General features: G+C 63.2%; 99 protein-coding genes and 2 pseudogenes (2 of these 101 running past the window's edge). 53 read left to right on the top strand and 48 right to left on the bottom strand.

What is annotated here, in order from left to right:
• On the bottom strand, positions 1-1,005 hold the 5' portion of the coding sequence (locus SJI03_RS09855) for an MFS transporter (RefSeq protein WP_199534268.1). The gene continues 117 nt to the left of window position 1, outside the view; only the first 1,005 of its 1,122 coding nucleotides appear in the window; it begins with the start codon at positions 1,003-1,005; the stop codon falls past the left edge of the window.
• 102 nt (positions 1,006-1,107) lie between these two features.
• Entirely contained in the window at positions 1,108-2,199 is a 1,092-nt protein-coding gene (locus SJI03_RS09850; protein WP_322427036.1) for an alpha/beta hydrolase, read from the bottom strand.
• 224 nt (positions 2,200-2,423) lie between these two features.
• Between SJI03_RS09850 and SJI03_RS09845 the strand changes: the two genes are divergently transcribed.
• Positions 2,424-3,317 carry a LysR family transcriptional regulator gene (locus tag SJI03_RS09845; RefSeq protein ID WP_322427035.1) on the top strand — a complete coding sequence of 298 codons (894 nt, stop codon included), beginning with the start codon at positions 2,424-2,426 and terminating at the stop codon, positions 3,315-3,317.
• Between the two features lie 128 nt (positions 3,318-3,445).
• On the opposite strand, the gene SJI03_RS09840 is transcribed toward SJI03_RS09845, so the two are convergent.
• On the bottom strand, positions 3,446-5,071 hold the full coding sequence (locus SJI03_RS09840; RefSeq protein WP_099376909.1) for a tetratricopeptide repeat-containing response regulator: 1,626 nt from the start codon (positions 5,069-5,071) through the stop codon (positions 3,446-3,448).
• 348 nt (positions 5,072-5,419) lie between these two features.
• On the opposite strand from SJI03_RS09840, the gene SJI03_RS09835 reads away from it, so the two are divergent.
• Positions 5,420-6,484 carry a GGDEF domain-containing protein gene (locus tag SJI03_RS09835; RefSeq protein ID WP_322427034.1) on the top strand — a complete coding sequence of 355 codons (1,065 nt, stop codon included), beginning with the start codon at positions 5,420-5,422 and terminating at the stop codon, positions 6,482-6,484.
• Positions 6,485-6,677: 193 nt separating this feature from the next.
• Positions 6,678-10,715 (top strand): phosphoribosylformylglycinamidine synthase, encoded by a 4,038-nt coding sequence (purL, locus tag SJI03_RS09830; RefSeq protein WP_322427033.1) that lies wholly within the window; start codon positions 6,678-6,680, stop codon positions 10,713-10,715.
• 126 nt (positions 10,716-10,841) lie between these two features.
• Here purL and SJI03_RS09825 read toward each other — a convergent pair whose 3' ends face one another.
• The gene (locus SJI03_RS09825; protein ID WP_322427032.1) at positions 10,842-13,154 is read right to left on the bottom strand and encodes a diguanylate cyclase; all 2,313 of its coding nucleotides are present in this window, start codon (positions 13,152-13,154) and stop codon (positions 10,842-10,844) included.
• A 378-nt stretch (positions 13,155-13,532) separates the two neighbouring features.
• On the opposite strand from SJI03_RS09825, the gene SJI03_RS09820 reads away from it, so the two are divergent.
• The gene (locus SJI03_RS09820; protein WP_322427031.1) at positions 13,533-13,988 is read left to right on the top strand and encodes a tellurite resistance TerB family protein; all 456 of its coding nucleotides are present in this window, start codon (positions 13,533-13,535) and stop codon (positions 13,986-13,988) included.
• A gap of 32 nt (positions 13,989-14,020) precedes the next feature.
• Here SJI03_RS09820 and SJI03_RS09815 read toward each other — a convergent pair whose 3' ends face one another.
• From SJI03_RS09815 to SJI03_RS09800, 4 genes are all read right to left on the bottom strand, one after another.
• Positions 14,021-14,548 (bottom strand): hypothetical protein, encoded by a 528-nt coding sequence (locus SJI03_RS09815; protein ID WP_322427030.1) that lies wholly within the window; start codon positions 14,546-14,548, stop codon positions 14,021-14,023.
• 63 nt (positions 14,549-14,611) lie between these two features.
• Positions 14,612-15,004, bottom strand: coding sequence for a hypothetical protein (locus SJI03_RS09810; protein WP_322427029.1), 393 nt, complete (start codon positions 15,002-15,004; stop codon positions 14,612-14,614).
• Positions 15,005-15,037: 33 nt separating this feature from the next.
• On the bottom strand, positions 15,038-15,487 hold the full coding sequence (locus tag SJI03_RS09805; RefSeq protein ID WP_322427028.1) for a hypothetical protein: 450 nt from the start codon (positions 15,485-15,487) through the stop codon (positions 15,038-15,040).
• Between the two features lie 186 nt (positions 15,488-15,673).
• Positions 15,674-16,408 (bottom strand): helix-turn-helix transcriptional regulator, encoded by a 735-nt coding sequence (locus SJI03_RS09800; protein WP_322427027.1) that lies wholly within the window; start codon positions 16,406-16,408, stop codon positions 15,674-15,676.
• 292 nt (positions 16,409-16,700) lie between these two features.
• Here SJI03_RS09800 and SJI03_RS09795 point away from each other — a divergent pair, with 292 nt between their 5' ends.
• Together SJI03_RS09795 and SJI03_RS09790 are read left to right on the top strand one after the other, a co-directional pair.
• A complete protein-coding gene (locus SJI03_RS09795; RefSeq protein ID WP_322427026.1) occupies positions 16,701-17,171 on the top strand; it encodes a hypothetical protein in 471 nt (156 codons plus the stop codon).
• A 198-nt stretch (positions 17,172-17,369) separates the two neighbouring features.
• On the top strand, positions 17,370-17,867 hold the full coding sequence (locus SJI03_RS09790) for a DUF3304 domain-containing protein (protein WP_322427025.1): 498 nt from the start codon (positions 17,370-17,372) through the stop codon (positions 17,865-17,867).
• 5 nt (positions 17,868-17,872) lie between these two features.
• On the opposite strand, the gene SJI03_RS09785 is transcribed toward SJI03_RS09790, so the two are convergent.
• Positions 17,873-18,355, bottom strand: coding sequence for a hypothetical protein (locus SJI03_RS09785; protein ID WP_322427024.1), 483 nt, complete (start codon positions 18,353-18,355; stop codon positions 17,873-17,875).
• A 451-nt stretch (positions 18,356-18,806) separates the two neighbouring features.
• Between SJI03_RS09785 and SJI03_RS09780 the strand changes: the two genes are divergently transcribed.
• The 6 genes from SJI03_RS09780 to SJI03_RS09755 all read left to right on the top strand — a co-directional run bounded on the left by SJI03_RS09780 (position 18,807) and on the right by SJI03_RS09755 (position 25,881).
• A complete protein-coding gene (locus SJI03_RS09780; protein ID WP_099376897.1) occupies positions 18,807-19,490 on the top strand; it encodes a vWA domain-containing protein in 684 nt (227 codons plus the stop codon).
• Between the two features lie 3 nt (positions 19,491-19,493).
• Positions 19,494-20,252 carry a PP2C family serine/threonine-protein phosphatase gene (locus SJI03_RS09775; RefSeq protein ID WP_099376896.1) on the top strand — a complete coding sequence of 253 codons (759 nt, stop codon included), beginning with the start codon at positions 19,494-19,496 and terminating at the stop codon, positions 20,250-20,252.
• A 68-nt stretch (positions 20,253-20,320) separates the two neighbouring features.
• The gene (locus tag SJI03_RS09770; RefSeq protein WP_322427023.1) at positions 20,321-22,597 is read left to right on the top strand and encodes a hypothetical protein; all 2,277 of its coding nucleotides are present in this window, start codon (positions 20,321-20,323) and stop codon (positions 22,595-22,597) included.
• A 9-nt stretch (positions 22,598-22,606) separates the two neighbouring features.
• Positions 22,607-23,953: a toxin-antitoxin system YwqK family antitoxin gene (locus tag SJI03_RS09765; protein ID WP_322427022.1), complete on the top strand. Its 1,347-nt coding sequence runs from the start codon at positions 22,607-22,609 to the stop codon at positions 23,951-23,953.
• Complete coding sequence (locus tag SJI03_RS09760; RefSeq protein ID WP_322427021.1) at positions 23,938-25,299, top strand: toxin-antitoxin system YwqK family antitoxin; 1,362 nt, start codon at positions 23,938-23,940, stop codon at positions 25,297-25,299. Before SJI03_RS09765 ends, SJI03_RS09760 begins: the two co-directional genes overlap by 16 nt.
• A 243-nt stretch (positions 25,300-25,542) precedes the next feature.
• Positions 25,543-25,881 carry a hypothetical protein gene (locus tag SJI03_RS09755; RefSeq protein ID WP_322427020.1) on the top strand — a complete coding sequence of 113 codons (339 nt, stop codon included), beginning with the start codon at positions 25,543-25,545 and terminating at the stop codon, positions 25,879-25,881.
• A gap of 68 nt (positions 25,882-25,949) precedes the next feature.
• Here SJI03_RS09755 and nadB read toward each other — a convergent pair whose 3' ends face one another.
• Positions 25,950-27,563 carry an L-aspartate oxidase gene (gene nadB, locus SJI03_RS09750; RefSeq protein ID WP_034787348.1) on the bottom strand — a complete coding sequence of 538 codons (1,614 nt, stop codon included), beginning with the start codon at positions 27,561-27,563 and terminating at the stop codon, positions 25,950-25,952.
• A 204-nt stretch (positions 27,564-27,767) separates the two neighbouring features.
• Between nadB and SJI03_RS09745 the strand changes: the two genes are divergently transcribed.
• The 6 genes from SJI03_RS09745 (at position 27,768) to SJI03_RS09720 (ending at position 34,836) form a co-directional block, all read left to right on the top strand.
• Positions 27,768-29,156 (top strand): TIGR03013 family XrtA/PEP-CTERM system glycosyltransferase, encoded by a 1,389-nt coding sequence (locus tag SJI03_RS09745; RefSeq protein ID WP_099376891.1) that lies wholly within the window; start codon positions 27,768-27,770, stop codon positions 29,154-29,156.
• Positions 29,156-31,204 carry an XrtA/PEP-CTERM system histidine kinase PrsK gene (gene prsK / locus SJI03_RS09740; RefSeq protein ID WP_322427019.1) on the top strand — a complete coding sequence of 683 codons (2,049 nt, stop codon included), beginning with the start codon at positions 29,156-29,158 and terminating at the stop codon, positions 31,202-31,204. Before SJI03_RS09745 ends, prsK begins: the two co-directional genes overlap by 1 nt.
• Before the next feature lie 12 nt (positions 31,205-31,216).
• Positions 31,217-32,572: a PEP-CTERM-box response regulator transcription factor gene (gene prsR, locus SJI03_RS09735; protein WP_322427018.1), complete on the top strand. Its 1,356-nt coding sequence runs from the start codon at positions 31,217-31,219 to the stop codon at positions 32,570-32,572.
• A gap of 106 nt (positions 32,573-32,678) precedes the next feature.
• Entirely contained in the window at positions 32,679-33,122 is a 444-nt protein-coding gene (locus tag SJI03_RS09730; protein ID WP_099376888.1) for a hemerythrin domain-containing protein, read from the top strand.
• Between the two features lie 35 nt (positions 33,123-33,157).
• Positions 33,158-34,060: a hypothetical protein gene (locus SJI03_RS09725; protein ID WP_322427017.1), complete on the top strand. Its 903-nt coding sequence runs from the start codon at positions 33,158-33,160 to the stop codon at positions 34,058-34,060.
• A gap of 206 nt (positions 34,061-34,266) precedes the next feature.
• Positions 34,267-34,836, top strand: a complete 570-nt coding sequence (locus SJI03_RS09720) for a DUF1439 domain-containing protein (RefSeq protein ID WP_322427016.1) — start codon at positions 34,267-34,269, stop codon at positions 34,834-34,836.
• A 1-nt stretch (position 34,837) separates the two neighbouring features.
• Here the strand turns inward: SJI03_RS09720 and SJI03_RS09715 are convergent, their stop codons facing one another.
• The gene (locus SJI03_RS09715) at positions 34,838-35,074 is read right to left on the bottom strand and encodes a hypothetical protein (protein WP_322427331.1); all 237 of its coding nucleotides are present in this window, start codon (positions 35,072-35,074) and stop codon (positions 34,838-34,840) included.
• A 241-nt stretch (positions 35,075-35,315) separates the two neighbouring features.
• On the opposite strand from SJI03_RS09715, the gene SJI03_RS09710 reads away from it, so the two are divergent.
• The gene (locus SJI03_RS09710; RefSeq protein ID WP_322427015.1) at positions 35,316-37,349 is read left to right on the top strand and encodes a M13 family metallopeptidase; all 2,034 of its coding nucleotides are present in this window, start codon (positions 35,316-35,318) and stop codon (positions 37,347-37,349) included.
• Positions 37,350-37,379: 30 nt separating this feature from the next.
• On the opposite strand, the gene fdx is transcribed toward SJI03_RS09710, so the two are convergent.
• The 8 genes and pseudogenes from fdx to lpxO form a co-directional block, all read right to left on the bottom strand.
• Positions 37,380-37,712: an ISC system 2Fe-2S type ferredoxin gene (fdx, locus tag SJI03_RS09705; protein ID WP_099376883.1), complete on the bottom strand. Its 333-nt coding sequence runs from the start codon at positions 37,710-37,712 to the stop codon at positions 37,380-37,382.
• A 187-nt stretch (positions 37,713-37,899) separates the two neighbouring features.
• Positions 37,900-38,040, bottom strand: a pseudogene (locus tag SJI03_RS09700) (transposase domain-containing protein); the annotation flags it as partial.
• Positions 38,041-38,268: 228 nt separating this feature from the next.
• Entirely contained in the window at positions 38,269-38,772 is a 504-nt protein-coding gene (locus SJI03_RS09695; RefSeq protein ID WP_099376882.1) for a hypothetical protein, read from the bottom strand.
• Positions 38,773-38,828: 56 nt separating this feature from the next.
• The gene (gene tnpB / locus SJI03_RS09690) at positions 38,829-38,993 is read right to left on the bottom strand and encodes an IS66 family insertion sequence element accessory protein TnpB (protein WP_416208739.1); all 165 of its coding nucleotides are present in this window, start codon (positions 38,991-38,993) and stop codon (positions 38,829-38,831) included.
• Positions 38,990-39,337, bottom strand: coding sequence for a transposase (locus tag SJI03_RS09685; RefSeq protein ID WP_322427330.1), 348 nt, complete (start codon positions 39,335-39,337; stop codon positions 38,990-38,992). Before SJI03_RS09685 ends, tnpB begins: the two co-directional genes overlap by 4 nt.
• On the bottom strand, positions 39,241-39,873 hold the full coding sequence (locus tag SJI03_RS09680) for a carbonic anhydrase (protein ID WP_034787358.1): 633 nt from the start codon (positions 39,871-39,873) through the stop codon (positions 39,241-39,243). Before SJI03_RS09680 ends, SJI03_RS09685 begins: the two co-directional genes overlap by 97 nt.
• Before the next feature lie 43 nt (positions 39,874-39,916).
• A complete protein-coding gene (locus SJI03_RS09675; protein WP_322427014.1) occupies positions 39,917-40,330 on the bottom strand; it encodes a DUF6331 family protein in 414 nt (137 codons plus the stop codon).
• Between the two features lie 85 nt (positions 40,331-40,415).
• Complete coding sequence (lpxO, locus tag SJI03_RS09670) at positions 40,416-41,315, bottom strand: lipid A hydroxylase LpxO (protein WP_034787360.1); 900 nt, start codon at positions 41,313-41,315, stop codon at positions 40,416-40,418.
• Positions 41,316-41,456: 141 nt separating this feature from the next.
• On the opposite strand from lpxO, the gene SJI03_RS09665 reads away from it, so the two are divergent.
• From SJI03_RS09665 to SJI03_RS09655, 3 genes are all read left to right on the top strand, one after another.
• Positions 41,457-41,891 carry a hotdog fold thioesterase gene (locus SJI03_RS09665; protein ID WP_322427013.1) on the top strand — a complete coding sequence of 145 codons (435 nt, stop codon included), beginning with the start codon at positions 41,457-41,459 and terminating at the stop codon, positions 41,889-41,891.
• A 266-nt stretch (positions 41,892-42,157) separates the two neighbouring features.
• The gene (locus SJI03_RS09660; protein WP_322427012.1) at positions 42,158-43,738 is read left to right on the top strand and encodes a methyl-accepting chemotaxis protein; all 1,581 of its coding nucleotides are present in this window, start codon (positions 42,158-42,160) and stop codon (positions 43,736-43,738) included.
• A 93-nt stretch (positions 43,739-43,831) separates the two neighbouring features.
• Positions 43,832-44,368 (top strand): hypothetical protein, encoded by a 537-nt coding sequence (locus tag SJI03_RS09655; protein ID WP_322427011.1) that lies wholly within the window; start codon positions 43,832-43,834, stop codon positions 44,366-44,368.
• Positions 44,369-44,468: 100 nt separating this feature from the next.
• Here SJI03_RS09655 and SJI03_RS09650 read toward each other — a convergent pair whose 3' ends face one another.
• Entirely contained in the window at positions 44,469-45,968 is a 1,500-nt protein-coding gene (locus tag SJI03_RS09650) for an MFS transporter (RefSeq protein ID WP_322427010.1), read from the bottom strand.
• A gap of 109 nt (positions 45,969-46,077) precedes the next feature.
• On the opposite strand from SJI03_RS09650, the gene SJI03_RS09645 reads away from it, so the two are divergent.
• Positions 46,078-46,971: a LysR family transcriptional regulator gene (locus tag SJI03_RS09645; RefSeq protein WP_322427008.1), complete on the top strand. Its 894-nt coding sequence runs from the start codon at positions 46,078-46,080 to the stop codon at positions 46,969-46,971.
• A gap of 117 nt (positions 46,972-47,088) precedes the next feature.
• On the opposite strand, the gene SJI03_RS09640 is transcribed toward SJI03_RS09645, so the two are convergent.
• Positions 47,089-48,570 carry a serine hydrolase domain-containing protein gene (locus SJI03_RS09640; RefSeq protein WP_322427007.1) on the bottom strand — a complete coding sequence of 494 codons (1,482 nt, stop codon included), beginning with the start codon at positions 48,568-48,570 and terminating at the stop codon, positions 47,089-47,091.
• On the opposite strand from SJI03_RS09640, the gene SJI03_RS09635 reads away from it, so the two are divergent.
• The 5 genes from SJI03_RS09635 to SJI03_RS09615 all read left to right on the top strand — a co-directional run bounded on the left by SJI03_RS09635 (position 48,552) and on the right by SJI03_RS09615 (position 57,177).
• Positions 48,552-51,596: a calcium-binding protein gene (locus tag SJI03_RS09635; protein WP_322427006.1), complete on the top strand. Its 3,045-nt coding sequence runs from the start codon at positions 48,552-48,554 to the stop codon at positions 51,594-51,596. The genes SJI03_RS09640 and SJI03_RS09635 overlap by 19 nt on opposite strands.
• 90 nt (positions 51,597-51,686) lie before the next feature.
• Positions 51,687-53,873 (top strand): type I secretion system permease/ATPase, encoded by a 2,187-nt coding sequence (locus SJI03_RS09630; RefSeq protein WP_322427005.1) that lies wholly within the window; start codon positions 51,687-51,689, stop codon positions 53,871-53,873.
• Positions 53,870-55,213: an HlyD family type I secretion periplasmic adaptor subunit gene (locus SJI03_RS09625; protein WP_322427004.1), complete on the top strand. Its 1,344-nt coding sequence runs from the start codon at positions 53,870-53,872 to the stop codon at positions 55,211-55,213. The genes SJI03_RS09630 and SJI03_RS09625 overlap by 4 nt, the downstream gene beginning before the upstream one ends.
• Positions 55,203-56,576: a TolC family protein gene (locus tag SJI03_RS09620; protein ID WP_322427003.1), complete on the top strand. Its 1,374-nt coding sequence runs from the start codon at positions 55,203-55,205 to the stop codon at positions 56,574-56,576. Before SJI03_RS09625 ends, SJI03_RS09620 begins: the two co-directional genes overlap by 11 nt.
• Positions 56,577-56,679: 103 nt before the next feature.
• Complete coding sequence (locus SJI03_RS09615; RefSeq protein ID WP_099401867.1) at positions 56,680-57,177, top strand: VOC family protein; 498 nt, start codon at positions 56,680-56,682, stop codon at positions 57,175-57,177.
• Here the strand turns inward: SJI03_RS09615 and SJI03_RS09610 are convergent.
• From SJI03_RS09610 to SJI03_RS09600, 3 genes are all read right to left on the bottom strand, one after another.
• A complete protein-coding gene (locus SJI03_RS09610) occupies positions 57,174-59,597 on the bottom strand; it encodes a TonB-dependent siderophore receptor (protein ID WP_322427002.1) in 2,424 nt (807 codons plus the stop codon). The two genes, SJI03_RS09615 and SJI03_RS09610, sit on opposite strands and share 4 nt — an antisense overlap.
• Positions 59,598-59,732: 135 nt before the next feature.
• On the bottom strand, positions 59,733-60,695 hold the full coding sequence (locus tag SJI03_RS09605) for a FecR domain-containing protein (RefSeq protein ID WP_322427001.1): 963 nt from the start codon (positions 60,693-60,695) through the stop codon (positions 59,733-59,735).
• Complete coding sequence (locus tag SJI03_RS09600) at positions 60,692-61,198, bottom strand: sigma-70 family RNA polymerase sigma factor (RefSeq protein WP_099376865.1); 507 nt, start codon at positions 61,196-61,198, stop codon at positions 60,692-60,694. Before SJI03_RS09600 ends, SJI03_RS09605 begins: the two co-directional genes overlap by 4 nt.
• Positions 61,199-61,454: 256 nt before the next feature.
• Here SJI03_RS09600 and purT point away from each other — a divergent pair.
• The 3 genes and pseudogenes from purT to SJI03_RS09585 all read left to right on the top strand — a co-directional run bounded on the left by purT (position 61,455) and on the right by SJI03_RS09585 (position 63,799).
• A pseudogene (gene purT, locus SJI03_RS09595) lies at positions 61,455-62,608 on the top strand (formate-dependent phosphoribosylglycinamide formyltransferase).
• Positions 62,608-63,045, top strand: a complete 438-nt coding sequence (locus tag SJI03_RS09590; RefSeq protein ID WP_322427000.1) for a DUF6678 family protein — start codon at positions 62,608-62,610, stop codon at positions 63,043-63,045. Before purT ends, SJI03_RS09590 begins: the two are co-directional and overlap by 1 nt.
• A 16-nt stretch (positions 63,046-63,061) precedes the next feature.
• Positions 63,062-63,799 carry a hypothetical protein gene (locus SJI03_RS09585; RefSeq protein ID WP_322426999.1) on the top strand — a complete coding sequence of 246 codons (738 nt, stop codon included), beginning with the start codon at positions 63,062-63,064 and terminating at the stop codon, positions 63,797-63,799.
• On the opposite strand, the gene SJI03_RS09580 is transcribed toward SJI03_RS09585, so the two are convergent.
• Genes SJI03_RS09580 through SJI03_RS09555 form a run of 6 tightly spaced genes read right to left on the bottom strand, consistent with a single transcriptional unit; the run spans position 63,786 to position 68,499 of the window.
• Positions 63,786-64,475 (bottom strand): ABC transporter permease, encoded by a 690-nt coding sequence (locus SJI03_RS09580; RefSeq protein ID WP_322426998.1) that lies wholly within the window; start codon positions 64,473-64,475, stop codon positions 63,786-63,788. The two genes, SJI03_RS09585 and SJI03_RS09580, sit on opposite strands and share 14 nt — an antisense overlap.
• On the bottom strand, positions 64,472-65,773 hold the full coding sequence (locus SJI03_RS09575) for a glycosyltransferase (RefSeq protein WP_322426997.1): 1,302 nt from the start codon (positions 65,771-65,773) through the stop codon (positions 64,472-64,474). Before SJI03_RS09575 ends, SJI03_RS09580 begins: the two co-directional genes overlap by 4 nt.
• Positions 65,767-66,654 carry a hydrolase 1, exosortase A system-associated gene (locus SJI03_RS09570; protein ID WP_322426996.1) on the bottom strand — a complete coding sequence of 296 codons (888 nt, stop codon included), beginning with the start codon at positions 66,652-66,654 and terminating at the stop codon, positions 65,767-65,769. The genes SJI03_RS09575 and SJI03_RS09570 overlap by 7 nt, the downstream gene beginning before the upstream one ends.
• Complete coding sequence (locus tag SJI03_RS09565) at positions 66,651-67,508, bottom strand: hydrolase 2, exosortase A system-associated (RefSeq protein WP_322426995.1); 858 nt, start codon at positions 67,506-67,508, stop codon at positions 66,651-66,653. The genes SJI03_RS09570 and SJI03_RS09565 overlap by 4 nt, the downstream gene beginning before the upstream one ends.
• Positions 67,505-67,750 (bottom strand): acyl carrier protein, encoded by a 246-nt coding sequence (locus SJI03_RS09560; protein ID WP_322426994.1) that lies wholly within the window; start codon positions 67,748-67,750, stop codon positions 67,505-67,507. Before SJI03_RS09560 ends, SJI03_RS09565 begins: the two co-directional genes overlap by 4 nt.
• Entirely contained in the window at positions 67,729-68,499 is a 771-nt protein-coding gene (locus SJI03_RS09555; protein ID WP_322426993.1) for a hypothetical protein, read from the bottom strand. Before SJI03_RS09555 ends, SJI03_RS09560 begins: the two co-directional genes overlap by 22 nt.
• A 185-nt stretch (positions 68,500-68,684) precedes the next feature.
• On the opposite strand from SJI03_RS09555, the gene SJI03_RS09550 reads away from it, so the two are divergent.
• Genes SJI03_RS09550 through SJI03_RS09540 form a run of 3 tightly spaced genes read left to right on the top strand, consistent with a single transcriptional unit; the run spans position 68,685 to position 73,476 of the window.
• A complete protein-coding gene (locus tag SJI03_RS09550; RefSeq protein WP_322426992.1) occupies positions 68,685-70,283 on the top strand; it encodes an acyl-CoA ligase (AMP-forming), exosortase A system-associated in 1,599 nt (532 codons plus the stop codon).
• Complete coding sequence (locus tag SJI03_RS09545) at positions 70,280-71,536, top strand: pyridoxal-dependent decarboxylase, exosortase A system-associated (protein ID WP_322426991.1); 1,257 nt, start codon at positions 70,280-70,282, stop codon at positions 71,534-71,536. Before SJI03_RS09550 ends, SJI03_RS09545 begins: the two co-directional genes overlap by 4 nt.
• Entirely contained in the window at positions 71,533-73,476 is a 1,944-nt protein-coding gene (locus SJI03_RS09540) for an asparagine synthetase B family protein (protein WP_322426990.1), read from the top strand. Before SJI03_RS09545 ends, SJI03_RS09540 begins: the two co-directional genes overlap by 4 nt.
• Here the strand turns inward: SJI03_RS09540 and SJI03_RS09535 are convergent.
• Both SJI03_RS09535 and SJI03_RS09530 read right to left on the bottom strand, forming a co-directional pair.
• A complete protein-coding gene (locus SJI03_RS09535) occupies positions 73,385-74,320 on the bottom strand; it encodes a polysaccharide deacetylase family protein (RefSeq protein ID WP_322426989.1) in 936 nt (311 codons plus the stop codon). The two genes, SJI03_RS09540 and SJI03_RS09535, sit on opposite strands and share 92 nt — an antisense overlap.
• Positions 74,317-75,603, bottom strand: coding sequence for a putative O-glycosylation ligase, exosortase A system-associated (locus tag SJI03_RS09530; protein WP_322426988.1), 1,287 nt, complete (start codon positions 75,601-75,603; stop codon positions 74,317-74,319). Before SJI03_RS09530 ends, SJI03_RS09535 begins: the two co-directional genes overlap by 4 nt.
• A gap of 137 nt (positions 75,604-75,740) precedes the next feature.
• Here SJI03_RS09530 and SJI03_RS09525 point away from each other — a divergent pair, with 137 nt between their 5' ends.
• The 7 genes from SJI03_RS09525 (at position 75,741) to SJI03_RS09495 (ending at position 85,455) form a co-directional block, all read left to right on the top strand.
• The gene (locus tag SJI03_RS09525; RefSeq protein ID WP_322426987.1) at positions 75,741-77,825 is read left to right on the top strand and encodes a glycosyltransferase; all 2,085 of its coding nucleotides are present in this window, start codon (positions 75,741-75,743) and stop codon (positions 77,823-77,825) included.
• 15 nt (positions 77,826-77,840) lie between these two features.
• Positions 77,841-79,313, top strand: a complete 1,473-nt coding sequence (locus SJI03_RS09520) for a lipopolysaccharide biosynthesis protein (RefSeq protein WP_322426986.1) — start codon at positions 77,841-77,843, stop codon at positions 79,311-79,313.
• Between the two features lie 2 nt (positions 79,314-79,315).
• Complete coding sequence (locus tag SJI03_RS09515) at positions 79,316-80,389, top strand: glycosyltransferase family 4 protein (protein WP_416208738.1); 1,074 nt, start codon at positions 79,316-79,318, stop codon at positions 80,387-80,389.
• Complete coding sequence (locus SJI03_RS09510) at positions 80,379-81,932, top strand: MBOAT family O-acyltransferase (RefSeq protein ID WP_322426984.1); 1,554 nt, start codon at positions 80,379-80,381, stop codon at positions 81,930-81,932. Before SJI03_RS09515 ends, SJI03_RS09510 begins: the two co-directional genes overlap by 11 nt.
• A 2-nt stretch (positions 81,933-81,934) precedes the next feature.
• On the top strand, positions 81,935-83,125 hold the full coding sequence (locus tag SJI03_RS09505) for a hypothetical protein (protein WP_322426983.1): 1,191 nt from the start codon (positions 81,935-81,937) through the stop codon (positions 83,123-83,125).
• Between the two features lie 44 nt (positions 83,126-83,169).
• The gene (locus SJI03_RS09500) at positions 83,170-84,363 is read left to right on the top strand and encodes a hypothetical protein (RefSeq protein WP_322426982.1); all 1,194 of its coding nucleotides are present in this window, start codon (positions 83,170-83,172) and stop codon (positions 84,361-84,363) included.
• 87 nt (positions 84,364-84,450) lie between these two features.
• Positions 84,451-85,455: a 2-hydroxyacid dehydrogenase gene (locus SJI03_RS09495; protein WP_322426981.1), complete on the top strand. Its 1,005-nt coding sequence runs from the start codon at positions 84,451-84,453 to the stop codon at positions 85,453-85,455.
• Here the strand turns inward: SJI03_RS09495 and SJI03_RS09490 are convergent.
• Complete coding sequence (locus SJI03_RS09490) at positions 85,444-85,806, bottom strand: TfoX/Sxy family protein (RefSeq protein WP_322426980.1); 363 nt, start codon at positions 85,804-85,806, stop codon at positions 85,444-85,446. The two genes, SJI03_RS09495 and SJI03_RS09490, sit on opposite strands and share 12 nt — an antisense overlap.
• An 84-nt stretch (positions 85,807-85,890) precedes the next feature.
• On the opposite strand from SJI03_RS09490, the gene SJI03_RS09485 reads away from it, so the two are divergent.
• The 8 genes from SJI03_RS09485 (at position 85,891) to SJI03_RS09450 (ending at position 91,754) form a co-directional block, all read left to right on the top strand.
• Positions 85,891-86,139, top strand: a complete 249-nt coding sequence (locus tag SJI03_RS09485) for a hypothetical protein (RefSeq protein WP_233516029.1) — start codon at positions 85,891-85,893, stop codon at positions 86,137-86,139.
• Positions 86,136-86,606, top strand: coding sequence for a MepB family protein (locus SJI03_RS09480; protein ID WP_322426979.1), 471 nt, complete (start codon positions 86,136-86,138; stop codon positions 86,604-86,606). Before SJI03_RS09485 ends, SJI03_RS09480 begins: the two co-directional genes overlap by 4 nt.
• 52 nt (positions 86,607-86,658) lie before the next feature.
• Positions 86,659-87,105 (top strand): hypothetical protein, encoded by a 447-nt coding sequence (locus SJI03_RS09475; RefSeq protein WP_099376843.1) that lies wholly within the window; start codon positions 86,659-86,661, stop codon positions 87,103-87,105.
• A gap of 29 nt (positions 87,106-87,134) precedes the next feature.
• Entirely contained in the window at positions 87,135-87,776 is a 642-nt protein-coding gene (locus SJI03_RS09470) for a hypothetical protein (protein WP_322426978.1), read from the top strand.
• 336 nt (positions 87,777-88,112) lie between these two features.
• A complete protein-coding gene (locus SJI03_RS09465) occupies positions 88,113-88,412 on the top strand; it encodes a hypothetical protein (protein ID WP_158301106.1) in 300 nt (99 codons plus the stop codon).
• Between the two features lie 44 nt (positions 88,413-88,456).
• Complete coding sequence (locus tag SJI03_RS09460) at positions 88,457-89,101, top strand: hypothetical protein (protein ID WP_099376840.1); 645 nt, start codon at positions 88,457-88,459, stop codon at positions 89,099-89,101.
• Between the two features lie 275 nt (positions 89,102-89,376).
• Positions 89,377-91,050 carry a serine hydrolase gene (locus SJI03_RS09455; protein ID WP_322426977.1) on the top strand — a complete coding sequence of 558 codons (1,674 nt, stop codon included), beginning with the start codon at positions 89,377-89,379 and terminating at the stop codon, positions 91,048-91,050.
• Positions 91,051-91,121: 71 nt separating this feature from the next.
• Complete coding sequence (locus SJI03_RS09450; RefSeq protein ID WP_158301104.1) at positions 91,122-91,754, top strand: serine hydrolase domain-containing protein; 633 nt, start codon at positions 91,122-91,124, stop codon at positions 91,752-91,754.
• A gap of 56 nt (positions 91,755-91,810) precedes the next feature.
• Here the strand turns inward: SJI03_RS09450 and SJI03_RS09445 are convergent, their stop codons facing one another.
• Positions 91,811-92,065 (bottom strand): hypothetical protein, encoded by a 255-nt coding sequence (locus SJI03_RS09445; protein WP_158301103.1) that lies wholly within the window; start codon positions 92,063-92,065, stop codon positions 91,811-91,813.
• 72 nt (positions 92,066-92,137) lie between these two features.
• Between SJI03_RS09445 and SJI03_RS09440 the strand changes: the two genes are divergently transcribed.
• Both SJI03_RS09440 and SJI03_RS09435 read left to right on the top strand, forming a co-directional pair.
• Complete coding sequence (locus tag SJI03_RS09440) at positions 92,138-92,878, top strand: DUF3944 domain-containing protein (RefSeq protein WP_099376837.1); 741 nt, start codon at positions 92,138-92,140, stop codon at positions 92,876-92,878.
• A gap of 10 nt (positions 92,879-92,888) precedes the next feature.
• Positions 92,889-93,758 (top strand): hypothetical protein, encoded by an 870-nt coding sequence (locus SJI03_RS09435; protein WP_099376836.1) that lies wholly within the window; start codon positions 92,889-92,891, stop codon positions 93,756-93,758.
• Here the strand turns inward: SJI03_RS09435 and SJI03_RS09430 are convergent, their stop codons facing one another.
• Genes SJI03_RS09430 through SJI03_RS09375 form a run of 12 tightly spaced genes read right to left on the bottom strand, consistent with a single transcriptional unit; the run spans position 93,759 to position 110,519 of the window.
• Positions 93,759-96,218, bottom strand: coding sequence for a glycosyltransferase (locus SJI03_RS09430; RefSeq protein ID WP_322426976.1), 2,460 nt, complete (start codon positions 96,216-96,218; stop codon positions 93,759-93,761).
• Complete coding sequence (locus SJI03_RS09425) at positions 96,215-97,447, bottom strand: TIGR04063 family PEP-CTERM/XrtA system glycosyltransferase (RefSeq protein ID WP_322426975.1); 1,233 nt, start codon at positions 97,445-97,447, stop codon at positions 96,215-96,217. The genes SJI03_RS09430 and SJI03_RS09425 overlap by 4 nt, the downstream gene beginning before the upstream one ends.
• 4 nt (positions 97,448-97,451) lie before the next feature.
• Entirely contained in the window at positions 97,452-99,404 is a 1,953-nt protein-coding gene (locus tag SJI03_RS09420) for an XrtA/PEP-CTERM system amidotransferase (protein ID WP_322426974.1), read from the bottom strand.
• A gap of 10 nt (positions 99,405-99,414) precedes the next feature.
• Positions 99,415-100,629 carry a TIGR03088 family PEP-CTERM/XrtA system glycosyltransferase gene (locus SJI03_RS09415; protein ID WP_322426973.1) on the bottom strand — a complete coding sequence of 405 codons (1,215 nt, stop codon included), beginning with the start codon at positions 100,627-100,629 and terminating at the stop codon, positions 99,415-99,417.
• Entirely contained in the window at positions 100,619-102,202 is a 1,584-nt protein-coding gene (xrtA, locus tag SJI03_RS09410) for an exosortase A (RefSeq protein WP_322426972.1), read from the bottom strand. Before xrtA ends, SJI03_RS09415 begins: the two co-directional genes overlap by 11 nt.
• On the bottom strand, positions 102,199-103,494 hold the full coding sequence (locus tag SJI03_RS09405) for a TIGR03087 family PEP-CTERM/XrtA system glycosyltransferase (RefSeq protein ID WP_322426971.1): 1,296 nt from the start codon (positions 103,492-103,494) through the stop codon (positions 102,199-102,201). The genes xrtA and SJI03_RS09405 overlap by 4 nt, the downstream gene beginning before the upstream one ends.
• A 15-nt stretch (positions 103,495-103,509) precedes the next feature.
• Positions 103,510-104,589 (bottom strand): FemAB family XrtA/PEP-CTERM system-associated protein, encoded by a 1,080-nt coding sequence (locus SJI03_RS09400; protein WP_099377127.1) that lies wholly within the window; start codon positions 104,587-104,589, stop codon positions 103,510-103,512.
• On the bottom strand, positions 104,589-105,449 hold the full coding sequence (locus SJI03_RS09395; protein WP_322426970.1) for an XrtA system polysaccharide deacetylase: 861 nt from the start codon (positions 105,447-105,449) through the stop codon (positions 104,589-104,591). Before SJI03_RS09395 ends, SJI03_RS09400 begins: the two co-directional genes overlap by 1 nt.
• Positions 105,446-106,606, bottom strand: coding sequence for a non-hydrolyzing UDP-N-acetylglucosamine 2-epimerase (gene wecB, locus SJI03_RS09390; protein WP_322426969.1), 1,161 nt, complete (start codon positions 106,604-106,606; stop codon positions 105,446-105,448). The genes SJI03_RS09395 and wecB overlap by 4 nt, the downstream gene beginning before the upstream one ends.
• Positions 106,607-106,616: 10 nt before the next feature.
• Positions 106,617-108,146, bottom strand: coding sequence for a TIGR03016 family PEP-CTERM system-associated outer membrane protein (locus SJI03_RS09385; protein ID WP_322426968.1), 1,530 nt, complete (start codon positions 108,144-108,146; stop codon positions 106,617-106,619).
• Positions 108,130-108,972, bottom strand: coding sequence for an XrtA-associated tyrosine autokinase (locus SJI03_RS09380; RefSeq protein ID WP_322426967.1), 843 nt, complete (start codon positions 108,970-108,972; stop codon positions 108,130-108,132). The genes SJI03_RS09385 and SJI03_RS09380 overlap by 17 nt, the downstream gene beginning before the upstream one ends.
• Positions 108,973-108,989: 17 nt before the next feature.
• Entirely contained in the window at positions 108,990-110,519 is a 1,530-nt protein-coding gene (locus SJI03_RS09375; RefSeq protein WP_322426966.1) for an XrtA system polysaccharide chain length determinant, read from the bottom strand.
• 255 nt (positions 110,520-110,774) lie between these two features.
• Between SJI03_RS09375 and SJI03_RS09370 the strand changes: the two genes are divergently transcribed.
• Complete coding sequence (locus SJI03_RS09370; RefSeq protein ID WP_099376825.1) at positions 110,775-111,398, top strand: XrtA/PEP-CTERM system exopolysaccharide export protein; 624 nt, start codon at positions 110,775-110,777, stop codon at positions 111,396-111,398.
• Between the two features lie 200 nt (positions 111,399-111,598).
• Complete coding sequence (locus SJI03_RS09365) at positions 111,599-112,345, top strand: N-acyl amino acid synthase FeeM domain-containing protein (protein ID WP_099376824.1); 747 nt, start codon at positions 111,599-111,601, stop codon at positions 112,343-112,345.
• Between the two features lie 4 nt (positions 112,346-112,349).
• On the opposite strand, the gene SJI03_RS09360 is transcribed toward SJI03_RS09365, so the two are convergent.
• Together SJI03_RS09360 and SJI03_RS09355 are read right to left on the bottom strand one after the other, a co-directional pair.
• Positions 112,350-113,120, bottom strand: coding sequence for a serine protease (locus tag SJI03_RS09360; protein WP_322426965.1), 771 nt, complete (start codon positions 113,118-113,120; stop codon positions 112,350-112,352).
• Positions 113,117-113,721, bottom strand: partial view of a hypothetical protein gene (locus SJI03_RS09355; RefSeq protein WP_322426964.1) — the 3' portion only. 1,867 nt of this gene lie beyond the right edge of the window; the window shows 605 of its 2,472 coding nt (coding positions 1,868-2,472); its start codon lies off the right edge, out of view — the gene reads right to left on this strand; it ends in the stop codon at positions 113,117-113,119. Before SJI03_RS09355 ends, SJI03_RS09360 begins: the two co-directional genes overlap by 4 nt.

The following is a 113,721-nucleotide window of genomic DNA, read 5'->3' as shown; positions in this document are numbered from 1 at the left end:
CGTGGAACCGAGGGCGATGGCGAGTTGCACGACGGCAACCATCAACCCGCCCCCTGCCTCTGCCTCGCGCGGCAGCGTTGTAGCTAACCATGACCACCAGCCCACCGGCGCAGCGGTCGCGACAACGCCCCAGATGCCGAGCAGTACCGTCACGGCTGCAACCTTGCTGCCAAAGATGGTCAGCGTCACGGCGATCATTGCCATCAGGATGGGAATGGCAACCAGTGTCCGGGAAAAATTCCACTTCAGGCACTTGCTGATGACGGTGGTGCCGATAAAGCCGCCAACGCCAATCACCAGCAGTATCAGCGACAGCGTGGATATGTCTACGCGCGTCACGCTTTCAAGGAATGGGCGCAAATAGGTGAACAAGGCGAACTGCCCCATGAAAAACGTGCTGACAGCCAGCATGCCCAGGGCAACCTTCGGATCCCGAAGCAGTTTGAAGGCGTTTCGGGAGGCCGCCGAGTCAGCCTGGGGCGGCATGGAAGGCAGGCTGATCCACTGCCAGACAAAGGCAACCATGGCCACTGGCACCAGGCAAAAGAAAGCGCCACGCCATCCGATGATGGACCCAAGGTAACTGCCCAAGGGCGCGGCGACGACGGTCGCCAGCGCATTGCCGCCATTGAACACGGCCAGCGCGCGCGGCACCTGACGGGAGGGCACCAGGCGCATCGCGGTGGCGGCCGACAAAGACCAGAAGCCGCCAACTACCACGCCGATCAGCGCACGTCCCGCCATGTACAGGACATAGTTCGGCGCCATCGCGACGACGGCCCCGGAAACGGCCATCAGTGCAGTCAACCCCAGCAGGAGCATCTTGCGATTCATGCTCCTGGCGATTGTGGAAATCGACAGGCTGGTGAGCACGGCGAATGCCCCGGATATGGCAATTCCCTGTCCGGCCAGTCCTTCGCTGACGCGGAGATCCCTGGCCATGGGTGTCAACAGGCTGACGGGCATGAATTCCGAGGCGATCAGCGCGAAAACGCACAGCGTCATGGCGAAGACCCCGCCCCACATGGCCACCTGCGTACCAGCGTCAGCATGCCCCTGCATGCCATCTGGAGGCATGCTGCTTATTGGTGCTGTCATGGTATGCGCCTATGCCAGATTCTTGTGGAAGAATGCGTTCAGCTTCTCCCAAGGGATGAGTTTCACCCGGTCATACAGATCGACGTGCCCGGCGCCTGGAATGACCACCAGTTCCTTGGGCTGGGCCGAAAGCCGGTAAGCCTCTTCGCTGAATTCCCGGGAATGCGCCTGGTCGCCCGTGATGAGCAGCATGGGACGCGGGGAAATCGTCTCGATGTCGTTGAACGGATAAAAGTTCATGAACTTGACGTTGCTGGCCAGCGTCGGGTGCGTCGTCAGTTCGCGCGACGACCCTGCTGGCGTGAACTCGCCGCGCGAGGTGCGATAGAAGTCGTAGAACTCGCGCTGGATTGGATGCGTATTCCCATCGAGCTTGTGCACGGTTCCACCGGTGTACCTGATGGCGCCGCCGGTAAATTCCACGTAGCGCTGTTGCGCCGCCTCGGCAATGATCTGCTTGCGCTGCGCTAGCGTTTGCGAGTGGTGCAGCGCATTGCGGTTGGCCCCGCCCATGTCATACATGCTGACAGTGGCAATCGCCTTCATGCGCGGATCGATCTTGGCGGCACTGATGACAAAACTGCCGCTGCCGCAAATGCCGAGCACGCCGATCCGTTCCCTGTCGACAAATGTCTGGGTGCCCAGGTAGTCCACCGCCGCGCTGAAGGCTTCGGCGTAGATGTCCGGCGCTACCGTATTGCGCGGCTGGCCGGCGCTTTCGCCCCAGAACGACTGATCGATGGCCAGGGTGACGAAACCCTGTTCGGCCAGTTTCTGCGCGTACAGATTCGAGCTTTGCTCCTTTACCGCGCCCATCGGGTGGCCGATGATGATCGCGGGATGCTTGGTATTGCGGTTGAGATCCTTGGGCATGAACAGATCGCCGACGATCTGCATCTGATACTGGTTGTTGAAACTGACCTTGCGCGCAGCGACTGTTGCGCTCCTGTAGAAGTTGTCAGCGTTGTTCGACATGTCCGGCACTGGCCGGTTACTGGCGGCAAACGCTGGACTAGCGGCAACGGAAAGGCTGCCAAGCACGGCCATGCCGGTGCCAGCAGTCTTCAGGAAATCACGGCGTGCAACATCATCAATGGTCATGTCTGCTTCTCCAGTTCGTTAGGTATGGGGCACTTGGTATGCGTTGACGTGCATCGTACGTCGCGCTTAAGGCACCTGCGCACCGAAATCTCGAACAGGCATATGTGCAGGAGCCATGAATACTCTGTATATTTATATTAAAAATCGCACATTCCAGTTGGTATCATCGCTTGCAAGGCAATACGACGGGATACCCTTAACAGCCGGCTTCAGGAATTGTTCAAATGGCCAGAGATAATATTATTGATATTCTTATATTTTTCGAAGTCGCTCGCCAACGCAGCTTCACCCGTGCCGCCATCAAGCTAGGCATGTCCCAGTCCACTCTCAGTCACATCATTCGGGATCTGGAAGCCCGGCTGGGCGTGCGGCTGCTCAATCGTACGACCAGGAGTGTTTCGCCGACCGAAGCAGGCGAGCGCCTGCTGAGCAATGTCGCGCCGCGGCTTGATGAGGTGCATGCTGAAATCGCTGCTGTCAGCGATTTGAATGGCAAGCCGGCGGGTACTGTGCGCATCACTGCCATCGACCATGTTGTTGATACTCTGCTGTGGCCAAGGCTGGCACCGGTGCTGCCCCAATATCCAGATCTGAATATCGAGATTCAATCCGATTACAAGCTGATCGATATTGCGGCGGACCGTTATGACATCGGAGTACGCTATGGAGACCAGGTGGCGGAGGATATGATTGCCGTGCGGCTCACGCCCGACATTCCAACCATGATTGTTGGCTCGCCTGGCTACTTTTCCTGGCATGCGCAACCTGCCAATTTGCAAGATTTGATGAAGCACAACTGCATCACGCTGCGGCTGGCAAGCAGTGGCGGCATCTACGCATGGGAACTGCAGCATGATGGACGCAACGTGGAAGCCCGGGTGCGCGGCCAGGCCGTGTTTACCAGCGCCGTACCCATGGTACAAGCGGCCTTGAGCGGTAATGGCCTGGCGTTTGTCACGGAAGACCTGGTGGCGGGGCACATACGGGAAGGCCGATTAATCAGCGTCATGGAAGACTGGTGCGGGAAGTTTCCTGGCCTCCATGCCTACTATCCCAGCCGCCGCCACGAATCGAGGGCGCTTCGGATTGTTGTCGAAGCTATTCGTCACAAGGAGTAGGCCAAGGAGCCGATCGTCAGATCAGACCGCACCTAAATTGATGTGTCCGAGGCGCGGCAACATACAGCCCATCTTTCTGGCCGTCCGCTTCTGGCCGCCTGCGGGCGTTCAATCGGTTTGTAATAGTGTCAAGTAGCGATACCATACTTGTGTTGCGTGGCTGCATACTGCTGCTTCAGCGACTCCAGCTGCGGATGCTTGGGATCGATCTTGCGGATCACCTGCATCTGGTGCTGCGCCTGTTCGGCCAGCGGGGCTTCCCAGCCCAGCATGTTGAGCTGGCGCAAAATGGCGTCGACGGAGGCGAACAGCACGGGCAGGTTGCCTGGCGTCTTGCGCAGGGCCTGGCGCAGCACGAAGACGGCGCCCTTGAGCTCTCCGCTTTCCGACTTGCTGGCCGCATCCTGCATCAGTTCCTGCACCTGGTTCGTGATCTGCTGGCCCATGCCTTGCGCCAGATCATGGCGACCCGCTTTTTCAAACACGTCGACGGCCGCTTCCATCGTCACATCGCTGTCGGCCTCGTTGACGAGTTTCATCATGACGTCGGACGCGGCTTGCTCCAGGTTGTTTTTCAGGCAGCTTTGCACGAGGCCCACCTTCAGCTGCGTCGACAGGCCGCGCGCCGTGTCCAGGGCGGCGGCGGCCAGCTGCAGTTCGCCAGCGGCGGCGATGTCGTTGCCCGACAGTTCATGCAGCATGGCGGCCGAGATGGCGCGGCACGCTTCCACGTTGGCGCCGCCGCGCAGCGAGCGCTCCATGTCGCGCAGCACGCCGCTCGCCTGCGGCGCATCGCCTTTCTTGACCAGCGTCTTGACCAGGTTGACGTGGTCTTCCGGGTCGCGGAATTCGGAGTACTTCGCTTTCGTCACCACCTGTTTATACGCCCGTTCGGCCGCACCGATGTCGCCCGTGTCATAGGCGATGCCGCCCAGGTGGCGCAAGCGGCGCACCATGTGCGGCGAGATGGCCACCGCGTCCTCGAGGATTTTCTTCGCCTGCAGCTGCTGGCCCATGGCTTCATGGTTCTTCGCAAGAAGGTCATAGGCGGCCATGAAGCGGGGATAGACCTCCACCAGTTCCAGCAGCGCATCCTGCGCCTCTTCGTGGCGCTGCTGCTCGAACAGGGTGCGCGCCAGTCCCAGGTGGGCCCAGGCCATGGGGCGCGTGGCCAGCATGTCGCCGTACAGCTGTTCCGCTTCCTTCCATTCATCGAGCGCGATATGCAGCTCGGCGCGCAGGCGGACGAAATCGCCCGCCAGGCGCGGGTGCTGCAGCTCGGCCGCGCGGCAGCTTTTCACGGCTTCGCGCAAGTCGCCCTTGTCGATCAGCTGGTAGGTGGGCAGGAACATGGCGCGCCGCTCGATGGCGCGCGCGATGCGTCCGCTCAGCACATCGACGGTGAACGGTTTCAATATGTAGTCGGACGGGGTCAGCTCGGCCGCGCTGATCACCTTGCTGTGGATGGCTTCCGAGGTCAGCATGATGAAGATCGTCCACAGCCCGATCAGCTTGTGGTGGCGCAAGTCTTCCAGCAATTGCTGGCCATCCTGGCCGTCCGTGCCACTACCAAGATCGTATTCGCACAGGATGATGTCGAACGGTTTCTTCGTCAGCAGGCGGATGGCCGTGCCGGAATTGACGGCATATTCCACCTTGGTGATGGCCGCCTGGTTCAGCATATTGTGCAGATTGCCCCGCATGCTGGGGTTCGGGTCGACGATCAGGACAGATAAATCGCTAGTTTCTGGCATTGTTCAGCTCTCGTTCATCTGTTCGGTCATTGCGGGAACTCTTCTTATATATGTATCTGCCTGGCATTACTATTTTTTATCAGCATACTGCAAAGCCGGTCGACACTGCCAGCAAAATGCATGCAATCGGGCGCGGGGCAGGGCGCAGGACGCCTCCGGTGGCGTGCGGCGTTGTATTTCATGGCGACGACGCCCGGTGCGCGGCTGACGGGGCGCAAATTTCAGCACATAGTTGACTAGCATGATAGTATCCTAATTACAACTAGTGTTGGATGCCGCGCAATCTTGCGGCCAGGCATGCGCAAGGCTGTACCGGGCGCTTTTCTTCTTTCTGGTGTCGATACCCGTATGCGTGTTCCTGACCTTTCTTCCCTGCGGCGCATTGCCGTCCCCCTTGCCTTTGGCGGCAACAGCGAACAGCAGCATACGTATTTTTCGGAGCTGCACCGGGTCGGCATGGTCACGCAGCTGCTGGGCATCATTGCCTACAGCCTGACCTGGCTGATGATGCCCGAGCCCTATCATCCGAACTTCTCGCACGCCGTGCTGGCGCTGCTGGGCATGTTGACTAGCCTGATCGTGCGCTACCGCTGCACCACCTTGCCCGTGCTGACCATTACCGGCGCCTGCGCCGTGCTGACCCTGACCTTTGGCCTGCGCACCATGGCCGATGCCGTCCATCACGCCAGCTTCTGGGTCTTGCCCGTGGGCGTATTCATGACCCTGGCCATCGCCTCCATCTTCAATGGCGGCCTCAGCTACCTGGCCGTGGTGGCCGGCGTGTGGTGGAACGTGGGCCACGGCCTGTATCCCGTCAACGCAGGCTTGCCCGACCAGTCCTGGGCCCCATTGATGATCGCCGTCAGTGTGCTGTTCGGGCTGGCGCTGAATGTCAGCTTCAGTTTATTGCGATTGCGCAACTATCACTCCAAGCTGGAATTGACGCGGCTGGCCTTCCAGGACAGCCTGACGGGCCTGAACAACCGCCGCATGTTCACGCAGCGCGCGCAGCAGATGCATGGCGCGCCGCAGGGCGGCATGCTGTATTTCCTGATGATCGATATCGACGATTTCAAGATCATCAACGACCAGCAGGGCCACGACGCGGGCGACGAGGTACTGGTGCGCACGGCCGCCATCATCGCGGACAAGGCGCAAGGCCATCTGTGCGGGCGCCTGGGCGGCGAGGAATTCGGCATTGTCTACGCGGGCAGCCGCGAGGATGCGGGCGCCTTTGCCGGCGGCCTGGTCGAGGCCGTCAGCGCGGCCTTCCATGCGGCACAGTTCGTGTCGATCAGCGTGGGCGTGGCCGAACTGGACCGGGGCAAGGAACTGGGCCACAGCTACCGGCTGGCCGACGAGGCCCTGTACCTGGCCAAGCGGCAGGGCAAGAATCGCTATGTGATCGCCTGAGGTAAGCCTGAGGGTGTTGTTGCCGTGTCAAAAACTGCCGCTGTGCGGGGCAAAAGGGTGGCAAAGCCCCAAGTTCCGGTCATAAGGCAGGGGTAAAACGGGTATAATGCGCGCAAAGGAAATTTGCCGTACGAAAGATATTGTCATACCTACCTTTAACCCGCAGCCACGCTGCATCAACCACCTTCCAATCATGTTGATACTGCCGGGTTCCAATGCCCTGTCCCATTTCCGTAGCCACCGTCTGTTAAGCCAACTGCAAGCCGTCTCGCCTGCGATTGTTGCCGTACAAGCACGCTATGTCCATTTCATCGATGCCAGCGCGCCTCTCAGCAATGACGACAGCACGCGCCTTGGCGCCTTGCTGACGTACGGCGAGCCGGCCCACGCTGACAATACGGAAGGCGCTGCCGAAGAATTCTTCGTCATCCCCCGTTTCGGCACGATTTCGCCGTGGGCCTCGAAAGCCACCGACATCGCGCACAACTGCGGCATGGCGCACATCAAGCGCGTCGAACGCGGCATCGCTTTCCGCATCAACCTGAAATCGGGCATCCTGGGCAGCGCCATTGGCGCCGGCAAATTGACGGACGAGCAGGTACAGGCCGTGGCCGACCTGCTGCACGACCGCATGACGGAATCCGTGCTGCGCAGCGCGGACGACGCCAAGGACCTGTTCCGCACCCTGGAAGCGCGCCCGCTCGAATCGATCGACTTGCTGGGGCAGGGCAAGGCAGCGCTGGAAACGGCGAACACGGAACTGGGCCTGGCGATGTCGGAAGACGAAATCGACTACCTGGACGCCGCCTTCACCAAGGCTGGCCGCAACCCGACGGACGTGGAACTGATGATGTTCGCGCAGGCGAACAGCGAGCATTGCCGCCACAAGATCTTCAACGCCGACTGGACCATCGACGGCGTGGCGCAACCGAAGTCGCTGTTCGGCATGATCAAGAACACGCACGAACTGCAGCCGAAGGGCACCGTTGTCGCCTACAGCGACAATTCCTCGATCATGGAAGGCGCGACGGTCTCGCGCTTCTACCCGCGCGGCGCCAGCCACGAATATGCGGCGTCGACCGAACTGACGCACACCCTGATGAAGGTGGAAACGCATAACCACCCGACGGCCATTTCTCCATTCCCCGGCGCCTCCACAGGCGCGGGCGGCGAGATCCGCGACGAAGGCGCGACGGGCCGCGGCGCCAAGCCTAAGGCTGGCCTGACGGGTTTCACCGTATCGAATTTGTCGCTGCCGGACGCCGTGCGCAGCTGGGAAACGGCCGCCTCCGTGACGGCGCCGCTGGCTTCGCGTACTGATGCAGATCAATACGGCAAACCGGAACGCATCGCCTCGCCGCTGCAAATCATGATCGAAGGCCCGCTGGGCGGCGCCGCGTTCTCGAACGAATTCGGCCGTCCAGTTCTGGGCGGTTACTTCCGCACGTATGAACAGAACGTCGGCGTCGACAAAGATGCCGTATTCGGCTACCACAAGCCGATCATGATCGCTGGCGGCATCGGCAATATCTCGGCGCAGCACACGCACAAGAACGACATCCCCGTCGGCAGCCTGCTGGTGCAGCTGGGTGGCCCCGGCATGCGCATCGGCATGGGCGGCAGCGCCGCTTCGTCGATGACCACCGGCAGCAACACGGCCGACCTGGACTTCGATTCCGTCCAGCGCGGCAATCCGGAAATGGAACGCCGTGCCCAGGAAGTCATCAACGCCTGCTGGCAAATGGGCGCGGACAATCCGATCATCTCGATCCACGACGTGGGTGCGGGCGGCTTGTCGAACGCGTTCCCGGAAATCACCAACGACGCCAAGCGCGGCGCGATTTTCGACCTGCGCAAAGTGCCGCTGGAAGAATCGGGCATGGCGCCGAAGGAAATCTGGAGCAATGAATCGCAGGAACGCTACGTTCTGGCCATCGCGCCGGAAAGCCTGCCACTGTTTAAAGCCATGTGCGAACGCGAACGCTGTTTGTTCGCCGCCGTGGGCGTGGCCACCGAAGAGCGTCAGCTGAAACTGATCGACCCGGAACTCGGTAACGAACCGGTCGACATGCCGATGGACGTCTTGCTGGGCAAGCCGCCGAAGATGCAGCGCGACGTGGTCCACGTGGCCAACGATTTCCCGGCGATTGACTTGACGGGCATGGACTTGAAGGACGTGGCGCAAAAAGTGCTGCTGCTGCCGACCGTGGCCGACAAATCCTTCCTGATCACCATCGGCGACCGCAGCGTGGGCGGCATGACCGTGCGCGACCAGATGGTGGGACCATGGCAAGTGCCGGTGGCCGATTGCGCCGTCACCACCATGAGCTTCGAAGGTTATCTGGGCGAAGCGATGGCCATGGGCGAACGCACGCCGCTGGCCGTCATCGACGCTGCAGCTTCCGGCCGCATGGCCGTGGGCGAAGCTGTCACCAACATCGCCGCCGCAGCAATCAGCGACATCTCCGACATCAAATTGTCCGCCAACTGGATGGCCGCTTGCGGCCAGCCTGGCCAGGACGCGGCTCTGTACGACACGGTGAAAGCCGTCGGCATGGACCTGTGCCCGGCGCTGGGCATCAGCATCCCCGTCGGCAAGGATTCGCTTTCGATGCGCACGACGTGGAAAGACGACAGCACGGGCGCGGCGAAATCCGTCACGTCGCCAGTGTCGCTGATCGTGTCTTCGTTCGCGCCAGTCACGGACGTGCGCAAGTCGCTCACGCCGCAGCTGAAAACGGACAAGGGCGATACATCCCTGATCCTGATCGACCTGGGGCGCGGCAAGAACCGCCTGGGCGCATCCGCCCTGGCGCAAGTCATGGGCCAATTGGGCAATGAAACGCCGGACGTGGACAGCGCGGAAGACCTGAAAGGCTTCTTCGCCGCCATCCAGAAACTGAACAGCGACGACAAGCTGCTGGCCTACCATGACCGTTCGGACGGCGGCCTGTACGCCACCCTGACGGAAATGGCCTTTGCCGGCCACACGGGCATGTCCGTCAACCTGGACATGCTGACCATGGAAGGCGAGCATTCCAGCGACTGGGGCGACGCCAAGAACTGGACGGGCCAGGTAGCGGAACGCCGCAACGAACTGACCCTGCGCGCCTTGTTCAGCGAAGAGCTGGGCGCCGTGATCCAGGTGCGCGCGGAAGAAAAATCGCTCGTCATGGACGTGCTGCGCACCTTCAACCTGGGCGCCTGCAGCCATATCATCGGCAAATTGAACGACCGCGACGTGATCGAATTCACGCGCGACGCCAAGCTGATTTACACCCAGCCGCGCGCCGAACTGCACCGCCTGTGGAGCGAAACGAGCTGGCGCATCGCCCGCCTGCGCGACAATCCTGCCTGCGCGGACGCCGAATACGACCGCCTGCTGGACGCGCAAGATCCGGGCATGTCGCCGATCGTCACCTTCGACCAGAACGACAACATCGCCGCGCCATTCATCGCCACCGGCGTGCGTCCGCGTGTCGCCATCCTGCGCGAGCAGGGCGTCAACTCGCACATCGAGACGGCTTACGTCATGCACCAGGCAGGTTTCACGGCTGTCGACGTGCACATGAGCGACCTGATTGCCGGCCGCGTCAAACTGGACGACTTCCAGGGCGTCATCGCCGTGGGCGGCTTCTCGTACGGCGACGTGCTGGGCGCGGGCGAAGGCTGGGCGAAAACCATCCTGTTCAATGCCAGCCTGGCGGAACAGTTCGCGCGCTTCTTCAACCGTACGGACAGCTTCGGCCTCGGTATCTGCAACGGCTGCCAGATGATGAGCAACCTGAAATCCATCATCCCTGGCGCCCACGCCTGGCCTAAATTTACGCGCAACAAGTCGGAGAAATTCGAAGGCCGCTTTGCCATGGTCGAAGTGATGGATTCGCCATCGATCTTCTTCAACGGCATGGCCGGCACCCAAGCCGGCATCGCCATCGCCCACGGCGAAGGCTACGCCGACTTCTCGCAAACGGGCGACATCACCCAGGTCAGCAAAGCCATGCGCTTCGTCGACAACAAGGGCGCCGCCACGGAAGCCTACCCGTACAACCCGAACGGCTCGCCGGAAGGAATCACCTCCGTCACCACGCCAGACGGCCGCTTCACCGTGCTGATGCCGCACGCGGAGCGTGTGTTCCGCAGTGTTCAACAGTCCTACCACCCTGAAGCGTGGGGCGAGGATTCACCGTGGATGCGCATGTTCAGGAATGCGCGGAAGTTTGTGGGGTAATCATTTTTTGTAGTGACGCTGCACCCAGAAACATGCATATAAGATAAGAATTAGAGAGCCACTATCGGTAGATAGTGGCTTTTTTACATCGTTACTATGAACTTCAAGTTCGATAGTTCTGGCTTATCATTCTAAGCTGTTTGTTTTTTCTAGTATGTTTTTCATTAAATCTCGATCTTTCAAATATTTTTCTTTGTATTCATCGTAACTTAAAGCGGAAGAGATTACTCTTTTAAGTCTTTTTTCATTTGTTTTTGCTTTTGGGTTATTAATTATTTCTCTTGTTAATGTAATGGCATATACAAAAATTCCATAGTGATGGCTTGTTATTAATTTCTCTATGTCTTCATCACTAATCGCATTGAGCATGTTTAAACTTTTGTTTGTGTCTCCCATTTGCCGAGTAATCAGAGCAAGGTTGCTTCTGAATATTGGATTCTTTGGATTCTTAATTATGGCGAGTTCATAATGTTCTAGTGCCTTTTCTTTATCCTTAAGGCCAGAATAAATTAGCCCTCCAAAATTTAATATGTCTGATGTGATGACTCCTAATTTCTTGAGATTTTCAAAATCTGTTTTTGCTGTAATTAAAGTTGCGGCATCTTTTTGTGTTCGCAATAATCTCAATGCTGTTTGATGGTTGAAGTGGGTAATTTTACTTCCTGGTAGTCGACCGTAGCCGGATGCTGCAAATTGCGCAAATTCAATTGAAAATTGAGAATCAAGTATGGTTTTATTGTTTTTCGCCCATTCCTCCAAGTCGGCTTGGCAAAAAATTCCTGATGCTATACCTAACTCTGGAAAGTCATTGCAAAAATTATCAATTATATTATTTATATTTTCTTCATTGTATTGTGACTGCAACCCAACAAAGCATAATGATGATGCGTCCAATAAACTAATATTATTTATTGACTGCATTTCTATCAATGTTTTCCTATATAGCTGAGTAATTGCCACATTTAGTGCAGCCCCTCCATATTTTTTTAAATATTCCTGATCCCTGATAAATTTAAATATTACGGCAAAAGGTTTATGTTTTTTCTCGCTTTGCTCTTTCACAAATATTTTCAACGTGGAAATGTCAGTTATGGATTGTGAATCGATAGACGATGTAAAATATTTCGAGCTATACGGAAGTATGTTAGCGATGCTACCTATGGGGATAGCTTCTAAGCTCGATCCTGACTCTATATCTAAAAATTTCTCCTCAGAGTTAGATATATAGCCAAAAGCTAATTCTGGTTGAACATTAAAAATCGTAATACGTGTTAATGGAACTTTTGGATAGACGCCAATTACTCTAGTTGTTCTACCATCATTAATGCTAAATTTTTTGTTGCCAGTGAATGTTGGGGGATAAACGGTAAATTCTTGCCCTGCGGTAACGCCAACATCTGATCCGATGTCAATTGCAACTACCCGTGTGTTTTTTTCTTGTTCAAGAACACGACCGTAAGACTCTATAATCTTGTCAAATAAAACGACCTGATTCTTTCCATATGCTTTTGCCTTGGATAATGCGGTGTCTGCTCTATCCAAAAGAAATTTTACTTCGTCAACTCCTGAACTCGGTAACGCAGTTAAGGAATGTATAGCTACCCCAATACTTGTTTTTATTGATCTTTCTTGAATTGGCGGGAGCGTTATAATTGATAAATTTTCTTGTTTTAAGAGGGAATCCCACTCTTCGGCAGACGGTAATGCCTCATCGGCTATATCAATTCTAAATTGATCGGCGAAAGATAAAATTTCGTCTATGTCGTTGTTTCCAAATATTAATATTAAAAATTCTTCACCTGATGGATGTCCAAGGGTGATGGTAGCTTTTTCGGGAAATTTTTCTTTTAATTTATTCGCAGTAGTCTCTAGTCGCTTTGCGAAAATTTTTAGAATTTGGTCGCCGTAAATATGGCCATAAGTATCATTTACTTGTTTGAAATAATCAATGTCAAGCGCAAAAGCTGCCAATGTAGACCTTGGCGCAATTTCTTGTTCATCAGGAGCACCTGGGACCATAGCGTTAACTAATTTAATTGCATTTGAAAGCGCACAATAGAAGGCATCTCGTGCCAAAAGCAATGTTAGAGGGTTATGTGTAACTTTAAAGGAATTTTCAGCACGCTCTAAAATTAAATCTATTTTTTCTTTGTATTTTTTTCTTTTTTCAATTTTTGGAGAGCTTGGAAATTTTATTTCTAAAGCACAGTTAAGATCTAGAATAAAATACCAAGCAGATGTGGTACGAGCTTTATGATATGCAATTTCTTCATTCTTGGAAATATTGATGCTGGTAAATTCAAGGCCCGTTGCTTCTCTATTTTCATTGAGAGAATACCATTTTTCATTTTTCTCAAAATAGAGAGAAAATTGGAATTGCTCCTCAAAAAAATCTTTTTCTATTTCAATTTTCAAAAATTGCAATTTTTCTATTTTCATTTTTTCTTTCTATAATGTATTAAATGAAATTTTCAAATATCACACTGTGATTAATACTTGTTATTAATTATTGAAATTATGTTCTTGTACATATAAACGTAAAAATAAATGATTTCCACTTCGGTTTAAAAATTAAACTTCATATGACTTATATTGCCATGTGGTTGTTTACTTTGCAACTGAAAAGGCATGAATTTTAGTTGAAATGTTAGTTTTGCTAAATGATTTCCTTGTAAGTAGCTGCAGAGCGTGATGATAGTGGTTGACTGGCAGAATAAATTCCTTCTACCTTGATTACTTGTAGTCTAATCTAGCATATCCAGCTAAATTTTTTCGTGGCTTGACGCGACCTTACAGCAACCACCCCGGAGGTACACCATGAGTTTCGATTCCTTTCTGTCCAAACTGAAGACCAAAGCCAGCGAACTGAAAACCGAAGCGCTGAAGTACAAGAACAAGGATTTCCTGAACGCGGCGATGGCGGGATCGGCGCTGATCGCCATGGCCGACGGCAGCGTCAGTGCGGAAGAGAAGCAGAAGATGGTCAAATTCATTGAAAGCAATGATGCGCTGTCGGTGTTTGCCACCACGGACGTGATCAAGGCTTTCCAGGACTATGTCGGTCAGCTGGAGTTTGACAAGGATATCGGCGAAGCCAAGGCGTATCAGGCGCTGGGCAAGATGAAGTCGAATGTGGAGGCGTCGCGCTTGCTGGTGCGCATGATAATCGCCGTCGCTTCGTCGGACGGCAATTTCGATGCCAACGAGCAGCGCGTGGCCAGCAAGATCGCGCGCGAGCTGGGCTTGAATCCAGGCGAGTTCGAGCTGCAGTAACTGTTAAGCCAGCCGGCTCCGGCTGGCCAGACTTAACTCTTGTCCCACCACGGCGGCGTGCCCGACGACCAGGGGCACGTCATTTCCACTTCGCTGATCCTGTAGCGGATCTCGATCACCTGGCCATGGTGAAACGGACCGCGTCTCCAGTCGCCGGAATCAAAGACGTAGCCTTTGCCCTTGATGCAAAGACTGCTCGGATTGTTGCCGATGGGACCGGTCGAGTGCAGGGTGACGCGCACTTCGCCGTTGGCGTCCAGCGGGGCGTCTCCGCCCATGAAGAGTGGATCCGAGCCGACGTCGCAGACAGTGGTGCTGCCTATCTTGCTGCAGCGCTTGATATACGTTTGCTGGCGCGCATTGGCCAGGTAATCGTCATGCCGCATCGGCTTGCCGTCGTCATAGGTAAAGCGCAGGACGACTTGTGTGGGCTCGCTGGCCGGATGGCGCGTGGTGCTGGTGCAGGCGGCGCTGACGAGGGCCAGCAAGGGCCAGGCCAGCAGGCGCAGGATGCCGCGCAGCAGCGTCGAGATCGGGTTGTTGCCAGGTGATTGCCGCATGTGCCGTTGCCATTTGTCTCATGAACTGGACGGCGATCATAGCATGCGAAGGCAGCCGTACCGTTAGGACGCGCCGTGATTCAATTCCTGCAGCACTTTCTTGCATAACACCCCATAGCCCACGCCCGTGCCGCGCTTGTGTGCGGCCAGGTCGTAGCCTACGCTGATGTCGTCCCAGGCCACGCTGCCGGGCAGGGGGCGCAGGTGGTCGTCCAGATCCATCTCGAAATGAATGAAGTGGCCGTCGGCGCTCAGCAGCTTGCCGTACACGGCGGGCATGCCGGGCCAGGCCAGTTGCAGGTCGAGCATGAGGGCCGTGCCCAGCGGCACGCCATGGCTGGCCGCGCACTGGCGCAAGGCGTCGGGCAGGGGACGCGCGCGCCACCAGGCCGCCGTCTGCTTGATGGCGGCCTGGGTCAGCGCGTTTTGCTGCTGGACAGAATACTGTTTGCTCATGGCTGTCACCCCATGTGGAATGCCGCTGCCGCCTTAGCGCGATGCCAGGCCCATGCTTTGCACGTGGGCTGGCACGATGGCGCCGCTGGCCAGTTTTTCGGCCGGCACCCGCATCAGCACTTCGCCGCCCACGCTGCCGTCGTCGCGCAAGTCGATGCGCATGGCCAGTTGCTGGTCGAGCGCCACGAAGCTGTCGCTGCCGGTGGCGATGATGCGGTGTTCTTCCTGGTCGTCGATGCGCGCATACATCATGGCGCCGATGTTGCCTGCATTGCGCAGATACAGCACTTGCCCGTTCGCCAGCTCATAGCCGCCGCGGAACGGGGCAAACCTTTCCGCACTCATGAAATGCCTGTGTGCCGGCAATTCGATCGTTTGCAGGCGCCCGCCTGGAATGACGACGGTCTGGCTGTCGGGGAGCGTTTGCGCATTTGCCAGCAGGGCGCAGAAGCCCAGGGTGCCGGCCAAGATCCATGTTTTCATTTTTTTACCCATCCTTGAACTTTGGTGCCGTCCGCTGCCGGCGCGGCGAGTTTGATGCGGATGCCAGGGGAACCGAACCGGCTGGTCCGCGTACGTTGCTGTCACACTGGCAAGGCGCGGGCTACCGGTCTTGCCAGTGTAGGCAGGCAAGATGCACCGCGCATCATCCGATCGGATGACACGGCCTCATGCATCGAGTACGGCCAGGTGCGCCGTGGCGCCATGGATCAGGGCGATCAGTTCGCCCTGGCGCCGCGTATCCGTCTTTAAATAGGTGTGGTGCAGATGCGTCTTGACCGTGTTGACGCTGATGCCGCCCTGCGCGGCGATTTCCTCGATGGTGGCCCCCTGCGCCAGCGCCTTGCCTACTTGCGCCTCGGCTTGCGTCAAGTCAAACAGCTGGCGCAAGGCAGGGACGGACGTGCATGTTTTTGTGGGGTCGCGCGCGATCAGCAGTGCGCAGGTGGGCTGGCAATCGGCAAGCGGGGTGACAGTCAGGGCCAGCGCCGCTTGCTGCTTGCGCGCCAGGCGCAGCGACTGGCATTGCGCCGCGCCACCGGCGCTGGCGATCACCAGGCGCACGGCGCGCACCAGGGCGGGCGGAGCGGCCGGTTCCAGCTGTGCCACATGCAGGGCGTGTCCGGCGGGGGTGGCGAAGCGCAACGTGAGGTTGGCATCGAGCACCAGCACGGCAGCGCCCATGGCGTCGAGCGCCGCCAGCGCGCAGTGGCTGGCCAGCTGCGCTTCGCGCAGGCGCTGCTGCAGGCTGAGCGCGCGTTGCAGATGCGGCAGTAGTTCCTGCCATTGCTGGCCGTTCAGGCCGGCGCTGTCGAGCTGTGGCCATTCGCCTGTGCCGCAGGCCGAGTCGTACATGGCGCCGATCAGTTTGCCCACATCCGCCGTTGCCGTACCTGTGTCCATGCTTGCCCCTATTTCCTGATGACATCAGTGTGCCGCAGGCGTGCAGGTGCGGAACTGGGTAAGGGCGGTCTTGCGCGGCGATCCGCCCCGCCTTTGTGAGGAGGGGCTGGTCGCTGCCATCTGTCCTGGGCAACTATCAAGATAGTACAAACGCTGCACCACCGCAATGCGGCGCTGCCAATGCAATCGTGCTCCCGGATTAAAAATTCCCCGATACAATAAAAAATTATCAAAAATATAAACTCCTGGCGTGGGACGGGCGTCGCATGCCATTCACTTAGCGAAAGTTTTCATGCAATCAAGCAAGCATTACCTGACGACGCTCCCGGCGCTGGCTCTGTGCCTGACGCTGGCGTTTATGGGCGGCAGCTCCGTGGTGCAGGCTGCCGACAAAGTGCCGTCAGCGTCCAGTGGAGCGCGGCAGGTGAAAGTCAAGCCTGCCGATACCGCCAACCTGGTCAGCCATCTGCGGCGCGTGATCACGGATGAAACGAATGACACGCCGCCGCGCATCCTCAATGCCTTCGTTGCCAAATACCAGCAGCGCGCGCTCGATGCGGGAATCGACGACCTCGACCGGCAGTCGCAATACGTGGTGCTGGCGCTGTACACGTCGGGCAAGGCGATGGAGCAGCCGCAGTTCGTGGCCCTGATGAAAAATCCGCCCGCCTCGGTGGACGCCTTTTACGATGCCCTGCACGCCTTGCCGAATACCGTCTGGGAGGCGGGGCCGCCGTTGTGGGATGCGTATGCGGCGAAATAGGAAATTATGTGTCCGTTAACAGATGATGTATGGACGGACGCATCCATGTGCGATGATGGTGGGAACCATATGGCAAGCAGCATTTTTTCGATGAAACCGCTTTTTATCGGTTTACTGTGTCTTTGCATGGCGGTGTCACATGCGGCAGCGGGCAAGGGGCAGAAGTGTCATGCACATGCGGTTCCCTGTGAGGGCTAAATGATATTTTTCTCGAAAAATAGCTATGCCGCCTGTTTCGTGTGCATGGTCTTGTCGCTTTTGAATGCCGGCTGTGCGAAGAGTGAAAGACAAATCACCGTGAGCCTGACGGCCTACAACCATGGCGAATACGGCGTCGGCAGTTATACCGTAACACTGGCCGATGGCTCGTCGGCGGAGGCTGGGTATCTTGCTCCCGGCGAAGGCGGAGGGGGAGAGACTTGCTGCCTTTCGATACCGGCGGTATGGAAGCCTGGGATGACGGCGGCCGTCGCCATGCATACGGTAAAAAACGGCGAGGATGTCCGCGTGGAGCAAACGGTGGCGGTTCCTCCGTATGCTCCCGCCGATGCTGGCCGCTTCGTCGTGCATTTTCTTCACGATGGCGGCTACAAGGTCTTCGTGACCAAATACTCGCTGGGGCATCGAAAATATCCGCTTTCCGGCAAGGAGGCGGAGATGGAGCCAGGCGTGCCCCTGGAAATCATCTGGGAATAGTGCCGCTAGTTTGCGGCTGTCCGTCGCGCTCCGTCGGCAATCAGGCTTTGCTGGAGCATGCGCGATTTCGCATCCGTGGCCCGCACGTCCTCGATCCGGGCGAGCAACTCGGCCGGGTCAAATTTTTTGATTAATTTGCAATAATCTTCTGTTTCTCGCGGACAGAAGTCGAGTTCCAGCAACGCAACGGTTTTCGCTGTCAAGCCATGCCGTTGCATCTCGGACAGGAGGTCAGCACGTTGCTTTAACGCCCTGGCGAAAGCACTCTTGATCAGCTTCCCGAAGGGCATGCGAGGGTCTTCTGTGATTACCCGACAGGCGATGCGCACGGCAGTGGCGCTGCCATTGCGGATATCCAGCGCCACCTGCTTGCACACCTGCGACAGGCGCAGCCCTGGATGCGCGATTGGCGACCCAGCATCGAACTCGGTCAGCTTTTCGCCAAGGAATTCTTCAAGCTCTTCCAGGCTGGTGATCGAAATCATCATCAAGTTTGCTTATTGCAAGGGCAGGCCAAGGGCGGCCGGGACTGCGGATGTCGGCACAAAAATCATGGTGCAACTCTGCCGATCAAGGCCGGGAATTCAGCTGTACTTGCATCCGCGATTGCCGTGCATATTTTCGCAGCATGCCCTATTGAAAATAGGGGGCATAAACCTATACAAGCGATGCGATTCTGCATGAAACCCATTTAGTCCCCAAGTAAAACAATCCATGGTTTGCGGTTGGCCGTTACCGGGCGACCTGAGTGGCGCAGTGTACGAGGTTGTTGCTTTCAGAGCAAGTTCGTCGGGTGCGCGCTGGGTGAGGGACGAAAAAATCCCTAAAAATTAGTACTTTGATATCGCATGCTGCAATCCCAAGCAATCGGACGCATGGAAAACATATCCATAGGGTAAGCTTCGGGGCTAGGCTATTTCGCAACTCTATCAAAATTACATGACCTCCATAATGATCCCCGACGTCGCCCTGGTCGACAATACCGAACAACGCACCCCACTGGTGCTCGTGCTGGACTGCTCCGGCAGCATGGCTGGCGAGCCCGTCTCGCTGCTCAACGAAGGCCTGGCCTTGCTGGAACAGGAACTCAAGTCCGATGTCATCGCCGCCAAGCGCGTGCGCATCCTCGTGATTCAATATGGCGCCCACGATGAAGCCGTGGTGGCCAGCAACTGGTGCGACGCCATGGATTTCACGGCGCCCCTCTTGGACGCGAACGGCACCACGCCGACCGGCGCCGCCGTCGAACTGGCGCTGGCCGAGATCGAGCAGGAAAAGCAGCGTTTCCGCCAGGCAGGCGTGGCGTACACGCGGCCGTGGCTGTTTTTGATGTCGGACGGCGAGCCGACGGACCGCTGGCAGCATGGCGCCGAACAGGCGCGCGCGGCCGAGCAAGCCAATAAAGTGGCGATCTTCCCCATCGCCGTGGGTGATCATGCGAATATCGATACCCTGGGGCAGTTTTCCAGCCGTGGCGAGCGTGGCGTCAAGCAGCTGAAAGGCTTGCAGTTCCGCGAACTGTTCCTGTGGCTGAGCGCCAGCATGCAAGTGGTGTCGCAATCGCGTCCCGGTGCGCAGGCGCAGCTGGCCTCGACGGACGGCTGGTCCGTCGTGAATACCTGATCCATGACTGCGGTACAGAATAGCTGGCGCGTGTTCGGCGCCTCCGTCACGGGCAAGGCCCACCTGGACAAGGATATCCCTTGCCAGGATGCGCACGCGCACGCCGTCGTGGGCGACGTCCTGGTGGCCATCGTCTGCGATGGCGCCGGTTCGGCCCGGCTGAGCGAGCAGGGCGCGCAGTTTGTTGCCGCGCACACCGTGCAGGCGCTGGCCGGCCGGCTGGAGCAGGGCGCCACCGTGCAGGACTTACATGACGGTGCCTTGGCAGGAACGCTGGCGCAGATCCGCGCCGCGCTGGAAGACATTGCCCGCGCCGCCAACGCCACCCTCGACGACTACGCTTCCACCGTGGTCGGCGTGGTCATGGGGCAAGATACCGGCTTCTTCTTCCACCTGGGCGATGGCCTGGGCGTGGCGCAGCTGATTGACGGCGGCGAACTGATCTCGCTGCCCGCCAACGGCGAATACGCCAACGAAACCTACTTTATCAGCGGCGAGCGCTGGCGCGAACAGCTGCGCCTGTTGCCGATTCCCCAGTCCGTGCGCGGCGTCGTGCTGATGTCCGATGGCTGCATGCCCTTTGCCATGAGCAAGAACAATGGGGCCTTGTACGCGCCGTTCATGGATGCCGTGCAAGGCTATTTGCGCACGGTCGACAGCGTCGAGCTGGGCAACGAAGCGCTGGCCTCCACCCTGGCCGACCCGCGCACGCACCAGATCACGGGCGACGACAAGACCCTGCTGCTGGCCCTGCGCGCATGAGCCGGAAGCAAGGTGTGACACCCGGCCTGAGTCCGGGTGGAAAAATTTGGCTCGATAAAGCCCGTAGTTTGATCCTGGGCAAACTCGTCAAGAGCGGCGGCGCGGGCAGCGTGTATCTGCTGCCGGGCGCGCCAGCGCAGGTGGCCAAGCTGTACCATCCGCACCTGGACCGGGCCGCCAACCGGCGCAAGCTCGAAGCGATGCTGGAACTGTCGCCCGAGCTCCCGGACCAGTTGGAAAACGGCAAGCGCTACGTGCAGATCGCCTGGCCGCAAGCGGCCGTGTTCGATGGCCAGGGCGGTTTTGCCGGTTTCGTCATGCCCTTGCTGGACATGGCGCAGACGGCCGAGCTGGAACAGATCATGCAGGAGCGGCAAGCGCGCGCGGCAGGCTTGCCCACGGGACTCGGTCCCAAGCTGACCCTGGCCGCCAACCTGGCCGCCGTCATCGATGCGCTGCACCAGCAGCAGCATTATGTGGTCGATCTGAAACCCGTGAACCTGCGTTTCTATCGCGATTCGCTGTACATCGCCATGCTCGATTGCGACGGTTTCAGCATCCAGGGCCATGCGGAGCGGTTTCCTGCGGAGCAATTCACGGCCGACTACCTGGCGCCGGAATTCCAGCGCAAGGGCATGCCTGCGGGCACGGAAATGGCGCAGGACCGTTTCGCGCTGGCCGTCGTCATCTTCCAGTTGCTCAACTTTGGCATCCACCCGTACAGCGGGCGGCCCGGCAATGCGCAGGTGGCGACCGATATTCCCGGGCGCATCCGCGACGGCTGCTATGCGTATGGGATAAAACGCCACAAGCAGCTGGCGCCGAACGCCACCAGCGGCCATGGGCTGATGCCGCCCGAGCTGCGCGCCATGTTCGACCGCGCGTTTTCGCAGTCGCCAACACCGCAGCGGCCGTCGGCGGCCGACTGGGCGCAGTTGCTGCGCGGCTATGCGCAGCGCAGCGGCGGCAAGTTGGTCATTTGCGCCGTGAATCCCGAACACCAGCATTTCGCGGGCCAGGGTTGCGCGGCGTGCGCACGCGACAAGGTCATCGGCGCGGCCGCGCAAGCCTCGGTGCAGGCGCAGCAGATGCAGTTGCAACAGCCGCCGCAGCAGCGCAGCGCGCGCGGCGCGCATCATACGGCGCCGGGGCAGACGCCCGTCCGGCTGCCTGCAGGCGGTGGGCAGGCCAATGCGGTCGGCATTTCCGGCAAGGGCTGGGCCGTGGTGGTGCTGCTGATCGTGCTGTTCCTGATTGGCTTTACGGCCTGGACCTCATCGCCCGATGAAACCAAGGCCAAGGCCAGCCTGCAGGCGCAAGCGGACCAGGCGGCTGGCCTGGAAGTATTTCGCTGGCGCACGCGCAAGACTGCCGGTTTCCAGCCGTCCGATGCGCGCAAGGCCGTGCGCAGCATGTCGCAAGCGGTCAGCAAGGGCGACGACGACGCCGTTACGCGCGGCTTGCAGCTGTTGTACCGGGCCGGCGAAGGAAAGCCGTCCACCTACGCTGGCGACCCGATGCGCGTCCGGCTGCGCACCACCTTGATGGAAGGCCTGGGGTCGATGCCGGGCTACGCCCCCGAATTGTCGGATACGTATCTCGACAACTTGCAAGCCGACCCGCGCGACTATCTGGCGGCGGCGGCCATGGGCCGCATGTACCTGAGCCTGGACGAACCGCAGGCGGCGCGCCAGTATTTCGAGCAAGCCGTGTGGGCACGCCCCACCGATGGCGTAGCCTGGCTGGGCATCGCGGCCACGGCCCTGCTGCGCGGCGGCGATGAGCGCGATGCCGTGAATCTGGTGGCGCTGGCGCAGCTGACGGCTTACCGTTATGCAGTGCAGAACGCCTTGCCGGCGGAACCGGGCGAACCGGCCGACAACGGCGTCGCTCGCACGATGCAGCGCATGGACCTGAACGCCAAGGTGTTGCGCCTGGCTCAGGGGTGGGATTACCAGAAACGCTGGGACAAGGTGCTGGCCGAGGGCGCGCTGTTGGCGGCCAAACTCAAGGCCATGCCGCCCTTGCGCGACCAGGTCGGCGGCGTGCAGCGCGACACGATGACGACGGTTGCGTATGGCGTGCTGGACGAAAAGCACGCAACGGGTGAAAACCGCCTGACCCTGACCATCGCGGCCGACGGCACCCTGACCTATGCGGCGGCCGAGTTGCCGATGGAGCCGATGCTCAACAAGGTGCTGCTCGATAGCGTCAAGCGCTGGACCTACTTGCCGGCCGTGCAGCACGGTCAATTGCGGGATGCCGAGGTGGTGGTGCTGGTGCGCTACCGCGATGGCCGGGTCAGCTTCGTGCCGGGCGGCGTGGCCGTCACGGCGGAAAATTAAAGGGATACCATGAAAATCAAGACAATATGCGCCTTACTGGGCGCCTCCTTGCTGACCTCCGGCATGGCGCAGGCGGAAATCGTGCAGCGCCTGGTGGTGACAGCCATGGCGGCCAAACCAGATCGCGACGGCGGCGATGAGTTCACTATTGCGGGCACGACTGCTTGCGGCGACCGGCAAGTGCGCATGGATGCGTACTCGGTCAGGCTGGACGAGGCGAAGTACGAAGCGCTGAAAGCCGAACTGGTCCGGCGTATCCACGACAAGACGCCCATGCTCATCACCCTGAAAAAATGCCCGGAAGGTGGGAGCGTGCCCATCGTGCGCGAGATCGCCGCCTGCACGCCCAGCACTTGCGCCGATGACAAGGCACGGCTGTACCTGCACGAACATTTCTACCCCATCGAGCAGGAAAACGCACCGAATGTGCTGCTGTTACCCTTGCCGAAAGGCAAACTGCCTGGCACGTGGAAGGTGGACATTTATAGTGTGGCCGGGCACAAACTGCGCCTGTCGGGCCAGGTCAGCAAGGCCGATTATGCCTCCGGCGATCTGGTGGGCGGCTTTGTCACATATTACCCGAACGGCAAGATCGAGAAACAGGTGGCGCAGGACGGGAAGGGCTGGCAGGAGGGCGTCAGCAGCCTTTATTACCCCAATGGCAGCCTGGATTCGCGTGGCAGCTGGCGCCATGGCTTGCCGGAAGGTACGCACCAGCAATATCACCCCACGGGCAAATTGCGCGAGGCCAGCGTGTACCGCGACGGCAAGCGTGTCGACGGTCCCGTGCAGACGTTTGATGAAAATGGCAAGCTGAGTACCAGCTATGTGCTGCGCGGTGGAAAGATGGAAGGCGAGATGCTCACCTACTTCCCTGATGGAAAAATCTCCAGCCGCGCGGAAATGCAGAACGGTAAGTTCAATGGCGTGAGCACGAATTACTATCCGGATGGCGCCGTGAGAGCCAGGATGACGCAGGTCAACGATTTACCGACGGGCGAGGCGCTGGAATTCTATCCGGATGGCAAGGTGCAAAGCCGCCAGCAGTACGGCGACAAGGGCGGACTGCTCAGCGTCCAGCGCTACAGTCCGCAAGGCGTGCTGATGATGGAACGGAAATGGGATGCGCAATTGCGCGAGCAGGGCACGTCGCGCTCGTGGTACGAGAACGGCAAGCCCGAGCATGAGATCGAGTACGTGAACGACCGGCGCGACGGCTGGAGCCGCAGCTGGCACGCGGATGGCAGCGTGAAAAACGAATGCCAGTATGTGGCCGGCAAGGCCCAGGGCGGCTGCGGCGAGGCGCCGCCAGCGCCGGAACTGCAGCGCAAGGAGCAGGCATGGCGCGCCTTGTGAAGCATGTGCTGCTTGCAACGCTGCTGTGGCCGGTGCTGGCCCACGCCGAGATCGAACAGCGGCAAGTAGTCAACGCGATCAAGGCGACGCCCGACGGCGATGTGCTGACCCTGGCCAGCGACAGCGGCTGCGGCGGCAGGCAGGTGCTGATGGATGCCGTGTCCGTGGGCCTGGACGCGCAGCAATACGCCGCCATGAAGCAGCAATTGGCCAAGCTGATACGTGACAAAACGCCCTTGCTGATGCGTATCAAATTCTGTCCTGCACCAGGTAATGTGGGGGCGCTTGGCATGCCCGATGTCGGCAAGCTGGGCGGCTGCGAGCCGCAAGCCTGTGCCGATGGCAAGGCGCGTTTGTACCTGAATCACAATCTGACGCGCGGCGAAGTCAAGGAACATGCGCGCTATGCGCTGGTCGTCCCGCTGCCGCCAGGCAAGACGCCCGGCACCTGGCAAGTCGAGGTGGTGCACGCGCGCGAAGGCGAGCCGAAGCGGCTGATTGGCGAGGTCAACGATCCCGATTACCTGCGCGGCAAGCTGGTGGGCAACTACAGCATGTACTACCCGCATGGCCAGGTCGAGATGCAGGTGGAGCAGGATGGCCGCGGCGTGCAGGAAGGTGTGCAGACCCTGTATCGTCCTGAGGGCCAGATTTCCATGCGCAACACGTGGCGCAATGGCGTGCAGGAAGGCGAACAGCGGACCTATCACGATACGGGCAAGCTGAACGAGGCCAGCCAGTACAAGAACGGCGCCCGCGCCGATGGCCTGGTGGAAACCTTCGACGAGGATGGCAAGTTGCGCACGCGCATGACTCAGGTCAAGGGCCAGACGGAGGGCGAGCTGCTGCTGTTTTATCCCGATGGCACGGTGGAAAGCCGCAGCCGGTACGAGAACGGCATCCAGTCAGGACCGAGCACCGGCTACTTCCCGGATGGCAAGGTGCAGCGTACAACGCAGTACGTGGACGACAAGCCGGCCGGCGACAGCGTCGAATATTACCCGGATGGCACAGTGGCCAGCAAGCGCAGCCACAGCGACCACTTCGTCTTGCGCAGCGAACAGCGCTTCAGCCGGGCCGGCGTCATGCTCGTGCACAAACAGTGGAACGACGGCGGGCGCGAGGAGGGCGCGTTGCGTTCCTGGTACGCGAATGGCAAGCCAAGGCAACTGATCGAGTATGTCGATGGCGAGCGCCAGGGCTGGACCCGGTATTGGCGCGAGGATGGCAGCGTGGAAAGCGAATGCCGCTATGTGGCGGACGAGCCGCAGGGCAAGTGCACGGGCGCGTCTGCCAAGATGTCGTACACGGAGGATGGGATTGAGTTTGAGATGCCGGAGCCTTGATACTTGACGTTTACTCCAACGGCGCTGGGCCAGTTTGATAAATACTGTATTTAACTGGATGGTTGCATATTTGCTACAGAAAATCAGTCAATTGGCTCTATTTGTAATGGAAAGAAAGGCTTTATCTCTTGCCTATGGGAATTGGCCTATAGTCACCATACCAAAAAATATAGCCTCAAGGAAACGGCAATCTTTTTTGCGGGCGCAACGACACGCCACTATGCCGGAACCTGAAAGAAGTAAATGATTAAATACTTAGCGATATCAATGGTGTTCTTCACCGGCATTGCGAGTGCCCAAGTGCATGTAAATGGGTACACGAAAAAAGATGGAACTTACGTGGCACCGCATCAAAGAACCGCACCTGACAGCACCATTTCGAATAATTACAGCACACAGGGCAACGTCAATCCCTACACGGGGAAGGCTGGAACTGTTCCAAATCAAGCAGATAGCTCTTACGGATATCAGCCTCAGGCAAAGCCAGCGCCACGCCAGGAGATTCAACCGCTGCAACCTCTACCATCGTTTCAACCAACGCAGCCACTGCCACAGCCGCCAGTGTGGGGAACGCAAAAATAAAAGAGAAGGGCGGTCTGATGAGCCGCCGGGGAATATGCCAGTGAGGCATCTCCCCTATCACGAACAGTTTACCGATGCGGCGGCGTGAGCACGCTGGCGATTGCCTTCGGCAAGGTTTCCGGATAATCGCGGCTGAAGTGCAGGCCGCGGCTTTCGCGGCGCGACAGGGCGCTGTTGACGATCATCGAGGCCACGTCGACCAGATTGCGCAGTTCCAATAAATCGTGCGTGATGCGGAAGTTGCGGTAGTACTCGTCGATTTCTTCCTTCAACAGGGCGATGCGGTGCTGGGCCCGCTCCAGGCGCTTGGTCGTGCGCACGATGCCCACGTAATTCCACATGAAGCGGCGCAGCTCGTCCCAGTTGTGGGAAATCACCACTTCCTCATCCGCATCCGTGACCCGGCTTTCATCCCAGTCGGGCAGATATGGCGTGCCCAGCTTTTCCTTGCTTTCGATATCTTGCGCGCAAGCGCGGCCGATGACGATGCATTCCAGCAAAGAGTTCGACGCCAGGCGATTCGCGCCATGCAAGCCTGTGCACGCCGTTTCGCCGACGGCATACAGGCCCGGCAAGTCGGCCCGGCCCGCCAGATCCGTGACGACGCCGCCGCACGTGTAATGGGCGGCGGGCACGATGGGGATAGGCTGCTTGGTGATGTCGATGCCCAATTCCAGGCAGCGCGCGTAGATGGTGGGGAAGTGTTCGATGAGAAATTCGGCCGGCTTGTGGCTGATGTCCAGGTGCACGTAGTCGAGGCCGCGTTTCTTGATCTCGAAGTCGATGGCGCGCGCCACCACGTCGCGCGGCGCCAGTTCGGCCCGCTCGTCGTGCGCCAGCATGAAGCGCTGACCGGCCGCCGCGCCCGCTTCGGGCGGCAGTTTCAGCAAGCCGCCTTCGCCACGGATGGCTTCGGTGATCAAAAACGATTTCGCGTACGGGTGGTACAAACAGGTCGGGTGAAACTGGATGAATTCCATGTTCGACACGCGGCAGCCGGCGCGCCAGGCCATGGCGATGCCGTCGCCGCTGGCCGTGTCGGGATTCGTTGTATATAAATACACCTTGCCGGCGCCGCCCGTGGCCAGCACGGTGTGCTCGGCGGCAAAGGTCAGTACTTTACCGGTTTGTTCATCCTGCACGTACAGGCCGTGGCAATGCGGTTGCGCATTGCGCTGTGTCGGCTTCATGCCCAGCTTGTCGGAGGTGATCAGGTCGATCGCGCAATGGTGTTCGAACAGGCTGATGTTCGGGTGGGCGCGCACCTTTTCTTCCAGCGTTACTTGCACGGCGTGCCCGGTGGCGTCGGCCGCATGGATGATGCGGCGCTGGCTGTGTCCGCCTTCGCGGGTCAGGTGGAAGCCCAGCTCGGCCGTGGCGTCGCGCGTAAATGGCACGCCTTGCTCGATCAGCCATTCGATGGCTTCGCGACCGTGCTCGACGATGTAGCGCGTGGCGCTCTCGTCGCACAGGCCACCGCCTGCGATCAGGGTGTCTTCGATGTGCTGTTGGTGGCTGTCGCCCGAGTCCAGCACGGCCGCGATCCCGCCTTGCGCCCAGTTGCTGGCGCCATCGAGCAGCGCGCGTTTGGAAATGATCGCGACGGTGCGCGTTTCAGCTAAATGCAGTGCAACCGATAAACCCGCCAGGCCACTGCCGACAATCGCTACATCAAATTTCATGACATTTATCTTTTTTCAGGGGAAGCATACTATAGTCCATTTCACATCAATCGGTAATGTGTTGAGATAAATTCTGCCAGTGAAAGATAGCTGGGGCCGTAGCTTGTGGCGCATCAATGTCTTCTTGGAACAGTTGGCCATGATGGCAAGACCGGTAGCAAGCCGCCTTGTGCGCGGCGTGTTGCCTTTGCCGCAGGAGGCCCCATGATCCGCATCTTCAGCCATTACGTCTCGAAAACAGCGTTTATCTTGCTGTTGCTGGAAATCCTGATCCTGCTGCTGTCGGCCACCCTGACGTCCCTGCTGTGGCTGGCTGATGGCAGCCGCCTCGTGCGGGCGGGCGAGGTGTATTTGTCGTCCTCGATCTTTGCGATGGTCATCGTTTTCAGCATGAGCGCGCTGGGCATGTACCAGCACCGCTCGCGCGAAGATATCCGCAACACCTTATTACGCATCCTGCCGTCGTTCGCGCTGGGTTTTGCCGTGCTGAGCGTCTTGATCCGTTTTATCCCTTCCTTGCATTTCGGGCGCGGAAGCGTGCTGATCTTCGGCCTGGGTGCCATCGGCGTGCTGCTGGCGCGCCTGGTGGTGTTCAAATCCTCGCAATCGGCGCTGATGGAAGGCCGGCTGATCCTCGTCGGCGGCGGGGCGCTGGCGCGCGAATGCATGGAGCTTGCGGCCAGCAAGATCGGTTTCCACCAGTTTACGGTGGTGGGCTGCATCGATGTGGCTGGCGAGCGCTGCTGCGTGCCGGCTTCGGCCTTGCTGCCGGCCGAACCGTCGCTGCTGGCCATGGCCCAGCGCCATGCGGCGCATGAGATCGTCGTCTCCGTCAGCGACCGGCGCAATGGCGCGTTTCCTGCCAAGCAACTACTGGAATGCGCGCTGGGCGGCGTCAAGGTGATCGACGCGGCCACGTTTTTCGAGCGCGAAGCGTGCCAGATCCGCATCGATTCCTTGCAACCGAGCTATCTGATCTATGGCGGCGGCTTCGACCAGAGCTTTTTCCGCGCCGCCTCGAAGCGTTTGTTCGACCTGGCGGCCAGCGGCGTCATCTGCCTGGCCGCACTGCCCGTGATGCTGGTGACGGCCCTGTGCATCCGCCTGGAAGACGGCGGCCCCGTGTTCTACCAGCAAGAAAGGGTGGGGCGCGACGGCTTGCCCTTCAATGTGCTGAAATTTCGCAGCATGCGCTGCGACGCGGAGCGCGATGGCAAGCCCATCTGGGCGCTGGACAACGATGCGCGCATCACGCGCGTGGGCAAGCTGATCCGCAAGCTGCGTATCGACGAGCTGCCGCAAATGCTCAATGTGTTTCGCGGCGAAATGAGTTTCGTGGGCCCCCGTCCCGAGCGCGCGTATTTTGTCGAGCAACTGAAGCAGCAGGTGCCGTACTACAACATTCGTCACAGCATCAAGCCAGGCATCACGGGCCTGGCGCAAGTGCGCTATCAATATGGCGCCTCCGTCGACGATGCCGTCAAAAAACTGCAATACGATTTGTATTATGTGAAAAACAATAGCCTGTTCCTTGACTTGCTGATCTTGCTTGACACGGTGCAGGTGGTGCTGTTTGGCAAGGGCAGCCGGTGATGCGGGAGCGGTCGGACTGGCTGGCGGCGGCCGACGCGGCAGCCCTCAGCCATGGCCTGGCGTCGCTGGCCTTCTTCGTGCTGGCGCTGCTGCTCATCAGCAACTGGCGTGCGCGGCAGAACGTGCGCGCCTTGCTGCTTGCCTGTCTGGCGACGGGCGGCTGGGCCACGGGCACGGTGGTGCTGGTGCTGCTGGGCCAGCGCGCCGCGCTGGCCGGCGACGCGCTGGAATTGCTGCGCACCCTGGCCTGGCTGGTGTTTTTGCTGCTGCTGATCGAACCGTCGCGGCCCCGCTTGCGCCTGTTGCTGGCCGGCATCGTTCTCACGGCGCTGGCGCCCTGGCTGTTCTTCATGGCCTCATCCTGGCTGGCGCTGCCTTTACCGGCGCGCATCATCGCCAGTGTCTGCCGTTTGCTGTTGGCCGTGCTGGGCATGTTGCTGGTGGAACAGTGGTACCGCAATACGCCACCGTTGAAACGCTGGGGCATCAAGTTTGCGTGCCTCGGTGTCGGCGGCCTGTTTGCCTACGATTTCTATCTGTACAGCGACGCCTTGCTGTTTCGGGCGGTCAACGATGACATCTGGGCCGCGCGCGGCATCGTCGATGCCTTGTGCGCGCCGCTGCTGGCCATCTCGGCGGCGCGCAATCCGGGCTGGGCGCTGGGCCTGTCCGTCTCGCGCCAGATGCTGTACCGCTCGGCCGCCTTGCTGGGCTCGGCCATCTATTTGCTGGCCATGGCGGCCAGCGCCTATTATTTGCGCTACTTCGGCGGCACCTGGGGATCCTTGATGCAGATGGCTTACCTGGGCGGCGCGGCCCTGCTGCTGGCGGGCGTGCTGTTTTCCGGCAGCCTGCGCGCCAAGCTCAAGGTGACTATCAATAAACATTTTTACAATGCCATCTTCGATTACCGCGAGGAGTGGCTGAGATTTACGCGGGCCTTGTCCGAAGATGGTCCGGCGCTGGGCGAACGCACGATACAGGCCATGGCACAGCTGGTGGAAAGCCGCGCCGGCGCGCTGTGGATCTTGCGCGAGCAGGACCAGTTTGCCCCGGCCGCCAGCTGGAACTGGCCGCCTGGCACGTGGAGCGAGCCGGCGGCCGGCCCCTTGTGCCAGTTCCTGGAAGCAAGGTTATGGGTGATCGACGTGCCCGACTGCGTGCAGAATCCGGGCCAGTATGGCGGCTTGCTGTTGCCGCCGGCGCTGCTGGCGCTGCCCGATGTGTGGCTGCTGGTGCCCCTGATGCTGCATGGCCAGCTGTTCGCCTTTGTCGCGTTGGCGCGGCCCCGCACGCGCATCAGCTTGAACTGGGAAATCCGCGACGTGCTGAAAATTGCCGGCAGCCAGGCCGCCAGCTACCTGGCGCACCGCGAATCGCTCGATACCCTGACGGTGGCGCGCCAGTTCGACTCGTTCAACCGCATGTCCACTTTCATCGTGCACGACCTCAAAAACCTGGTGTTTCAATTATCCCTTTTACTGAGCAATGCGGAAAAGCACCGTGCCAATCCCGCTTTCCAGGAAGACATGCTGGGCACTTTGGACCATTCCGTGCAGAAAATGAAGACCCTGCTGCAGAAACTGGCGCGCGGCGAGGCGCCGGAAGCGTCGGCGCCGCTGCTGCTCGATGGCTTGCTGCGCCAGGCCGTGGCGGCCAAGGCCAGCCTGGCGCCGGCGCCCCGGCTGGAAATCGTCGATGGCGAGCTGACGGTGCTGGCCAACCGCGCGCGCCTGGAACGGGTGCTGGGGCACTTGATACAGAATGCCATCGAGGCGACGGCCAGCGATGGCAAGGTGGCCGTGCGCTTGCGGCGCGTGCAGCACACGGCCGTCGTCGAGCTCGACGATACGGGGCAGGGTATGAGCGAGCAATTCATCCGCGAACGTCTATTTACACCGTTCGACACGACCAAGACGGCGGGCATGGGCATCGGCGTGTTCGAAAGCCGCGAATACCTGCGCGAAGTGGGCGGCAGCCTGGAAGTGCGCAGCGAGCCGCAAGTGGGCACGACGTTTCGCGTGATCCTGCCGCTGCATGCGGCCTAGCAAAGGAGTGCCATGGGCAAGCAAAAACTGCTGGTCATCGAAGACGATCCCGGTCTGCAAAAGCAGTTGCACTGGAGCTTTGACGGTTATGACGTCTTGCTGGCGGGCGAGCGCGAGGCGGCGCTGGCGCTCGTGCGGCGCCACCAGCCGGCCGTGGTGACGATGGACCTGGGCTTGCCGCCCGACCCGGACGGCGCCACGGAAGGCCTGGCCACCTTGCAGCAAATCCTCGCGCTGGCGCCGGACACGAAAGTCATCATCCTGTCGGGCAACCAGGAGCGCGCGCATGCCTTGAAAGCCATCGCGCTGGGCGCCTACGATTTCCACCAGAAGCCGTTCGAGGCCGACATGCTGGGCCTGGTCATCGCCCGCGCGTTCTATTTGTACGCGATGCAGCAGGAAAACCGCCGCATGCTGCAGACGCAGGCGGATTCCCCTTTGGCCGGCATCGTCAGCCGCGATCCCGGCATGCTGAAATTGTGCCGCAACGTGGAAAAAGTGGCGCCCTCATCGGCCAGCGTGATGCTGCTCGGCGATTCTGGCAGCGGCAAGGAACTGATTGCACGCGGCTTGCATGCGCTGTCGAGCCGCCATGCGCAACGCTTTGTTGCCATCAATTGCGCGGCCATCCCCGAAAACCTGCTGGAAAGCGAACTGTTTGGCTACGAGCGGGGGGCCTTTACGGGCGCGGCCCGGCAAACCCTGGGCAAGATCGAACTGGCCCATGGCGGCACTTTCTTTCTCGATGAAATCGGCGACATGCCGATGGCGCTGCAGGCGAAATTGCTGCGCTTCCTGCAGGAACGGGTGATCGAGCGCGTGGGCGGGCGTGCCGAGATCGCCGTCGACGTGCGCATCGTCTGCGCCACGCACCAGGATTTAAAAATGCTGGCGGAACAGGGACGTTTCCGCGAAGATCTGTTTTACCGCCTCAGCGAAATCGTCTTGCGCATTCCACCCTTGCGTGAGCGGGTCGGCGATGGCACCTTGCTGGCGCAGCATTTCAAGAACAAGTTCTGCTCCAGCGAGGGGCGCGGCAACCTGCATTTCAGCGTGGGCGCGCTGCAGCTGATCGAAAGCTATGGCTGGCCCGGCAATGTGCGCGAAGTGGAAAACTGCATCAAGCGGGCCGTCATCATGTGTGACGGTCCGCAAATCGCCGCCGACGACCTGGGCTTGCCTGCCAGCGCCCAGGCGGCGCCCCCGGATGAGCCGCTGAACCTGCGCCAGGCCCGCGAAGGGGCGGAATACAAGGTGATGGTGCGCGCGCTGGCGCGGGCCGACGGCAATATCGCCAGGGCGGCCGAGCTGCTGGGCGTGAGCCGGCCCACCCTGTACGACCTGATGGGCCATCACGGCATCAAGTAGGAAGCCAAACAAGCGAATGTATTAAAAATCAAGATTGTGTAAGGCGTCGCACATACGCTGGCGCCGCCGTGGCGCATCCTTGCCTCATCCACAACAAGGAGGCGCCATGAACGCGATCAGTTTATTGATGCAGGACCATAAGGCCGTGAAGGCTTTGTTTGCCCAGTATGAAGGCTTGAGCGACCGCTCATTTGCCACCAAGAAAAAGCTGGCCGACCAGATCTGCCAGGAATTGACCGTGCACACGCAACTGGAAGAAGAAATCTTCTATCCGGCCGTGCGCCGCCCGATCCACGATGGCGACCTGATGGATGAAGCCGTCGTCGAGCACGCGAGCGCCAAGGAACTCATCGCGCAGATTGCCGCCATGGATCCTGCCGACGACCTGTACGACGCCAAGGTCAAGGTACTGTCCGAGCAGATCGAGCACCACGTCCAGGAAGAAGAGGGCGACATGTTTCCCAAGGTGCGCCATACGGCCGTCGACCTCGACGCGCTGGGCAAGGAAATGGCCGCGCGCAAGGAACAGCTGACGGGCGTGGCCGCCTGAGCGGCTTAAAAAATCAACAACCAAGGGAGTATTCCATGCAAGCTACACAATTGTCCGTGTCGGACCTGAACAATCCGGGCGTGTCCTGGGGCGCTGTGCTGGCGGGCGCTGCCGCTGCGGCCGCCTTGTCCTTCATCCTGCTGATCCTCGGCGTGGGCCTGGGCCTGTCGTCCGTGTCGCCGTGGTCGTTCAATGCGACGGCCATCGGCGTGTCGACCATCGCCTGGCTGGCTTTCATGCAGCTGGCCGCCTCCGGCATCGGCGGCTACATGGCGGGACGCCTGCGCGTGAAATGGAGCTCGATTCACACGGATGAGGTGCATTTCCGCGATACTGCGCACGGCTTGCTGGCCTGGGCCGTGGCCACCCTGATCACCGTGGCCGTGCTGGCCGGCGGCACGCGCGCCGTACTGAGCGGCGCCATCGACGCAGGCAGCGGCGTGGCGGCGGCGGTGTCCCCGGCCGCGGCGGCCGGTGCCGGGGCTGCAGGCACCAAGGCGGGCGAGGGTAGCGGCGCCAATCCGCTTGACTATTTCTCGGACATGCTGCTGCGCGCCGCACCGGCGCCTGAAACGGGCGGCACGGCCGCCGACCTGCGCGTGGAAATCGGCAAGATCTTTGCCACTGGCCTGTCCACGGGCAGCCTGGCCGCCGATGACCGCGCCTACTTGGGCCAGGTCGTGGCCAGCCGCACGGGCTTGACGCAGGCTGAGGCGGAAGCGCGCGTCGACGCCGTCTACGCCCGTGCCGCCAAGGCCGCCGCCGATGCCAAGGCGAAAGCACAGCAAGCGGCCGACACGGCCCGCAAGGCCGGTGCCCACACGGCACTGTGGATGTTCGTCGCCTTGCTGCTGGGCGCTTTCGTGGCCAGCCTGGCGGCAACGTTTGGCGGCCGCCAGCGCGACCATGAAAGAGTGCTGCGCCACGTGACCATTTAAGCCACCCATACAATCAAGGAGTCTGCCATGCGTTCCATCCTCTTGCTGCTGCTGGGTATTCCATTGCCCATCGTCATACTGATCGCCCTGTTCGTGCGCTGACAAGGGCAACACAGGAACCGGCGTCCGCTGCAAGGCGGGCGCCGGTTTTTGCGTGAAAGCGGGCGCATGTGTAATATGGCGCCATCTTTCCACCGAGACTATCCATGACCTTGACTGCCATCCGTCCTTTGCTGAAAACCGCCGCCATCACCGCTTTGGCCTGCACCATGCTGGCCGCGTGTTCCACCCTGATCGGCCCGCGCGACGTGAATGTGTCGCTGAGCAAGATGCAGCAAGGCCTGGAGCGCCGCTTTCCGATCGACAAGCGTGTGCTGTCCGTGCTGGACGTCAAGCTGACCCGTCCGCAATTGTCGCTGCAGCCCGAGCGCGAACGGGTTGCCCTCAGCGTCGATGCCAGTGTCTTGCCGCCATTCATACGCCAGAGCTGGCGCGGCAGCCTGGCCATGTCGGGCCGCCTCGTGCTCGACGCCCAGCGCAATGCCGTCTACCTGAGCGAAGCGAGCGTGGACAAGGTCACCATCGACGGCATGGACGAGTCGCAGCAGCGCCAGTTTGCCAAGGTGGCCAGCTTGGTGGCCGACCAGCTCATGCATGAAACGCCCATCTACACCTTCAAGCCTGACGAATTGCACTACGCGGGCGTGCAATTCGTGCCCACCCAGATCAGGACCACGGGCAATGGGCTGACGGTGACGTTCGAGCCGGTGAAGTAGGCTAGGCCTTCAATGCAGGCGAGCTGATTTGCGTCGCCGTGTTATTGCGCGGCGTCGCTTCTTCGTGGAACAGGTCCGCCAAATACTCGCACAGTGCATCGTTTTGAATATCGTCGGGAATAATGAAATCGGCGGGCCGGCGCTTGCCTTCGGTACCGAGATAGAATGCGCGCCATACTCCCTGATTTCCCCGGATGGCGATCAGCGTGCCGAAAATATTGAATCTGAATTCCTGCATCAAACTTCTCCAGGCAAAGCGCCAGTCCAATAGATATGGCGCGGGGGGGATATGGCTATTGCTAAATAGTAACATTTGCTGATCATCGGCACGGGCTCGAGGCGTGCTTCAACGCCCAACGGATCACTGGACTTGTTTAACGGACATTGTTTCCCCGCAGGTACGCGGACTATAATCCAGCCTCTCATGCCTGGACAAGCATGTTCCCCAACATGAAGTGAAAACAATTAAAGGAATCTTCGTGAAACGTTCGCTGATCAGCGCCGCCTGCTGCGCCTTGCTCGCCTTCTCCTCGCCGTCGCTGTACGCCCAGCCAGCACCAGTCTCCGGCATCGACCTGAAAACCCTGGACCCCGCGGTCAGCCCCCGGGATGACTTCTACGGCTACGTCAACGGCGTCTGGACCCGCAACACGGAAATCCCGGCCGATAAATCCGTCTGGGGCACCTACATCGAATTGCGCGAAATCGCCCAAGGCCAGTTGCGCGGCCTGATCGATGCGACCCTGAAAAATCCCGGCAAGCCGGGTAGCGAGGCGCACAAGATTGCCGACCTGTACACGAGTTTCATGAACGACAAGGCGCGCAATGCGGCCGGCTTCAAGCCCCTGCGCGCCGAGCTGGCCCGCGTCGCCGCCGTGAAAGACAAGAAAGACTTGCCGGCGTTGCTGGCCTATCTGCAAGGCAATGGCGTCGCGACGCCGTTTTCCGCCTATGTGGCGCCCGATGCGCAAGACCCGGAGCAGTACACGGTCAACATCAGCCAGTCCGGCCTGGGCTTGCCTGACCGCGATTACTACCTGAAGGAAGACGACGCCAAGCTGCAAGCCGTGCGCGCCAAATACCTCAAGCATATCGAAACCATGCTGGCCATGAGCGGCGACAAGGCTGCGGCCGCACACGCGGCGCAGATCCTCGACATCGAAACGCGCCTGGCGGCCGTGCAGTGGACGCGCGTGCAGATGCGCGACCCCGTCAAATCGTACAACCGCGTCGATTTCGATAAATTCGCGGCACTGGCGCCGGCCTTCGACTGGAACGCCTACTTTACCGCCGCCGGCCTGGCGCCAAAGGCTACTTCTGCCGTCGTGCGCCAGCCCAGCTTCATGACGGGCTTTGCCGAGACCGTGGCTGCCGTGCCGCTGGAATCGTGGAAGAGCTATCTGAACTGGCGCATCATCGAAAGCTATGCCTCGTTCCTGGATAACGCCACGGTCAAGGAGCGCTTCGCCTTCGACGGCACGGTGCTGCGCGGCGTGCCGCAAAGCGAACCGCAGTGGCAGCTGGCACTGCGCTTCACGGATGGCGCCATCAGCGACGCCGTCGGCAAGCGCTACGTGGAAATGTATTTGCCGCCGGAAACCCGGCCCCGCGTGATGGCCATGTTCGACAATTTCGTCGCCTCGTTCAAGGATGGCATCGAGCAGCTCGACTGGATGGGCCCGGAAACCAAGAAGGAAGCCCAGCTCAAGCTGGCCGCGTTGAAGCCGAAGATCGCCTATCCCGATACCTGGCGCGACTACAGCAGCATGCAGACGCAGCCGAACGACCTGATCGCCAACGTGCGTGCCGCGCGCGCTTGGAGCCGCCAGCAAAACCTGGCCAAGCTGGGCAAGCCGGTCGACCGCGACGAATGGTCGATGACGCCGCAAACCGTCAACGCCAGCTACAGCCCGTCGCTCAACGCCATCACGATCCCGGCCGCCATTTTGCAGCCGCCATTCTTCAACGTGAAAGCGGAAGATGCCGTCAATTACGGCTTGCTGGGCATCACCTTCGGCCATGAAATCAGCCATGCCTTCGACGATTCCGGCAGTCAATATGATGCCAAGGGCCGCTTGCGCAACTGGTGGACGGCAGAGGACCGCACGGCCTTCAAGGCGCTGGCCGCCGGGCTCGTCAAGCAGTATGGCGCTTACAGCCCCGTGCCTGGCTACCACATCAATGGCGAGCTGACCCTGGGTGAAAACATCGGCGACAACTCCGGCCTGTCGATCACCTACAAGGCCTACCAGCGTTCGCTGGGCGGCAAGCCGTCGCCCGTCATCGATGGCTTGACGGGCGAACAGCGCCTGTACATCGGTTTTGCGCAGAAGTGGCGCGCGAAATTGCGTCCCGAAGCGGCCATCGCGCAGATCAAGAGCGATCCGCATTCGCCGGGCGAATTCCGCGCCAAGGGCACGGTCAAGAACCAGCCCGGCTTCTACGAGGCGTTCGGCATCAAGCCGGGCGACCCGATGTACTTGCCGCCCGAGCAGCGCGTGATCATGTGGTAATCAGGTAGGGCAGGCAGCCGCGCCGGGGGATTATTCCTTGGCGTGGTTGAGCGTGTACCTGGGCAGTTCGAGCGTCAGGTCTGTGTTTGACACGCGGGCCTGGCACGACAGGCGCGAGTGGGGCTGCAAGCCCCAGGCCTGGTCGAGCATGTCTTCCTCATTGTCGCCCAGTTCATTGAGCGAGTCGAAACCCTGCACCACGACCACATGGCAGGTGGAACAGGCACCTACCTGGCCGCAGGCGTGTTCTATATCTATTTTGTTGCGCTGCAATGCATCGCAAATGCTCATGTTCTGCGGCGCGTCAAACACGGCGCCTTCCGGCGCCAGCTCGGGATGGGGCAGGACGGTGATTTTTGGCATGCGGGATTCTCCTTGATGTCGCTTGAATACCGCTACCTTGAACCTTCCCGCCTTGATAAGGTCAAGCGCAACTTGCGCCTGAACGAGGGCTTGCTGCGCTTACATCGTAAGCGTCGGGTCAGCGCCGTATTGAATGCCATGGCAAATTGATCGATGATGCGATCGCACCGCTGGGAAGCGGCGTATCTTAAAGAGCTGCTGACATGTTGCTGTTCCAGGGTAAGAACTCATCGACCCGGTTGACGGGATGATCGGCGATATGCTTCAGCACGTGACGCAACCAGGCTTCGGGGTCGACACCCTTCAGTCTGGCCGTGCCGGTCATGGTTCTGCGTGGCGATGGCCAACTTGCCGGCCCCAACTGCGCTCATGCCAGGATTCTGAAGCGCGATGTGGGGTAGAGGGAAAACGGAAAAAATTGGGCGCTAAACCTCATAACTTATCCCTGAATACCGCAGTGTCCGATATTTGTGTTCGTCAACCAAGGTGTTCTGAAGCCCAGACGTAATCTCTTTTCAGATTGATGCATCTCCAGTCGGCCCAAGTGCTCAGGCGACTATAACGGGATGGCCCGTAATTCGCCCGTGCGCCCCATTTCAATGATACGTTTGAGTGTCACGCGCTTGAACACCGGCCTGCATTGACCGCAGTAGAAATCTTTGATGCCCACTTTTCCCGAGATCGACTGCGGACGCACGACGCCGCTGAAGATGAGCACTTGCAAAGCTTCGCGGTCGGGCGCTCCTTTCACAGGATTGGTGGCCAGGCCGCTGGAGTACTCGGCGGTGAAGGTCAGCACTTTTTTCTTCGAATCGTATGTCATCTCTTTGATGGTGGCTCTGACTGGTTCGGAGGTGCCGATGGCGACAGCGACATGGCCTATCGTTTCCGCTACGCGTTGGTAAAGCACGATGTCGTATCCGGAGACAAAATGTGGATCGTCAGCGCCTTCGGTCTGCATATTCGAGTAGTAGCCAATCAAGCGCGCCGGCACGGACTCTACAGCGTGCGCCGTCGGCAGGAGACATGCGGCGATCAGAAAGGCGGCGAAAAATTTCATATTAATGTCCCGTAGTTGACCAGTGCGGTTTATCGGCATTTCCGCCAACGTATTTTTTAACGCCATAAGTCAACCCAACTGCTTTGAGCTGTAAGCTCATGCGTTGTTGGATCTTCGGCGAGCGCCGTCTGCGCCTTCGCCGCCAGACCGTTCATGCCGGCGCGCATGTCGGTCAAGCCGGCGGCCAGCCATATCTTCGTGCCTGCTGACAAACCGATCATGGCAGCCGCCGTGCCAGCAACAGCGTCAGCGTGGCCGCCAGCGGTGGCCAGTTGACTTGGCGCGCAGCAAGCGTCTCGTCGCCGAAGCGCTTGCGCCAACTGAACAGCTGATTGGTGTTGATCTTCAGATCGCGGGCAAGCAGCGAAACGGATGCCCTATCAACCTGAGTACGCGCCACAGCGGCACTCTTGAATTCATCGCTGTGCTGGCGATACGGGGGAAGACGGTGGTGGGCCGACCCTTGCCTTACATCTTCGACGCCGGATGTTCCGCCAGCGGGACAAACTGGCCGGTAGCCTCGTCGAGCGCATCGAGCGAGCCATTTTCGATGTCGTAGACCCAGCCATGCAGGGTCAGGCGTTTTTGCGTGATGCCCAGCGCCACCGAGGGGTGGGTGCGGATGTTGTTGAGTTGCGCCACGACATTGGCGCGTACCATGCCGTCGATGCGGTCCTGTTCCGTCGCATGCTCGATCGATTCATTGATCATGCGTGCCGCATCCGCGTGCCGCAGCCAGTTCTTGACCGCCGGCATGTGATCGAGACAGGTGCAGGTGGCGATGGCCTTCATCGCGCCGCAATCGGAGTGGCCGCAAATGACGATGTCCGTCACATTCAGGGCGGCCACGGCAAATTCGACGGACGCGCTTACGCCGCCCGGTTCCGGGCCAAACGAAGGCACGATGTTGCCCGCGTTGCGGATCACGAACAGTTCGCCAGGTTCACGCTGCGTCACCAGTTCCGGCACCATGCGGCTGTCGGAGCAGGAAATGAACAGGGCTTTCGGCGTCTGTCCTGTCGCCAGTGTCTTGAACAGCTCTCGGCGTTCAGGAAAGACTTCCTTCTGGAAACGTAGAAATCCGGCAATGATGTCGCGCATAAATAAAAGAAAAGAGTGATGTGAGCCCGTATTATCGCCGATGTCAGCGCGGCTGGCTTGCCGGCTGGCCCGTTTCAGGGGCCGCCGTGCAGCGCTCGAGATGCTCGAGCAATTGCAGGAACACGCGTTTATCTGTAATGTGATTCATCGTGTTGCTCATGAAGACGTCGCTGGCGGCCGCTGCCACGGCACTGCGGGCTTGCGCGCAGGCGGCATGCAGTGGCGCGCGGTCAAGCTCAAGCAGCGCCGTATCGATACTTTCGCACGTGAAATCGAAGGCATCGATGCCGCAACAGCCGGCGTCGCAATGGGTTTCCAGGCGGCAGATCAGCGGCCACAGCCCGTCCAGCAGGGCATCGATGTCGATGGCCTGGTCATAGCGGCCGTCAATGCTGATGAACTCGATCCACGTCTCATCGCCGATCTGGATATCGTACTTGCGGTCACGTTCGGTCATTTTTCAACATTCTCCTCGTCAGTGGCACCGCATTATAAAAAAAACCGCCCGAAGGCGGTTTTTATCAACGATGTGATGCCGGCGTCTAGATAAAGTAGATCAGCGCGATGATGCCGACCACCAGCGCCACGCGGGTGACCTGGTAGGCCGTCTTGTTCCACGCCTTGAAGCGGCGGCGGTACTGGCCCATGGTCCAGGAAATCTGGAACAGCTTGCTCACGCCGCCGACCTGGTCGCCCAGCTCGTTCGGCGAGGCGGCGGCCGTCATCAGAGTGCGGCCCAGCCAGCGGTTCAAGCCTTGCGCCCAGCGGTAGCGCATCGGGCGTTCGATGTCGCAGAACAGGATGATGCGGTCGCTGTCGGCATCGTTGCGGGCCCAATGGATATACGTTTCATCGAACATCACGGCCTGGCCATCGCGCCAGCTGTGGCGCTCGCCGTCGACGTCGATGAAGCAGCGGTCGTCATTCGGCGTTTGCAAGCCCAGATGGTAGCGCAGGGAGCCGGCGAACGGGTCGCGGTGCGGGTTGAGCTTGCCGCCTTGCGGCAGTTCCGCGAACATGGCCGCCTTGATCGACGGAATCGATTGCAGCAGCGCATAGGTTTGCGGGCACATCTGCTGCGCCGACGGGTGGTTCGCGTCATACCATTTCAGGTAGAAACGTTTCCAGCCATATTTGAAGAAGGAATTGAAGCCCACGTCATTGTTCTTTTCGGCGGCCTTGATCTTTTTCATTTCCTGCATGCGCAGCGCTTCATCGCGGATGATCTGCCAGTTCTGCTGCAGCGGCGCCAGTTCCGGAAATTGATCGACGGAAAGATATGGCGTGGCCGGCACCTTGGAAAAGGTGTGCATGAACAGGTTCAACGGCGCCATGAACGAGGAGTGATCGAAGATCTGGCGGCGGAACGGCAGGCGCACCTTGCCACGAAAATGAATATGTAAAACAGAAAACACAAAAATGCCCAGCAAGGCCCACTTCATACACAACCTCGTTTTTTAAGAATGGGGCAATTATAACCAGTTAATGCCATCGCCACCCCGGGCCACGGTGAAGGAACGATGAAGCGGCGCGCGCTGGCGCTCTGTCCTACAATAGCTTATTTCATCACTGAAGGGGCAACAATGGAAATCTGGCACGCACCGCTCGACCTGGCCACCCTCAACGCCGCCAGTGTAGGCACGGCCATGCGCCACCTGGGCATCGCATTCACGGCTTTCGGCCCCGACTGGATCGAGGCGACCATGCCCGTCGACCACCGCACCATGCAGCCTTTTAAACTGCTGCATGGCGGCGCTTCCGTCTTGTTGGCCGAAACCCTGGGCAGCATGGCCGCGAATGCCTGCCTCGATTCCAGCCGCCAAGTGAGCGTGGGCCAGGAAATCAACGCCAACCACCTGCGCGGCGTGCGCGGCGGCCAGGTGACGGGGCGCGCCACGCCGATCCACCGGGGCCGCACCAGCCAGGTCTGGGAAATCCGCATCACCGACGACGACGGCAAATTATGCTGCATTTCGCGCATCACCATGGCCGTCATCGATACCCCTGGCAACAGTTAATTGTCTTTTTTGATATGCGTCAAGGCACTAAAAGTGGACACGTGGAATCATCCATAACGCTGTTCGCTTATAATTCAGTGTGCTGTTGTATGGCGTAGGGATAATTCCCGCACGCCAGCATTGCCCGAAATTAGAAGCTGACTGCCCAAAAAACGCCAGTTAGAGACCCATCCTGCGCCATGCAGGAAAGGCAACACGACGGCGAGCAGATCGCTGGTTCTAGCGGAACCGGCAACAATCAACTTTATTACAGGGCAATAACAACAATGATGTCATTCAATCGTTTGACGATAGGCGCGCGCCTGAGCGCAGGCTTCGGGCTGCTGGTGGTACTGATGCTGGTGCTGGCGGCCTTCGCGCTGCTGCGTATCGGCGCCATCTCCGGCGCCATGGACGCGCAAGAAAGAGTCCAGCTGGAAAAACTCGAACCGCTGTACGTGGCGCGCGAAGCGCTCGACCAGACGGGCCTGGCCGCCCGCAACGCGTATATCTTCCATGACCAGGCTGCCGCCGAGAAAGAGTTGGCCATCCTCGACAGCCAGAAAGCGCTGTACCTGGAAGCGCTGGCGCTCCTGGCGCCGCAGTTCGCCGGCGATGCGCAATTCGAGAAAGTCAGCACGGGCCTGAAAACCATGGCGCAGGAATTGCAGCGTCCGCGCCAGTTCCGCGCCACGGGGCAGATGGAACAGTACGGCACCTTCCTCGTCGAGGAGTGCAGCCCCCTGCGACGCCAGATCGTCGCCGATATCGATACGGTGCTGAAAAACGTGCAGCGCGAATCGGAGCAGGCCAGCGTGGCCGCGCGCGCCATTTACGGCCAGTCGCTGCGCTGGATCGGCGTGCTGGCTGCCCTCAGCGTGCTCATTTGCATTGCGGTCGCCACCGTCATCACGCGCGGCCTGCTGCGTCAGCTGGGCGGCGAACCGGCGTATGCGGCCACGATCGCCGGGCGCATCGCGCTCGGTGAACTGGCCATCGACGTGCACACGCGCCAGGGCGACGACAGCAGTTTATTGTTCGCGATCAAGACCATGCGCGACAACCTGGCCACCATCGTCGGCAAGGTGCGCCACGGAACGGAAAGCATCGCCACGGCCTCGACCGAGATCGCCACGGGCAACCGCGACCTGTCGCAGCGCACGGAGCAGCAGGCCGGCTCGCTGGAAGAAGTGGCCTCATCGATGGAAGAACTGATTTCCACCGTGCGCCAGAATGCGGACAACGCGCAACAGGCGAACCATCTGGCGCGCGAAGCGTCGAAGGTGTCGGAGCAGGGCGGCAAGGCGGTGGCCGAGGTGGTGCACACCATGGGCCTGATCAATGCTTCGTCGAACAAGATCGTCGACATCATCGGCGTGATCGACAGCATTGCTTTCCAGACGAATATTTTGGCATTGAACGCGGCCGTGGAAGCGGCGCGCGCTGGCGAGCAGGGACGCGGTTTCGCCGTCGTCGCCACGGAAGTGCGCAACCTGGCGCAACGTTCAAGCGCCGCCGCGCGCGAAATCAAGCTGCTGATCGACGATTCCGTCAGCAAGGTGGGCACGGGAACCTTGCTCGTCGAGCAGGCAGGCGTCACCATGCACGACGTGGTGGCCGGCATCGGTAGGGTGACGGGCATCATGTCCGAGATCAGCCACGCCACGCAGGAGCAGGGTGCCGGCATCGAGCAAGTCAACCGCGCCATCGTCGACATGGACAGGGTGACCCAGCAAAACGCGGCCCTCGTCGAGCAGGCGGCGGCCGCCGCGCACGAATTGCAACAGCAGGCGGCGCAGCTGGAACAGGAAGTGGGCATTTTTAAACTGGCCAAGCCGGCCAGCGGACCGCTGCGCCTGGCGGCCTGACGCGGGAGCACGGCAGCGCCGCGCACCACCAGCCATGCGCCAAGCGTCGTATTCCGCGCTACAATGAGAGCTGGATCACCGCCAGGACTTCTCATGCAAGTGCGCAGCAGCCATGATCTATCCAACCCGGACGACGACAAACCGGCGCCGCCCGTGCTGCAGCTGGCCCTTGCCGGTCTCGGCTGGGGTCTGCTCACCTGCATGCTGTGCTTTGCCATCCTGTTTATCACCAAATGGCTGCTGCCGCCCGAATACTGGGGCGCACACACGGGCTTGTCCAAGTTCAAGCGCGAAATGTCGCTGCCCCTGCTGGTGTTCTGGGTCGTCATCTATTCTCCCATCCTGGAAACCTTCCTCGGCCAGCTGCTGCCGCTGGAAATCCTCCGGCGCCTGGGCGCCAGCCGCCAGCTGAGCATTTTTATCGGCGCCATCCTGTGGGCCGTCGTGCATTTCATCAGCGGCGGCTTGCTGCACGCCATCGTCGCGCTGGGGTCCGGCGCCATGTTCAGCTTTGTCTACCTGCGCTACCGCGGCCCCAGTGTGGCCGTGGCCTATGCAACGACGGCGTTCGCGCGCGCCTGCAACAATATCGCCATCCTCGTTGCGGTGTTTTACGGCCTGGACGCCTAAAGCACCGTCCAAAACCTACTGCGCGTCGGTATAGGCGGCCTGCGATGCTCACCGTACTCTAGTACGGTTGCGCTTCTCGACCACCTCTACCTTCCGCTCGCTACGGTTTTGTCAGGCGCTTTTCTTTCTTCCTGAGCAGATACGGCACCAGCGCCGCCAGCGCCACGGCCAGCACCGCCAGGCCGAGCAGTAGCTGGCGGAAGGCCGCGTCATAGCTGGCGCGCAGCAGCGCTTCCTTGCCGCCCAGCAGCTGTGCCGCCTGCTCGATATCGCCGAGCGCGGCGCGGCTGGCGGCCGCCAGCACGGGCAAGTCGCCGGGCAGCAGCCGCGCCAGACCGGTGCCGATCAGGCTGGCCAGCACGGCGCCTGCCAAGGCCAGCGCCACCCCGTCGGCGCTGACGCGCACGGTATTGAAGATGCCCGTCGCCATGCCGGCCCGCTCCGTTTCCACCACGCTCAAGGCCATGCCATCCATCAAGCCCCACGGCAAGCCTATGCCCACGCCGATCAGCAGCAGGGGGCCGGCCAGCGCTGCGGTGCCGCCATGGCCCAGCACCTGCGCCAGCCAGGCCAGTCCCGCCGCAGCCAGCAGCAGTCCCGCCGCACTCAGGGCGCCTGCACCGATCCAGCGCGACAGCAGCGCCGCCAGCATGGGCACGAGCAGCAGCGGCGCGGCCAGGGCGATCATCAGGCGTCCCGCCGCCAGCGCGGACATGTTGTCGATGCCGATGAAGCGCCCCGGCAGCATGACGATGAGCACGATGAACAGGAAGGCGGGCGAGGCGGCCAACACTTGCACGGCGACAAAGCGGCGCTGACGGAACAGCGACAAATCCAGCAGCGGGTGCGCCGTTCGGCGCTCGATGGCGCCAAAGGCAACGAACAGCAGGACGGACGCGGCGACGGACAGCAGCACGGCGCCGTTGCGCCAGCCGTGCTCGGGCGCCAGCAGCATGCCCAGGGTCAACAGGCCCAGCGCGGCGCTGAAGCTGATGGCGCCGGGCCAGTCCAGCCGGCCCTTGCCGCGCGGGGGATCGGTGGGCACGCTGCACCATACCAGCAGCATGCCGATGGCGCCCAGCGCGGCCGTGGCATAAAAGATGGCGGGCCAGCGGGCCAGCGCCAGTATGGCTCCGGCCGCCAGCGGACCGAAGGCCAGGCCCAGGCCGAACGTCGTGCCCAGCACGCTCATCACGCGGTTGCGCGCCGCGCCGTGGAACAAAGGCGCCAGCGACGACATGGCGGCGGCGAACGCGGCCGCGCCGCCGAGACCTTGCACGAAGCGCAGCACGGCGATCCATGCCACCGATGGCGCGTGGGCGATGGCCAGGGTCGCCACGCAAAACAGCGCCAGCCCTGCCAGCCAGACGCGGCGCCGTCCCAGCACGTCCGTCAGGCTGCCGGCCACCATCATGGCGCTGCCATAGCTGAGGATATACGCATTGATGACCCAGTTCAGGGCGGCGGCGCTGCCGTGCAGTTCGGCGCCCAGGGCGGGCAGAGCCACGGCCGGGCCCGTGAAGCACAGGGGAATCAGCAAGCCCGTCAGGCAAGCGGCCAGCACTTGCAGGGGGAGTGAAAGACGTGAGGAAGAGGGCATGGGTGTCGGCTCTGAAAGAAAGAGGGGCGAGTATGGCCTGCCAGTCATTGAAGAAAAATGGGCTAAACTGATCAACATATCGGACATAAATGTCGTGAATGGAGCGCAAATGGATAGCTTGGGTGGCATCGCCATGTTCGTGCAGGTGGCCGACAGCGGCAGTTTTTCGGCGACGGGCCGGCTGCTGGGACTGTCCTCGTCGGCCGTCGGCAAGAGCGTGGCGCGCATGGAGGCGCGGCTGGGCGCGCGCCTGTTCCAGCGCAGCACGCGGCACCTGGCGCTGACGGCGGAAGGGGAAAAATTCCTGCAGCGCTGCAAGCGCATCCTGGCGGAAGTGGAAGCGGCCGAGCGCGAGCTGGGCGAAGCGTCCGGCGCACCCAGCGGCCGCCTGCGCATCAGCCTGCCACGCTACAGCGGTCTGTTCGAGCCGGCTATCGGCGCCTTCATGCAAGCCTATCCCGCCATCGAACTCGACCTTGATTTTTCCGACGCCATGGTCAATATCGTCAGCGACGGCTTTGACGCTGCCGTGCGCACGGGCGAGCTTGCCGATTCGGGCTTGATGCGGCGCAAACTCTGTACGTTCCGCCGCCTGCTGGTGGCGTCGCCCGCTTATCTGGCGCGCCACGGCAGGCCCGCCGATGGCGCCGCGCTGCTGCAACACGCGCGCCTCGACTACCGCTTTCCCGCCACGGGCCGACTGGAACAGTGGCCGCTGATGGACGAGGTAACCCAGCCGGTGCCCGGCATGGTTTGCAACAGCGTGGAAATGCGCGTCTTCCTGGCCGTGCAGGGGCAGGGCATCGCCTACCTGCCCGCATTTGCCGTGCAGCGCGAGCTGGCGGCAGGGCAACTGGTCTCGCTGCTGGACGCGCATACGCAGGCGCGCACGGCATTCTGGCTGCTGTGGCCGGCCAGCCGCCACCTGCCGCCGCGCCTGCGCGTGTTCATCGATTTCCTGGTGCAGCAGTTACAGGATCAAACTTTTGGCGCCTTGCCATGACGGCGGACGATTCCCTGACGCCATTGCAGTTGCATGTGGCCGGCGCTACCGTGCGCGCCGCGCCCGGCAAATAAGCGCCACCTCGCCAAACTTTGAAGCCTGCGTATTGCTGGCGGCCTACTCCACGCTTTCCAGGGATGCCACCGTGTCGAAGATATGCGCCAGCGCGCTTTCCATGGCGCCGGCGGTCGCGTCGCCGCTCTGGTTGGTGATGATGAAGACCCCCAGCTGGTATTTGGGAACGACCCAGGCGTAGCTTTGCGCACGCGGCACGCCGCCATGGTGTACATAATGCGTGCCCAACTGCCGATTGTTGCCGATATTCCAGAAGTAGCCAATGCTGAAATCGTCCTGGAAGCGCACCAGCGGCTGGTGCGATTCGATGACCGCGGGATGGGCGCTCAATTGCAGGCGCAGGTATTTCGCCATGTCCGGCAAGGTCGACTTCAGGTTGCCGGCCGCTCCCCAAGGCAGTTGCGGCATCGGTGTTGTCACGACGGGATTGTCGCTGTGGTAGCCGGGCGCCAGCCGGCCGGCATCCGTGGCTGCGATCCTGAGCCTGGTATCGTGCATGTCCGCTTCGCGCGCGACGAATTGCGTGAGCAGGACTTCATAGGGCATGCCGTAGATTGTTTCGAGCGTGTGCGCAATGAGTTCGGTGCCAGCGCTTGAATAGGCGTAGTCCTTGCCTAGCGGACCTGTGATGCTGACTGTGTGCAAGTCCTGCCAGAATTGCTGTTGTCCGTAGCTGGCGTAGGCCGCATTGAGCTTTGCCGGCGTGGCGTGTGCAGTGAAATCCTTCAGTATGGTGTTCACCTGCAATGGCAGCATGCCCGGCATGGTGCTGGTGTGCGAGATCAAATGGCGCAAGCGCACTGGCTGCCCCTGCGACTGCAGGTTCGGGTAGGCGGCCGGCAGGTACTTTTGGATGGGATCGTCGAGCGCCGCCTTCCCATCGAGCACAGCGTTCGCCAGCAGCAGGCCGGCAAAAGTCTTGCTGACCGAGCCGATTTCATACAGCGTTGTATCGTTCGGCGGATTGGCTTTGCCGGTCTCCAGCTCGCCTTGATGCAGCATGAATTCCTCGCCGCGATAAACGACGGCAATCGAGGTCGCATGCAGCAATGTTGACTGCAGCAGGGTGGTCGCGGTCTGGCGCATGGCCGCGGGAATGTCATGCGCAGGTGCCGTGGCTGCCGGCTTGCAAGCTGCCAGCGCGAGTGTCATTACAGTGATGCTTGCGGCGAGTTTGGTCATCATGCGCACCATACAGGGGGGAGGGGCATTCTCGCACAATGGATGCAGCGGCGACAGAAAAAACTTGGCAAAAGTTTCTCTTCTTTCCTCCATGCAGTGTGACATTTGCATGACAAATAACAGTGGCTGTCCCGTTTGACCGTCATTAAGGCGTGCATGCGAGGCGACGCTCAACCGCGCGCCGTCCATGCGCCGAAAGTGCCGGACCGTTGAAGGTGCACGCTGAACGGCAGGTGGATGCGGCCGGGACTTTTGCTTTGCATGCCGGCTTGCGCCGACATATTCACTCTTGGTTTTGACGTTTAACGACAGGAAACTGCAACATGACTGAAAAATTTGCATCGCAAACTTCCACCTCCGCAGGCGATGGCGTTGCCGCCAGCGAGGCATACCTGAACAGTGCCGCTGCCGCGGCCCTGCAGCGCTTCACCGGCACGCCGAACGCCGATGTGCTCAGTGGCACCACGGGCGCCGACGTGCTCGAAGGCCTGGCTGGCGACGATACGTATTACGTCAACAACAGCGGCGACGTGATCGTCGAGCTGGCCAATGGCGGCAACGACAAGGTGTATACCAGCGTCAATTACCAAGTGGCCGAGAACGTGGAGAGCGTGTACCTGACCGCCGCCGGGCTGACCGTGACGGGCAGCGCCAATACCAATAATGTGTTTCACGTCGACACGGCCGGTGGCAACAGGATAGATGGCGGCGGCACGGGCAATTCGGTCGCTTACATCGGTTCCAGCGCAGGCGTGACGGCGACGCTGCTGGGCGCGAATGACCCACTGGCGGCGCCAGCGGGCAGCGACATCCTGGTCAACCTGATGAGCATCGGCGGCAGCAAGTTCGACGATGTCCTCACCGGCAACGAACTCAAGAACGCCCTCGTAGGCGGCTTTGGCAACGATACCTTACGCGGTGGCAAGGGCGATGATCTGCTGGCCGGCATGCAGGGGGACGATACCTATATCTTTGCCCGCGGCGACGGCGCCGACGCCATCACCGAGGTGGTGGAGGGGGGCAGCCACAATGTCGTCTCCTTCCTGGCCGGCGTCAGCGCCGACCAATTGTGGTTTCGCCAGGTAGGCGTGAACCTGGAAGTGAGCACCATCGGCACGAGCGACAAGATCACCGTCAATGGCTGGTACAGCGCAGGCAGCGCGCCCCGCATCCAGGCATTCCGCACGGCCGATGGCCGCGTGCTGCTGGGCAGCGACGTGTCCAATCTGGTGCAGGCGATGGCCGCGCTGCAGCCGCCACCGGCTGGCCAGCTGACTTTGCCTGTCTACGCAGCCACCGTCCTGGCTCCCGTGCTGGCGCAGAACTGGCGCACGGAAGGACCGAATCAGCCCGGCAACGGCGTCTTCACTGGCACGGCGAATCCGGACATCATCAAGGGCACGGCGGGCGCCGATGTGATGGCGGGCCTGGCCGGCGACGATATTTATTACGTCAACCATGGCAACGACGTGGTGACCGAACAGCCGGGCGGCGGCCGCGACACTGTCTACACGACGGTCAGCTACACCATGGGCGCCAACATCGAAGAGGTGCACCTGGCCGCCGCGGACGTGGGTGTGACAGGTAACGGCAGCGGCAACGTCTTTCACGTCGACGTTGCCGGCGGCAACTTGTTGTATGGCATCGGCAGCAATAATTCGGCCACTTATGCGGGTGCCAAGGCAGGCGCCACGGCGACCATCGTTCCCGTCGTCGGCAGTAGCGCGCTCTTGCCTGGCAGCGATGTGCTGGTCAATATTTCCAGCGTGACAGGCAGTGCCTACGACGACGTGCTGATCGGCAACGAACTGGCCAACACCCTGTCTGGCGGCCTCGGCAACGATACCTTGCAAGGCGGCAAGGGCGACGATGTGCTGACCGGCGGCCTGGGCGACGATACCTATGTCTTTGCGCGCGGCGACGGCGCCGACGTCATCATCGAAGCGTCCGCCGACGCCAATTACGACGCCATCGCTTTCCTGGCCGGCGTCAACATCGACCAGCTGTGGTTTCGCCAGGTGGGCGCGGACCTGGAAGTGAGCACCATCGGCACCACGGACAAGATCACCATCCGCGCCTGGAACAAGGCTGCGCCGAACATCGAGGAATTCCGCACGGCCGCCGGCCACGTCATGCGCGGCGCCGATGTGCAACTGCTGGTGCAGGCGATGGCGACCCTGGCGCCACCGCCGCTGGGCCAGCTGACCTTGCCGGCAGGCACCGCCGCCGCCCTGGCGCCCGTGTTGTCCCAGGCCTGGCACTTCAACGGTCCCACGCAGTTGACGGAGCAAACCTTTGTCGGCACGGAAAATGCCGACCTCATCAAGGGCACGGCCGGCGCCGACCTGATGGAAGGCCTGGGCGGCGACGACACCTATCACGTCAACCACAGTGGCGACTTCATCGTCGAACGGGGCAATGGCGGCAGCGACACCGTGTTTACCACGGTCAACTACACGGTGGCCGACAACGTCGAGAATGTGCGCCTCGGCGCCCCTGGCCTGACGGTGACGGGCAGCGCCTTCACCAACAACATCTTTTTCGTCACTACCCCCGGCGGCAATGTGCTCGACGGCGGTGGTGCGGGCAACACGCTCAATTACGTCAATGCAAGCGCTGGCGCGACGGTTGCCTTCGCACCCGTGGGCACGGCCCTGGCGGCGCGTCCTGGCGTGGATGTGGTGGCCAATTTCATCGCGGTTGTCGGCAGCAAGTTCGACGACGTGTTGATCGGCAATGAACTGAAGAACACCCTGCTGGGCGTGCTGGGCAACGATATCTTGCAAGGCGGCAAGGGCGACGACATCCTGGCTGGTGTGCTGGGCAACGACACCTATATCTTTGCCCGCGGCGACGGTGCCGACTTGATCAACGAGGCCAACGAGGCAGGTAGCCGCGACGTGGTCTCCTTTTTGGCAGGCGTCAGCGCCGAGCAGCTGTGGTTCCGCCAGGTGGGCACGGCCCTGGAAGTGAGCACCATCGGCACCACGGACAAGATCACCGTCACTGGCTGGTACGAGAGCGCGGAGCGGCGCATCGAGGAATTCCGCATGGCCGATGGCCGGGTCTTGCTGGGCAGCCAGGTGCAAAACCTGGTGCAGGCGATGGCCAGCCTGACGCCGCCGCCAGCCGGCCAGCTCACTCTGCCTGCCGGCACGGCCGCCATCCTGGCGCCGGTGCTGGCGCAGAACTGGCGTTCCGCTCAGCCATTCAGTGCCGCCAGCCAGGGCGGCTTCAGCGGCTGGCAAGCGGATGCCGCGCAGCTGGTGCAAGCGATGGCCGGCTTTGCCGTGCCGGCGGCCGCATCGGCGCCATGGTCAGGCCACGGCAATCCGTCGACGCAACTCCAGCTGGCGGCGGCGCATTAAACCGTTGAGCAACTAGATCCACCCTCACGCAGCCGGGCCGGGGTGACCCGCCACTGCCCGGCTGCGCCATTGAATTTCTGATATTGCCCGATGACAGTCCTCTCCTACCGTAACGATCCGCCACCGATTGAAAAAACCGCGCCCGACACGGGCTTGCTGTCACTGCTGCTGATGGCCAGCCTGCACGGCATCGCCGCCGATGGGGCCCAGCTCAAGCACGCCTTCGGCCAGGCCGTGTTCACGCGGCAAACCGTGCTGCTGGCCGCGCGGCAACTTGGCTTGACGGCCAAACTGGTGCGCCAGGCGCCCGCACGGCTGGCGCAAGCGCCGCTGCCCGCCATCGCCATCGATAGCGCCGGCCGTTTCTTTATCCTCGGCAAGGTCGAGACGGACGACGACGGCGTGAGCAAGGTGCTGGTCCAGCATCCGGGCCAGCCGCCACAAATCCTCGGCCGGGCAGCCTTCCTTGCCGCCTGGACGGGCGAATTGATCTTTTTCACCAGCAAGGCCAGTTATGCGGGCGAAACGGCCCGTTTCGACTTCAGCTGGTTCATCCCCGCCATCGTCAAATACCGCAGGCTGCTGGGTGAAGTGCTGCTCATTTCCTTCGTGCTGCAGCTGATCGGCCTGGCCACGCCCCTGTTTTTCCAGGTGGTGATGGACAAGGTGCTGGTCAACCACGCCATGAAAACCCTGCACGTGGTGGCCATCGGCCTGATCTGCGCCATCGTCTTCGAAGCCGTGCTGGGTCTCATCCGCACCTATGTTTTCGCGCGCACCAGCAGCAAGATCGACGTGGAACTGGGCGCGCGCCTGTTCCGCCACTTGCTGGCCTTGCCGATCGCCTATTTCCAGGCGCGCCGCGTGGGCGATTCCGTCGCGCGCATCCATGAACTGGAAAACATCCGCTCTTTCCTCACCGGCAATGCCATGACCCTGGTGCTCGATTTGCTGTTTTCCTTCATCTTCATTGCCGCCATGCTGTGGTACAGCGCGGCGCTCAGCGTCGTCGTGCTGGCCTCGATTCCCGTCTACGCGGCCCTGTCGATGCTGCTCACGCCCGTGCTGCGGGGCCGCCTGAACGATAAATTCAACCGCAGCGCGGAAAACCAGTCTTTCCTGGTCGAAACCATCAGCGGCGTCGACACGCTCAAGGCCATGGCCGTCGAACCGCGCTGGCAGCAGCAATGGGAAAAGCAGCTGGCCGGCTATGTCTCGGCGGGTTTGTCGGCAAATAACATCGGCATGCTGGCCAGCGGCGGCGTCACCCTGGTCAGCAAGCTGGTGACGGCGGCCATCATGTGGTGGGGCGCGACCCTCGTCATCGACGGCAAGATGACGGTGGGCGAACTGGTCGCCTTCAACATGCTGGCGGGGCAGGTGGCCTCGCCCATCCTGCGCCTGGCGCAGCTGTGGAACGATTTCCAGCAAGTGGGCATCTCGATGAGCCGGCTCGGCGACATCCTCAACGCTAGGGTGGAAGCGGGCAGCCAGAAGGCGCGCCTGCCGCGCATCGCCGGCGCCATTGAGTTCCAGCAAGTGGGTTTCCGCTACCGGCCCGATGTGGCCGAAGTGCTGCGTAATGTGTCGATCGCCATCGCACCCGGCGAGGTGATCGGCATCGTCGGGCGTTCCGGTTCCGGCAAGAGCACCCTGACGCGGCTGGCGCAGCGCCTCTACATTCCCGAACGGGGCAAGGTGCTGATCGACGGGCAGGATATCGCCGTCATCGACACGGCCTCGCTGCGGCGCCAGATCGGCGTGGTGCTGCAGGAAAATATACTGTTCAACCGCTCCGTTCGCGACAACATCGCCTTGAGCGACCCGGCGCTGCCTATTGACGCCGTCATCGCCGTGGCGAAACTGGCCGGTGCCCACGATTTCATTTGCGAATTGCCAGAAGGCTACGACACCATGGTGGGCGAGCACGGCACGGGCTTGTCCGGCGGCCAGCGCCAGCGCATCGCCATCGCCCGCGCCCTCATCGGCGATCCGCGCATCCTGATCTTCGACGAAGCGACGAGCGCGCTCGACTACGAATCGGAAAAAATCATCCAGGACAATATGCGCGGCATTTGCGCGGGGCGCACGGTGCTGATCATTGCCCACCGCCTGTCGGCCGTGCGCGAAGCACACCGCATCGTCGTCATGGAGCGGGGGCAGGTGGCCGAACTGGGTACGCACGACGCGCTGCTGGCGCAGCCGGGCGGCATCTACGCCCATCTGTACAGCCTGCAGCAGGGCACGAGCGGGAGCGCAACAGGGGACGCAACATGAGCGCCGGCCACCGCCTGGCCGCGTATGGCGAGCTGTTGCAACGCTACGGCCAGGTGCTGCGGCACAGCTGGCGTAACCGCGCGGCCTTGAGCGGCCCCGTGCTGAGCGAAGACGAGGCGGCCTTTTTGCCGGCCGCGCTGGCGCTGCAGGAGCGGCCCGTGTCGCCATCGTTGCGCCTGACGGCCAGGGTGCTGATGCTGCTGGTTGCCTGCGTGCTGCTGTGGGCGGTCTTTGGCCAGGTCGACATCATTGTCAACGCGGCCGGCAAGATCATTCCATCTGGTAATAGCAAGACCATCGCCTCCGTCGATGTGGCGGCCGTGCGCGCCCTGCATGTGCGCGAGGGGCAAGCCGTGCAGGCGGGCCAGCTGCTGGTGGAACTCGACAGCCGTGGCCCGGACGCCGAGCGCGACAAGGCCGCCGGCGATGCCGTGGCGGCCGCGCTGCAGATGGCCCGCTCGCGCGCGCTGATCGCCGCCATCGACAGCTTGACGATGCCAAGGCTGGCGGCGCCCGATGGCGCCTCCGCCGCCCAACGTGAGGAAGCGCAGGGCCACCTCGATGGCCAGTATGCGAGTTTCCGCGCCAGGCTGGCGCATCTCGATGGAGAAATCGCCCGCTACGCCCAGGCGCTGCCGCTGGCGGCACAGAGGGCCGGCGACTACCAGGCGCTGCTGGCCACGCGCGACGTGGCCGAACACGCGTGGCTGGAAAAGGAACAGGCGCGCATCGACCTGGCCGGCCAGCTGGCGTCGGCCCGCAGCGAGCGCGCGGCCCTGGTGGCGCAAACGCGCAAGGATGCCTACGACGCGCTGACGGAAGGGGCCAGGGTGGCGGCGGCCAGCGGCCAGGATGCGCGCCGCGCCGGCGCCCGCGGCAGCCTGCTGCGCCTGACGGCGCCCGTCGATGGCACGGTGCAGCAACTGAAGCTGCATACGGTGGGCGGCGTCGTGCCGGCCGCGCAGGCGCTGATGCAGATCGTGCCGCGCCAGGGCAGGCTGGAAATCGACGCCGTGCTGGAAAACCGCGACGTCGGCTTCGTGCAGGAAGGGCAGATGGTCGCCATCAAGGTCGACGCCTTCGACTACACAAAGTATGGCACCGTGCCCGCCGTCGTCAGCAGCGTCTCGCGCGACGCCGTCGAGGATGAAAAGAAGGGTCCCGTGTATGCCGTCAGGATCACGCTGCAGCAGCCATCCATCGTCATCGACGGCAGATTGGTGCCGCTGTCGGCTGGCATGGCCGTGCGCGCGGAAATCCGCACGGGGACGAGAAGGGTGATCGAATATGTGCTCTCGCCGCTGGTGCAGCATCAGAAGGAGGCGCTGCATGAACGCTAGATGCAGCGTGATCGCCATCAGTTTGCTGCTGGCTGGTGCTGCGGCGCGGGCGGACGAACTCGATGCCGCGCCTTGCCCGTCCGCGTATGAGGCTGGTGTGCTGCTGACTGTGCCATTGACCCTGCCGGCGGCCGTCGACCTGGCCCTTTGCCGCAACGCGCAAGTGCACGGCGCCTGGGCCGGCATCCGCTTGCAGGCGGCCGGCCTGGGCGAGGCGAAGGCCGCCTTTTTGCCGACCCTGAATGCGGGCCTGGGCCGGGTGCACGACCGCACGGCCTATCCGGGCGCCAGCACGCCTTCCGGCAGTTTGAACAGCAATACGGGCTCGCTGAACCTATCCTGGCGTTTGTTCGATTTTGGCGGACGCGCGGCGGGCCAGCGCTCGGCGCAAGCCGTGCTGGACGCGGCGCTGGCCAACCGCGACGCCGTGCTGCAAAAAATCCTGGCGGCCACCGTCAGCGCGTATTTCGAGGCGCAGACGGCGCGGGCAAATGTGCGGATGCGCCAGGACTACGCGGCCTTGGCAAATGAAACGGTGCTGGCCACGCAGCGCCGCGCCCAGCGGGGCCTCGGCTCGCACAGCGACACACTGCAGGCGACGAGCGCGCTGGCCAAGGCGGCCCTGGGCGCCAGCCGCGCCGATGGCGAGTTCCGGAAGGCGCGCGCCGTGCTCGTCTATACGCTGGGTTTGCCGGCGGAGGCGGACGTGGTGCTCGACGACGATGCGGCCGAATCGGCGGCGGGCCTGCGTGATGGTTTGCAAGATGAGTTGCACACCTGGCTGGCGCTGGCCCAGGCGCGGCATCCGGCCATCGTGGCCGCGCAGGCGCAGCTGGCAGCCGCGCGCGAACGGGTGGCCGTGACCGAGTCGGAAGGCCGGCCCAGCATCGACCTGACGGCGAATATCTACCAGAACGGCCGCCCCAACCAGGGCTTGTCCGCCGCCTCCACGCGCGAAACCCTGGTGGGTATCTCGCTCAACATCCCCCTGTTCGACGGTTTTGCGCGCCATTACAAGGTGCGCGGCGCGCTGGCGCAGGCCGGGCAAAGGGAAGCCGAGGCGCAAGACGTAAAGCAGCAGACCCTGATGGAGCTGGTGAAAACGCATGCGGAGGCGAGCACGGCCTTGGCCAACCTGACCGCCTCGCAAACGTGGCTGGACGCGGCGCGCGATGCCCAGACCAGCGTGCAGCGCAAGTTCGGCCTGGGCGCGGCCGATATCCTGGAAATGCTGAACACGCAGTCGGCGCTGCTCGAGGCGCAGCAGGAGCGCATTCGTTGCCAGGCGGAATGGCGTTCGGCCCGGTTGCGCCTGCTTGCCAGCGCCGGCGTGCTGGGGCGGGAGGCTATTCCTGGACGGTAGCCGGTTCAAAACAGGCTGAAAACAGGCGCGATTCGCGCGCCATGCCGGCGCAATTGCGACTATATTAGAGACGCTAATCCACACACCGGACTAGGGAGACATCATGCACAGCGTACAAAAGATTACCCCATGTTTATGGTTCAACGGCAACGCCGAGGCGGCGGCCCGGTTTTATACGGAGATTTTCCCCAATTCGAAGATCGGCCAGATCCTGCGCTACGGCGAGGAGGGCAAGGAAATCCACGGCCAGGAGCCGGGCAGCGTGCTGACCGTAGCGTTTGAACTGGACGGCCAGACGTTTACGGGGCTGAACGGCGGCCCCCTGTTCCAGTTTTCCGAAGCGATCTCGTTCCAGGTCAATTGCGACACCCAGGACGAGGTCGATCACTATTGGAACCTGCTGTCCGAAGGCGGGCCGCCGGAAGCGCAGCAATGCAGCTGGCTCAAGGACAAGTTCGGCGTGTCCTGGCAAATCGTGCCCACGCTCATGATCAAGCTGCTGACCGACCCCGATCCCGTCAAGGCCCAGCGCGTGATGAAAGCCATGATGGGCATGAAAAAAATCAACATTGACGAGATCAAGCGGGCGTACGCCGGTTAGAAGCTGGCCCGCAAGGTCAGCTGCGCGTTGCGCGGATCGCCATAGTAGCCGCTGCCGTACAGACCGTAGCCGCTGTAATAGCGCTTGTCGAAGACATTATTGATGTTCAGCACGGCACTGAGCCGCTTGCTGAACTCGTAGCGCGCCATCAGTCCCGCCACGCCAAAGCTGCCTTCGTCGGCGCGCGCCGGCACATCGCCTGCCAGGACGGTGTGGTAATACGTCCGGCCTTGCCAGTTGACATTGCCGCCCACGCTCAAGCGGCGCCAGTCGCCGCCCAGGCGGTAGCTGGTCGCCAGTTTGACGCTGCGTTCGGGACGCGTCGTATCGATGCGCTGGCCATCCTTGTCGCGCGGGCGGCTGAACGTCGCTCCCGCCTGCACCTGCCAGCCGGGCAACAGCTGGCCGGCCACTTCCAGCTCCACGCCGCGCGTGGTGGTGCCGTCGATCGGGCGGTAGACTTCCCGTTCGTTGGCGTCCGTGCCCACGTAATCGGCCAGATTGTCTTGCTGGATGTGAAAAATGGCCACGCTGGCGTTCAGCTTGCGCTCGAAAAACTCGCCCTTGATGCCGCTTTCCCAGGATTTGCCCGTGGTGGGCGGCAGCGCCCTGGCATTGGCGTCGCTGACCGATTGCGGCTCGAAGATGCTGGCATAGCTGAGATACGCGGAATACGTGCCGTTCAAGTCGTAGACGGCGCCCGCATACGGCACCAGCCGGTGTTTTTCCTTCGCGTCGTCGCGGCCCGTGCCGCCCCAACCGTAGATCAGGTCGCCCGTGCGTTCATAGCTGTTGAGGCGGCTGCCGACGATCAGCGACCAGCCATCGGCCGGCTTGAAACGGGCTGCGCCATACGCCGCATATTCCTTGAAGCTGTATTTTTGCGTCAGGCTGACAGCCATGCTGGCCGGCAGGGGCACGTTGTTGTTCCAGTGACGGTAATCGATTTCCACATTGCCGCCGCCATAGGCCAGGTAGTCGGACTTGCGGTGACTGGCGTTGACGCCCAGCACCAGTTCATGCTGGCGGCCCAGCCACTGGAATGGCCCCGTGGCGTACGCATCGAGCGAATTGCTGTCGATGACATAGGTTTTTGCGCCGCGCTGCACGGTGGCCAGGCCCGTGGCCGGGTCCGGATAGGGGCCCCAGCTGATGATATTCGCTTGCAACTGGTCCGTATCGCCTTTCCAGTGGCTCGCTTCCGCCTTGACTTGCCAGCCGTTGTCGAACAGGTGCTCGGCGGCGGCGAACACGCGCGTGCTGGTGCTGCCCGCATCCGTCCAGCGCGCGGCGGGGTTGAAGGCGCGCGCGAACCGCGTCCGGCTGCCGTCCGTGTAGAACAGGGGATTCTGGCCGAAGGACGAGCCCTTGGAATCGATTTTCTGGTAGTCGATGCCGGCCAGCACGCGCGTGCGCGGCGTTAGATCGGCCTCGATGACGCCGTAGACCACGCTCTTGTCCTGCTGGTAATGGTCGATGTAGGAGCCGTGATCCTGGTGCGCGGCCACCAGGCGCGCGCGCACGGAGCCGTCCGCATTCAGGGGACCGGAAACGTCGGCTTCCGCGCGGTAGCGGTCCCAGCTGCCGATGCCCGCCTGCGCATACGCCTGGAACTGGCGCGTGGGTTTCTTGCGCACGAGGTTGACGGCGCCGGCCGGGCTGCCAGCGCCGCTCATCAGGCCGTTGGCGCCGCGCACCACTTCCACCCGGTCGTAGATGGCCATGTCGCGGATGCCCAGGCCGTTCGAATTGGTGCTGAAATCAAAGGTGGGCACGCCGTCGTACTGGAAGCTGTTCAGGCTGAAGCCGCGCGCATAGTAGTTATAGCGTTCCGAATCGTCGTGCGAGACGGTCACGCCCGGCGTCTGCTGCAGTACATCGGCCAGGCTGAGGACGCCCTGGTCATCCATCTGCTGGCGCGTGATGACGGTCAGCGATTGCGGCGTTTCGCGTGGCGACAGGGTAAAGCGTGTGGCCGTGCCGGCCAATGCCGCCGCATACGCGCCGCTGCCTTCCGTTTCCAGCGCCGGCTCGCCACCGGCCGTGACCGTGATTTCGGCCAGTTGCTGCGCGCCATCAGCCGCCGCATTCGCCGACCTGGGCAGCGGGCGCAGGACGAAATCGTTGGGCGCCAGCTGCAGCGCCGCCAGGCCGCTGCCGGCCAGCAGCGCCTCGAGGCCGGCCGCGGCGCTGTAGTTGCCGGCCAGGCCGGTCGTACGCAGGCCGCGCACCTCGCTCGCCTGGTAGGTGAGCGTCAGGCCCGCCTTGCGCGCCAGCTGTTCCAGCGCCGCATCGAGCGGGCCGGCGGCGATCTGCAGGGCGTGCATGGCGCTGGCGCTGCTGGCCTGGGGTGGATTTTGCTGGGCCAGGACGGGCGCCGCACCAAGCAGCAGCAGGGCGCTGGCGACGGCGCCGGCCATGCGGGAACGCGCGGGAAGGGTTGGGAATGCCGGAAATGGCTGAGGGCAGGGCAGGAAAGAGTGGGTCATGGGTCGCTATCAGGTGGGTGGTATCAAGCTGTATGCCGTGCGGCCAGCCCGATCCCCTCATCTTTTTTACGCTTTTTTCAGCGTGACCCAGAAACGCGTGCGGTACACGGCCACGATGGGCTGCGTGTGCAGCAATACGCGCAGGACCCGCTCGGGATCGTCCAGCTGGAAGACGCCGGAAACGGGCAAGTGGGCGATGTCGGCGTCGCACAGCAGCAAGCCATGCCGGTGGCGCGCCAGTTCGGCTACCAGCTGGCCCAGTGGCATGTCGCGCGCGGCAATCACGCCATCGAGCCAGGCGGCCGGATCGTCATGGGCCGGCTCGCGCCAGATGCGCGCGCCATCCGTCAGGACGCTGTCGCCAGCCTGCACCAGCTCAGGCCGCACCGCGCCGGCAGCGGCCTGGAGCCGTACCGCGTGTTCCTGCACGGCCAGGCGCGTCAGCGTGCCATCGGCGCCAGCCGCGCGGCGCACCGTGAAGCGCGTGCCCAGCGCCAGCATGCGCGCTTCGCCCGTCTCGACGAGAAACGGCCGGCGCTGCGGGTCCGCTTGCGTGGTGATGGCAATTTCGCCATGCAGCAAGCTCAGCAGCCTTTGCGCGCCGTCAAAGTGCAGCCGGACGGCCGTGCCCGCATTCAGGTGCAGCAAGCTGCCGTCCGGCAGGCGCACGGCCAGGCGCTGCCCCGTGCCCGTGCGGTAGTCGGCGCGCGTGTCGATGGCGAACCAGGTGGCCGTGCCGGCAAAACCGATGCCGGCCAGTACTTTCAGCGCTTGGCGGCGCTGGCGGCGGCGCGCCAGGCTGGCGTCGAGCGTGGCGCGGCTCGCTTCCGGCGGCAAGCCCGAGAACTGGCTGCCGATGGCGGCGAGGCGTTGCCACGCCTGTTCGTGAGCGGGATCGGCATCGCGCCAGCGCTGCAGCGACAGCAGCGCGTCCGGCGTCGCGCCCTGCATCTGCAGGCGCACGGCCCAGGCGATGGCTTGCTCCACGGGGTCTTCCGGCAAGGTGGTGGCCGTCACTGGTAAGGTCACTGGAAATATACGCGGTAGCAGGCGCGCCAGGCGCTGGCCAGGTCGCGCTCGACGGTGGCCAGCGAGACTTCGAGCCTGGCGGCGATGGCGGGACCCGTCAAACCGTCCAGCTGGGCCAGCAAAAAGGCCAGCCTGGCGCGCGGCTTGAGGGCGTCGAGCGCCGTGTCGAGGCGCACCAGGGTGTCGATGATCAGCAGCCGCGTTTCGGGCGACGGCGCCGTCTGCTCGGGCAGGGCGGCCAGCGCCTGCAGATAGGCGTATTCCACGTCGCGGCGCCGGTAATGGTCGATCACCAGGCCTTGCGCGATGCGCGTCAGGTAGGCGCGCGGCTCGCGCAGGGCGGGCTGCGGCCGTTCGCGCCGCTGCAGCAGGCGCATGAACGTGTCGTGCGCCACGTCGGCCGCATCGGCGCCGCAGCCCAGTTTATGCCGCAGCCAGCCCTGCAGCCAGCCGTGGTGGGCGCGGTACAGGGTGGCAAGGTCGGGCGGTGCGGCTGGGTTCATGGCGGCAAGGACGATGATGGATGATAGTTAATTGAGAATCATTCTCAATTATTGCATCGACTGCCTGCGCTGGCAAGTGCCGCCGCCAGCGGCTGCACCGTTGCCGCGCCCTGTCCAAGTGGGCCGGCATTTGCTATAGTCCCAGCCATCTTTCCATCCGCCTACAGACACTGCCATGACCACTAGCACCATCACCAGCAGCACCATCGCGCCCCGCACCTTCGGCACGCCCCTGTCTTCCACCGCCATCAAGGTCATGCTGCTGGGTTCCGGCGAACTGGGCAAGGAAGTGATCATGTCGCTGCAGCGCCTGGGCGTGGAAGTGATCGCCGTCGACCGCTATCCGAATGCGCCCGGTCACCCGGTGGCGCACCGCTCGCACGTGTCGACATGAGCGACGGCGTGGCGCTGGCAGCCCTGATAGCCCTGGAAAAGCCGGATCTGATCGTGCCGGAAATCGAAGCCATCGCCACCGACACGCTGGCGGCGCTGGAAGCGGCCGGACAAATCACGTGCATCCCGAACGCGCGCGCGGCCGTGCTGACGATGAACCGCGAAGGCATCCGTACCCTGGCGGCGGAAACGCTCGGCGTGGCCACGTCGCCGTACCGCTTCGCCAGCAGCCTGCAGGAATTGCAGCTGGCATGCCAGGAGATCGGTTTCCCGTGCGTGGTAAAACCCGTGATGTCCTCGTCGGGCAAGGGCCAGTCCAAGCTCGATAGCGCGCAAGACGTGGACGCGGCGTGGGCGTATGCGGCCAGCGGCAGCCGGGTCGATACGGGCCGGGTCATCGTCGAAGGCTTCATCGACTTCGATTATGAAATCACCCTGCTGACGGTGCGCTTTGTTGCCGCCTCGGGCCAGATCGAGACGCAGTTCTGCGAGCCGATCGGCCACTTGCAGGTGCACGGCGACTACGTGGAATCGTGGCAGCCGGCACGCATGGCGCCGCTGGCTCTCGAGCGTTCGCGCGACATCGCGCGCAAGGTGACGGATAACCTGGGCGGCCTGGGCCTGTTCGGCGTGGAGCTGTTCGTCAAGGACGACATGGTGTGGTTCTCGGAAGTGAGCCCCCGTCCGCACGACACGGGCATGGTCACCATGGCCAGCCAGGTGCAGAGCGAATTCGAGCTGCACGCGAAAGCCATCCTCGGCTTGCCCGTCAACGTGGCCCTGCGTTCGCCCGGCGCCTCGGCCGTCATCTACGGCCAGCTGGAAGCGAAAGGCATCGCCTTCGAAGGCGTGGCCGACGCCTTGAGCGTGCCGGGCGCGGACTTGCGCCTGTTCGGCAAGCCGGAATCGTTCGCCCGCCGCCGCATGGGCGTGGCCCTGGCCACGGCCGACGATATCGACACGGCCCGCGCGCGCGCCGTGCTGGCCGCGTCCAAGGTCAAGCCGGTGGTCCGCTGATGGCAGAGGCCAGCCTGCCGCAGGCCGACGCCGGCGGCGAGGACATCAAGCGCAAGCTACGCGGCCACATCGCGCGGCGCAACCTGGCCGGCGCCGCCAACGATTGCAAGTGGAACGAACTGCTGGCCTTCATGCGCGGGCGCACCGACTGGGCGCCGTCGTACCGCTACGGCTCCGTCACCGGCCATGTCTCGCGCTGGGATACTGAATGGGATTACCACCCGCCGTTCCCGTTCATGGGCGTGGAGTGGCTGGACATCAGCCTGTATTCGGAAGAACACGTGGCCATGCTGCTGCCAAAAAAAATCATCGACCACGGCGTGTGGATCGTGCCGGAACTGGAACGCATCGGCTTCGATTTCGAAGTACGCGACCGGGTGGCGCGCATCTGGGGCTACTTGCCACGCTCGTATCACGATTTTCCTCCCGCCGACTAATTCAAAGAGTATTCTCATGCCTGAAAACGCTATCCCCCAAGTACCGCAACCTGACGACGCCGTCGTCGGCAAGGAAGCCGGCGCGCAGATGCTGGCCACGGCCTGCGCCGCGCGCGACGCCTTTTATGCCACCCTGGGCGCCATGGACGCCGACGTGCTGGCGCCGCTGGTCAACCCGGCCTTCATGGGCGGCCCGCGCTGGCCGTCGTTGCGCCAGGCCTGGAGGGTGATACGACGGAGTGATTCCATCCTCATCGCCAGCGATGGCTTGAGCGATCCGTTCGAGGATGATGACGACGTGTTCGTCCCGCGCGGTCACCTGCTGGAAGTGTGCATCGAGGCGCCGCTGTCCGCTTTCGACGGCAAGGAAGTGGCGCATTCCTGGCTCTTCGACCTCATTTACCAGGTCAGCCAGAACGTGGCTGACCACGGCTCCATCGATTTGCTGGTGCAGCGCCACGGCAGCGTGTCGATGGTGCTCGACTTGCAAGATGCACCAAAGGGACTGGAAGACGAAAACGAACAGGTGGGCGTGCTGCTGGCCCAGGGCGCAAGCACCATTCCCCCATCGTTCGCCACGCCGTATGGCGAAGTGATGCTGCTCACTCTTACCGTGCTGCAGCCGGCCGAACTGGCGTACATCAGCGAAGCGGAAGACAAGGCGCAGTCGCGGCGTGACCTGGTCGCGGCGCTGGCCGCGTCCCCGACGGCGCATCTGAGCGTGGCCCGGCGGCCAGCCGTCATTCCCCGCTAGGCAGTTCGACCGGCGCCACGGCCGGTTCTGTCGGCGCTTCCTTTGCTTGCATGACGGCGGGCGGCGGCTCTTTCCACTTGCCCGCCGCCTTCAGCTTGTTCTTCAGTCCCGGCAGCGGAAAGCCCAGCGCGTAGGCTTTTTGCGCGTGGGCGCTGGCCTTCTCGTATTCCTTCTTTTTGACATACATCAGGCCCAGGTTGTACTGGATGGTGGCCTGCTCGGGCGCCAGGCGGCTGGCCGCGTCCAGCTGTTCCAGTGCCGTCGCGTCCTGGCCCGTGGACAGCAAATAGCTGCCGTACACCATGCGCGCCGTCACGTCGTGCGGCGCGAAGGCGATGGCCCGTTCGAAGTAGCAGCTGACCGTGTAGCGGGCGCCCACCGGCTGCGCGCTTTTCAGCCGCAAGCCCAGTTTCGCCATCGAGGCCAGCGCCCGGTGGTGATTCGGAAAGTGTTCGAGCGTGTAGCTGATGTCGCCGCCCAGGCTGCCCGTCATGCCTTGCGTGAGCGTTTCCACGGCGCGCGAAAAATGGAATTTCTCTACCACGGACAGGCCGGCGCGGTCTTCCGCGCTCGTGTAGTCGCCGCCCGGCGTGTGCCTGACGTAGGGCGGGCACGCGGCGGCGCCGGCGCTGGCGCAGCAAACGGCGAGGGCGCAGGCTAACAGGGGATGCTTCATGTCGGGCTCCTGTGACTGACCTGGTCCAGCAAAGCGGCCAGGGTGTTGCTGCGGGCTTGCCGCGATTGCAGGGCGATGGCGCCGGGGCTGGCCAGCGGCGCGCGGCCCTGGCGCGCCAGTTCCAGGAAGCGCAGCAGCGCGCGCGCGCAGTCGCCGCTGGACGCCAGCTGGCCGATGGTGTCGATGCCGCAGTGGCGCAGCTTGGCCGCGCTGTCGCCCGCCAGGTCGGTCAGCGCCAGGATGGGGCGGCGGCAGCGCAGGTATTCATACAGCTTGGCGGGAATCTGTCCGTTGCAATTGGCCGCCTGCAGCAGCAGCAAGCCGTCGGCGGCCAGCATTTCCTGCAGCGCCGCGTCGTGCGGCTGCAAGGGTTCCAGGCGTACCAGGTCGAGGATGCCGTATTTCACCAGCAGGCTGGCCAGCCACGCATCGTGGCCCGTGGCGCGCAGCACCAGCTGGAAATTGCGGACATGCAGCATGCCATCACGGCGCAGCCGGGCCAGCGCTTCGAACAGCGCTTGCGGATCGCGCTCGGACGGATAGATCACGCCGCTGTGCAGCAGCAAAAAGCGGCTGCGCTGGCCCGTGCGCTCAGGGCGGTCTGCATAGCCGTCTTCATCGTAACCGTTCTCGATCAGGTGGAAACGTTCGTGCCCCACCTGCGCCAGGCGCCGCCGGTGCGCGTCGATGGCGCCCGGCGTGGTGCAGACGATGGCCGCGCTGCGCGCCGCGATGCGCTGTTCGAGCCACGCATGCATGCGGTGCAGGCGCGGCTCGGGGGGATAGGGCGCCAGCGGGTCGCTGTCGTCGAGCATGGGGTCGCGCTGGTCGGCGATCCACGGCAGGCCGCTGAGTTTTTGCAGGGTCAGCGCGATCAGGTGCGCCGTGGCGATCGGATACGTCGACCAGATCGCGTCGGGGCGGTATTGCCGGATCATGCGCAGGCCGGCCGGCACGGCGCTCAGCCACCAGGAACTCCAGCGGTCGGGCAGCGCCAGGCAGCGCGGATAGCGCCCGGCGATGGAGAAATGGCGCGCCGCGTCCAGCGCCAGGGTGCGCCGCACGGTGGCTTGCGCGCCGAGCTGCGCCAGCTGCGCGTCACCCCGCTGCGCATACGCGCTGGCGCCGGGACTGAGCACCAGCGGCTGCCAGCCGCGGTCGGGCAAATGGCGTGCAAAGCCCAGGGTGCGCAGGATGCCGCTGCCGCCGGCCAGCGGCGGGAAATGGTAGGCGACCATCAGCACGCGTTTTGGTCGGGCCGCGTTCGGTCGGGCCGCGTTCGGCGAGGTTTTTACCATGACTGCAGCCACCGCGCGCACCGCTGTTCCACTTCGCCGCGCCAGGCGGCGCTGGCAAATGTGTGGTTGGCCCCATCGACCTGCGCCTGCGTCCATTGCGCGCGTGCCGTGACGGCGCGCCAGGCAGGATCGCCATCGAGCAGGGATTGCCACTCGCGCGCGCCCAGGTCGTCGCCGCTGAGGATCAGCAGCACCTTGCCCTGGAATTGCGCCAGCGCCCGCAGCAGGGCCGGCGCGGGCGCGTCGTCTTCCAGCGGGTCCGCTTCCTGCGTGGCGGCCGCCACCTGCCGCAGCGACGCCAGGCTGGCGCCCAGCTGCAATCCGCCGCTGGCCAGCTTGCGCCAGAAACCGCCTTGCAGCAGGCGTGGCAAATAGTAATGGCGCAAGGTGGCGCGCGCCAGGCCGGCGCCGCTGCGCACCCACGGATTGAGCAGGATCAGGGCTTTGACGCGCGCGTCGCGTGGCGCATGGCAGGCGGCGGCCGTGGCGCCATCGCACAAGCCCCACAGCGCTACTTCGCGCAAGGACGGCACGGCGTCGAAGAATTGCGCCAGCGCGCCGGCGATGTCGGGACCGGCGGCGCGGTAGTCGCGCGCGCTACCCTCGCTGTCGCCCATGCCGCGCAAGTCGAAACGCAGCACGGGCCAGCCTTGCGCGGCCAGCGCGCGGGCCAGCAAGACGAACTGGCGGTGGCTGCCGATTCTGTACTGCGGCCCGCCCGTGACGATCAAGACGCCGTGCGGACCTGGGGCATCTGGCAGGCTGAGGATGCCGGCCAGGCGCGCCTGCGCCTCGTCGTCTTCGGCTGCGCTGCGAAAGCGCAGGGCCAGTTCGCGCACGGCGTGTCCGGCGAGGTGCTGCTGCCCGCTGTCGCGCTTCATGGCGGCGTCCTTTCCGCGTCGAGCCAGTCGCGGCATAGCGCACGCGTGGAGTCCAGCAGTTGCGGACACGCCAGCAGCTCGCCGCTGTGCCAGAACGGCCCGTCGCCAAAGGTGGCCACGTGCACGGCGGCGCCGTGGTCTCGCCATTGCCGCGCGAGTGATGGCAGGGGTGCGGCTGTCTGTGCCGGCGCCTGGTAGTCGAGCCAGTAGACGGGCACGGAAGGCTGCAGCGTGGAGGCGCTGACACCATCGATGGCCTGCGCCAATTCGGGCGCCAGCAGGTAGCCGGCCACTTCCACAGGTTCGCCATTCGCCAGTGTGGCGCGCGCCTGGCCGGGCGCTTCCTGTGAGTCGCCAGCCAGCATGCCGGTCGCCAGGCGCAGGCGCAGGAAGCGGTCGATGCTGCGCCGTCCATCGAGTTCCGGTTGCCACAGCAGCAAACGCGCCAGGGGCAGCGGCGCGCGGCTGGCGAAATCGAGGGCCAGCAGGGCGCCCAGGCGCAAGCCCCATACGCTCAAGGGGCCGTCGACGCGCTGCGCCAGCCACGCGCAGGCCAGGTGCAGGTCGTTGTGCCAGATGTCCCAGCGCGCTTCGTTAAAATCGCCGCTGCTGTCGCCGCAGCCGAACAGGTCGATCTGCAGCACGCTGTAGCCGGCGGCGGCAAAGGCGCGCGCCTGCGCGGCGGCCACGTGGCGGCTTTTATTCAGTTCCTCCGCGAACGGATGGACGTAGAGGATGCCGCCGCGCGCGGCCTGGCCCGGCGGCGGCAGGTGCAGCAGGCAGTAGCGCTGGCCGCCGCTGGCGGGCAGGAAGAAGGGCAGCAGCGGCAGCGCGTCGATGGCGGCGCGGTTCATGTTCGCAGCTTTGCAAACACAAAATCGTGCAGGGTGCCCACGGTGGCGAAGTGGCGCGCGTGAATGTCGTCGTCGGCGACAATGATGCCGAAATGGTCTTCCAGCGCGGCGATCACGCCGATCACGGCCATCGAGTCGAGTTCCGGCACGCTGCCCAGCAGCGGCGTGTGGCTTTCCAGCACGCGCCCGTTCAAGCCCAGGGTGGTGTCGAGGATGTGCTTTACTGCTTCAAGATGCGGCATGTCAGCTCCAGGGAAGGGTAGTGCGGCAGGCGGCTGGTATCGAAGGCCAGGCAGGGGATGTCGTCAGGGCGGCGCGACAGGTGCAGATACGGCGGCAGGCTGGCGGCCATCCATTGCCAGCGCCCGCAGCGCATGAAGGTGGCCGTGCCCAGCGCATGCGTGCCCAGGCGCGCATGGGCGCCCAGCGAGGCGCGGTTGAACCGCGAGATGCGGCTGCACGACCAGCGCACTCCCTGTGCGTGGAGTACGGCGTTGGCTTCTTCCCACAGGCGCGCGAAAACCAGGCCACCGCGCTGCTCGGGATGCACCCACACGTCCAGGTCCCACGACGACTGGTGTGAGGCCAGCGCATAGCGGGCGCGCACCTCGTCTTCCTGGCAGCCGTGGCGCAGCAGCCAGATCCAGCCAGCCATGCTGTCCTTGCCAGCGTCGTGCGAACTACGCGCCACCAGGCATTGCGCGCCTTGCCGGTAGCGTTCGCGCAGCGCGCCGGGCCGGCGCTCGGGACCGGGCGGCAAGTCCGCTTCCGTCAGGCAGGGCGTGACGCTGACCGACTGGCCGCGCCCGCGGCACAGCGAACCGGGCGCCACGGCCTGTGCCACAAATTGATAACGGTACAGCGCGCAGCGCCCGCCGGGCACCATCGCCAGCAGCCGCGCCACGGCCAGCCAGGCGCTGTCGCGCCAGCCCAGTTGATGGAGGCTGGCGGCCAGCCGTTGCAGCAGGGGAAATTGCGGGGACAGGGCCATGGCGGTAACGGATGGGGCGGCTATGCGCCAACGCTGTCCATTAGAGCGCAGCGGCCAGCGACGGTCTTGCGCCGGCTCAAGCTGTGTTGCTGAAACTGTTAATTGATCAAAATCAAGACCGCTGTGGCCGTTTGTCTGAATCATAGGGGGATGCATGGCAATCATGGCAACCCGGGGATGACACGATGGCGACACTGATACACGATCTGATCTTCGAAACGGCGCAGCGCACCCCCCACGCGCCGGCCCTGTCGTGGCAAGGCGCGGAGTTGAGCTATGCCGCGCTGGCGCAGTCCGTGCGCGAGGCGGCCGCCACCTTGCTGACCCTGGGCTTGCAGCGCGGCGCGCGCGTGGCCGTGTACCTGGAAAAACGCCCGGAAAACGTCAGCGCCATGTTTGGCGCGGCGGCCGCTGGCGGCGTGTTCGTGCCCGTCAATCCGCTGCTCAAGCCGGATCAGGTGGCGTATATCCTGGCCGACTGCAACGTGGCCATCCTCGTCACCTCGCGCGAACGCCTGGCGCAGCTGGGCCCGGCGCTGGCCGCCTGCCCGGACTTGCGCACGGTGCTGCTGACGGGCGAAGGCGAGGCGCAATCGAGCCTGGGCAAGATACGGCTGCTGCCGTGGAACGCCGTGCCTGTCGCTGGCGCGCCCTCGGCCCAGCCGCACGGGGCCATCGACATCGACATGGCCGCCATTTTATATACCTCGGGCAGCACGGGGCGGCCGAAAGGCGTGGTGCTGTCGCACCGCAACATGCTGGCGGGCGCGCTCAGCGTGTCGGGCTATCTGCGCAACACGCCGGAAGACCGCATTTTGTGCGTCCTGCCGCTCAGTTTTGATTACGGCTTGAGCCAACTGACGACGGCCTTTGCCAGCGGCGCCTGCGCCGTGCTGATGAATTATCTGCTGCTGCGCGATATCGTCGAAGCCGTCGAGCAGGAAGCCATCACGGGCCTGGCCGCCGTGCCGCCCCTGTGGGTACAGCTGTCGCAACTGAGCTGGCCCCTGTCAACGCCCTTGCGCTACATCACCAATTCGGGCGGCGTCATGCAGAGAACCACGCTCGACCGGCTGCGCCAGTCGCTGCCGCGCACGCAGGTCTACCTGATGTATGGCTTGACGGAAGCGTTCCGCTCGACCTACCTGGCGCCGGAACAGCTGGAGCGGCGCCCCGATTCCATCGGACAAGCGATCCCCAACGCGGAAGTGCTGGTGTTGCGTCCGGACGGCAGCACGTGCGACGCCGACGAGCCGGGCGAGCTGGTGCACCGTGGCGCGCTGGTGGCGCTCGGCTACTGGAACGATGCGGCGCGCACGGCCGAGCGCTTCAAGCCGCTGCCGCCCCAGGCAAGCGGCCTGGTGCTGCCGGAACTGGCCGTCTGGTCGGGCGACACCGTGCGCCGCGATACGGAAGGCTATCTGTATTTCGTGGGCCGCAGCGATGACATGATCAAGACCTCCGGTTACCGGGTTAGCCCGGCCGAGATCGAGGAAGTCGCGTATGCAAGCGGGCTGGTGGGCGAGGCCGCCGCGCTGGGTTTGCCCCATGCTGTGCTGGGCCAGGCCATCGCCTTGCTCGTCACGCCCGCGCCCGGTGTGGAATTGCTGCGCGACAGCGTGCTGGCCGCCTGCCGCGCCCGCCTGCCCAGCTATATGGTGCCGCTGTGGGTGGAAATCCGCGACGGCGTGCTGCCGCGCAACCCGAATGGCAAGATCGACCGTCCCCTGCTGGCCAGGGAATTGGCGCGCGCGTATGCGGTCCAAACAGGAGATGCGGCATGAAGGACTTGATTCGCTCGAACAGCACGGAATTGCCGTCGCACTCACCGCTGCGCCAGTTCGCTGTGGATGGCGACATGCTGCAGATCGGCGGCCTGTCCTTGCGCTGGCTGGCCCAGCGGGTGGGCAGCACGCCGTTTTACGCTTATGAACGGGCGCACATCACGCGCCGCATGGCCGGACTGCGCGCCGCGTTGCCTGCTGGCGTGCATGTGCATTACGCGATGAAGGCCAACCCCATGCCGGCCGTGGTGCAGTGGCTGGCGGGCCTGGTCGATGGCATCGACGTGGCGTCGGGCGGCGAACTTGCCACGGCGCTCGATACGCCCATGGCGGCGGAGCGCATCAGTTTTGCGGGGCCGGGCAAGAGCGATGGGGAACTGGCGCGGGCCGTGGCGGCGGGCGTATTGGTCAATGTGGAATCGGGTGCTCAGCTGGAACGGCTGGCGCTGGCCAGTGAACGGCTGGGCGTGACGGCCAGGGTGGCCGTGCGCGTGAATCCCGACTTCGCCTTGCGCCGCACGGGCATGCGCATGGGCGGTGGCGCGCAGCCGTTCGGCGTCGATGCGGCCCTGGTGCCGGCGCTGCTGGGCCGCATCGGCCAGCTGGGACTGGATTTTCACGGCTTTCACCTGTATGCGGGTTCGCAAAGCCTGTCGGGGGCGGCCCTGGCCGAAGCGCAGGCCCTGAGCGTGCAGCTGGCCCTGCAACTGGCCGACAGCGCGCCATCGCCCTTGCGCACCCTGAATATCGGCGGCGGCTTCGGCGTGCCGTATTTCCCCGGCGACCAGGCACTTGACCTGGTCCCCGTGGCGGACGGTTTGCAGCGGCAGCTGGCCATCCTGGCCCCGGCGGCGCCTGGCGTGCGCCTGAACCTGGAACTGGGCCGCTATCTGGTGGCGGAGGCGGGCGTGTATGTGTGCAAGGTGCTTGAACGCAAGGTGTCGCATGGACAGGTCTTTCTGGTGACGGATGGCGGCTTGCACCATCACCTGGCCGCCTCGGGCAATTTTGGCCAGCTGATCCGCAAGAATTACCCGGTTGCCATCGGCAACCGGCTGCACGGCGGGGCGCGCGAGGTGGCGTCCGTTGTGGGGCCGCTATGCACGCCGCTGGACTTGCTGGCTGATCAAATGGAGATGGCGCGCGCCGAAGAGGGCGACCTGGTGGTGGTGTTCCAGTCGGGCGCGTATGGCTTGACGGCCAGCCCGACGGCGTTTCTCGGCCATCCGCTGCCGGCCGAGGTGCTCGTATGAGCGGCCTGTGCGGTTGGTTGGCGGCGGCGAACTGGGCTGATGCTGGCGGCACGGCGTCCGATAGCGGCGCGCCCACCGCGCTGGCAAGCATGGCCGCGCCCTTGTCGCGATTCGATGGCGCGCCGCTGGCCGCCAGCCTCAGCGAAGTGGGCGGCGTGGCCGTGGCTGCCATCGATGGCAGCCGCCATGTGTATCAGCAGGATGGCTTGCAGGTGGCCCTCTGGGGCCGGCCCGAGCTCGACGGCTCGGCCGACGACGTGGCGTGCCGCCTTGCAGCCCTGTGGCTGAGCCGGGGCGTGGCCGCTTGCGCCAGCCTGTCCGGGCCATTTGCGCTGGCCATTCTCGACGCCTTTTCCGGCTCGGCCCTGCTGGCAGTGGACCGCGCCGGCATGCATCCGCTCAGCTATGCGAGCAATGCGCAAGGGCTGTTCTTTGCCTCCTCGCATGACGCCTTGCTGGCCCATCCGTCCGTGCGGGGCGCGCTCGATCCGCAGGCGCTGTATCATTATTTGTTCTTCCACATGGTGCCCGGCCCGGCCACGGCCTATCTTGGCCAGCAGCGCTTGCTGCCCGGCGAATACCTGCATGTGCGCGGCGGCAAGCAATGCAAGGGCAGTTACTGGCAACTGGCCTTCCAGGAGCCAGGCACGGCGCGCACGCGTGACACTTTTGCCGCGAACAAGCAGGAATTCCTGCGCCTGCTGCGTCAGGCAGTGGAAAGCAGCCTCGGCGCGGACGGGGCGGACACAGGCGCGTTTCTCAGCGGCGGCACGGACAGTTCCACCCTGGCCGCCATCATGGGACAAGTGACGGGCCGGCCCGCGCGCACGTATTCCATCGGTTTTGACGCGCCCGGCTATGACGAAATGGCCTATGCGCGCCTGGCCGCCAGCCACGCGGGCAGCATCCACCACGAACGCTACGTGACGCCAAACGACGTGCTGGCCGCGATTCCCGCCATGGCGGCCATCTTCGACCAGCCTTTCGGCAATGCCTCGGCCATTCCCGCTTACTATTGCGCGCAGATGGCGCGCGAGGATGGCGTGACGCGCCTCTTGGGCGGTGACGGCGGCGATGAATTGTTTGGCGGCAATGAGCGTTATGCGCACCAGGCCTTGCTGTCGCAATATGAACGCTTGCCCGTCATGTTGCGCCAGGCCATCATCGAGCCGCTGCTGTTCCGCCAGCAAAGTGGCAAGCCGTGGCGCCTGGGCGACAAGGCGCGCCGCTACATCGAGCAGGCGAGCCTGCCGCTGCCGGCTAGGCTCGACAGCTACAACCTGCTGCTGCGCCATGGCTACCGCACGGTGCTGGAAGCGGGCTTTATCGATACCATCGATCCGGGCATGGCGCCCGGCTGCGTGAATGGCGCGTATTGGGAGCGGCAAGGCCAGGGCTTGAGCCAGATCAATGAACTGCTGGCCCTGGACATGCGCTTTACCCTGGCCGACAACGACCTGTTCAAGGTGCGCAAGGCCAGCGAGCTGGCCGGCGTGGAAGCGGCGTTTCCCTTCCTGCACGATGCGATGGTGGCATTCGCTGCGGGCCTGGCGCCGCGGGACAAGCTCGACGGCACGCGGCTGCGACCGTTCTTCAAGCGGGCGCTGGCGGAAATCTTGCCGCCGGCCATCGTGCGCAAGAAAAAGCACGGCTTTGGCTTGCCTTTCGGCCAGTGGCTGCATAGCCACGTGCCGCTGCGCGAGTTTGCGTTCGACAACCTGACGCAGCTGCGCGGGCGCGGCATCGTGCGGCCCGCCTTCATCGACGATCTGCAAGGGCGCTTGCTGGCGGAACACCCGGCCTATCACGGCACCATGGTGTGGCTGCTGCTGATGCTGGAACAGTGGCTCAGCCAGCATCCGGGCGCGCTGGGTGCGCTTGAAGGCGGTTTTGCCGCATGCGCCACAGAAACGCCAGGCGTCCTCGATCCCACGGCGTAAAACGGGGCAGCTGCAGCAAGTCGAGAGCCGCGCCGGGGCGCGCCACGCCCCAGTCCGTCGCGACGGCCGCCTTGAAACCGAGGCGTTTGACCATCGCCACGTGCGGCGCGCCATAATCGCGTCCGGCCTTGCCGTTCGGATACGCAAACAGGGTGACGGGCGCCTGGATCAAGCTTTCCAGCTGGCGCTTGCCGTGGGCGATGTCCAGCTGCGCCGCCCGCTCCGGCAAGGTCGATAAAATCGGATGGCTGGCCGTGTGCGCGCCCAGCTCCATGCCGGCCGCATGTAACTGGCGCAGCTGCGCCGTGCTCAGCATGGCTGGCGGGCTTGCCCTGGTGCCCGCCTGGCGGCGAATGGACATGGCCAGCTGCTGGCGCCGGGCAAACGGCAGGTATTTGAGCTGGCCCAGCAAGGTGGCGATGGTGGCCTGCCGCTGTGCCAGGCTGGCGATGGGGAAGGTTCCCAGGCCGTGTGTGCGCAAGTTCAGCACGGGACAGGATGCCTGGCGCACGGCGTCGATCACCGTGTCATTCCACATCTGCCCCCCGTCCAGGTAGCCCGTGGCGATAAAGAACGTGGCATGCAAGCCGTGGCGCTGCAGCAGCGGCAGGGCCACTTGCGCATTGTCCGCATAGCCGTCGTCGAAGGTGATGCAGGCGGCGCGCGGCGGCAAGCTGCCATCTTGCAGGCGCTGCACGGCCTCGCCGAGCGGCAGCGGCGTATAGAAACGTTTTATCAGGCGCAACTGGCGCTCGAACAGGGCCGCATCGACTTCGCCAGGAAACAGCGGGTCGGGCCGGGCCAGCACGCGGTGGTAGATCAGGATGGACAAGGTGGCCGTCATGGCTGCTCCGCGACGGCGATCCGGGGTTTGACTTGCCGAGCAGTTGAGGCCGGCGCTTGCTGCTCGACGATGATGCGCGTGGCGATCAGGGCGGCCATCAGGTAATACGGCATGTCGAAATACAGCAGGCTGAGGAAGGCGCCGCCCACGGCAAAGCCGATCAGGCTGGCCTGGCTCATGGTGGCCAGGCCCAGCGCCCAGCGCAGTTCCGGCTTGCCCCGCGTGCGGCGGATGATGGCGGCCGCCGTGCGCCAGGTGGCGATGCCCAGCGCCAAGTAAATCAGCAAGCCGACAAAGCCGTGTTCGCCCAGCGCCTGGAAATAAATGCTGTGCGCCGCGTGCACATCCATGGGGTTCGGCGCATAGCGAGCAAAGATGGCGGCGTCGGAAACGTCGAAGCCGCCGCCGAGAAAACGGTCGCGCGCCAGGTTCCAGGCCATGCGCCAGGCATTCAGGCGGCCCATGGCGGACACATCGTCCTGATACGTGTTGATGGTGTCCATGCGTTCGGCCCAGCGCTCGGGCATGAAGGCCAGCAACAACGGCGTGACCGCAGCGAGCAGCGCGCCCAGCACCAGCTTGCGGTCGCTCTTGATCCACATGAACAGGCCCATGGCGGCAATGGCCAGCAGGCCGCCGCGCGAATACGAGCCCAGCGCGGCCAGGGCCGACAGCAGCATGGCCCCGGACAAGCCGTGGCGCAGCCAGCGCTTGTCCGTGTTTTGCTGCAAATAATACATGAGGGGGATGGTGATGATCAGGGCCAGGGCCAGGGAATTGTTATCGCCAATAAACGTATCTTCCGGCCCCCACACCCGTTCCGTGCCGCCGCTGCGGATGGTGAAGATGCCGCCTTTCACGCCGTAGTAGCCGATCGAGCCCACCAGCACCCAGACGAGGCGCACGATATCGCGCCGCGTGCGTATCACCATCATCACGACAAAGCTCATCAGCATGATCTTCATGACCTTGTTCCACTGCACCCACGACGATTCGGGCAGCAGGGCGAACGGCGCCGTCACATTCATCCACGCGACAAACAACAGCAGCAGCACGCTGACGGGCGTGAGCGGCAGGTTCTTCGGTTCGCGCGTCATCACGAGGCCGAGCAGGGTGGCGATGGCGATGATGAAGGCAAATGGCATGTGGGTGGCGAAACCCCAGCCCTGCGTGTGCGGGTTCATGACGCTGACCCAGACCCACATCAGGCCGCCGATGGCAGGCGCCTTCAGGATGAAGGGCAGCGAACCCAGGATGATGACGGTGATTAATATGTCGCGCATGAAGGGGAACGCTCCTGGTTGTGCCCGGCTTGGCAAGGTCTTGATGCCTGTCAACGGGCTGGCGGGCAGGCTCAGTACACTGGATCAACACTGCTTGATGCATAGTTTTGTCATGGTAAGACCAAGGAGGCATGTCCTTGTTGACCGTTCTCATGGCGACCTACAATGGCGCCGGCACCTTGCCCCAGGTATTGCGCGCCTACATGGGGCTGCGCCCGCCCGTGGGCGGCTGGCGCCTGGTCATCGCCGACAATGGCAGCACGGACGCGACGGCCCAGGTGATCACCGCTTTCCGTGGCCGCTTGCCCTTGAGCCATCTCTGCGTGGCGCGGCGCGGCCGCAGTCCCGCCCTGAACGGCGCCGTCGAGCACGCCTTGCGCCTGGGTGGCGATGGCGCCGAGCTGTTCGTGTTTGGCGACGACGACGCCATGCCCGCACCGGACTGGCTGTGCCGCTTGCAGGACAGCGCGCGTGATCACCCCGGCTACGCCCTGTTCGGCGGCGCCATCATGCCCGCCTGGCGCGAGCGACCGGCCGATTGGCTGCTGCGCCTGACGCCCGTTGGCCTGACGTGGGGCATCACCAGCCCCGACCTGCGCGACGCCCCCATCTATCCGGGCCTGGTCTGGGGCGCCAACATGGCGATACGCCGCCGCATCTTCGAGGCGGGCGCCCGCTATGACGAAAGCATCGGCCCGCAGGGGGCCAATTACGCCATGGGCAGCGAAACCCGGCTCAACCTGGAGATGCATGCTGCCGGCAATCCATCCTGGTTCTGTCCGCAGGCGAGGGTGGCGCACATCATCCGCGTGCCGCAAGTGCAGCGCGCCTGGATATTGCGCCGCGCCATGCTGTTTGGCCGGGGCCAGTGCCGGCTGGCGACATTCGCACCGAGCGTGGAGTTGCTCGGTGTGCCGCGCTGGATGCTGGGCAGATACGTGCGCGATACCCTCGGCGCCGTGCGGGCCTGGCTGCGGCGCGACCACGCCGACCTGTTCTTGCGGCAATGGGAGCGGGCCTGGCTGCGCGGCTTCTTTCATGAAGCGTGGCGAGGACGCCGTAAACGCTTGCCGCGCATCGTCATCAGCAGTTATTCGGGCGAGCTGGGCGGTATGGAGCTGCGCATGGCCCAAGAGGCGAGCATGCTGGGCGCGAACGGCTATGACAGCGTGCTGGCCCTGCGGCGCTTTCCCGGTTTTACTGCCTGGGCGCAAGGCTTGCGCGCAAGACAGATGCAAGTGCGCGTGTATGAGCCGCCCTTGTTTCTCGAGCACTGGGCCTGGCGCCGCTGGAACTGGCTGCGCGCCAGGGTGACGGGTGCGTGGCGGCTGCGGCGGCTGCGGCCCGACCTCGTTCATGTGGCTTTTTGCTGGACCAGCTATGGCGCTTCCATTCTGTGGCTGGCCCGGCGATGCCGGCTGCCTGCCGTGATCAGTGTGCACAATGCGTTTCCCCTGGAAGCCTTCAGCGACTGGCAGCGGCCCCGGCTGCAGGAAGCGTTTCGCAGCGTCAAGGGCGTGTATGCCGTGTCGGCCTCGTCCATGCGGCACTTCCTTGACCTGTACCGCGACATGCTGGCGCCGGACACGCGCCTGGCCGTCATTCCCAACGGCGTCGATACGGACAGGTTTATCGTCTCGCCGGAACGGAGAATACTGGCGCGCAGGCAGCTGGGGCTGCCGCCGGACGCGCTCGTGCTCGGCTGCGTGGCGCGGCTGTCCGCACAGAAGCGTCCGCAAGCGCTGCTGACCCTGTTCGCCAGGCTGGCCGCGCAGTTTCCCAACTTATATGTAGTGCTCGTGGGCACGGGGCCGCTGGAACCCATGCTGCGGCTGCAGGCGCAACAGATGGGCTTGCACGACAGAACCGTGTTTGCCGGCTTCCAGCAGCGCATCGACTTGCTGATGCCGGCCTTCGACCTGCATGTGCTGCTGAGTAAAAACGAAGGTTTCGGCATTGCCACGATCGAGGCCATGGCCTGCGGCGTGCCGGCCGTGGGGACGGATGTGCCGGGCACCCACGATATCCTGCACGACAGCGCAGGCGGCTTGCTGCTGCCGCTGGACGACGAGCACGCCGCCTGCGCGGCCGTGGCGCAGCTGCTGCTGGACGTGCCACGGCGCGTCCGCATGGGACAACTGGCGCGCGAGGAAACCGTGCAGCGCTATTCGATGCCGCGCCTGGAACGCCAGCTGCGCCAGTTTTATGCCGGCCTTGTCTAGGCGCGGGTGGCCCGCATGAGCGCCACCCGCCATTCGTTTTTCTTTTCGTTTGCCGAAAAATACACGGTGCTGCTGCTGGGCATCGTCGCCACCATGGTGCTGTCGCGCCTGCTGACGCCGGCCGAAGTGGGCGTGTATTCGCTGGGCGCCGTGCTGGTGGCGCTGGCGCAAGTGGTGCGCGATTTCGGTGTGGGGCAATACCTGATCCAGGAAAAGCAGCTCGATGTGGTGAAATTGCGGGCCGCGCTGGCTACCAGCCTGCTCGTCGCCTGGCTGCTGGCGGGTACGGTGCTGCTGGCCAGCGCGCCGCTCGCGCAGTTCTATGGCGAACCCCGGCTGACTCTCGTGCTGCGCCTACTGGCCATCAATTTCCTGTTGATACCGTTCAGCGCCTTGACCTTACCGATGCTGCGCCGGCAACTGCGCTTTCGCGCCATCTACGCCATCAACGCGGCCAATAGCGTGGTCAACCTGCTGGTGGCCGTGCTGCTGGCGCTGCAGGGCTGCAGTTACATGAGCATGGTGTGGGCGGCGCTGGCCGGTTCCTGCGCCTCGCTGCTGGTGAGCCTGCTGGTGCGGCCCAAGGAACTGCCGTGGCTGCCGGAACGGCGCGGCATGGGCGATATTGCCCGCTTTGGCGCGTATGCGACGGGAGGCGGTCTCGTCGACGAGGCGGGCGTGGCGGCGCCGGACCTGATCATTGGCAAGCTGATCGGCATTGAAAGCCTGGCCCTGTTCGGCAAGGCGCAAAGCGTGCTGAATATTTTTAACCAGGCCATTACCAGCGCGATTTCTCCCGTGGTGTTTCCCCTGTTCGCGGCGCGCGCGCGCGAGGGTGGTGGACAGGGCGGGGCGGAACTCGTGTATTTGCGCACGATCAGCTACATGACGGCGCTGGCCTGGCCGTTTTTTCTCTTTCTCGCCTGCATGGCTTTGCCCCTGGTCAAGGTGTTGTATGGCACGCAATGGCTAGCCTGTGTGCCCTTGATCCGCATCATGTGCCTGTCTTCGGCCGTGTATAGCATGTTCAGCATGGCCCGCTACCTGTTTGTGGCGACGGGCCAGCTGCACGCGCAAGTACGGCTTGATGCCTGCGCCGGCGTCATCAAGGTGGCGCTGTTGCTGGCGGCGGCGCCGTTCGGTCTGGTGGCCGTGGCCTGGGCCGTGGTCCTCAGCAATGTGCTGCGCAGCTGGCTGAACTACCGTTGCCTGCGGCGCTTGAGCGCCCTGGACTGGCGCATCCTGGCGCGGGCCTTGCGCAAGAGCCTGCTGCTGTGCGGCCTTAGCGCCGTCGCGCCCGTCGCTTCGCTGCTGTGGCTGCCAACGGCAACCCCGGCGCTGCTGGCGCTGACGGGCACGGCGCTGGCCACCTTGCTGTGCTGGCTGGCGGGTCTGTTCCTGTTGAAACATGAGCTGGCCGGCGAGTTTCTGTTGTTGCAACGCAAGCTGGCGGGACGCTGGCTGGCAGTCAAATGGACGAAAGGATGACCATGCGTGTCGGTATCTTGTCCTACCCGATGCTGTTCCAGCGCGACGGCGGCTTGCAGATCCAGGTACGCGAAACCATTGCCGCGCTGAACCGGCTGCCCCAGTTACCGGCGCGGCCCCTGGACGTGCAGCTGGTCGACGCCAACCATCAGCGGCTGGCCGACTTCGACGTCTTGCACGTGTTTTCGGCCAGCAATGGCACCTACCGCATCATGGAAATGGCCAGCGAGCAAGGCGTGCCCGTGGTACTGTCGCCGCTGCTGTCGCCGGGCTGGGGCCGCGCCAGCGCCTGGCGCGCGCGTCTGGCCGACCGGCTGGCGGGGCGCCTGACGGAATGGATGGTGCAAACAAGCTATGCGCAAACGCGGCGCGCCTTGCAGCTGGCCGACGTGGTGATCGCCCTGGGCGAGGCCGAGCGCGACGCCATCGTGCAAGGGTTCGGCATGCCGATCGATGCCATTCGCGTCTTGCCGAATGGGATCAACCCGCATTTTTTCACGGCCAATGGCGATTTATTCCTGCGCGAGACGGGCATCGCCGGGCCGTTCGTGCTGATGGTGGGCAGCATTTCGCCCTACAAAAACCAGCTGGGACTGGCGCAGGCGCTGGCGGGCGCCGGCGTGCCCCTGGTGCTGATCGGCGCCGCGCCGCGCGAACAGCAGGCGTATCTGCAGCAATTGCTGGACTTGCCGCACGTCAGCTGGCTGGGCGCGCTCGACCACGCCGATCCGCTGCTGGCCAGCGCCTTCCACGCGGCGGCCGTGGCGGCCTTGCCCAGCCAGGGCGAGGTGTTTCCCTTGAGCGTGCTCGAAGCGCTGGCGGCCGGCACGCCCGTCGTCATGACGGCGCAAAGCGCGCTGGACTTGCCCGATTCCGTCTTCGCGCTGCGCAAGGTGGCCTGGGACGACGGCGCCGCGCAGCGCCAGGCCATCCTCGAATGGCTGGCACTGCCTCCCGAGCGCGAGCGCGTGCAAGCCCTGGTGGAACGTTTTACGTGGGAACGGGTGGCGGCGCAGATTGCCGAGTGTTACTACCAGGTGCAGTCGCTGCCTGCCAGGAGGCAACATGCTGTTTAATTCCTTTGCTTTCCTGTTCGGCTATCTGCCCATCGTGCTGGCCGGCTATTTTTTGCTGGACCGCTGGGCGTCTTCCGGGGGCACCAAGGCCAGCTGGCGCCTGGCTCCGGCCGCCTGGCTTGCGCTCGCCTCGCTGTTCTTCTATGCCTGGTGGGACGTGCGCTACCTGCCGCTGCTGCTGGCCTCGATCTGCGTCAATTACGGCGCCGGTCGCCTGATCGGCGCCAGCGCGGGCATGGCCCGCAAGCGCGTGCTGGTGGCGGCGCTGGCGCTGAACCTGGGCTTGCTCGCCTACTACAAATATGCGCATTTCTTCATCGACAGCGTCAATGCCGTGGCCGCCGGAGCTGGCGCTGGCAGCCTGCCGTGGTCCGGCCTCGACATCATCCTGCCGATCGGCATCTCGTTCTTCACCTTCACGCAGATCGCCTTCCTCGTCGATTGCTACCGGGGCGAGGTGCGCGAATACCGCTTCATCCATTACGTGCTGTTCGTCAGCTATTTCCCCCACCTGATCGCCGGTCCCGTGCTGCACCACCGCGACATGATGCCGCAGTTCGCCGACCCGGCCAACGCCCATCCGCGCGCCGCCAATTTCGCCATCGGCCTGTCGATCTTTACCATCGGCCTGGCAAAGAAGGTGCTGATCGCCGACAACCTGTCGCCGCTGGCCATCCCCGTCTTCACGGCCGGCGCCACACCGACCCTGATCGAGGCGTGGATCGGCGTGCTGGCCTATACCTTCCAGCTGTATTTCGACTTTTCCGGCTATTCCGACATGGCCATCGGCCTGTCGCGCCTGTTCGGCGTGAAGTTGCCGCTGAACTTCAATTCGCCGTACAAGGCGGCCAATATCGCCGACTTCTGGCGCCGCTGGCACATGACCTTGTCGCGCTTCCTGCGCGACTATCTCTATATCCCGCTGGGCGGCAGCCGGCGCGGCGAAGCCATGCGCTACCGCAACCTGTTGCTGACCATGCTGCTGGGCGGCCTGTGGCATGGGGCCGGCTGGACGTTTGTCATCTGGGGCGGCTTGCACGGCCTGTACCTGGTGCTGCAGCAGGCGTGGCAGCGGGTGTTTGGCGCGGCCACGGCGCGTTGGTGGCCGAGCTTGCTGACTTTTCTTGCCGTGATGCTGGCCTGGATCTTTTTCCGCGCGCCCGACGTGGCCACGGCCTGGGACATCACGGGCGCGCTGGTGGGGGCGAACGGCGTCAGCCTGCCGCGCGGCCTGGCCAGCCACGCGGCCAGCCTGGCGCAGTGGGGCCTGCATCCGGCGTTCGGCGGCATCCGCTGGATCGAACTGGCGGGGCCAGGCTTGCCCGTGCTGCTGGGCGCCATGTTGCTGGCCTTCAAGGCGCCGAATACGCAAGAAATATTCTTTCTCTACGAGCCCGCCATTGAAAGAATCTTTCAACCCGCAGGGCGCTGGGCTTTCAGCTGGCGGCCCACGCGCCGCTGGAGCGTGGGCTTTGCCGCGCTGTTCGTCGCCTGCATCTTCGGCATGAACCGGGTCACCGAATTTCTCTATTTTCAATTCTGAGCATGGACACTGCCGCCCGCCACTACGTCACCGGTTTCTTCGCCTGCGTCTGCCTCGCGCTCGGCTCCGTCTCGCTGCTGAACTACCAGGTCGATCCCTACCTGCTGCACCAGTGGGACAGCCCCTTGCTGCAGCGTCCGCGCCAGTTGAATGAAAAGCTCGGCGCCTGGGCCAAGACCTATGCCGTGGCGCGCTACCGGCCGGCCATCATCTACATCGGCAATTCGCGCACGGAACTGGGCTTGCCGACGGGCATGCGCGCCTTGTTCGACGGCAAGCGCGTCTTCAACAGCGCCGTGTCGGGCGCCTCGATCGGCGACGCCATCCGCCTGGCCGAGCATGCGGCCAGGGTCAGCCGCGTCGAGACCATGGTGTGGGGCATCGACGCGCCCACTTTTTCCCTGGACATGGGGGCGGCGCGCGTGGAAGACAGCCTGACGGGCGCCGGGCACGGCTTTTTCGCCCGGCGCGCCCTCGTCAACCTGAAGCGCGGGCTGACCCTGGACATGACGGAGGACAGCGTGCGCATCCTCACCGGCAAGGCCGGCGATACCTGCCGCTCCAACCTGGCCCTGTACGGGCAGCGCGACGAGACCTGCACCCTCATGGGCATCAAGCACTGGCTCGGTACGAAGGACGCCATTCCCGTGCGGCTGCAGGAATTCGGCGACGGCCTGGGGCCGACGCGGCCCTCGACACTGGCGTTTGACGCCAGCATAGCCAAGCTGTGCCAGGGCGCCATGCGACTGCGCCTGTACATCAACCCCACGCATGCGCTGACCTTGTACGCGCTGCACTGGCGCGGCAAGTGGGACGCCATGCAGGCCTGGCAGCGTGGCCTGGCGCAGATTGCCGAGCGCCACCGCCGGCAGGGCTGCGACGTGCGACTGTATGATTTTTCCGGCTTTAACAGCATCACGACGGAAGCGACCCCGCTCGTCAGCGGCAAGCCCGACATGCATTATTACTGGGAAGTGTCGCACTACCGGGACAATGTGGGCCGCTTGATCCTGGCGCGCCTGTTTGGCGGTGGCACGCCGCCGCCGGCCGATTTCGGCGTGGAACTGACGCAGGCCAACATCGACGCCCACCAGGCCGCCATGCGCGCCGCGCGCGACCGCTATCGCGTGGAACACGCGCACGAAGCGGCCTATGCGCAGCGGGTGCTGGACGGGCCGCTGATCCGGCGTTGATGCAAGGTGCCGCATACGTCATTTCTCATCTTCCAATACTGACCATGGATACCATTGCCCGCCGCTACCTCGCCACCTTCCTTGCCTGCGCGCTGGCCGCGCTGGCCCTCGTTTCGGCCGTCAATTACCACGTCGATCCATACTTGCTGCACCAGTGGGACAGCCCGCTGCTGCAGCGATTGCGGCCGACGACCGAAAAACTCAGCGTGTGGGGCAAGACGTATGCCGTGGCGCGCTACCGGCCCGCCGTCGTGTATATCGGTAACTCGCGCACGGAAATGGGCTTGCCGGCGAACAGTGTGCGCACTTTGTTTGAAGGCAAGAGCGTCTTCAACAGCGCCGTCTCGGGCGCCTCCATCGGCGAAGCCATGCGCCTGGCCGAGCACGCGGCCAGGGTCAGCCATGTCGACACCATGGTGTGGGGCATCGACGCGCCCTCGTTCTCGCTGGAGCTGGGCTCGGCCGGCGTGGAACCGGGTTTGACGGACGCCGGCCCCGCGTTTTTCGCGCGCCGGGCTTTGCTCAACATCAAGCGCGGCTTGACTGTCGACATGACGCGCGACACCTGGCGCATCCTCAGCGGCACCTATGACGGCGTGTGCCTGTCCAGCCTGGCCTTGCACGGCCAGCGCGATGAATCCTGCCTCACCAGCCGCAACCGTACTTGGACCGGCACGGCGCGCGCCTTCACGCCGCGCCTGCAGGAATTCGGCGACGGCCTGGGGCCGACGGCGCCCGCGCTGCAGGCCTTCGATGCCAGTGTCGGAAAACTATGCCGGGGCGGCACGCGCTTGCGCCTGTACATCAATCCCACGCATGCGCTCACGCTCGACGCCCTGTACTGGCGCGGCAAGTGGGGCGCCATGGAAACATGGCAGCGCGACCTGGCGCAGATGGTCGGACGCTACCGGCGCCAGGGCTGCGACGTGCGCCTGCTTGATTTTTCGGGCTTCAACAGCATCACCAGCGAGGCGATCCCGCAGGTGACGGGCGCGCGCGCGATGCGCTATTACTGGGAAGCATCGCATTACCGCGACAATGTGGGCCGTCTCATCCTGGCGCGCCTGTTCGGCGGCCCTGTGCCGGTGCCGGCGGACTTCGGCGTGGAGTTGACGGAAAACGGCATCGCGGCCCACCACGCGGCCATGCGCGCTGCGCGCGAGCGCTATCACGCGCAGCACGCCGAGGAAACGGCGTATCTGCGCCACGTGCTGACCCTGCCCCGCGAACCCAAATAGGCAATCCACGGCGCCAGGCGTACAGGGTGGGGCAGGGCGCTTGCGCTATGATGATGTTTTGCCATCCAGCAAGTTCCAGGACTCCCCATGAAAATCGCCTTCTTTGCCAGCCAGCCCTACGACCGCCGTTTCTTCGACGAAGCCTTGCCGGCCCAGCCCGACGCCGCCGGCATCGAACTGGTCTATCACAGCGCCTTGCTGAGCCAGGAAACCGTGGTCCTGGCGCAAGGTGCCGACGCCGTGTGCGTCTTCGTCAACGACGTGCTCGACGCGCCCGTGCTGGAAGCCCTGCATGGCTACGGCGTGCGCGCCATCCTGCTGCGCTGCGCCGGCTACAACAACCTCGACCTGGAAGCGGCCAAACGCCTGGGCCTGTTTGTCGCCCGCGTGCCCGCCTATTCTCCGGAAGCCGTGGCCGAATACACGCTGGCCCTCGTGCAGACCCTGAACCGCCACACGCACCGCGCCTACGCCCGCGTGCGTGAAGGCAATTTCTCGCTGGACGGTTTGCTGGGCGCCACCTTGCACGGCAAAACGGTCGGCATCGTCGGCACGGGCAAGATCGGCCTGGCCACGGCGCGCATCTTCAAAGGTTTCGGCTGCACGGTGCTGGGCCACGACCCGTATCCGGCACCCGCGTTCGCTGAATTGGGCACGATGGTGGACCTGCCGCGGCTGCTGGCCGAGTCCGACATCGTCTCGCTGCATTGCCCCCTGATGGACAGCACGCGCCACATGATCGGCGAAGCAACCTTGCCGCTGATGAAGAAGGGCGCCATGCTGGTCAACACCTCGCGCGGCGGCCTGATCGACACCGGCGCCGTCATCGAAGCATTGAAATCGCGCCAGCTCGGTTCCCTGGCCATCGATGTGTACGAACAGGAAAGCAATCTGTTCTTCCAGGACCGCTCGTCCGACATCATCGACGACGATATCTTCCAGCGCCTGATGACGTTCCCGAACGTGCTCGTGACGGGCCACCAGGGTTTCTTCACCATCGAAGCGCTGCGCGAGATCGCCGCCATCACGTATCACAACCTGGCATGCTTCCGTGAAGGCAAGGCCTGCGAAAACAGCGTCTTAAGCAGCTGATGCCGGTTTTTTAGGCTTGGGCGGCGGCTTGGGTTTTGGCAGCGGCAAGGCATCGGCCGTGCGCCGCGCCAGCTGGCCCAGCCAGTCGCGCTCGTCCCACAGCCCGCCATCGATGAGGAAATACGGCTTGGCTTGCGGATAGGGCGGCGCTTCCTGCAGCGAGCCTTGCGTACTGATCCAGGCGCGGCCAGCGTCCGTCGGCTTGATGAACAGCTGGTCGTCGGCGACGATGGCGAACATCTTGCCGTCGCAATACAGGCCATACTCGCCGAACATTTTTTTCGCGCTGATGCTGCCCGCGCCCGCCATCTGGTCGAGTAAAAAATCCACCGTGCCTTGCTGTGATGCCATATTTTTTCTCCATATGAAGCAATAGTGTAGCGCACTGGCCAGGATGGGCCGGCCCGGCTACACTACGGCCATTGATTTTTTCGCATGACGTATTTTCCCATGACACCCGAGCATATTATTCACCGCGGCATCCGCATCGCCACCCTGGCCGCCGGCGACCCCATCGAAACCCATTGCGCACCTGGCCACACGGCCATCCGCCAGCAGGCCGACGGCTGGTGGCTGTATTTTGTCGACGAGGAAGGCACCGTCGACGGCTACGACAGCCCGTTCGCCAGCCACGCCGAGGCGCTGTGGGCGGCCAAGGCCGCAGCCGAGTTCAGCGCGCAATGAAGGCCAGTCCATGGGCATTTCTAGGCTTGCCGCAAGCGCCCGTGCCGGAAGCGGAAAGCGCGGACTACGGCGCCTGCCGCGCCGAACTGCACGGCAAGCGCCTGGTCTTGCGCGTGGCGAAAACCACGCCGACGAAAATCGGCCAGTTCGTCACCGTCTGGAAGCGCCCCCATCCCGATGCCGACATTGCCCCGCTGGATGACGCCGACCCTTTTGACGTCGTCATCATCGCCGTGGCGGACGACGACGGCGCGCGGCACGGCTTCTTCGTTTTCCCGCGCAGTGTGCTGCTGGAACGGGGCGTGATGTCGCGCGCCAGCCAGGGCGGCAAGCGCGCGCTGCGCGTGTATCCACCGTGGTGCGCGCCGGAATCCATCCAGGCGCAGCGCACGCAGCGCTGGCAGAGTGCCTGCTTTGTGGCGGCGGGGGATCAGCAGGGGCTGGCAAAGCTGCTGGACATCGCCTGACGTTTCCGGCCTAGGGGCAGATATACATACTGAACAACATGGGAAAGCGGGAATGAAGTCCTTTTTTGATGGAAAAATTTATCTGACGCTTTTTGTCGTGTTCGCGCTCTTCGTTCTTTCCCAGCTGGGCCGCAATGACACGCCCAAGCGCGGTCCCGACGTCATGCAGTTCATCGAGAGCGACCTGGCTGAAGTGCTGCAGAACGGCGGCAATGTGATCGACCGGACGAGCCGGGTGCAGCTGCATGCTGTGGTCTATTCGGTGCGCTTCAAGGACGAGGGCTGGAGCGCTGCGCTGCGCGACAGGAATATCGCCACCTTGCGCAGGCTGGACTGGGCGCAGCGTGCACCGGCCGTGCTGTGCAAGATGGGCGCGCAGGCGACCATCGGGGAAGGTGAGAGCATGTATCGTGGCCAGGGCACGAATAGCATCAATTTCGACTATAGCGCGAAGACCGTCAGGGAGTGCGCGGCGCTGGCCCCATCGTCGAGTTACTAGTGCTTTGGGGCGGCTCCAGTATCTGGTGCGTGATCGCGTCGGAATGGCAGCGTTGCCCTGCCTGGACAGGATATTCAAAGAAAAAAGAGAGTGAAATACAATTGCTTATAAATAAATATGGTCAGCACATCATTGATGCGGCGGCCAGGCTCTCGCAGCGTGAAAATGTTGCAATATTGATCAATTTCATCAAGCGCCAGGCGCCATTGATGGAGCAATTCGATGTCCGCTATGGTGAAAACAGGTCCCGGTATTTTTTGAACATGGTCGAACTGTCATTGAATGTGGAGGCCTGCTTTCAAGATGAACAGGTATGGGGGGATATGCTGGCGACCCTTGATTCGGAAATTCCTGACAGCGAGGAATTTGGCGATATCGAGGGCGATCTTGCACAAAATGCGCTTATTTCAGCCAGTTATGCGATTCAGTACATGCAATATGGCAAGCTTGCCGATTTTTGCGCTTCGGCAGAAAAAGTGCTTGAGACGGTGGATGTACTCCACTACTCAGAAAATCCCGATTACGATGAGCGCAAAGCGATGATGCGGGAAATCGGATTGCTTGGCCTTCTCGTCCGTGGGCTTAGTGTTCCCCTGACGAACACGGTGCTTGAAAATCTGGATGAGATCGCCAGAAATGCGCCGATAGGGGCAGATAGCGCTGAAGAGTGAAGGGTGGCACATGGGGGCGCACCGTCCTGCACGGAAAGAATTTGTACAGGCCCCTTGCCACTTTAGAATTTATCTGCGCCTTGCCGCTGTGATATAAGGGCTTGAGAAATTTATTTTTATCAGGATGGCAATAAGACCTTTACTGAGATATTGCTATCGTCCGGTAGCGGCCAGTAGCGGACGCCTGGACGCTCGCCAATTCGTGTGGCCGCATGAGTTTTGTAGTGCGGATTCAGGCCGGCGGCGTCGTTGCAAGCGATAATGGGCTGTTGCACTTAAGCCCCCCGGTCTTTTAATCTATGGGCCCGCTGGCTCAGCTACAAGTCAGGTTGCGACATGGAGTATTCATTTTCACGCTTGATAATTGCGGCGAGTTTGGCTTGTTTAGTCATGGGCATGGCCGCTATTCAACAAATGCGCCTTGGTCGACCTATCCGTAAAGTAAAAAACTTTCTGCTGAAATTGGCGGTGTTAGTCTGGCTGGTGAGCGGGCTATTTGTTGGAACATTCTATAGTCACGGATTCGATGTGGCGTGGTACATTTTTGGTGCCGCCGTCAGTCTGGCCGGATGTATCGTTGCAGGCATTGCGGTGCTTGCCTGGGCGGTTTTCACAAGGAGCAAGCAGGACAGTTAAGTGCTCTCAAGTGGGAGCGGACAGGATCTAAAAGGCCAAGTTTAATGTGGAATTTTTTTAAGCGTAAAAATACGCCAGAATTGCCTATCACGCCTCAGATTGTGGCGCAGGTTGAAGTTGAGATAAGTCAAAATAGGTCTGCAGAAAAAAATAAAATATCCTTCTTGTGCGCTGAAAAAATTCTTGAGTATTTTGAAAACTCCCAGGGACTTCTTACACCTGACAGCGATAGTGAACTCGACTCGCCGCGGGTACGCCAACAACTCTATAAAATTCTGCTGGAGCGGCCACTCGCGCCATACTCCACGCTAATTCGACAAGTCTTCGAGAAGGAAGTGCGGTATAGAATTGCGCTTTGGGATGGGACAATAAAAGATGATGGTGATTCTTACGAAGGAATTTATCGTTGTGCCTTCTTGCTTTATCGTCTCGGCAGCACAAGCGATATCCATAGCCTTTGGGTAGCAAAGCATATAAATATGGATGTCGGAACATCAATGGGCGTGGAATTTTTTATTGGGGCGGGATTTCAAGCGACAGTTTCATATTTGGCAGAATCGAACTTGCAGGATGCGGATGAAATATCCTCTTACGTAGCCGGCTGGTTCGATCAGGACGATTCAGAAAAATGGCAAAAGGACTGGGAGCTAAGTATGGTGCAGAATATTTCAAGTACCGGCGATTCGTGAAGGCCCACAACGGCGCAAAACCTGCCAACAGCGGCAAGCAGCCAGAATTCGTCACGCCAGCAAACGCGGGCCGCAACTCATCCGGGAAAATGACCGTCCGTGACTGATATTTGACAGCCTGTCGCAATCCCGCATGGCGGCAGGGTGCGCTGACGTATCGTCAACGTTTCCTTCCTGGCATCCGTCCATCACCGTTGAAAGAATCGTTCATGCGAGTTCATCCCCTGGCACTGGTCCTTACCCTGTTGTTCGCAAGTGGCGCCCGGGCGGACGCATTGGACGACATCATCAAGGCCGAAATGAAGATGCGGCAAATCCCCGGCCTGTCGCTGGCCATCATCGAGAACGGCAAGATTGTCAGGGCGCAAGGGTACGGTGTCACAGAAAAGGGCGGCAAGACGCCGGTCGGCCCGCACACACTGTTCCAGGCCGGTTCGGTCAGTAAACCGGTGGCCGCGCTGGGGGCGCTGCACCTGGTAGAGCAGGGCAAGCTTGGCCTTGACGAGGACGTCAATACCCGGCTGCTCACGTGGAAGCTGCCGGACAGCGCCCTGACGGCCGAACAGAAGGTGACCTTGCGCAGGTTGCTCAGCCACAACGCCGGGCTGACCGTGCATGGTTTCCCTGGCTACGCCAGCAATGCGCCAGTACCCAGCGTGGTCCAGGTGCTCGATGGCGAGAAGCCCGCGAACACCGCAGCAATTCGCGTTGACATCGTTCCAGGCAGCAAGGTGCGTTACTCCGGTGGCGGCTATACCGTCATGCAACAAATGGTGGCCGATGTGAGCGGTCAGGCGTTTCCCGACTACATGCGCGACGCAGTCCTCAAGCCCCTGGGAATGCATGAGAGTTCCTATTTGCAACCGCCGCCAGCCGAGCGCGCGCGCCTGAATGCCAGTGGCCACCTTGCCGATCGCAGCATGGTGGCAGGACGCTGGCATGTGTATCCGGAAATGGCGGCGGCCGGTTTATGGACCAACGCCTCGGACCTGGCGCGCTTCGCCATCGGCGTGCAGCAGGCTCTGGCTGGCACGTCCAACCCCGTCATCTCGGCAGCCTTGACCCGGCAGATGCTGACCCCGCAAAAGGAGAACGTGGGCCTGGGCGTCTTCCTTGACGGTAGCGGCAGCGTGCAACGCTTCTCGCACGGCGGGCGTGACGAAGGCTTCGATACCTTGCTGACGGCATTTTCCGGCACAGGCCAGGGTGCCGTGATCATGATTAACGCAAATGACAATTCCCGCATGATGGACCGCCTGACAGCCGCCATCGGCCGCGCTTATCACTGGCCAGAAGCCGACTATGACGTGTTGCTCAAGCACCCCGCCATCAACATCGATGCCAAGGAACTCATCCGCTACACGGGCCGCTACGAGTTGGCGAACAACACGATGGGAACCTTCGATATGCAGGGTGGTCAGCTACGCAGCATTTTCGATGGCTTGCCCGACGAAACTTTCGTGCCTGTCGGCGCGCATCGCTTCCATTCGACGTCGCGCAATTGCGAACTGGCTTTCATCGTCGATGCACAAGGAGAGGTGACAGGCGTCGTCGTGACGACCAAAGACAAAGCCAACAAGGCGCCGCGCATCGGCCCGCTGATGCATACATTGGCAGCACGCACCGACCCCAAGCCTGCGCGCACCCGGAATGTGCAGGCCTTGCTTGCCGACATTGGGCGTGGCGGTAGCGGCTTGGCCAACTCGGCATTCGCCACAGCGGGCGTCAAAAACAACTTTGGCACACAAGCTATTGGCGAACTCGTCAATGTCAAGTCACTCACTTTTTTGCACGAGCAAGCTGTTGCTGGCCGAGCGATCGAACGCCATGGCAGTAAGGTGGACAGCGTCCTTGCCTTCCACGTCAGCGGCATCAAGCCGGAGCGAAAATTGCTGGTTTACCTGACCGCGGACGGTTTGCTGACCGACTTCGATCTGGTTGACGACTGAACGCCCGGCGTGGCTAGCCATCACTATTTTGCTCGCCTGGGCCCGCACTCACCTGGGTCGACGAGGTGACCGTGCATCAATTGCTCAACTTTTCAGCAGGAATCACGGAAATTCACAAGCCACTCAGCTTCAAGCCCGGAACGGACTTTCTGTATGGCGTTACGACTTATTCAATGCTGAGCAATATTTTTGAAAAAGTCAGCGGAAAAATGTATGTCGATGCTGCACATGAGCTGTTCAGAGAGCTGAGGATGATGAATGGTTTTTGCTATGAAGAAAACAAGAATAATAACGTCATCAACGGATATGTCAACACGAAAAATGTATTCGCACTGAAGGAACATCCTGTTCAGGGAAAAGACTGGATAGGCTTCATCCCGGCAGGAGGAATTGTTTCAAATGCGAAAGACTTGAATATCTGGGATGAAAAATTTCATAAAGGGAAGATTTTTAAGGTCGAAACCTATAAGCTGATGACGAATTATTCCATATCCAGTCAGCACGTGGCTTTCGGTGACGGAGAAATCGGTTATGGTTACGGTGTTTATGTGAATGACAAGGATGAGATCAAGTATATAGGCCACTCCGGGAAGGGGTTGGGCTTTGCCTCGATAAAAATCTATTTCTGTGAAAAAAATGTTGATGTCATTGTTTTGGAAAATCAGTTAGCGAAGATGGTGGCGTTAATTACCATTTCGAAATAAAAGTGAGGAAAATAGTAATGAACAGCAGCCTTTTGCAATAGCTGAACCTCCGCGCATCATCCGTTTTGCAAGGTGCTGACTGTGGTTCCGCAATCACGCTCGGCTGAAGAATGCTCTTGAAGGCCATACGCTAACGCGCAAGCTCCCTTGGCCGTTTTGACTTCTACATGCTGCCAGCACGGCCGCACGGCTGCACGTTTCAACGTGGATATACCGGCGACCGTGGCAGGCTCGAGTGCCAGTGCCAGTGCCAGTTGCGGGCCGTCATGCGCCAATGGGAGAATAAAAGCGGCATCGGCTTCATATTGCATGTTTTTCCTTGTTTTGCCTTGTAAGTTGGGCGCAATTAAAAATACAATACAAGAAAATTACCAAGGGGAAATATGGGTATCAAATATCGCATCGATGATGACCTCGCATTCCTGCAGTATTGCAAGGAAGAGGATCTGCGTGTTTTGGCTGGCTATCTCACGCACGACAAAGATCAGTCGGCTCGCATCGCCAGCGAACTTCTTGAAGATGAAAGCTTCAAGAAATTCGCTGGAAAGAAGGACCAGTACCGGCATTGTTGGCAGTTGATTGCCGGTGAGCTTCAGCATTTCGGCGGCGACACTATCGTCAACCTGTTTCGCGGCGATGGCGTGCTGTACAAGGAAATTTTGTCGGACGTATGCGACAACCAGAAAGTCAAGACGGAAAAAAATAGTTCCGCCTATGCGATGGAAAACAAGCTGCTGGAGAAATTCATCGGCGATGCCTGGGAAAAGCTCGGTGCGGAACAACGTGCTTCGCTGCTGAAGGAATTTGATATCGGCAACAATTCACGCGATGCGGAAGGATTGGCCTTGCTGAAAGCGGCCTTGTTGAGCGGCATCGGTTCTCTGCAAATATCGGCGCTGATCGCCAGATCCGCTGCAAGCATGTTCGCGGGACGGGCGCTTGGCGTCATTGCGACAGGTGGTCTGGGCAGAAGCCTGGCCATGTTTGCCGGACCCGTCGGACTGGCCGTGTCGGCCGCGCTCACCGTGCCCGCAATCAGCGGCGCCGCTTATCGGGTAACGATTCCTGCCGTCATTCAGATCGCATATATGCGCCGGGAATGCGAAGCACGTGAATTTTTCTAAGGAAATATAAATGCTGCAAGAGACAATATGGATCATCGACCAGGCCAAATTGAAGCCGGTATTGATACAAGCGATGGCGGAAGGCAAGGCAGCCATACATGACGGCGTGGCATACTGGGCCGAGGGCAGCGGCGGGTCTGGCATCATCCAGCATCTACCGTTCAAGGAAAGTGCGGCCAAGAGTGTGGAAGAAGCGCTAAAAGTGGCGCAGGCGACGACGGTGATCGCCGCGGCCGTGTCGACTGGCATTATTCTTGCCGCGATCGTGGTGCAGACAAAATATTTGGCAAAGAAACTGGATAAAATCCAGGCCACTGTCGATGTCATTGCGCAAGATGTGCGCTCGCAGCACATTGTATTTTACATGGATAAGATCAGTGAATATGTAGGACTGGTGGAGGCAGCGCGAACCTTGTTGCAGGATCGTAGCCTGGTATCGGAAATACGTGAGCTTGCTATTCCGCTGTTGACCAGCATGGCGGCGAAACGCAATGAAGTCCTGTCCTTTATCGATAATATTCTTGCCTTGACAAAGTCATCCAAAGACGTGTCTGCAACGCATTTTGAGCTGATCACCAATTTCGCCCAATTAATGCTCGACATGATGCCTGCGGGAATTCATATCGAATACCTGCTTTGCGCGCGTATTGGCAAACTGCGGCTTGCAGAACATATCCTGCTCGATGGTGCGGGGCGATTCAACGATGGTCTGCAAATTTTCCGTCATTTTATGAATGAGCTACACCGCGAAGTGATACGCGGCGTCGCCGGAGAGCGCAGCGAGGTCTATCGTTCGGTCGAGGCGAATGCGAGGCAGCTTTTCCAATCCGAGCATGGGAAAATTCTGCTGTCGCTGCCGGCGGGCCGCGCTGCCAGCTAATTACAGGCTGCCTGCCTGCGTCACTTCGCTCAGCACATAGCGGTACTTCCCCGACGCCTCCGCCGCGATCTCGTCGACTTCCTCGATGGCGATGTCGACTTGCGCGCCCAGTCTGGCCTGGAAGCCGGTGACGATGGCTGTGCGCGTGGCGGCGTCCAGGCGCGGCAGGCAGACCAGCAGGACGCGCGTGCGCTGCAGGCTTTCCTGGATGATCTTGAAACTGCGCACTTGCGGCAGTTCGCGCACGATGTAGACGAGGGCCAGGCCGTGGATGACGGTGCCATCGACGGCCGTGAGGAAATCCGTGCTGCGCCCTTCGATTTTTTGCAGCAGGGGCAGTCCGCGGCCGCAGGCGCATGGCTTGGTGCCTAGCGCGCCCACGTCGCCGGTGGCGTAGCGGATGAACGGGTAGTCTTGCGTGGCCAGGTGGGTGACGACGATGTCGCCCGTGGCGCCAGCGGGCAGCGGCTGGCCCTGGCTATCGACAATTTCCACGATGATGTCTTCGGCCGTGATGTGCATGCCGCCTTCCGGGCATTCGTGGGCGATGAAGCCCGCGTCACGCCCGCCGTAGCCGTTGGCCACGGGGCAGCCGAAAGCGGCGGCGATCTGCGCGCGCTGCTCGTCGTACAGGCGTTCGGCCGTGACGAACGCCACTTTCACGCCCAGGCCGTCGAGCGGCAGGTCGCGTGCGCTGGCGTGGCTGGCGATGCGGCACAGGGCGGACGGGTAACCGAACAGCATGCGCGGACGCCAGCGGCGCAGCTGCCGCACGTAGCCATCGAGGCGGTCGGGCGACATGGCAAATGCGGGCAGCAGGGTGGTGCGCAGCAGCGCATCGCGCAGGCGGCGCACGTGGTCTTGCGCCTGCAGCTCGATGGGCGAACCCCACAAGACGGCTTCGCGGTCGCCGATGTCGACGCCCCACCAGCGCGTGGCGCGCCATTTGGCGGCGATGTCGTGGCTGATCCTGCGGCGCCCGAGGAAAAACTGCAGCGGCTCGCCGCTGGAGCCGCCCGTGGCGAACGGGCGCAAGCCCACGGCGTGGGCCGACTTGAAACTGTCGCGCGCACTGGCGATATCAACCTTGCGCAGCAGCGGCAGGCGCGACAAATCGGCCAGTTGCCGCACTTGTTCCGGATCGAAACCGCTGCGGGCGAACAGGGCCCGGTAATGCGGCACGTGCTCGGCCGCATGGCGCAGCAGTGCGCGCAGGCGGGCCAGCTGCCACTCTTCCAGTTGCTGCGCGCTCCACCATTGCGAGCGCTCCAGCCGCCGCAGCAGGCGCGCGCTGCTGTGGCCTTTGAGCCATTCATGCAGGGGAAACAGCCAGCGGGCGACGCAGCGCGTGTAGATGCCGGGGCGCGGCGCGGCGCGGATGCGGCGGTAGTGCGCGGCCAGCCTGGGTGCGATGCCGGGCCAGCCGAAGGTGGCGGCATGCGCCAGGCCCGCGTCGGCCAGCGCCTGCGCGCGCAGCGGATCGCGCAGCAGCGCCAGGATGGCCTGCGCCATGGCGGCCGGATCGCCGGGCGGCACCAGCAGCGCCGTCACGCCATCCAGCAGCAGGACGGGGATGCCGCCCACATTGGTGCTGACGACCGGCACGCCGCAGGCCAGCGCTTCGAGCACGGAATTGGGCATGTTGTCGGCCAGGCTGGGATTGAGGACGATGTCGCTGGCCTGGTACAGGTCCGGCATGGCGGCGTTGTCGACGGGGCCGGCGAAACGCACGGCGTCCAGAACGCCGAGCGACCTGGCCAGGCGCGCCAGCGCCGCGCGCTGCGGCCCGCCGCCGGCCAGCACCAGGCGCGCCGCGGGAAAAGCCTCGCGCACGATGGCGAAGGCGCGCACGGCGCTGGCATTGTCGTACAGGCTTTCCAGGTGGCGCGCCACGAGGATGCAAGGGTCATCGGCGGCTGGCGCGCGTGGTGCGGCGGGTGTGACGCGGGTAAAGCGCTGCAGGTCCACCACGTTTGGCACGATATGGGCCGTATGGCCATATTGCTCGAAGACGCCGGCCAGGTAAGCCGAGGGCACGACGATGGCGCTGGCGCGGCGCAGGCTGAACGCCACCAGGCGCGGCGCGCGGGCGAAAAAAACGGCCGCTTCGCCGCCCCGGTAATTGAGCAGGGCCGGTTTGCCTTTCAGGCTGGCGATCCACAGTGCGGGTGCGGCCTGCAGATGCCAGGACCAGCCGGAATTGGCCATGATGTGGAACAGGTCGACCGTATTGGCCGTGCGCCACAAGCGCCACAAATGCACGGGCAGGCGCAGCGCCGCGCGCAGGTAGCGGATGCGCGCCAGCCAGGGCGGCAGCACGGGGCCGTTGACGGCCAGTAGCTGCACTTGCGCGCCATCGTCGCGCAGGAGTCGCGCCAGTTGCGCCGTCTGATTCGCCATGCCGCCGGCAGGCGGGGGCAGCGGGCCGACCAGCGCGATGCGCAAGCCGGTGAAGATCATGGCGCGACTCCGGCCAGTTCCTCCGCCATGCGCGCCGTCGTCACGCGCGCATACACGGGCGCATAGCGGCCCACGCTGGCGCCCCAGCTGCGTTCCGTCTCGACAAAGGCGCGCGCCTGGCGCCGCAGCGCCGGCCAGCTGGCGGGTGCCAGCAGCAGCGACAAGATGGCCTGCGCCAGCGCCTCGGCGTCGCCGGCGCGAAACAGCATGCCCGTCTTGCCATGGTCGACCAGTTCGCGGTGGCCGCCCACGTCGGACGCCAGCACCAGGCGGCCCTGTGCCATCGCCTCCAATGGTTTCAAGGGCGTCACCAGCTCCGTCAATCGCATCGGCAGGCGCGGATACACGCAAATGTCGACCAGCTGATAATAGGCGGCCACCTGCGCATGCGGCACTCTGCCCGCGAAGACCACGGCGTGGTCTATGCCCAGCTGCGCCGCCAGCGCGCGCAGCGCCGCTTCCTGCGGCCCGCCGCCGGCCAGCAGCAGCCGCAATGCCGGCTGTGCCGCCAGCAGGCGCGGCATGGCGCGCAGCAGCAGGGCCAGTCCCTCGTACGCATAAAACGAGCCGATGAAGCCGATGACAGGATTACCATCCAAACCCAGCGTGCGGGCCAATGCTGGATTATCAGAGACATTGAAGGCCCTGGCATCGACGGCGTTCGGTATCACGGTGATTTTATGCGCGGGCACGCCGCGCGCGCACAGTTCGCGCCGCAAGCCGTCGCAGATGGTGGTGACGGCGTCGGCGCGGCGCAGCGCGTAGGTTTCCAGCGCGCGCGTGAGACGGTAGCGCAGGCCGCCGGGCCGGCTGCTGCCATGGTCGGCGGCCGCGTCTTCCCAGAAGGCGCGCACTTCATATACGACGGGGATGCCCAGCGCGCGGCCCGCGTTGAGGGCGGCGATGGCGTTCAGGGCCGGCGAATGCGCATGCAGGATGTCGGGCTTGAGGCGCCGCGCCAGCCGGCGCAGGCGTACAGCCAGGCCGACGATGACGGCCACTTGCCGCAGCACGGGCAGGCGCGCCCACCAGTGCGCATCGGGCGCCGTGCGGTAGAAATGCCAGCCGTCGACCAGCTGCTGTGCGCCATCCGACGGCCCCTGCTTTGCACTCGTGAGCTGCGTCGTGTGCCAGCCCAGCATCCGCTGCTGCCGCAGGATGGCCAGGGTGCGGAAGGTGTAGCCGCTGTGCAGGGGCAGCGAGTGGTCGAGGATGTGCAGGATGCGCATGGCTTCACTCCATTGCCATGGCTGGCGCGGGCATCGGCGCCTGGCGGCCATCGACGGGCAGCACCTGGCGCAGGAACGCTTCGAACATCAGCAGCGCCCACAAGGGCGCGCTGTAGTCGCGCCGCCCGCTCGCATGTTGCTCGAGCAGCAGGCGCACGTAGTCCATGTCGAACAGGCCGCACTGCGCCAGCGTGGGACCGAGCAGCCGCTGTTGCAGGCGCTGGCGCAACGGGCCGCGCAGCCAGTCGGCCAGCGGCACGGAAAAACCCATCTTCTGGCGGTACAGCAGGGCGTCGGGCAGCAGCGGGCGCAGGGCTTTTTTCAGCAGATACTTGCCTACACCGCGCCGCAGCTTGAAGTGCGGCGGCAGGCCGGACATCCACGCCACCAGTTCATGGTCGAGCAGGGGCGAGCGCACTTCCAGCGCGTGCGCCATGCTGGCCCGGTCGACTTTGGTGAGGATGTCGCCGGGCAGGTAGGTCTTCAAGTCCAGGTACTGCACCTGCGACAGCGGGTCCTGCGCGGGACTGGCCAGCGCGTGGCGGCGCAGCACCTCGACGGCGCGGTAGCCGTGCAGGCTGCGCCGCAGCTCGGGGCTGAACAGCCGCGCGCGCATGGCGTCGCCCAGCAGGCTGACGCCGTGAAAATACGCATCCGTCGTGTCGCGTGCCAGGCCTTCGAAGGTGGTCTTGGCGCGCAGGAAGCGCGGCGCCCAGTCGGCCTTCGGGTACAGCCGCCCCAGGGTGCCGAACAGCGACTGGCGCAGGCCGGCCGGCAGCAAGGGGGCCATCGCCTTGCGCACTTTTTCCTCGCGCGTGTGCAGGCGATAGCGCCGGTACCCGGCCAGGCTTTCATCGCCGCCATCGCCCGACAGGGCCACCGTGACCCGCTGGCGCGCCAGTTGGCAGACTCTGTACGTGGGCATGGCGGAACTGTCGGCGAACGGTTCGTCGTACAGGGTGGCCAGCAGGTCGATCAGCTCGAAGTCGTCCTGTTCCACCTGGCGCGCGTGGTGCGCCGTGGCGTAGCGGCGCGCCACCAGGTCGGCGTAGCGCGCCTCGTTCCAGGCCGGGTCGCCGAACGAAATTGAACACGTGTTGACGGGCGTGGCGCTCGCCCCGGCCATCAGCGCCACGACGGCGCTCGAATCGACGCCGCCGGACAGGAAGGCGCCGAGCGGCACTTCGGCCACCATGCGGATGCGCACGGCTTCGCGCAGGCGCGCCAGCAATTCGTCGGCCGCCTGCGCCTCGCTGGCGGGCGGATTCGGCGTGAACGGGATGTCCCAGTAAGCTTGCGGCGCGGGCAGCGGCTGGCCGGCGCGTATCGACAGGGTATGCCCGGGCGGCAGCTTGCGCGCGTGCTGGAAGATGCTGCGCGGCTCGGGCACGTAGCCGTAGGCGAAATACTCTTCCACGGCCAGCGGGTCGAGCGCGCGCGGCATGGCCGGATGCGCCAGCAGGGCTTTCAGTTCGGAGCCGAACAGCAGGGTGCCGTCCTGCGCCTCGCCGTAATACAGGGGTTTCACGCCGAGGCGGTCGCGCGCCAGGAACAGCAGGTGGCGGCGGCGGTCCCACAGGGCGAAGGCGAACATGCCGCGCAGGCGCTGCACGCATTGCTCGCCCCACTGTTCCCAGGCGTGGACGATGACTTCCGTGTCGCTGCTGGTGCGGAATTGATGGCCGAACTGGCGCAGCTCCGCCATCAGGCTGCGATAGTTGTAGATTTCGCCATTGAAGACGATGGCGATGCTGCGGTCGGCGTTGAACAGCGGCTGCTGGCCGCTGGCCAGGTCGATCACGGACAGGCGCCGGTGCGCCAGGCCGAGGCCCGGCTCGCGGTGCAAGCCCCCTTCGTCCGGCCCCCGGTGGCGCAGGCTGTGGTTCATGCGTGCCAGCAGCAGCACGTCGATGTCGCGCTGGCCCTGCAAATCAAAGATGCCGCTGATGCCGCACATGGGTGGCCTTTCAGGGAGTGGTGGACAGGGGAGAGGGCTGGCGCGCGCCCATCAGCCGGTCGTACACGGCCAGGTAGGCGCCGGCCATGGCGGGCAGGCTGTGTTCGGCCAGCACCTGGCGCCGCCCGCGCGCGCCGTGGCGCGGGCCCAGTTCGGGCATGCTGTAGTAATCGAGCATGGCGTCGGCCAGCATCTCGGGCGAACCGGGCGGCACCAGGGTGCCGCTCCAGCCCGACTGCACCAGTTCCGCATTGCCCCCCACCTGCGTGGCGACGATGGGCAGCCCCGTCGCCATTGCTTCGAGGATGGTGTTCGAGCTGCCTTCGGCCAGCGATGGCAGCACGAACAGGTCCATGGCGCGCAGCAGCTGCGCCACGTCGTCGCGTGCGCCGGGCAGCCAGGCCAGGTGTGCCACGCCGGCCTGCTGCAGCAGGTCCAGGCAAGCCTGGCGGCATGGCCCGTCGCCGACGATGAGCAGGCGCAGGCGCGCGCGGGCGCCTGGCTGCGCCAGCAACAGCAAAAAGGCGTGCACCAGCGAGGCGTGATCCTTGACGGCCGCCATGCGGCCCACGCTGCCGATGACGAAGGTGCCGTTGCACAGGAAGCCGGGCGGGCCCACTGCGGCCGGCGGTCCCAGGCGCGGATGGAACTGCACGCTGTCGACGCCATTGCCGATGTGCGACACCTGCGCGGGGGCCGCGCCGATGGCGTCCACCAGCCATTGCCCCAGGTCGGCGCTGACGGCGATGAAGTGCTGCACCAGCGGCAGCATGCATTTGCGCAGCAGCCGGTATTTGCGGCGGGTGCCGTGCAAGTCGCTCATGTCGCGCCCGTGTTCGCCATGCACGCGCAGGCGCACGCCGGCCAGGCAGGCCAGCAGCTGTGCTTCGAGGCAGCCCAGGTTGCGCGTGTGCACGAGCGCCGGCTGCAACCGTTTCAGCACGCGGTACAGGTGCAGGTAGTGGCGCCAATCCTTGCCTTCGCGCTTGTCCAGGCTGATCACATCGACACCCGGCGTGGTCAGGCGCTGGCGAAACGCGGTGGCATTCTTCAGGCAGACGATGGCGTGCCGGTAGCGTTCGGGCGGCAAGTGGTTGATCAGGTTGACGAGGCCGTTTTCCAGCCCGCCCACGTCGAGCTGGTGGATCACGTGCACGATCAGCGGGGCCGTGCTGGCCGCTACACCGGCTTCCCGTGTGCCGACGCTAACGAGGTCAAGGGCCATGCGGCAACTCCTGCAAGCGTTGTTCGATGACGGGCAGCGCCGCCCGCAGGAAGGCTTGCAGCTGCGCGCGCGGTGGCGGCGCCAGCTCGTCGTAGACGGCAAAGACGATGAGGTCGGCGCCATCCTGGCGCCTGCCCAGCAGCTTGGCTTGCGCCAGCAGCAGTTTTACCAGCGCGGGCCTGGCCGTGACGATGCCGCCCTGGCGATACACGCGCCACAGCAGCAGGCGTTCGCCGCCGTGGGCCAGCACGCTTTCGCGCACGCCGATGGATCCGCCGGACAAGTCGACGTGCCGCACGCGCTGCGCCAGGGGCGTCCAGCGCGCGCCGTAGGGCAAGGGCTGGTGCGTCAGCAGTTCGGCATCGCGCGCCTGGCGCGCATACCAGTGCAGTTGCAGCCCCACGGGCGCGCCGTCGCCGTCCTGGCGCGCATACGTGGCGGCAAACCGCGCGGGATTGCCCGCATACGGCGCTTGCCAGGCAGGAGGAACAGCGGGCAGGCGATGCCAGGCGGGCGGATCGGGCAAGGCCAGCACAATGGCCGGAAGCCTGGCGTTGTCGTCGCGGTGGCTGGCCAGGGCCAGCGCCGGCCACAGCACCGCCAGCAGCAGGCAGGCGATGCTGGCGCGCACGACGGCGCGCGGGGTGGCCGCAGCGGCGCTGGCGCCCGGCCGGGTGGGTGGCAAGGCGGCGCGCGCCAGCGGCAATTCGCGCCAGCGCGCGGCCAGCCAGAACAGCAGCAGCGCGACCAGGCCGAAGAACAGCCAGCCGTAGATCAGGTGGTCGACGCCCACGGCCAGGCGCATGTTGCTCAGGTGGCCCAGTATCACGATCAGGTAGGCGCGCACGCCATTGGCAAGGATGGGCACGAGCAGCGCGGCGGCCATGACGGCTACGCGCCGCCGCGTGCTGTGGAAGTTGACATGGGCGAACAGGGCGCCCAGGGCCAGCGCGGCGATCAGGTAGCGCAAGCCGCTGCACGCTTCCACCACCGACCAGTTGCCGGTGGGTAGAGAAAAATTGCTGCCATCGCGGAACACGGGCACGCCCGTCCATTGCAGCGCGGTGACGGTGAAGGTGGCCGTGAAGTCGATCAGCGGTTCCAGGAACACTTCGCCAAACGGCACGGCAAGAAACAGATACGTCAGCGGAAAGGCCAGCAGGCGCACGGCCGGCCAGCCGAGGATGGCCAGCACGCAGGCGGGCAGCATGGCCGTGGCCGCATATTGTTCCACCACGGGCACGTTGGCGGCGTCGGCCAGCAGCCAGGCCAGGCCCAGCGCACCGAGCAGCAGCAAGCCCGGCCCCGACGGCCGGGGCGTCAGCGCAGCCAGACGGGCGCGCTGGCGCCAGGCCAGCCAGCAACTGATGGGCACGATCAAGAAGCCGTGCGCGAAGGTTTGCGAACGCGACCACAATTCCACCATCGACCAGAAGGTGGCGTGATACAGCAGCGCGACGGCGGCCAGGGCCAGCAGCAGGAGCAGCATGGCTTGCCGCTGGCCATGCCGGTTCCCGTGCGGCCAGACGGCCGCGTCCGGCAAGCGGGCCACCTGGTCGAGTTGCACGCTCATGTGGAGGGTTCCCGCACGGGCAGCAAGGGCGCGGCGATCCCGCTGGCAGCGGCCTCGGCTTCGGTCCCGCCAGGCAGGCCCAGCATGGCGCCCAGGCCCTGCAGGTTGCGTTCCCAGTTGTAATCCTGCAAGACCAGCTGGCGCGCCGCCGCGCCCATGGCCGCACCGCTCCCGTCGGCCGCGTCGCTCTGGGCTTGGTGCAGCACGCGCGCGGCATGGTGGATGAATTCGGCGTCGTCGCGCGCCAGCAGCAGTTCCAGGCCCGGCTGGGCGGTGATGCCTTCCAGCGCCTGCGGCGTGGCCAGCACGATCTTGCCCATCGCCATCGCTTCCAGTACCTTGTTTTGCACGCCGCGGGCGATGCGCAGGGGCGCCACGGCCAGGGCCGCGCCGGCCAGGTAGGGCCGGATGTCGGGCACCTTGCCCGTCACCACCACGCCGGGAATCCTGGCCAGCGCCGTCACGGCGGGCACGGGCGCGCTGCCGACGATATAGAACTGCAACTGGGGAAACTGGCGCCGCAGCGCGGGCCAGACGTGGCGCACGAACCATTGCACGGCGTCGATGTTCGGCCAGTAATCCATGGCGCCCGTAAATACCAGCGCCTGCACGCCCGCCGGATACACGCCGGGCTGGGCCGGCAGGGGCGCGAAATACGCCGAGTCGACGCCGTTATTGAAATGTCCCGTCTTGCGCCGCGCCATCGGCGCGCATTGGCGGAACAGGGCCGCCTCGGCCGGCGAAACGAAGCTGGCGGCCGTGAATTGCTGGGCGATATGGCGCTCGTACTGCAGCAGCAGCTGCGCTTCGCGCCGGTACAGCAGCGACATGGGCCACGGCTTGCTGTCGCCGTACTGGCGCCATTTGTCGGAATCGACGTCGACGAAATCGATCACGCGGTGCAGGGCGCGGCCCGCGCTGCCGTCGATGTATTGCGCCATGGGCCCGGAAAAGGCCAGCGCATGGCGCACCTTGCCGCCGGACAGCAAGCCGTCGACCCATTGCAGCAGCCGTGTATCGCGGTAATAGTGCACGCTCATGGCCTGGCGGCCCAGCAGCGCCTGCATGGCGCGCCAGCGGGCCGGGCCGCGCTGTAAAGCGATGAAGCGCGTGCTGGCGCACAGGGCCGCCACGGTTTTCGCGTGCTGCCAGTCGTCGTCATCGTCGATGAAGCAGCCCAGGTGCACGCGGAAATGCCGGCTCAGGTATTGCAGCATGTGCCACGAGCGTATCTTGTCGCCCTTGTTGGGCGGATATGGCAGGCGGTGGGTGAGGAAGAGCAGTTCGCGCATGGTGGGTCCCCTTGCTTAGCCCAGTTGCCGCACGATGTGCGGCCCCAGCAGGTTGGCCAGCGGCAGCGGCAGGCGGCGCCAGGCGCGGATGAACAGCGCGTATTTCGGATTCAGTGGATTGACTTCCGGCAAGGCCCTGGCGCGCACGAGCTGGTAGGCGTACGGCAGCGGCTGCGGCGTAAAACCCCAGTTCTTCTTGAAATCGTATGCCCCGGTACCGAGCTTGCTGCGGCCGAAATCGAACAGGCGGTAGCCGTGCGCGCAGGCGCGGCGCATCGCTTCCCAGTACATGAAGTCGTTGGCGCCGGTGCTGCGCGCCAGCACGCTGCCGCCGCCGTAGTACGGCAATACTTCATCGCGGAAATAGAACAGCAGCACGCTCGCTTGCGCCTGCTGGCCGTGGTACACGGTGAGGATCTGGCAGGCGTCGCCAAACACCGTGCGCAGCATGGCAAAATGGCGGCGCGCGAAGACGGGCGTGCCGAGTCGGTGCACACTGGCCGCGTAGATCGGGTAAAAATGGTGGAGGTCATAATCAACGGCGCTGTGCAGGCCGCCAGCCATGGCCTTGCGCACGACGGCGCGCTGCTTGCGGGGAATGGCCAGCAGATTCTGTTCCGCATCGGGCAGCAAGGGGCGGCGGAAGGTCGCGTACAGGGTTTTTTGCAGCCAGGGCGAAGCCGGATTTTCGTCCACTTCGCGCCAGCGGTATTCCAGGTGCCCCACGCCGAGGCGCCGGGCCAGCGCCAGTGCCGCGTCGTCGAGGGCCAGTCGCACGGCCGCGCTGCCGCCGGCCATGCCGCCGTACACGCAAAACGGCAGCGAGACGAGGGCCGAACCGAACAAACGGCTGCGCACATGGGCCAGCGGCAGCACGCCGGCGATACGCCCGTGCTGTTCCGCGTACAAAAAATAGCTGTCGTGGTTAAAACCTTGTTGCATGATGGTTTGCCAGCCGGCCCGGTGAAAGAAGGTCGCTTCCGGGCACGTGTCGACAAAGGCATCCCAGCGCGCATGCTCGTGCCCCTGCATAGACCGCACGGCGATGGCGGCGCGGGACTGTAGCGGGTCGGGAGCAAGGCTGGCCTCGTGCATCATGTGCTTTCCAGAAAAATACGGTCCATGCGGTCCCAGGAGAAATCGCGCGTCAGGCGCCCCAGCCGCGCTTCCATGCACCCCAGGTTCACATAGTGGCGAAAGCGCGTCCTGGCGCTCAAGCCCGTCGGGCGCGGCTGGCCGGGATCGAGTTCCCAGGGATGAAAATAGAATATGCCAGCTTGCCCGTCGCGCGAATTGATGCGTCGCAAAAGCCAGCGCGACAGTGCATACGGCATCAATCGAAAATAGCCGCCACCGCCGGCCGGCAGGTTGCGCCCGCGCAAGCGTACTGTGCTGACGGGCAATTCCAGCACGCCGTGCGCTCCCCGCGGCCGCCAGCCGAAGCGGGGGGAATCCGGCATGCCGTAGTGGTCGTGGCGGATCGGGTAGATGCTGGAACTGTAGCGGTAGCCCGCTTCCTGCAGCACGTCGAAGGCCCACAGATTGGCCGCGCCGATGGAAAAGCTGGGCGCCCGGTAGCCGTGCACGGCCAGCCCCGTTATCTGCTCGAGGATGGTCTTGCTGTGGCGCACATCGTCGGCGAATTGCGCGGTCGACTGGTCGCAGGCGCGCAGGTGCGCATAGCCGTGGCTGGCCACTTCATGCCCGGCCGCCGCGATACGGCGCAGCATGGCCGGATAGCGCTCGGCGATCCAGCCCAGGGTGAAAAAGGTGGCGTGGATGCGGCGGCTTTCCAGCAGCAACAGGATGCGCTCGATATTCGCCTCGACCCGGCATTCCAGGCGGGGCCAGTCGGCGCGCGCGATGTGCGGCGCAAAGGCGGACACCTGGAAATAGTCTTCCACGTCGATGGTGAGCGCATTGCGCAATATCAAAGAGGAAGGCGGCGGCGTCATGGCGTGCCCCGGCGCGCCGCCAGCCAGGGCGCGATGACGGCGGCGATGCGCTCGGCCGCGTGGCCATCCCACAGGGGCGGGAGGCGGCCGCGCTTGCCGCCCGTGTCCAGGATGCCGCGCGCCAGCGCCAGGATGGCGGCCGGCTGCGTGCCGGCCAGGGTATTCGTGCCGGCGCTGACGGTGATAGGCCGCTCCGTATTGTCGCGCAAGGTCAGGCAGGGCACGCCCAGGGCCGTGCTTTCTTCCTGCACGCCGCCCGAATCCGTCAGCACCAGGCGGGCGTCCTGCATCAGGCCCAGCATTTCCAGGTAGCCCAGCGGCGGCAGGCAGGCGATGGCATGCCGCGCCAGCAGCGGTTCCAGGCCCGCCAGGCGCAAGCCGGCCAGGGTGCGCGGGTGGATGGGAAACAGCAGCGGCAGCCGGACTGACAATTGCCCCAGCGCCTGCAGCAGGGCTTCGAGCTGCGCCGGGTCATCCACGTTCGAGGGGCGGTGCAGGGTCAGCAGGCCGTACGCGGGCGGGCAGGCGTGGCCGTGGACGCACAGGGTGGCGGCGGGCGTTACGGCGCGCGGCAGTTGCTGCCGCAGGCTGTCGATCATGACGTTGCCCGTAAAATGGATGCGTTCGGGCGCGATGCCTTCGCGCAGCAGGTTGGCGCGCGCGCCTTCCTCGCTGGTCAGCAGCAGGCTTGATAACTGGTCCGTCAGCACGCGGTTGATTTCCTCGGGCATGCGCCGGTCGCCGCTGCGCAGGCCCGCTTCCACGTGGATCACGGGAATGTCCCGCTTGGCCGCCACCAGCGCGCACGCGAGGGTGGAATTGACGTCGCCCACCACCAGCACGGCATCGGGCGCCAGCGGCGGCTGCGCGTCGAGCACGGCGTCGAAGCGGCGCATGATCTCGGCCGTCTGCTGCGCATGGCTGCCGGAGCCGACGTCCAGGCAGATGTCGGGCGGGCGCAGCTCCAGGTCCATAAACAGCTGTGCGTTCATGGCCGTGTCGTAATGCTGGCCGGTATGCAGCAAGGTCACGCGCACGGCGCTCGCCTGGCGGGCCATGGCGGCCAGGATGGGCGCCATCTTCATCAGGTTGGGGCGCGCGGCCACCACGCACAGCAGGTGCGCCGGCGCGGCGGCGGAAAACGAGGGGTCGGACATTGCGGGCTCCTTAGAATTGCATGGTGAGCGTGACGCTGACGCCGTTTTCGCGGTAGTCTCCGCCGCGGTTGCTGGCGTGCCGTGTATGCCGTACGTCGATGCTGGCCGTCATGTTCGGCTGCAGGATGCGCGTGTAGCCAGCCGTCACGGTGATGTTGTTGTCGCGCCGGGGCGCGCTCAGCGAACGCACGCCGGCGTAGCCGGCATTGACATTCAGGCTGGTGCGGGAATTGGCTTGCCAGTTCCAGCCCACGTTGCCGCCGATCTGGCGCGTGCGGTCTTCGCTGCCGAACTCCACGCCGGGCAGCAAGCCGCTGTCGACGCCGCTGGCCGTTTGCGCCGTGCGGTCGACAGCCGTGACGCCGACGATCATCGTGCTTTTCGCCGTGGCGCGCGCCATCGTCAGTTTCAGCTGTTTTTGCAGGAAATAGCGGTGGCTGAAGTAATTGATGGCGCCCCGTTCCGGCCCCAGGCTGTTGGCGTAGCGCAGGAAGGCATCGATGCGCAGGCGCCGGTCGCGGGCATTCGGGAAGATGCCGCGCCATAATTGATCGAGCAGCCGGCCCGCATCGCGGTCGCCCAGGCGCGAAAACTGCGTCGGCATGGTGGTGATGTTTTCGCTGTAACTGAGTTGCCAGTTGGTATGGCGCTGCAGGAACGTGGCATCCAGGCTGTAGGTGGTGCCAAAGAAGCGCTTGCCCGTGCTGAAGGCCACGCTGGTGCGCGGCGACGGCGTCCACACGCCGCCCAGCGACCAGAAGCGGCCCGCCGGCGCCTTGCCGGAAGTCGAGATATAGCCTTCCTTTTCCATGCCGCCGCTGGCCGTGGCCGCCCATTTGCTGCTGAACGGATAGCGCAGGCCTACGCTGCTGCGCTGCATGCGCACGGGGGCCAGATTGCTGTCCTGCGTGCGGCGCACGTCGTGGCTGGCGTTCCAGGTCCAGCCCTTGCCGCGCGGCTCGCCGCCGAGCAGTAATTCCAGCTCATCGCTGTGCATCGACAGCAGGTCGCCGCCGCTGTCGACCGTGTTGCGCGTGTAGCGCAGCTCGGCCGTGGCCAGGCCGCGGAAACGGTGGCGCAGGTAGGGGCTGATGCCGGTGGTGCGCACGGTGCTGGCATTGTCCGTGTCGGGCAGGTCGTCGATCAGTTGCGGGCCGAATGGCGAGACGTTGCGCCGGCTGACGCTGGCGTCCGCATCGATGAAGAACCAGTCCTTGACCAGCTCGGCGTCGGCCGAGGCGTGCAGTTCGTGGTTGTCCGTGTCGGCACGCTGTCCGGACAGGTATTTGCGCCAGCTGTAATCGAGGTGCACGCGCAGGCGGGGACCTGTGCCGATGAGGGCGATGGCGGGCGCGATTTCCGTGATGAAGTCCGCTTGCGCCTGGCCGGGCGGCGCGCGCAAGGCATTGTCCGTATAGCTTTCGCGCAGGCGCAGCGACGGCTTCACCAGCCAGTCAACGGCGCCGGCCGGCAGGGGCATCAGCAGGGACAGCAACGGCAGCAGCGGCAGCGAAACCCGGCCGCTAATCGTAATAGCCATAGCCGTAGTAGTCATTGCCGGGGAACGATTTGGTCTTGTTGTAGATCAAATGTATGTGTTCGCACGACTCGATCTGGCGCAGCGCTTCCTTGACGGCGTGCTGCGTCGTCGTTTCCGCCTCGACCACCATCACCACTTGTCCCATCTGCCCGACCAGCGCGTGCGCTTCGCTGGTGATCAGCAGGGGCGGCGAATCGAAGACGACGACGCGGTCGCCATAGCGGCTGGCAATTTCCGCCAGCAAGCGGCTCATGGCGCGGCTGGCCAGCAATTCCGTCGCGTGCTTGTTGCTGCGCCCGGCGGGCAGGATGCTCAGGTTGGCCACGTTGGTTTTCAGGATCACGTCGCCCATGGCCAGTTGCGGGTCGAGCAGCACGTCCATCAGCCCCGGCTCCGGTGCCAGGCCCAGCACTTTCAGCACGGACGGGCGCGCCACATCCGCGTCGACCAGCAGCACCGTGATATCCATTTCCATGGCGATGCTCATGGCCAGGTTGACGGCGCAATATGTCTTGCCTTCGCCCGGCATGGCGCTGGTGACGACGATCAGGTTGCCGTGGCGGATGGCCTCGGCGCCGCTGGCGCGGGCCTGGCGCAGCAGCGGGCGCTTGATGATGCGGAAATCCTCGGCCACCGAGCTGCGTCCGCCTTCCTGCGTGAGCATGCCCTGTTCGGCCAGGCGGGCCAGATTCAAGGGGCGGTATTGCGGCGACCTGGCCGCGTCAGCGCCATCCGTACCCGCCGCACCCGTCGCATCATAGGGCACGCCGGCCTCGGCCACGCCCAGGATCGTGGGTTCCTGCTTGCCGCTGTCCTTGCTGCTCATCGTCGCTCCCCCCGGATCTAGAATTTCAGCAGCGCGGCCGTCATGACCCCGCCGTACAGCACGAACAGGCTGCCCAGGCAGGCGCCAAAGCCGTAGCGGGCGCGGCGGCGGCGCACCTGCTGCAGCGCCGTCCAGTTCATCGATACCGTGCCCAGCACGTTCAAGCCCGTGGCGTCGCGCAGTTCGGCGGGGCTGAGGAAGGTGGGGCGTACCTGGCTGATGAGCAAAGCCGTGGCGACGCCGGCCACCAGGGCCGCGCCCAGCGCCGCGCTGAACAGCAGCGGACGGTTCGGGCCGACGGGCGCATATTGCACCGTGGGCGGATCGATGATCTTGAAGGCCATCATTTCGGTGGTGGAACTGAGCTCGCCCGACAGCTTGGCCGCTTCGCGCCGGCCGATCAGCTTTTCATAGTTTTCCTTGTTGATGACGTAGTCGCGGTTCAGCTGCGCCAGTTGCGATTCCACCTCGGGTACGGCATTGCTCTGCGCCAGCAGGCGCTCGTTGCGCGCGCTGTATTCCTGCACGCGGGCCTTGATGGCGGCCACCTTGGCGTCCGCGTCCGTCAGCGCCACCTTCAGTTGCTGCAACATGGGGCTGTAGTTCTTGCCCGGGTCGCCGGAGGCCGCTTTCAGCTTGCTTTCCTCGATCTTGCGTTCTTCCAGCTGGGCCACCAGGCGCTTCGAGGCGATAATGTCGGGATGCAATTCCGTAAATTGCATGCGCAGGCTGTCGAGGTTCTTGTTGATCGAGGCGATGCGCTCGTCGAGTTCGGGATTCGTGATGGCCGCCGCGTTCGGCTCCAGGTCGAGCACGGGCTCGTCGCCCTCGATCTGGCTCTGGATGGCCTTGCGCGATTGTTCCGCCTCGACCAGTTCCAGCTTGGCATTGTTCAGGCTATCGGACGACATCAGCAGCTGGCTGCCATAGTCGATGCCCTGGCGCGGCAGCAGCAGGTTGTTGCGGATCTTGAATTCCTTCACCAGGTTTTCCGCCGCGCTCAGCTTGTCCTCGTAATTCCTGATCTGCTCGTCGATGAATTGCACGGCCTTTTGCGAATCGCCCTTTTTACCCTGGAAACTGCCTTCGACAAAGATGGTGAGCAGGCTTTGCACGACGTCGCGCACCAGCTTCGGGTCGCGCCCGCTGTAGCTGATGGTATAGATGTCATACGCGTTGGTGCCCGTGATCTTGATCCGGCTCATCAAGTCGTCCAGCTGGGCCTCGTGTTCGCGCGCGGTCTTCGAATCGAGGTCGAGGTCGACCATGCGCATGACGCGCTCCACGTTCGGGCGGCTGAGCAGGGTGCGGCTCATGATGGCCACTTGCTGTTCCGTGTTCGGCACGCTGGTCATGCCGGCCATCAGCGGCTTGAGGATGGTTTGCGTATCGACAAACACGCGCGCCGAGGTCTGGAAATCGTCGGGCAGGGTAATCACCCGGATGAAGCCGGCGATGGCCACCAGCCAGGCCACCAGCACCGCATGCCAGCGGTACTTCCAGATGCCTTTCAGGCTGGAAAGCAGTTGCTGTATCAATTGCTCCATGTCGCTTCCTTCGGATGACGGTGCTGCACGGTAGATGGCTTGGCGGCGCGGACAACGACGGCATCTTGCAAGAAATGCTTGCCTGTTGAGTAAGCAAAGTATAGGGCGGCTGTGAGGCAAGATTTCCCAAGATGATTGCTTCTTGATACGCCTCAAGGTTCTCTTGCCAAGTTTTAATAATCATAGGAAGTTCGCGGCCCAGGCTGGTTCTGCGGGGCCGGCCATGGATGCGCCATCGACTCGAAGAGGCTCCGCATGAATCCGTTTCGCCGTGCATTTGTCCGCAACACGCTGGGCCTGGCCATTGCCGCCGGCCTGCTGGGCGCCTGCCGCACGACCCATCCGCTGGCCCCTTCCGACGACAGCGCGCCCATGCACGACTACCTGATCGGACCGGGCGACTCCGTCAACATCATCGTCTGGCGCAATCCGGAAGTGTCGCTGACGGTGGCCGTGCGGCCCGATGGCAAGATCACCACGCCGCTGGTCGAGGATTTACCCGCCAGCGGCAAGACGTCGACCCAGCTGGCGCGTGACATCGAGCAAGCCCTGGGCAAGTTCATCCAGCAGCCCGTGGTGACGGTCATCGTCACCAATTTCTCGGGCCCGTATGGCGAGCAAATCCGCGTCATCGGCGAGGCGGCCAAGCCGCAGGCGCTGCCGTACCGCCTGGGCATGTCGCTGATGGATGTGCTCATCGCCGTGGGCGGCATCACCGATTTCGCGGCAGGCAACAAGGCCAGCATCATCCGCATGCGCGAAGGCAACCAGCAGCAGCTGCGCGTGCGGCTCGACGATTTATTGAAAGACGGCGATATTTCCGCGAATGTCATGATGCGGCCGGGCGACGTGTTATTGATACCGGAAAGTTTTTTTTAATAGCGGCCTCGGCAATATCAAAACAGCATTTTTATTTGTCATTTTGTACTTGCAGGCAAATTTCAGCATGCAATTTTGCTACTGAATAGCACATTTCTTCTGTTTTTTTTGCTTGGCGTGGGAACTTCTCCAGTTTTTTTCTTGTCACAAGGCATTGGCTTCAGTCCGTCTCGACGGCGGCCGATGAACGTGAGGACAAGATGAGCTTTGAAGATGAACCCATTATTTCCTTCGACACGCCCGGTACTTTCAGCGACCTGGTGGTGGGCGAAGGGCAGATCGACCCGGCCATGGAGCACGAGCTCGACCTGCAGCGCTTTCATATCCGCATGGCCAATTCGCGCGGCCGGCGCGAGGCGGCCAGTTTGCTGATCCGCAAGATGTACGGCTGGCGCGGCTATGCCGTCGATCCTGGCATCGCGCATGCCCTGAACAAGATCACGCTGTTTGCGGAAACGGCCGGCAGCACCGTCGGCACCATGACCCTGTGCCTCGACAATGACGAGACAGGCTTGCCCGCCGATGAAAACTTCCGCGACAAGCTCGACATCCTGCGCGAGCAGGGCCGGCGCCTGTGCGAACCGTCGCGCCTGGCCATCGACAAGGGCGTGAGCAAGCGCGTGTTTGCGGCGCTGATTCATATCTCTTATATCTATGCCCACAATATTCACGGCTTTACGGATTACGTGATCGAAGTTAACCCGCGCCACGTGGTGTTTTACAAGCGCATGCTGGGATTCCAGGACTTCGGCGGCGAGCGCGAGTGCACGCGCGTGGGGGCGCCGGCCGTGCTGCTACGGCTGGACCTCGATTACATGGGGGCCCAGATCCGCAAATACGGTGGCCTGATGGAACAGCATGGGGGTGAACGGTCGTTTTACCCCTTTTTTTTTCCGACATGGGATGAGCCTGGCATTACGGACCGGCTGAGGCAGGGGCGCAACTGATGACTCACGGGTTTTTCAGCAGGAGCGCCTGCATGTAGCTGCCTGGAATCGCGTAAGTGATGCCGCTCGGTGCGCTGAGGGCCGCTTCCTTTAGACCCTTGATGTACACCATGTTGACGATGCCGTAGACGAGACCGGTCTCGGGATCGAACAGGGGGCTGCCGCTGCTGCCTGGATACGCCGTCGCGTCCAGCTGGAACACGGTGTACGGCGCCTTTTGCAGCTGCGCCAGGCGCCGCACGTCGAGGCGCTGCGCATTTTCGCTGGGCATGACCACCGGCGTCAGCGATGACACGGTGGCGCGGTGCGTCACGTGGTGCAGCCCCAGCAAGGTACCCAGCGGAAACCCCGTAAACGCCATGGCCTGGCCTTCGCGCACCGTGGCCGCGTCGCCCAGCGCCAGGGCGGGCAGGGGCGCGCCCGCCAGCCGCAGCAAGGCCAGGTCGTGTTCCGTGTCCAGCGCCTGGACCTTGACGGGGCGAAATTGCGCCACCTCGCCCTGGCCAGTGAGTATGCCGATGACTTCGTTCGGATTGGCGTCGAGCAGTTTCTGGATCACATGGGCGCAAGTGAGCACGCTCAAGCCGTCGCCCGTCACGAAACCCGTGCCGATGAAATTCATCGGCGGCGTGCGCGTCTTTTGCAGGTTGCCCACGCCGACGATGGACGGTTTCACGCGCGCAATGGTGTGCGCCAGTGGCGCATCGGCGCGGCACGGCGCGCTGGCGAGCAGCAAGGCAAGGCAGGACAGCAAGGCGGAGAGCAAGGCTTTCATGGCGGCGTACTTTCAACGGGAGGAGGTGGCACGGGCTGCAGCAGCGCGCACAGCAGCATCAGATAGCACAGCAGGGCGAGGCGCGGCGCGTCGAGCAGGCTGTCGAACAGGCCGACGACGAGAAAACCCAGCAGCGCGGCGGCGCAAGCCAGCGCGCCCGGATCGCCCCGCGCGGCGCGGCGCAGCAGGCGCAGGCCGGCCAGGGTCAGCAGGGCCAGCAGGGACAAGGCGCCGCACCAGCCCGTTTCCACCAGCACATGCAGCGCCAGGTTCTTGATATGCCACGGCAAGTGATGGTGGTCGCTGCTGAAAAACCAGTAATTATTGGCCTGGCTAAAGCGTCCGTTGGCGATCAGCTCCTCGCCACCGGGCGCGCGCAAGCTGACATTGTCCACTTCGAGCACGGACGAGGTGGCCGTGCCGCTGGCCGCCAGTTCCAGCTGCACGGGCGGCCTCAGCAGCCAGCGGCCCGCACCCAGCCAGGCGCTGTCGAACGGCACGTCATAGTGTTGCCAGGCCTCCACCGGATTACCCGGTGCCGGAGGACGCAGACGCAGGGGGACAGGCACGCAGCCTTGCGCATACAGCAATTGTCGCTGGC

It is taken from the genome of Janthinobacterium sp. GMG1, from assembly GCF_034427795.1.
Lineage (GTDB): Bacteria > Pseudomonadota > Gammaproteobacteria > Burkholderiales > Burkholderiaceae_D > Janthinobacterium.
Note: the sequence above shows the minus strand (reverse complement) of the source record. Positions and strands in the feature narration are given on the sequence as shown.

Excerpts from the sequence above, each read along its gene's own strand:
- SJI03_RS09480 (WP_322426979.1), top strand. The coding sequence starts at position 86,136 with ATGAAGGCCAGTCCATGGGCATTTCTAGGCTTGCCGCAAGCGCCCGTG.
- SJI03_RS09535 (WP_322426989.1), bottom strand. The coding sequence starts at position 74,320 with ATGACGGCCACCTTGTCCATCCTGATCTACCACCGCGTGCTGGCCCGG.
- SJI03_RS09645 (WP_322427008.1), top strand. The coding sequence starts at position 46,078 with ATGGATAGCTTGGGTGGCATCGCCATGTTCGTGCAGGTGGCCGACAGC.
- SJI03_RS09805 (WP_322427028.1), bottom strand. The coding sequence starts at position 15,487 with ATGAAAACATGGATCTTGGCCGGCACCCTGGGCTTCTGCGCCCTGCTG.
- SJI03_RS09655 (WP_322427011.1), top strand. The coding sequence starts at position 43,832 with ATGCAAGTGCGCAGCAGCCATGATCTATCCAACCCGGACGACGACAAA.
- wecB (WP_322426969.1), bottom strand. The coding sequence starts at position 106,606 with ATGTCCGACCCCTCGTTTTCCGCCGCCGCGCCGGCGCACCTGCTGTGC.
- SJI03_RS09665 (WP_322427013.1), top strand. The coding sequence starts at position 41,457 with ATGGAAATCTGGCACGCACCGCTCGACCTGGCCACCCTCAACGCCGCC.
- SJI03_RS09445 (WP_158301103.1), bottom strand. The coding sequence starts at position 92,065 with ATGCAATATGAAGCCGATGCCGCTTTTATTCTCCCATTGGCGCATGAC.
- xrtA (WP_322426972.1), bottom strand. The coding sequence starts at position 102,202 with ATGAGCGTGCAACTCGACCAGGTGGCCCGCTTGCCGGACGCGGCCGTC.
- SJI03_RS09380 (WP_322426967.1), bottom strand. The coding sequence starts at position 108,972 with ATGAGCAGCAAGGACAGCGGCAAGCAGGAACCCACGATCCTGGGCGTG.
- SJI03_RS09615 (WP_099401867.1), top strand. The coding sequence starts at position 56,680 with ATGCACAGCGTACAAAAGATTACCCCATGTTTATGGTTCAACGGCAAC.
- prsK (WP_322427019.1), top strand. The coding sequence starts at position 29,156 with ATGCGGGAGCGGTCGGACTGGCTGGCGGCGGCCGACGCGGCAGCCCTC.
- SJI03_RS09370 (WP_099376825.1), top strand. The coding sequence starts at position 110,775 with ATGAATCCGTTTCGCCGTGCATTTGTCCGCAACACGCTGGGCCTGGCC.
- SJI03_RS09630 (WP_322427005.1), top strand. The coding sequence starts at position 51,687 with ATGACAGTCCTCTCCTACCGTAACGATCCGCCACCGATTGAAAAAACC.
- SJI03_RS09505 (WP_322426983.1), top strand. The coding sequence starts at position 81,935 with ATGGACACTGCCGCCCGCCACTACGTCACCGGTTTCTTCGCCTGCGTC.
- SJI03_RS09610 (WP_322427002.1), bottom strand. The coding sequence starts at position 59,597 with ATGGCCGGCGCCGTCGCCAGCGCCCTGCTGCTGCTTGGTGCGGCGCCC.
- SJI03_RS09540 (WP_322426990.1), top strand. The coding sequence starts at position 71,533 with ATGAGCGGCCTGTGCGGTTGGTTGGCGGCGGCGAACTGGGCTGATGCT.
- SJI03_RS09365 (WP_099376824.1), top strand. The coding sequence starts at position 111,599 with ATGAGCTTTGAAGATGAACCCATTATTTCCTTCGACACGCCCGGTACT.
- SJI03_RS09715 (WP_322427331.1), bottom strand. The coding sequence starts at position 35,074 with ATGCAGGAATTCAGATTCAATATTTTCGGCACGCTGATCGCCATCCGG.
- SJI03_RS09820 (WP_322427031.1), top strand. The coding sequence starts at position 13,533 with ATGAGTTTCGATTCCTTTCTGTCCAAACTGAAGACCAAAGCCAGCGAA.
- SJI03_RS09800 (WP_322427027.1), bottom strand. The coding sequence starts at position 16,408 with ATGGACACAGGTACGGCAACGGCGGATGTGGGCAAACTGATCGGCGCC.
- SJI03_RS09835 (WP_322427034.1), top strand. The coding sequence starts at position 5,420 with ATGCGTGTTCCTGACCTTTCTTCCCTGCGGCGCATTGCCGTCCCCCTT.
- SJI03_RS09730 (WP_099376888.1), top strand. The coding sequence starts at position 32,679 with ATGAACGCGATCAGTTTATTGATGCAGGACCATAAGGCCGTGAAGGCT.
- SJI03_RS09680 (WP_034787358.1), bottom strand. The coding sequence starts at position 39,873 with ATGCGCGACATCATTGCCGGATTTCTACGTTTCCAGAAGGAAGTCTTT.
- SJI03_RS09745 (WP_099376891.1), top strand. The coding sequence starts at position 27,768 with ATGATCCGCATCTTCAGCCATTACGTCTCGAAAACAGCGTTTATCTTG.
- SJI03_RS09580 (WP_322426998.1), bottom strand. The coding sequence starts at position 64,475 with ATGAAGCATCCCCTGTTAGCCTGCGCCCTCGCCGTTTGCTGCGCCAGC.
- SJI03_RS09780 (WP_099376897.1), top strand. The coding sequence starts at position 18,807 with ATGACCTCCATAATGATCCCCGACGTCGCCCTGGTCGACAATACCGAA.
- SJI03_RS09560 (WP_322426994.1), bottom strand. The coding sequence starts at position 67,750 with ATGCCGCATCTTGAAGCAGTAAAGCACATCCTCGACACCACCCTGGGC.
- SJI03_RS09625 (WP_322427004.1), top strand. The coding sequence starts at position 53,870 with ATGAGCGCCGGCCACCGCCTGGCCGCGTATGGCGAGCTGTTGCAACGC.
- SJI03_RS09570 (WP_322426996.1), bottom strand. The coding sequence starts at position 66,654 with ATGAAGCGCGACAGCGGGCAGCAGCACCTCGCCGGACACGCCGTGCGC.
- SJI03_RS09790 (WP_322427025.1), top strand. The coding sequence starts at position 17,370 with ATGATATTTTTCTCGAAAAATAGCTATGCCGCCTGTTTCGTGTGCATG.
- SJI03_RS09495 (WP_322426981.1), top strand. The coding sequence starts at position 84,451 with ATGAAAATCGCCTTCTTTGCCAGCCAGCCCTACGACCGCCGTTTCTTC.
- SJI03_RS09395 (WP_322426970.1), bottom strand. The coding sequence starts at position 105,449 with ATGACGCCGCCGCCTTCCTCTTTGATATTGCGCAATGCGCTCACCATC.
- lpxO (WP_034787360.1), bottom strand. The coding sequence starts at position 41,315 with ATGAAGTGGGCCTTGCTGGGCATTTTTGTGTTTTCTGTTTTACATATT.
- SJI03_RS09765 (WP_322427022.1), top strand. The coding sequence starts at position 22,607 with ATGAAAATCAAGACAATATGCGCCTTACTGGGCGCCTCCTTGCTGACC.
- SJI03_RS09435 (WP_099376836.1), top strand. The coding sequence starts at position 92,889 with ATGCTGCAAGAGACAATATGGATCATCGACCAGGCCAAATTGAAGCCG.
- SJI03_RS09510 (WP_322426984.1), top strand. The coding sequence starts at position 80,379 with ATGCTGTTTAATTCCTTTGCTTTCCTGTTCGGCTATCTGCCCATCGTG.
- SJI03_RS09385 (WP_322426968.1), bottom strand. The coding sequence starts at position 108,146 with ATGGCTATTACGATTAGCGGCCGGGTTTCGCTGCCGCTGCTGCCGTTG.
- SJI03_RS09530 (WP_322426988.1), bottom strand. The coding sequence starts at position 75,603 with ATGCGCGACATATTAATCACCGTCATCATCCTGGGTTCGCTGCCCTTC.
- SJI03_RS09650 (WP_322427010.1), bottom strand. The coding sequence starts at position 45,968 with ATGCCCTCTTCCTCACGTCTTTCACTCCCCCTGCAAGTGCTGGCCGCT.
- SJI03_RS09795 (WP_322427026.1), top strand. The coding sequence starts at position 16,701 with ATGCAATCAAGCAAGCATTACCTGACGACGCTCCCGGCGCTGGCTCTG.
- SJI03_RS09460 (WP_099376840.1), top strand. The coding sequence starts at position 88,457 with ATGTGGAATTTTTTTAAGCGTAAAAATACGCCAGAATTGCCTATCACG.
- SJI03_RS09695 (WP_099376882.1), bottom strand. The coding sequence starts at position 38,772 with ATGAAATTTTTCGCCGCCTTTCTGATCGCCGCATGTCTCCTGCCGACG.
- SJI03_RS09555 (WP_322426993.1), bottom strand. The coding sequence starts at position 68,499 with ATGGCCCTGTCCCCGCAATTTCCCCTGCTGCAACGGCTGGCCGCCAGC.
- SJI03_RS09640 (WP_322427007.1), bottom strand. The coding sequence starts at position 48,570 with ATGCAAATTTTTCAGTCATGTTGCAGTTTCCTGTCGTTAAACGTCAAA.
- SJI03_RS09725 (WP_322427017.1), top strand. The coding sequence starts at position 33,158 with ATGCAAGCTACACAATTGTCCGTGTCGGACCTGAACAATCCGGGCGTG.
- SJI03_RS09475 (WP_099376843.1), top strand. The coding sequence starts at position 86,659 with ATGAAGTCCTTTTTTGATGGAAAAATTTATCTGACGCTTTTTGTCGTG.
- SJI03_RS09620 (WP_322427003.1), top strand. The coding sequence starts at position 55,203 with ATGAACGCTAGATGCAGCGTGATCGCCATCAGTTTGCTGCTGGCTGGT.
- SJI03_RS09845 (WP_322427035.1), top strand. The coding sequence starts at position 2,424 with ATGGCCAGAGATAATATTATTGATATTCTTATATTTTTCGAAGTCGCT.
- SJI03_RS09840 (WP_099376909.1), bottom strand. The coding sequence starts at position 5,071 with ATGCCAGAAACTAGCGATTTATCTGTCCTGATCGTCGACCCGAACCCC.
- SJI03_RS09430 (WP_322426976.1), bottom strand. The coding sequence starts at position 96,218 with ATGATCTTCACCGGCTTGCGCATCGCGCTGGTCGGCCCGCTGCCCCCG.
- SJI03_RS09575 (WP_322426997.1), bottom strand. The coding sequence starts at position 65,773 with ATGGTAAAAACCTCGCCGAACGCGGCCCGACCGAACGCGGCCCGACCA.
- tnpB (WP_416208739.1), bottom strand. The coding sequence starts at position 38,993 with ATGATCGGTTTGTCAGCAGGCACGAAGATATGGCTGGCCGCCGGCTTG.
- SJI03_RS09755 (WP_322427020.1), top strand. The coding sequence starts at position 25,543 with ATGATTAAATACTTAGCGATATCAATGGTGTTCTTCACCGGCATTGCG.
- SJI03_RS09660 (WP_322427012.1), top strand. The coding sequence starts at position 42,158 with ATGATGTCATTCAATCGTTTGACGATAGGCGCGCGCCTGAGCGCAGGC.
- SJI03_RS09375 (WP_322426966.1), bottom strand. The coding sequence starts at position 110,519 with ATGGAGCAATTGATACAGCAACTGCTTTCCAGCCTGAAAGGCATCTGG.
- SJI03_RS09590 (WP_322427000.1), top strand. The coding sequence starts at position 62,608 with ATGGCAGAGGCCAGCCTGCCGCAGGCCGACGCCGGCGGCGAGGACATC.
- nadB (WP_034787348.1), bottom strand. The coding sequence starts at position 27,563 with ATGAAATTTGATGTAGCGATTGTCGGCAGTGGCCTGGCGGGTTTATCG.
- SJI03_RS09825 (WP_322427032.1), bottom strand. The coding sequence starts at position 13,154 with ATGAAAATAGAAAAATTGCAATTTTTGAAAATTGAAATAGAAAAAGAT.
- SJI03_RS09415 (WP_322426973.1), bottom strand. The coding sequence starts at position 100,629 with ATGGCCCTTGACCTCGTTAGCGTCGGCACACGGGAAGCCGGTGTAGCG.
- SJI03_RS09815 (WP_322427030.1), bottom strand. The coding sequence starts at position 14,548 with ATGCGGCAATCACCTGGCAACAACCCGATCTCGACGCTGCTGCGCGGC.
- SJI03_RS09720 (WP_322427016.1), top strand. The coding sequence starts at position 34,267 with ATGACCTTGACTGCCATCCGTCCTTTGCTGAAAACCGCCGCCATCACC.
- SJI03_RS09405 (WP_322426971.1), bottom strand. The coding sequence starts at position 103,494 with ATGCGCGAACTGCTCTTCCTCACCCACCGCCTGCCATATCCGCCCAAC.
- SJI03_RS09785 (WP_322427024.1), bottom strand. The coding sequence starts at position 18,355 with ATGATGATTTCGATCACCAGCCTGGAAGAGCTTGAAGAATTCCTTGGC.
- purL (WP_322427033.1), top strand. The coding sequence starts at position 6,678 with ATGTTGATACTGCCGGGTTCCAATGCCCTGTCCCATTTCCGTAGCCAC.
- SJI03_RS09565 (WP_322426995.1), bottom strand. The coding sequence starts at position 67,508 with ATGAACCGCGCCGCCATCGACGCGCTGCCGCTGCTGCCCTTCTTCCTG.
- SJI03_RS09850 (WP_322427036.1), bottom strand. The coding sequence starts at position 2,199 with ATGACCATTGATGATGTTGCACGCCGTGATTTCCTGAAGACTGCTGGC.
- prsR (WP_322427018.1), top strand. The coding sequence starts at position 31,217 with ATGGGCAAGCAAAAACTGCTGGTCATCGAAGACGATCCCGGTCTGCAA.
- SJI03_RS09545 (WP_322426991.1), top strand. The coding sequence starts at position 70,280 with ATGAAGGACTTGATTCGCTCGAACAGCACGGAATTGCCGTCGCACTCA.
- SJI03_RS09425 (WP_322426975.1), bottom strand. The coding sequence starts at position 97,447 with ATGCGCATCCTGCACATCCTCGACCACTCGCTGCCCCTGCACAGCGGC.
- SJI03_RS09500 (WP_322426982.1), top strand. The coding sequence starts at position 83,170 with ATGGATACCATTGCCCGCCGCTACCTCGCCACCTTCCTTGCCTGCGCG.
- SJI03_RS09420 (WP_322426974.1), bottom strand. The coding sequence starts at position 99,404 with ATGTGCGGCATCAGCGGCATCTTTGATTTGCAGGGCCAGCGCGACATC.
- SJI03_RS09635 (WP_322427006.1), top strand. The coding sequence starts at position 48,552 with ATGACTGAAAAATTTGCATCGCAAACTTCCACCTCCGCAGGCGATGGC.
- SJI03_RS09600 (WP_099376865.1), bottom strand. The coding sequence starts at position 61,198 with ATGAACCCAGCCGCACCGCCCGACCTTGCCACCCTGTACCGCGCCCAC.
- SJI03_RS09520 (WP_322426986.1), top strand. The coding sequence starts at position 77,841 with ATGAGCGCCACCCGCCATTCGTTTTTCTTTTCGTTTGCCGAAAAATAC.
- SJI03_RS09775 (WP_099376896.1), top strand. The coding sequence starts at position 19,494 with ATGACTGCGGTACAGAATAGCTGGCGCGTGTTCGGCGCCTCCGTCACG.
- SJI03_RS09550 (WP_322426992.1), top strand. The coding sequence starts at position 68,685 with ATGGCGACACTGATACACGATCTGATCTTCGAAACGGCGCAGCGCACC.
- SJI03_RS09465 (WP_158301106.1), top strand. The coding sequence starts at position 88,113 with ATGGAGTATTCATTTTCACGCTTGATAATTGCGGCGAGTTTGGCTTGT.
- SJI03_RS09585 (WP_322426999.1), top strand. The coding sequence starts at position 63,062 with ATGCCTGAAAACGCTATCCCCCAAGTACCGCAACCTGACGACGCCGTC.
- SJI03_RS09490 (WP_322426980.1), bottom strand. The coding sequence starts at position 85,806 with ATGGCATCACAGCAAGGCACGGTGGATTTTTTACTCGACCAGATGGCG.
- SJI03_RS09760 (WP_322427021.1), top strand. The coding sequence starts at position 23,938 with ATGGCGCGCCTTGTGAAGCATGTGCTGCTTGCAACGCTGCTGTGGCCG.
- SJI03_RS09440 (WP_099376837.1), top strand. The coding sequence starts at position 92,138 with ATGGGTATCAAATATCGCATCGATGATGACCTCGCATTCCTGCAGTAT.
- SJI03_RS09675 (WP_322427014.1), bottom strand. The coding sequence starts at position 40,330 with ATGACCGAACGTGACCGCAAGTACGATATCCAGATCGGCGATGAGACG.
- SJI03_RS09810 (WP_322427029.1), bottom strand. The coding sequence starts at position 15,004 with ATGAGCAAACAGTATTCTGTCCAGCAGCAAAACGCGCTGACCCAGGCC.
- SJI03_RS09400 (WP_099377127.1), bottom strand. The coding sequence starts at position 104,589 with ATGCACGAGGCCAGCCTTGCTCCCGACCCGCTACAGTCCCGCGCCGCC.
- SJI03_RS09485 (WP_233516029.1), top strand. The coding sequence starts at position 85,891 with ATGACGTATTTTCCCATGACACCCGAGCATATTATTCACCGCGGCATC.
- SJI03_RS09360 (WP_322426965.1), bottom strand. The coding sequence starts at position 113,120 with ATGAAAGCCTTGCTCTCCGCCTTGCTGTCCTGCCTTGCCTTGCTGCTC.
- SJI03_RS09515 (WP_416208738.1), top strand. The coding sequence starts at position 79,316 with ATGCGTGTCGGTATCTTGTCCTACCCGATGCTGTTCCAGCGCGACGGC.
- fdx (WP_099376883.1), bottom strand. The coding sequence starts at position 37,712 with ATGCCAAAAATCACCGTCCTGCCCCATCCCGAGCTGGCGCCGGAAGGC.